Source organism: Dokdonia sp. 4H-3-7-5 (assembly GCF_000212355.1).
Lineage (GTDB): Bacteria > Bacteroidota > Bacteroidia > Flavobacteriales > Flavobacteriaceae > Dokdonia.
On record NC_015496.1, the window covers coordinates 1,153,428 to 1,268,770 of the forward strand.

The window sequence follows — 115,343 nt, forward strand, 5'->3', positions numbered from 1 at the left end:
TTCCCAGCAGGTCACGTAGCTAATAATAATGCGTTGAAGTTGGGGAGTGAGATTGAACTTGTTGTTACTCAAAATACCACAAAAATAACTTATCTCTAAACAACTGATGACCCCAAAAGAACTAGGCGAATACGGCGAAGAACTAGCAACCCTGCATTTAATAAAGCAGGGTTACACTATTCTTGAACGTAATTGGTTTTTTGGAAAAAATGAGGTCGACATTATCTGCCAGAAGGAGGAAGGCATCCTCGTAGTGGTAGAAGTAAAGGCGCGTAACTCAGATTTCTTTGGTGATCCGCAGAGTTTTGTGAGTACTGGTAAGCAAAAGTCTATCGTAAAAGTGTCAAATGAATACGTACTAGAAAATGACCTAGATGTCGAAGTACGTTTTGACATTATCGCAGTACTCAAAAACTCAAAGCAAGAACGCCTTGAGCATTTTGAGGATGCGTTTTACTTTTTTTAAAATGACAGTTCTTATTAACCTATTTGCTTTTTGATCATATCAATCGCTTTTAAAATAATAAGGATATTAAATACCTGTGCCACGATACTTAATGGCAGTGCTACAATGACCAAAATTATGGTGCAAAAGAAAACACCTAGTACAATATACCCGATACCTGTGCCTTGAGACAAAGCCCCTAACCCTTTGAGCTTATAAAGCGCATAGCCAAAAACGAGAAATGCTATACCGTACAACACTGAAGTTATAATACCAAAAGCAATATCTGAGATATACGTGCCGTGCACATCTATAATGGTAATTAAGTTTGTTATAATCTCTACCGTGATAAAAACTAGTGCAGCCGCTTTTAGTATACTCGCCTTAAAGAGGTTTCCTATTAAAATGAAAGCCCTCATATGAAATATAAAAAATACGATTGCAAAAAGAGCTAGCAGTCTAAAACCTATATCTCCAGCAAAATATACATTTTCAGTCTCGTAGTGATAAGTGTCAAAAATTTGAAATATAAACACGATCATACTTAATATACCAGCAACCCAGCCTATGTGAAGTTGTTTAAATAGATATGATACATCCCTACTTTCATCTATTTCAAAAAGCATTGCTTTTTTTACTTTGGCCTCAAAAATGGTGTCTTCTTGCAGGTCATCTAGATCTCTATCAAGCGCAAAGAGAATGGTTTTAATCGTATAAACACGTGGCATTGTTTCTCCAGCTTCTATGCGCTGTATGGTGCGCACAGAGATATTACATTGCGCTACAAGTTCTTCCTGCGTTAATCCCTTTTGCTGGCGCAGTTCTAAAATCTTTTGTCCTAATTCTGGTTGTTTCATCATAAATGTTTTGCCTTGTAATGATGCGCATCAAATGTACAAGAAGTTCTACACTGCAATAGTATGGCTCATTTATGATTTGTTTCATTTTTTGAGCAGTATTTAACCCGCCATTTGCACGTCACTTCAGCAAATACAACGTTTTGCACGTTTTACGCTTTCGCGAAAGCTTACCCTTTAATACGTATCTAACCACCCAAAATGCTTCTCATTAAGCGCTGTTTTATGCTCCTCGAGGTAACTCACAAATGCTTGTGCGGTGGGAGAAAGCTGCTTGCTTTTTTGCCAGATGAGATTCCAGTGTGTGGTAATAGGCAATCCTTTGCTGGGGATGATTTGAGCATCACCGCTCGTAAGTGCATTTTTAAGCCCCACTAGCGGGAGTATAGAAATCCCTATTCCAGAAATTACTGCTTGCTTTACCGCCTCGTTTGAGGTAAGCTCTATTTTTTTACGAGTAGGAAGTTGTCTGTCTGCAATATAATTTTCCATAGCTGCTCGTGTTGCAGATCCTTTTTCTCTATACACCACGGGTAGCTTATCAAAATCCTTTTTTGAAATGGTTTTACCTGAGTACGTGTGCTGCCTACCTCCTACTAAAAATAGTTTGTTAGGGATGAGTCTCACTTTATCTATCGCGATATGATCTGGAACTACAGATACCAGTGCAAAATCTGTTTCGTTTTTTTCAAGATGACGCACCACTCTGGTCTTGTTTGTCACATCCATCTCTAGATCGACACCAGGATGCATATTCATAAAATCTGTGATGTAATAGGGCATCAAATATTTACCCGTAGAGACGATTGATATCTTTAATTTACCCGAGAGCTGACCTTGATAAGCCATCGTTTTGTAATTAATTGCATCTACTTCGGCAATTATTTTACGTGCTGCAGCTGCAATTTCTTCACCAAAATCTGTTACAAATAATTGCCTCCCCACAACCTCCGTAAGCGGAATAGGAAACTGATTTTGAAAGTTTTTAATCTGTATCGAGACCGCTGGCTGCGTGAGATGTAGCTCCTCTGCAGCTTTTGTAATGCTCTTAAATTCTGTAACCTTCAAGAAGACTTGAAGCTGGTGCAATGTATAATGCATTAAAATTATTTATGTAATTCATTATAAATATAAATAAAAATATATGAACTCTAGCCCACATCTTTGCACCATCAAAACAATGAGAACCTATGTTACAAAAACTAAAAATTGACTCGTTTAGAAATGACAGGTACACACCTCAAGAAATCAAGACCAGTATAACCATAAACTGGACGGCTCTATTTTTTGTCTTAAAAAATTTGATGCTACTTGCTATCCCTATGGTAGCCATTACACTCTCCATTTTTTCAGACTACCTGTTTCTTACAGAAATTCTATCTGCTAGTTTTTTAATAACCCTTCTAGTGTTTATAAACATTGCTAGTAGAGCATCTTAATCTCTTATTCATTTAAAAAAATCATTTACTATGAAAACATTACAAACAGAAACTGCAACAATGACAGATCAAAAAATCAACCTAATTGACGGAGTATTTACAGCAACCGAAGCTGGAGATATCTTACACGCAATGCTTGATAAGAAGATCAACTTCCACAAATTACAACGCTTAAGCCGCACCGAAGGTAACATAGATGATGCCTGTGAGTATGATAGTGGACGTATTATAGAGTTACTAGATGAGAAAGGAAAATTAAAAAGCTTTTTAAGTGACGTACGTGCAGATGGAGGTAAACTAGAAATAAAAAGCACTGTAGAGATACGCATCAAAAAGTAATTACCACACTAAGACACCTAACCCTCTTTTATGGACTTACATCTACTGGTTGATAACTTGACCAACCCTGCACTCTTGTTTTTCTTTTTAGGATTACTAGCAGTACAACTCAAAAGTGACTTAGCCATACCGCCTAGTTCTTCAAAGTTTATTTCTCTTTATCTCCTACTTTCTATAGGATTTAAAGGAGGGCAAGAGCTCGCCCACTCAGCGTTTAATATGGAGATTGTCTGGTCATTAATTTTTGGAGTAGTCCTTGCTCTTTCAGTTCCCTTGTATGCGTTTTTTACACTCAAAAAGCGCGTCGGAGTTCAAAATGCTGCGGCTATCGCCGCGGCATACGGCTCTGTAAGTGCTGTAACCTTTGTTACCACAGTCGCTTATCTAGATATGGAGCAAATTGCATATAGCGGGTATATGGTTGCAGTTATGGCTATTATGGAAGCGCCGTCTATTATAATAGGAGTGCTTCTTATGATGCTATTTACGGCAAACAGAGATAAGACTGTCTCTATGGGCAGTATTATCAAGCACTCTGTGACTAATGGGAGTGTACTATTAATTATAGGAAGTCTCGTCATAGGTTTTATGGCAAGCGATGCACAAGCACAAGGCATTGCTCCTTTTACCACAGATATTTTTAAAGGTTTTCTAGCTGTCTTTTTACTAGATATGGGAATCTCAAGTGGTAAAAAAATAGGAAGCCTAAAGGAGTATGGCGCTTTTCCTTATGTATTTGCAATCGCCGTCCCTATCGTAAATGGTGTTATCGTGAGTTTACTAAGTGGGTTTATAACAGAATCTATAGGTAACAGATTGCTGTTTGCCATACTTGCAGCAAGTGCCTCCTATATTGCAGTCCCTGCCGCTATGAAACTCGCTGCGCCTAAGGCAAACGAAGGCCTATACTTACCTATGGCGCTTGCCATTACCTTTCCCTTTAATATCACACTGGGAATGCCGCTTTACCTCTGCATTATAAACTGGAGTTAATATTTTTTAATCACGCTTTCGCGAAAGCGTACTCAAAACCTTACTTTATGATTCTCTCACAAAGCAACACCCTAACAGAAGATATAGCAGCAGCGAGAGTAGCAGGTTTTACCTCAGATTTTATGTATCGGGACGGCCGCTTATTATGTAGAACTAATGACCGCTGGTATCAAATAAAAGACCTCACACTTATAGAATATTGTAGGCACGAGGGAATGAACGACCCAAGTGATAGTTCGATTTTATTTTTGATTGAGACTAACGATAGTATAAAGGGTTGCCTTACGAGTGCCTATGGTAAAGATGCAGATACAGACCTTATTGATTTTGTAATGAGCTTAGAAAAGAAAGAGAAATAACTATCTTAACATAAAACCAAAAGGTATGGCAAAGATATTAAAATCACTTTCTGAGTATGTACAAATTTCTATAGGTATTGCCCTCGCGAGTATAGGCCTCAAAGCCTTCTTGCTACCTAATGGGTTTCTGGATGGTGGAGCAACGGGTATCGCTATTTTATTAAGTAAAAAGTTAGATCTAGACATCTCCTTACTGCTCTTTATTGTGAGTATTCCGTTTCTAGTGTTGGGTTTTTATAAGCTTTCGCGAAATATTCTATTAAAAAGCACGGTATCCATCTTGATACTAGCAGTCCTTATCGGAGTCGAGTCCTTCCCAGTAATTACTGAAGACAAGCTTCTCATTGCTATTTTTGGCGGTATGTTTTTAGGAGCTGGTATTGGTATCAGTATACGCAACGGTGCGGTGCTTGACGGATCTGAAATTCTAGGAATTTATGTCTTTGATCTTTTTGGAATAAGCATAGGTAAAACTATTCTGGCTTTCAATATTATTCTATTTATTATCACCGCATTAGTACTTAGTGTAGAAGTCGCACTATATTCCATACTTACCTATATCGTGACCGCGAAGTTTATCGATTTTTTTATAGAAGGATTTGAAGATTTTATAGGTATTACCATCATATCCCCGTCATCTGAAGAAATAGAACAAAAGATTCTTAATGAGCTTGGCACTGGTATTACCGTCTACAAAGCCGCGGCAGGTTATGGAAGTACAGGTCAAAATAATGAACGCCGCGTGATACAAACCGTGATAAACCGTATACACCTGCGCAAAATACACAAGCTCATAGACTCCTGCGATCCCGAGGCTTTTATCGTAGAGTTTGATGTAAATAATGTAAAGGGAGGAGTACTTAGAAGATACCTAGACACTAAAAATAATAGAAAGTTAGCTAGTTTTTAATAAGTTCCTGACAGTACTCTTATCTGACTTTTTACTGTTTTCAAATCTCAAAACTAACAGTTAGATAGTGATAAAAACATGTTAATTTGCTGTAGATTAAGGATTTCCTTTTTTCTGTTTATGATTTATGTGCTATTTTGCTGACTTACACATAAAAACAACTTTTTAAGTCTATGTTTTTGTAGAGATGAATTCATTGATTAACTAAATAAAGTCAGATGTTTTTAAAAAAAATAATTATTCTATTATCTGTTTTTATCTCTAACACTTTATTTGCCCAAAACGAACTACATATCTTTGAATACGAAGCTCAGTATAACCTAGGCAAGTCCTTAATAAAGAAAGGGTACCTTTTTAAACATAATAACCAAGTACGGTATCAAACTAGTATTCCTATTTTTCTAGAAAACCTCCCCAAACTTAATCTAGATACCGCAGATGGAGTTCCAGAAATAAATATAAAGTTTGGTCACTCTAATGAGAACACTATTACCAATCTTGAAGATAAAGTTCTTCTTAACGTAAATTCAATAGGTAATGATGTGTATGTAACTGAGGAAGTTATAAATCCAAACACTTGGATACCAACTGGTATTTCTAAAAACATAGCTGGTAGAAATTGTACTGAGTTTACAGCAACTTTTAGAGGGAGAGATTATAAAGCCTATGTGGACCTCTCTGTCCCTATTAACTACGGCCCATGGAAATTACAAGGGCTTCCAGGTCTCGTAGTTTACGCTGAGGCAGATGATGGAATTTTAAAATGGCAATTAACAACCATCACTAAGAAGAAGATAACAGAACTCTCATCTTTTATGCAAGAGCAAGATGCATTTATTACATCCCATGATGTTATTTCTTTAAAAGAATTTGTTTTACTAGATGATGCGTGGAGAGCAAATGGTTCTCCAGTAATTGCGTCTCGATTACCTAGAGAGTACAGACGCTCTGGTTCAAGAAGAGCAAGAAAAAGAGGTGGTAAAGAAATAGCTTATGAATGGGAAGAATAAATACTTTATTACTTCTAATATTCATCCTTTGCACATCTATTACTTCTTTACAAGGACAAACACCTTTGAGAGGCAAGGTTATTGACACATCTGGTATAGCTATAAGTCAGGTAAATTTACTTCTATTTCAAAATGATAAAATCATTGGTTATACAAGTAGTGACCTTGAGGGTAGCTTTGCTCTTAGAATCCCTAGCTCTGGAGAGTATATTTTAAAAGCAACCAGCTTAGGCTATAGCGCTTATAAAAAAGACTTAAGTATCACCGCTATAGAGACACTTCCTATTGAAATTTCTTTAATTCCGGAAACTACAAGTCTAGATGAAGTTGTACTTAATGTAGAAAAGAATATAGAAGTACGTAATGACACCCTCATTTTTAAAGCAGATGCTTTTAAAAGAAAAAGCCAAATTGTTCTTGAAGATTTATTAAAGAATATACCTGGGATACAAGTGGGAGATAGTGGTAATATCACATTTCAAGGAAAAGCGATATCAAAGATAAAGATTGACAATGATGACCTCTTCGGTCAAGGTTATAAAATTTTATCTAAAAACTTAAACTCAGAGGTAGTTGATAAAATAGAAATTCTACAAAATTACAACGATAGTAAAATTTTGAAACAGGTTCAGAAAAACGATGAAGTTGCCATTAACCTCACACTTAAAGACGATAGAAAAAGCAGTTTATTTGGTAACGTAGATGCAGGGGTAAGCTTACAGAGTCGATATAAAATCAAATCAAATACGATCTCATTACTAAACAGAAATAAGGCATATCTTTTTCAAGATCTAAATAATATAGGAGATGAAATAGCAGACAATATTGATGGCATCTTATCGCCCTCTTCAAAAAATCGTCTGTATAATTTTGGTCCAAATGCAAATGCTACATTTTTTATTGATGTGGATAGAGTAAGACCCACCCTTGACGATCGTATTTCAAATAGAAACAATGCTCAATTTTTATCTCTAGCAGATATTTACACCTTTTCAAAAGACCTTAAAGTTACCGTAAACGGAGTTCTTACCTATGATAAAAAACGCTATAATCAAGAAGAGTTTACTACATTTTTGGTGGAAAACCCATTTACACTAGAAGAAAGTTATGACATCCAACAAAAAGATAATCTAGCAGCTGGTAAGATAGCGCTAGATTATAACCGTAATAATGATGAAATACATTTTGATGCATTATACTATATAGGTAACCAGCGAATAAATAATAATTTAATTCAAAATGAAATAAACATACGTGAACACCTTAAAAACAATGCCTCGGTGTTTCAATTACAAGGAAATTACACCAGAAGTATAGATAGCAATAAAGCTATTGTACTCACAAGCAAATATAAAAAAGACAGCAAGCCTCAAGAATATAATATAAGCTCAAATATATTTGGAGATTTTGTCACAGATAATGAAACGGTCTTAGGGATTGGTGCTCAAAGTAAAGAAGTTTCCGAGTTTACTGGTGTTCAAGCTGCTTTTGTGATTAATACTGAGAAATCCAACTACGAACTTGTTTTAGGACTGGACAGGCAAAGCCAACAATTGATTAGCGGTATAAATAGCGTTAATACTGCAGGTGAAGAACAAGCATCAGATGCTATTTTTAATAATAATTTTACGCTAGAAAATAAGCAAACTTATGCAGGTCTAAGAGCAAGCTATAATTTAGATAAAGTAGACATTCAATTCTCTATAGATGCTTCTTTCAAGAAAACCACTCAAAAAGACAATGCAAATTCAACGACACAGCATTTCTTTCAGATAAATCCCTTTTTGAAAGTAGATCTTACTCCTATCAAAAATCACAAATTTGAAACAGTACTCGCAATTAATCAAAACACAGCTAGCTTAGGGAATTTATATACTGGTTATATCCTGAGAAATTATCGTGCTTTCATTCAAGGAAATGCAAATAATGATATTATCAACACTTTTAGGTCAAGTCTAAAATATACATACGGTAATTGGACTGATAGGTTTACGGCATCTGCCATTGCAGATTATAGTAACACTAAAAATTTCTACTCGGTAGACGCTTTACTCTCTCCTCAATTTAATACCGTAACTGCTACATCTGGACAGAAATCTGAACAATTTAAAGCAGAGGTTCATACTGATTACTTTTTAAAGTTTATGAAAACTAACCTCAAGCTTAACGGGCAGTTTTTGAGAAATAATTATAACGACATTATCAATAATCAAGAAAGAAGTGTGACTTCTAATCAGTTGGGCTATGGGTTCTCTTTAAGGTCAGATTTCAATAGTATTTTTAATTATAACCTTGGCGTCAACTGGATTAAGACTGCATTTGACATAGGTACATTCAATAATAGCGTGACTAATAACAAAATGTTCTTAGACATTGATCTGAATATAAATGACAAGTTTAACATGTATTTCAAGAATGAAAAGTACTTCTTTGGAAACCTGCCTCGTGATTCTAACTTTTACTTTAGTAGTATAGAGGCAGATTATGATATCATTCCAAAAACTTTAAGAGCTCACGGGAGAATTCATAACTTATTTGATAGTGACTCATTCAATATTTCATCACTTACCGGAGTATCCACTTTCACATCTCAAACCCAACTTATAGGGCGATATGTAATGCTAGGTCTTGATTATAGGTTTTGATATATTTCATAATGGATTCTCAACATTTCTAAGTAAACCTCTTTTATTTCTCATAACCTTTCCATCATCTAATATAGAGATACGCGGGTTTACAATTCCCAGTTATGTCTCAAGGCATGACAGACTATAATTATTATTAATCAAAAATGAATGTTACTTAATTTTTTCACGCTTTCGCGAAAGCGCAATCCTACAAACTCAAGTAATATCCCAGATTTATCCAGAATCGATGATTTGCAGTAGCTTTAAGAAATGAATCCATACGGTAGTCTACGCCAATCTCTAGTTTATTTGCATCGTTTAGATAATAACCCAAAGTAGGCACAAACCTTACCTCGAGATCTGTTGCATCGCCTTGAATGGAATATACATACTCGTTCCCTAGTTTTAAATACACTTCTCCTGGGTCTATAAACTCACCATTGAGCGATATATCTGAAGATAGTCTGTACCGCGCTCTAAACTCAACTTTTTGCCTAGCGTTAAATGTTTGATCTGTACGTAAGCGATGTCCCAAACGAAAACCAAAATAAGGGACGGTAAATGAGTACTGTTGTATCGCACGGTGTATAAGATCCTTGTCACGAAAACGAGCCAAATATCCTATCCCCACTTTTGCATCTACTCCCACAGTGCGCGTGGCAACCGTGGTGACATCTAGCAAGGAGTAAAATACATCTGTATTATTATTGCCTTTAAAATCTCCTTCACTTACTTCAAAACGTGGCGCGAATTCTACATTAATATTCCACAGCTCATTAATTTTTGTACCTATATTTACTTCGGGGAGTATGCCAACTTCATACAGCGATTGCCCGTAAAGCAAGGTGCTTACAGAAAACATTAGGATAAAGAATGTGAATTTAAACATAGTCAAAAGCGAAGAATATTATCACGTCGTATGCTTACTTGAGACCTACTTATGAAGGCTCCTTTCTCGTTAAAAAGAACTTCATAACGCTTTGATTTTTTACCAGAATTACGTGTTTTTACAACGACCTCGTAATGCGGAATAAGTGATGAGGATACGAGATTTTTTGCAGTCCTATTTATTATTTCTTTTACCGTATTATTATACTGCGCTTGTATTTTCTCTACTTTAAAATAATCAAACTCTTGCGTGAAATAGCTGGTTATCTCTTGTTTTGTCTCTTCAGGTAATTCTCCTAACCCAATAACGATTTCTATATCTTCTAAAACTCCATCTGTAGTAAATTCTACACTATGACGCTGTCCTTTGTATCTAAATTTTGCTTCAAGACTAGCGCCATCATCACCTACTTCTTGTAGCCATTTTACAGAACGATTTATATGGAAGGTGGCAATAAAGTCTTTTGCCTTTTGTGGTACAATCTCAGGTTTAATTCGATATTCTCTTTCCGTTTTTACAGATTCTTGCGCTTGCGCACGACTCAGTGATGTCTGTAGCAAGACACAAATACACAATAAGGAAAAGAAATATTTAGTCTGCACGATCTCCCTTTTTTGAATTAAATAGCCACCCTAATGGCAACCAGACTACAAAGAATAGAAACTTCCCAGTTACCAAGCCTACAATGGTAATAATTGCAGCGATTACCGCTAGTGTTGATTTCCAAGATTTACTCGCCATCATCCATAGGCAGCTCTGCTGCTTTTTTCTTGGTGCTTTCTGGCATTAATGGTCGTAGTAATGCTACCACATCATTCACTGTCTTAGCATCGTCAGATTTTAGGAGTAATCGCAATCCTTTAGATAGCTTTTTCTCTTTTATCCCTATGCGATATGCGTTTTCTTGTACAAACTTAAGAACACGACCAAATGCTGGACTTTGATAGAAAGCACTCTGCTGGTCTGCAATGAAAAAGCCGGTGAGTTTTCCATTTTTGAGAACCACTTTCTCAAGGCCTATTTTAGTCGCTACCCACTTGATACGCACAGAATCCAATAAATCTTCAGCTTCTTCTGGTAATGGTCCAAAACGGTCTACGAGTTGGCGTTCAAAATCGTCTAGTTGCTCCTCTGTTTTTACATTATTGAGCTGTGTGTATAAGTTTAAGCGTTCAGTGATATTGTTGACGTAGTCATCTGGAAATAGAAGACTAAAGTCAGTATCAATCACTGTGTCTTTTACATAATCTTTTTCTGCTTTCGCGAAAGCGGGATCATCATTATACAACTCTGAAAATTCATCTTCCTTAAGCTCATCAATGGCTTCATTTAGGATTTTTTGATATGTATCAAACCCTATCTCATTGATGAATCCGCTCTGTTCTCCTCCTAATAAATCTCCAGCACCACGTATCTCAAGATCCTTCATGGCGATGTTGAAACCACTACCTAAAACAGAAAATTGCTCCAGCGCCTGGATGCGCTTACGAGCATCATCTGTCATAGCACTGTATGGAGGAGTAATAAAGTAACAAAACGCTTTCTTGTTGCTACGTCCCACACGACCTCGCATCTGGTGGAGGTCTGACAGTCCAAAATTATTTGCGTTATTTATAAAAATCGTATTTGCATTAGGCACATCAAGTCCGCTCTCAATAATAGTGGTAGACACCAGTACATCAAACTCACCGTTCATGAACGATAACATCTTTGCTTCAAGTGTTTTCCCTTCCATTTGCCCGTGACCTATACCCACTTTTGCATCGGGTACAAGACGCTGAATAAGACCCGCAACTTCCTTAATATTCTCGATACGGTTATGGATAAAGAATACTTGGCCGCCACGCTGTATTTCATACTGCACCGCATCTCGTATCACCTCCTCAGAGAAGCGCACTACATTACTTTCTATAGGATATCTATTAGGTGGCGCCGTATTTATGGTACTTAAATCCCTTGCTGCCATGAGTGAGAACTGCAGTGTTCTTGGGATAGGAGTTGCTGTAAGCGTGAGTGTATCTACGGTTTCAGAGATGGTTTTGAGCTTATCTTTTACCGCAACGCCAAATTTTTGTTCCTCATCAATAACGAGAAGTCCTAGGTCTTTAAAGTTTACATTTTTACTCGTAAGCTGGTGCGTACCTATCACAATATCGATTGCCCCACTTTCTAATCCTGCTAGCACTTCGCGCTTTTCTTTTGCTGTTCTAAAACGGTTGAGATAGTCAATTTTTACAGGAAAATCTTTGAGACGCTCCTTAAATGTTCGTGCATGTTGATAGGCTAGAATCGTTGTAGGTACAAGTACAGCAACTTGCTTACCACCATCAACCGCTTTAAACGCGGCGCGAATGGCAACCTCTGTTTTACCAAAACCTACATCCCCACACACTAAGCGATCCATAGGACGCTCACTTTCCATATCACGCTTTACATCTTCGGTAGCGCTACTTTGATCTGGTGTGTCCTCATAAATAAAACTAGCTTCTAATTCATGCTGCATGTGCGTATCTGGCCCAAAGGCATAGCCTTTTTGAAGTCTACGTTTTGCATATAATTTAATGAGGTTAAACGCAACGTGCTTCACTCTAGACTTGGTCTTTGCCTTAAGCTTTTTCCATGCCTGGCTACCTAGTTTATAAATTTGTGGCGGCTTGCCATCTTTACCGTTATACTTTGTAATTTTATGTAGCGAGTGAATACTGAGGTATAAAATATCTCGCTCTCCGTAGATCAATTTGATTGCTTCTTGCGGCTTCCCTTCTACATCAATCTTCTGTAATCCACCAAATTTTCCAATCCCGTGATCAATATGCGTCACATAATCACCTACGGAGAGATGGCTCAATTCCTTAAGCGTAATGGATTGCTTTTTTGCATACCCATTCTTAAGATTAAACTTGTGATAACGCTCAAAAATCTGGTGATCTGTATAGATCGCTATCTTCTGCTCATCATCTATAAATCCCTGATATAATGACAGTACCACTGTTTCATATTGCTTTACAATCGCATCTGCATCGTCAAAAATGTCATGAAAACGCTTTGCCGCTTGCTCCGTCACACAGGCAATATAGTTCTTATAACCCTTTGCGGAGTTTTCATTCAAGTTTGCAATCAATAAGTCAAACTGCTTATTAAAAGAAGGTTGTGGTTGTTGCTCAAAATTGATTGTAGTATCAGCTATCGCACCATCTATTTTTGAGGTGAGATCTACTGTGGCAAACGTATCTAGCTGCTGCTGTAATGCAGCTCCATGCATAAAAAGCTCCTCTGGTGAGTTGCGCTTTATCTCTGAGTCAAGGTTAGAAAATGCTTCTTCCGCTTTCGCGAAATTTTTATCAGTACGATCTACAAGAAGTGATCTGTTTTTTATAAAAACTACCGTTTTAGGCGAGATATACTCTAGAAAACTCTGGCGTACTTCTGTTAATGCCTTGTTCTCAACATTAGGCATCACCGAAATCTTTTTCACCTGCCCAGTTGAGAGTTGGCTCTCCACATCAAACGTCCTTATACTATCTACCTCATCACCAAAAAACTCAATACGATACGGCTCATCATGAGAAAACGAAAATACATCTACAATCCCTCCACGTACCGAAAATTCTCCCGGCTCTGTAACAAAATCAACACGTTTAAATTTATATTCAAACAGCATCTCATTTACAAAATCCAGCGACAGTTGATCACTCACTGCTATTTTAAGCGTCTGTCTATCTAGTTCTTTACGAGTAACTACTTTTTCAAAAAGCGCATCTGGATAGGTAACTAGCAATGCTGGCTTGCGACGAGAGTTTATTCTGTTTAAAACCTCTGCCCTCAGCAGGATATTTGCGTTGTCTATTTCTTCTATCTGGTAAGGTCTTCTATAGCTGCCAGGGTAAAAAAGCACATTTGCCTCTTTACGTAGCTGCTCTAGATCATTAAGAAAATAAGCAGCTTCTTCCTTATCGTTTAAGATAATGAGAAAAGGACTTTCGGCGGATTCAAAAGCACTGCTTATGGTAAAAGATAGTGCAGATCCTACGAGACCTTTTGCTTGAATATTTTTATTGTTTTCTTGGGAATGGGAAATAGCTTCCCTTAGTTTCTGCAGTTGCAGAGACTGTGCAAAGTGTTGCGAGAGTTCGTTTTTACTCAAGTAATTAGATTTTTTACAAAGATACGGAGTGTGGCAGCTTTCGCGAAAGCGTTATTTACTTTTTACCATTTTCATAACACTAAGCTACCTCAAGGTTCTATAATTTTAAATCATGAAAAACTGGACCGATAATCAGCTAGCATTTGTAATCGCGCGTATTACTATAGGTATTAATTTCTTATTGCATGGTGTAGTGCGACTTCCTAAAATGGAAGGTTTTGCTAGCGGACTATCAAAAGGTTTTGAAGGAACTATGTTACCACCTGCACTTGTGGAGCCTATCGCTTTTGGACTTCCTATTGTAGAGCTTGTTCTAGGTGTGCTACTCATCATAGGTTTTAAGACACGACTTGCTGCGGCATTGAGTTTCATATTAATCACATTATTAATGGCGGGTACTTCTTTTAAAGAAGACTGGGATCTTGTAGGCTCACAAATGATTTATGTGATTTTCTTCTTCATCTTTATTAAAAATTTACGCCATAATACCTTTACAATAGACGGTACATCAAAGACGGTAGTAGACGGATTTACAGGCCAAGAGTAACTACAACTTTACTGGTTTTTAATGGTGAACAATACGCTTTCGCCAAAGCGTAACTAACATTTTACCATTTTCATAACAGCAACAAAAGTGCATGCTCCCTACCTTTATAAAAAAAGAAAAGGATGGGATTTGAACATTACGACATATTTGTTATAGGCACAGGAAGTGCGGGAAGACAGGTGGCAACACGCTGCGCAAAGGCAGGAATGAAAGTAGCCATTGCAGATAATCGTGAGTATGGCGGTACGTGTGCAAACAGAGGCTGCGATCCCAAAAAAGTATTACTCAACGCTAGCGAAATCATAGCTCGCACCTCACACATGGCAGAAGTAGGTGTAACTGAAGTCGCTACTATAAACTGGCAAGCGCTGCAACAATTCAAAGAAAAATTTGTTTCTGCAATGCCTGTAAAAACAGAAGATTCTCTCGAACAAGCTGGGATTACCATGTATCACCAGTCTCCAGAATTTATAGAAGAAGGACTACTCATTGTAGAAGGCAAAAAGGTTACTGTAGATAAAGTGGTAATTGCTACTGGACTTATCCCAAGACCACTTCACTTTAAAGGAGCTGAGCTTTTTAAAACCTCAGACGATTTTCTTGAGCTTCCAGAGCTTCCAAAAAGTATCATCTTTGTAGGTGGAGGTTATATCGCCATGGAATTTGCACATATTGCTGCTCGGTGCGGTGTAGATGTGACTATTATAGAGCGTGGTGAACGTGTGCTAAAAATGTTTGACGAAAGTATTACGAGTTTGCTACAAGAAGCTTCAACAGATATAGGAATCAAGTTCATTTTTGAAGCAGATGTGATAGGAGCAGAAATGCTTCAAAAAAACACACGTGTACATTATAAGCAGGACGGAAAAGAGCATAAACTAAAAGCCGAAATGGTTTTTAATACCTCTGGACGTGTTCCATCAATTGACATGCTTGCTCTTGACAAAGGGAATGTAGAAGCCACTCCGCGAGGAATCAAAGTGAATAAATACTTACAGAGTGTCTCTAACCCTAATGTATATGCATGTGGTGATGTGGCAGATAGTGGTTCTTTACCGTTAACTCCGCTTTCAAGTTTAGAAGGAAAACATGTAGGTATGCAGCTTGCAACCGGCGAGCGCAAAGCATATACCTTTCCTGCGATTCCTACCGCGGTTTATACCACGCCACAACTCGCTACTGTAGGTATCACCGAACAACAAGCTAAAGCCGAGGGGATCGAGTATAAAGTGCTGTCAGAACATGTGCCAGATTGGTTTAGTATTAAGAGACTTAACTCGCCATATTATTGCTATAAGACATTGAAGGGCCCTAATGATGAAATACTAGGTGCCGAGATACTCGCACCAGAAGCTAGTGAGATGATCAATTTATTTGCAATGGCAATACAGCAGAAGATGACGTGTACACAGTTTAGAGAAACCATTTTTGCATATCCTACGTTTGCTAGTGATATGCAGAGTATGGTTTAATTATCAAGAAACCGTTCCTTAAATTTTAAGTGAGGAGCGGTTTCCTTATTCTTAAAGGCGTGTAACATTGTAATTACTACTAATACTATTGCGCCTAATAATGCATAATAAGCAATGCTTTCATGCTGGTCTTTATGTCTTATAAATATCGCCACGAGTGCCCATACAGCTACTAATGCAAACTCTCGCATATTACGCATCCACACCATAAGCACATTTATAAGTACTGCAATAGTAATCATTACCATAGTCCACACTACTTCGTTAAGCGGTCCTCCAGTCCAACCTATACTTGCAAAGAAAGCAGAAAAGTTTGCAATGGTGGCTACTGCAATCCACCCAGAATAGATACAAATAGGCCACCACACTAGACCAATTACCTCAATAGGAGCATCCCAACGCTCCATATTAGTACGCCAGATTACAAGTAATAAACTCGATAAAATCCCTAGCATGATAAGTACAGATAATCCTACGTATTCATACGTAAAGGCAACCACCCATGCAGCATTAAGAAAATTTGCAATAGCAAACCACCAGCCAGTCTGTACAATGAAAGGAGATTCTTTTTTACTAAAGAAAGCGCGACGTATTTGAAAAAGCGAATATCCTAATAGCATTAAGAAAATGACACCCCAGATAGAAAATGCATATCCTGCTGGCGTAAATAAATTCTCATACTTATCAGATGCCTCGCCTATGGTAGTATCGTTCCAGCGCTGGGCTTGTGAAAGTCCGTTTACAGCAAGAACCAATAACACAGAAAGAAAATTTACAATCGCATAGGTCTTTTTCATAATCACTGATTTTTAGTAAAGTTACACACGCTACTAGACTATACCTCTCTTGAAAAGTGATAAAATATTCATAAAACCGAAGCTTTTCTTATCCTAAGATTTCGTCTGCAAATTTTTCACAAAGTCTAAGCGTATCTTGTACATCATCAAAAGTAGTACGTGGGTTTATTAAACACATTCGCAGCACCACTTGCTTATTGAGTATCGTAGTTACTAGTTGAGCCTCACGGGATGCTGTCACCATACCAGAAATTTTCTGATTGAGTTCATCTAGTTGCTTCTCTGTAAATTTATTTCCAATAGGGTTATACCTAAAGTTAATGATCGCGAGCGTAGCTGGCGATACAATCTCCCACTTTTTGCTTTTACGTAGTAGCTTCTCGGTCTTTTCGGCTATTTTGATGTTATAGGTGATGGCGTTTCTAAATCCTTCTAGTCCAAATGTTTTTAAAGACATATAGAATTTAAGTGCTCTAAAACGTCTTGTTAGTTGGACACCGTGATCATAAAAATTAATCTCAGATTCATTACCTTCTATATCTCTTAAGTACTCTGGCTTCTCAACAAAAGTACTTTTCAGGTATTTGTGGTTGCGTATTAACAAGCAACCCATCTCATAAGGTTGGAAAAACCACTTGTGCGGATCTACAGTAAGAGAATCTGCTTTAGAAATTCCTTTTAAAAGTTCCTTTCCGTTTTTTGCAAGAATCGCCGCTCCTCCATATGCTCCATCTATATGGAACCACAGTTTCTCTTCTTTACAAATTTTTGAAATTTCTGTAAGAGGATCTACTGTTCCCGTATTTGTAGTTCCTGCGGTAGCAATTACACAAAACGGATTATAACCTTCCAGTCTATCACGAGCGATAACACTACGAAGTTTTATAGTAGAAAATTTAAACTCAGAGTCTGTTGGTATTAATCGTATTTGATCTTTTGTAAAACCTACAATGCGCAACGCCTTTATGTTTGACGAGTGTGCTTGATCTGAAAGGTAGATAACTGCATTTGCAAAATCTTCCCCACACATTACACGACGAGCGGTAACAATAGCAGTAAGGTTTGCCATAGATCCTCCACTTGTAAAAATCCCTCCACCTTTTTTTACTGGAAAGCCAAAAATCTTAAGTAACCAACTTATGGTTACAATCTCTAGCTCTGCTGCAGGTGGTGATTGTGACCAGCCGCCAGAAAATATATTAAATCCTGTAGCTAGCGTGTCAGACATAGCACTTACATAGTTACTAGGTCCAGGAACAAATGAAAACGACTTAGGATGCGTAGAAATCGCACTTTGTTTCATCACTTTTTCTATCACAAATTCAAGTACTTCTTGCGGATCTGAGGCTTTTTCTGGTGCTTCTTCTAGAAACAAAGAGTCCATTTCTTCTCGAGTTCCCGAAGCCAAAGGAAACTTACTGTTTTGTGTGTCAAAATGTTCTACTACAGCATCTACAATACGGTATCCGTAAGCTGTCATTTCTTCTTTTGACAGTTCTAATTTGTCTTTATCCATCACCTGTTGTATTAATGCTGCAAAGTTAGACTATTGCTCAGACCATTAAAAATGTGTGCCGTGGTAATTAAAAAGAAGATTGCAGGAACTAGTATTTCCTCATGATGCTACACATCAATTATGCTATTAAAATCACTTCATCTGGAGTTAGCACAAATACCTCATCACCTTTTTCTGGTTCTAGTAAATAATTACCTGTAAAAGTTCCAAAGGCAGGTAATATGAGTTGGCTTTTCTTCTTGAAAAAACAAGGCATTTTTAGCGCTTGTCTTCCCATACCCTGCAATCGAACTCCTGGATGTATGTGACCACAAAAATTATATAGCCCATCTCGTTCTTCAGGATGGTGAGTGAGTAAAAAATTATCTATGATTCTTTCATCATAAATAGTAATCCCGAGTTTTTCAAATCGCAACGGAGAGATGATGTCATGATTTCCAATCACCAATGTGAATTTGACAGTCTGATCACTTATCCATTTTTCAAAATAAGCCCATTCTATATTAAGATCAGAATGAAATAAGTCTCCTAGAAAGCAAACCTCCTTAGGGTTGTAATAAGCAATTGCTTTATCTAACTGCTCAAAATTAGTTTGTATCGCCTTTTGAGGAACGGCACTACCATGTTTTCTAAAATGAGCTACTTTCCCAAAATGCACATCTGCAATGAGTAATATATCTTGCTCCTTCCAGTACATTGCGCCAGTAGGATGTAGTAAAAATGCATTATTAAAAATTGTAGTTTGAGTCACATGGTAAAGTTACAAATGACACTACTTCTTTTACAACTTCCCCGTATCTTTATCATGTGCAAAATCAATACGATTATATTATTCTAGGTGCTGGTCTTTCTGGACTAACAACAGCGCTTCGTATGGCAAGAGATACCTTTTTTAAAAATGCGTCTATTGCTATCATCGATCAAGATCTCCATAAAAAAAATGATCGCACTTGGTGTTTTTGGGAGACTACTCCAGATCTGTTTGAAAGCGTCGTTTCTTACTCTTGGCCTTCGGTATTAATTAAAGGAAATAAACAAAGTACGACCATAGACATATCTCCATATACCTACAAAAAGGTGGAGAGTGAGCAATTGTACGCTTTCGCGAAAGCAGAATTATCGCAACATAGCAATATCACGTTTATACAAGGTGAAATAACACATGTCTCTGAAAAAGAAAACGGAGCAATAGCAAAAACTGTTGATAATGAATATCATGCTACCACAATTTTAAATAGCATTTACAAACCAAAGCAATTAGAAAATCAGCAAAAAGTTGTGGTATTACAACAGCACTTTGTAGGCTGGTTTGTAAAGACTGATAAGGCTGTTTTTAATACTAAAGTAGCAACGTACATGGATTTTAGCATACCTCAAAAAGGTAATTGCAGATTTATGTATATACTTCCTACTTCTCCTCAAGAAGCACTTATAGAATACACGCTTTTCTCTAAAGATTTACTTCCTAAAAAAGAGTACGAAGAAGCTATAAAGGATTATTTAAATAATCTTGGAGTAACAGATTATGAAATCACAAATCGAGAATACGGGAGTATCCCTATGACCACTTATAACTTTGCTCAACACAATAGCAAGCATGTGCTACATATAGGTACTGCAGGCGGGTGGACTAAAGCGAGTACAGGATATACATTTAAACATACCTTGAAAAAATCTGCGGCGCTTATTGATTTTTTAAAAAGTGGTAAACCTCTAAAAAATTATAGCCTTAAAAATCGCTGGACTTTTTATGATGGCGTATTGCTTGAAGTTCTTGCTGCGCACAATGAACGTGGTGCAGAGATTTTTACACGCATGTTTAAAAAAGGAAAAGCCGCACATATCTTTAGATTTCTAGATGAAGAATCATCCTATAAAGATGAGCTTGAAGTTATTTTAAGTGCGCCTAAAATTCCTTTTATAAAAGCGGCATTTAAGGTATTATTTAAAAAGTAATAGCTTACTTATTTGAGAAGATGTCTACCAGGCCATCAAGTGTATCGACAGTATAATCTGGCTTTTGAGCTAGTGGATACATTTGCTTACCTGGCCTTCTTATAAACGTAGTTTGCATTCCTGCTTTTTTTGCACCAGTAATATCCCAACCGTGAGCAGCAATCATCATAGCATCTTCTGCTTGTGCATTCATTTTTGAAAGTGCCCAACTATAAACTTCTAAGCTAGGTTTAAAAGCTCCTACAGTCTCGCAACTTAGCAAGGTGTCAAAATTATCTTTTATTCCAGCATATGCTAACTTCTCTGCTAGTCCAGAAGTTGATGAATTTGTGAGCGCAACGAGCTTGAAGCCTTGATCCCTGAGTGCCTCTAATGCTTGTTTTACCTCTTTATAAGGCATCAAACTTTTAAAAGGCTTAATTACCGCATCTTCAGCTTGCTCCTTTGTAATGGTAATATCATTGCCTGCGGCTACCATTTGCAATGCTGCGACACCTATCTCGCTAAAATCTTTATAATCTCCTGTTACGTTTTCAACTAGTGAGTAATGTAATAACGTGCTGAACCATAATGGCACAAGCTCCTCTCTCCCATCTAAAACAGAAGTGATACTTTTTTTTAAAGCTGTAAGCTCTAAAAGTGTCTCGTTGACATCAAAAAATAATACGGAAGGCGTCTTCATAACATTGTTTTGCTGCAAAGTTAGTCAGTGCTTTACACAATGTATCTTAAAGAAATAGTAAGGTTATACTAAGAAAGACGTTAAATACCGCGTTCTTTTTGAATCTGCTCGTAAGCTTCTTGCACGTTTCTAAACTTCTCTTCTGCTCCTTTACGGTAGGCTTCATCCATGTCCATAAGTTTATCTGGGTGATATTTTTTGGCCATGGTTCTAAAGGCTTTCTTCACCTCATCATTACTAGCAGATTTATCTATTTCAAGTATTTTATAAGCACTATCTGCTTTCTTAACAAACATGTTTTTGATACTCTCAAAATCCTGATGGTTGATTCTAAAATATCCTGCAATAGTACCCAGCACATTTACCTCTGGCTGACTTATTTGACCATCTGCTCCTGCGATGCCAAATAAGAAGTGCAAAATCTGTAATCGCACCTCATAACGCGTTCTCGCATTAAGGTATGTGCATATGTTTGATGCCGAAATCTCACGATTTTTAATCACATCATTAAAAGTTCTAAAGGTTGCATTTGCTCGCTCCTTTCCATATGCTCTCACAAAGTAGGCTCTAGCATAGTCTAGCTCTGTCTGGCTTATTTTTCCATCTGCCTTAATCACGATAGATGCGAGTGAAAGCAAGTTAAGTTCAAAATCACCAGGCGAGACATTCTGCTGTGTGGCTTGCTCAAAAACGTCTTTAAAGCGTTGCCCGCGAGATCCACCTTCAGATGCTCCCTTATTTGTACTCATCATCATGTCTATCGCACTACCGATAAAGTAGCCTATGACAGCGCCAAAAAACCCACGTGCCAAAAACCAACCTACTACGGCTCCTATATATTTAATCATATGTACTTTTCAATCTTTTAGAACTGCAAATCTACGAGTTCTTAAGATTAGACGAGAGCAAATTCTGTTTGTTACGCTTTTGTGCCATAGTTACAGCTTGTTATAAAAGCGGTAGGAAATAATTGTAAGAATCTGACATATTTTCCGTCATACAAAGGAGGAACACTTTTTGTACCTTTGTTATCAAAATATATTGATTATGTATCCACCAGATTTAGTAAAACCTATGCGTGAAGACCTTACCAGAAATGGCTTCACAGAATTACATACAACAGACGACGTACACGCTGCAATGAAAAAAGAAGGAACAACCCTTATGGTTGTAAATTCTGTTTGTGGTTGTGCTGCTCGTAATGCACGTCCTGCTGCTGTACATGCTACAGCAAATGGAAAGAAGCCAGATAACTTATTTACTGTGTTTGCGGGAGTAGACGGCGAGGCAACAGATCTTGCACGTTCTTTTATGGTACCATTTCCTCCATCAAGCCCTTCTATGGCTCTTTTTAAAGATGGCGAGTTAGTACATATGCTAGAGCGTCACCACATTGAGGGAAGACCTGCAGAAATGATTGCAGAAAACCTTATGGATGCTTTTAACGAGCATGTTAAGTAGTCTGTAGACTTTAGTCGCTAGACGGCAATAAAAAATAAGCCACTCTTTTTAGGGTGGTTTTTTTATGCGTATGAATTTTGTTTTCAGTGCGCTTTCGCGAAAAAGTAACAATTCAAACAATAAGGTTTTGCTATAGGTAACCTTGTAGGTCTGCATCAAACTGACGACATTTGAGATTATAATCTATCCCATTCCTTCTAAAGATGACACACGAACACCAAGAACTCATAGACAACACTATCACCTTTGTAAAAACTACCCTTGCAAACGCCGAGGGTGGTCACGACTGGTTTCATATAGAACGGGTGTACAAAAGCGCCGTCAAGATAGCTCAAGGAGAAAAGGTAGATCCTCTTGTCGTCGCTCTTGGGGCATTATTACATGACATTGCAGATTCCAAATTTTTTAACGGTGATGAAACCATTGCTCCACAAATGGCAACAGAGTTTCTGTTAAGTCAAAACTGTGATAGTACGGTAATTGAGCACGTCGTTCAGATTATAAAAAACATCTCCTTTAAAGGAGGAAATAAAGCGCAAGCGTTTACATCTCCAGAGCTTGATGTTGTACAAGATGCAGATAGACTAGACGCACTAGGAGCCATAGGGATTGCACGCACCTTTAACTACGGTGGGTTTAAAAACAGAAAACTCTACGATCCAGCAATAGAACCTCAGCTAGATATGACAGTAGAGGAGTATAAAAAAAGTACCGCTCCTACCATCAATCACTTTTATGAAAAGCTATTACTATTAAAAGACCGAATGAACACCAAAACCGGTAAGAAAATGGCAGAGAAACGTCACCAATATATGGAAGGCTTTCTAGCCCAATTTTATACCGAGTGGGAAGGATTAAAATAGCAGATTACACCTCATTAAAAACCCTGAATGTCAAATGACATTCAGGGTTTTTTTATTCAAATTTTCGCGAAAGCGTAAAATATAATCTACTTTTCAAGAGCAACAACTTCTTCTTGTTTTAAGTGCTCTGCGAAAAAGCCCATCATTGCTTTATACAATTCTAGCGTGTTTTCTTCTTTACCAAAACCGTGACCCTCATCATACTTCACCATGTATGGCACTTCAACTCCGCGAGCTCTTAACTGCTCCACAATTTGGTCTGCCTCGTCTATATTTACTCGAGGATCATTTGCTCCTTGCACCACAAATAATGGCTTTATAATCTTATCTACATGCAAGGCTGGAGAAATCTCATCCATGATTTTCTTCTCTTCTGGCTTGTTTGGATTGTACCAGATGGTATGTAACATATCACGATACTTCTCCCAGTACGCTGGGATGGTTTCCATAAAAGTATGCAAGTTACTCACCCCTACATAATCTACACCACAAGCATATTTTTCTGGTGTTTTGGTCATTCCGCGTAGTACGGCATATCCACCGTGACTTGCACCGTAAATAGCAACTTTATCTTTGTCAATCTGTCCAAGAGAAACTGCATAATCTACACCATCTTCTACATCATCCATCGCTTTACGACCTATTTGTCCAAAACCAGAGGTATAAAACTCCTTACCATATCCGCCAGAAATTCTAAAGTTTACGGCTAGTGTAGCATAGCCACGGCTAGCAAATAATTGTGCTTCTGGGTTGAAACCCCAGCTATCACGTATTCCTTGCGGTCCTCCATGCGGATTTACAATCATAGGCACTTTTTGACCTTCTTTTACACCATTAGGCATGGTAAGATACCCGTGTAATATAATCCCATCACGACTCTTAAAAGTGATAGGAGTCATTGCAGCCATATCTTGCTCCTCAAGCTGAGGAAGAATTTTATACAGTAACGTTACCGTATCCTCCTCCACATCATAGAGGTGATACTCGCCTATAATGCGATCGCTCGTTACCACCACCATCATTTTACTCTCATCATCTGTGCGTCCTACTACGTAAAAATCTTTGTCTCCAAAATCTTTCTGCAAACGCTTTTGCACCTTTTTATAAGTATCACTTACAGGTACGATTACCGCCTTCTCACCATTATGCGAAAAATAATCAATCTCGTAGTTACGCTTTCGTGAAAGCGTGATTCCGCTCACATCATACGTCTCATCCTTGTACATGGTTGCCAGCACCTTATTTGCTCGCAAGTCATAACGCTGGATCTCTATTTTATCTGTCTCAAGATTAGAAACCACATAAGCCGCATCCGGATTATCTGAAGAATAATCAAAACGACTGATACCGAAAGTTTCACCAAAAGGGACTTCCATTATTTTTACAAACTCATCATCAATATTGTAAAGCAACTCCATGTCTACCCCATTGATAATTCTTGAGATTGCACGTAGGTTTCCGTACTTGTCAAAATCATATCCTGCTACCGGTGCATCTCCCTCATGTACGGTATACAACTTCTCGATAGCACCCGTGTTAATGTTTAGTTTGTAAGGCTCCTCCTGTGCAGGATTGTCCTTGTTCATCTGCACGATAACGTGATCCTTGTCTTCTTTAAGAACGGCTAGTACAGCTACGCGCACCTCATCAAAAGGTGTTAACTCTTCATTACCACTACCGTCTAGATTTACACCAAAGAGATGGTAGTTTTCATTACCTCCTTTATCTTGTGAGTACACAATGCGATCTTCACTTGCCCAGAAGTAGCTACGTATTAAATCTTCCTGCTGTTCTACAAGCTTAACTTCAGTTTGTGTACTTGTGTTTTTAAGAAATAAATCTCTTTTTCCATCTGCTCTACGCTTCATGTACGACAAGTACTTTCCATCTGGTGAAAGTTTAAACGCATATGCTTCTGGGGTCTGGAAGTAATCTTCTACTTTATATTTAAAATCCCCATCTTCTTGAGCAATGAGCTTTGCAAGCGACTCATTTGATGATGGTAATGTTGTATTTCCTGGGAGTATTTTTTCTGTTTTCATTAATTGTAATGGATAGTCAGTACCTAGCTGTGTGTAGGTTCCTGAGATGTTATCATTTGTAATAATCCCAAGATACCTCATTTTTAAATTTACACTTGTTATAGAAATCTTATTTTCTTCAAAAGTGGCGCTGACTGCTCCTTTCTTATAAGCTTTTTTATAGTTCCTCTATTGCGCTTTCGCGAAAGCGTATACCATAATAACGTATAAATTACTTAAAGAAAATAAGCATTTATAATAGCAATCTACATTGTGATTTTTTGAACTGTGTATTTTTGATCTAACTGAGAGATAGGTATAATCAAGATTTGTTCTTGCTCATCAATACCGCCATAGTTCGATTGTATCGTCATCTTTACGAAGAGAGGTACTCTTGACTTCTTAAAAGTGTTATTTGTGATATTTATAATCCACTCACCTTTATTAGAGTCATCATCAATTATAAATTCCTTTGATAACAAACCATTAGTGATAACATCAGATTTATCTGGTGTACTTAAATTTTGTGACCAATTGTAGAATTTTTTTGCAGGGTTTACAAACTGTAAATCAAACTCCATTTGAGGGTCATTCCATTCAATTAAAATCCTTTTATCAATTAATTGTACCGTCTCATAAAATGCCGAAGGCACTTCATCATAATTTATACGATCTTTATTTTTAGTAAGAAGATGTCTTAATTCTGTGTCAGCTATCTTAATGAGTTCTGGAGAAATATTATAAGTGGTAGAATCTGCAGAGAGTATCCTTTTGAGAGTTTCAAAACTCTTAACAAATTTACCTTCTCTTTTATACGACTGTGTAATATCGAGGTGTGACTGCGACTCTTCTGGAGCTAATTCTAAAACACGCTCATGTATTTTTAAAGCTTGTTTATATAAATTCTGTTCTTCTAAAAAAAAAGCAAGCGACCTTAACACCCTTGTATTACTGTCTGCTATGTCTAAAATTGTTGTTAATCCTCTAACTGCTTGATTTTTATCTAGTGGTTCTAAAACCCTATAATAAGCTATATAGTTGTTTACATCTAAAGGATCTTCGTCAATTTTATTCAAAAACTGCTGCTGCAATGTTTTTAGATTTTCCGTAGTTGCTGCATTGTATATTCCAGTCTTTCTAGACGACGAAAATATTTTTGCACCTTCTTGATAATCATTATTTTTTGCGAGTGCACTTTGTGATTCTTTAGTATCTATAAACTCTCCACCCATAGTTGTAATTTCTATAACTCCGTTTCGTCCTAGCGCACCATACTTATTGGTTCCCGCTAGTGTAGACTTAAATGTTATATTTTCAATTCTATTTAAATCAAGAAATGTTGGAGGTGTTTGAGTCAACACTCCATCTACAGCAAATAGAATCTCATCACCTTGTAGAATTGATGATCGCTTTCTAGTATGATAGGTTGCTTGATCACCTTCTCCTTTAACGAGAATAGTAAGAAAACGTCCTCTTATTAGGTCTGCTAGAAATGAAAAACCACCTGGATTAAAGTCTTCCTTATCTATCGATTGATATCCTATCCCGGATCTATCTTTTTGGGCAAGTCTCTTTTCCTTATCAGTTAGGTTTTTATCTTTCTTTTGTTTTGCCTCACCAGTAAGAGCTACTTCATTTAATATCTCATACTGAGATTCTAGTTCCACTTTTAAGAACGAGTTATCTAAAATAATGGTTTCCTTTGCCTTAGTGTCTTTATACTCAAAACTTAAAATAGCACCCTCTTGAGTAGTGATTACAAACTCACCATTACTATCTGTTATCACCTCATTAAGAGATCCCTTTTGAATAACATAGCATCCATAAACAGGTTTGTTATTTAATAAAACTTTTCCTCTAACTTCAATTTTTTTATCAACACCTATCACCTTGTCAGAAAGTTTTTTCTCAAAACTATTTATTGAGTTAGAATAGTCTAATTGAGAAAGGTTTCCTTCATAATCATTCCCTTTTACTAAGGCGCTATTTGCTTCTTTATTTACTATTGTATTGATTATGATTGCTCCATTGCTGGCTGCAGATCCATATTTAAAGTATGCCATATCACCTGGCATTACATATATGCTAGAAATAGAGCTAGCGTCGAGATATAGTGGCAATGATGTAAAAGGAATATCATCTACAATAAAATATCCTATTGGATTAACATTAGTTATAAATTGAGCAAATCGACCAGTTCCTTTTACCGTTAATCCCGGAACAATTTTTAAAACATCTGCTACATACTTTGCTCCTGAAGGAAAATCCTCTTTTGACAATATACCATAAGCTTCTTCAACAGAAGATTGCTTATTCTTATTTACAGCACCACTACCCGTTAATACCACCTCATTGAGAACATCAAATGATTTAGTTAACCTTATCGAGAGATCTCTTATATTGTCCTCAACAACTACTTGTTTTGAGTCCATACCTAGGAATTCAAAATTTAATACATCCCCTTGTTTAGCAGAGATTTTAAAACGCCCACTACGATCTGTTCTAACCTCCTTAAAAGTATTATTAATACTTACTAAAACTCCCGAAAGTGGTTGTTCATCAAAGTACACGGTTCCTGATATCGTATTATTATCATTTTCCGAAATCTCAATAGTCTCAATAAATACACCGTCAGATGTATTCAGTAAACTTTTGGCTTCTTTTATTTTTCTATTGTACAATGGTATATACTTGCCCTCATTATATTGAGCCCATTCATTGAGAACTATGTGATTAGCACTCTGAGTACTGCTTACAACTATAAAATCTCCGGATGTATATATAGGATCAAAACTACCCAAATTAACCAGCCCATCAGAAAATAAAAAGGTCACATCAGAATTTTGAGGTGTTTCTGCCAATTCACTAACATCTGTATTACCAAAATATGATTGATTCGCTAAAAACCGATATACGTCTTCCTGTGATGACCCGTAATTAAAAGATTTTTTATCATTTATTGTATTACTAAAAATAATTACATCAACCTCTGCAGGGTTGACATCACCTAAGTACGCTTTTAAGAGTTTTATTTCCTTATCTAAGGATCGATCCATCATTGACCTAGATACATCCCAAAGAATAGATACACGATTCACCTTGGTGTTAGTAATCTCAGAATTATTTTGAAGTGATGGCTTTGCTAGTATAGATAAATCTACACCATTTGAAACTTGTTTGACCCAACCATCTTGACTGACCGACCTTAAAAAAGATCGTTTTGAATTAAGACTTTGGGAGATTGCAAGACCTAACTCTTCACCATAAACTTCTAAGAGCTCTATGCTTAGCACAATGTCCTGACTTACAACAATATTAGCTGGTATCAAATCTATAGTTTCAATACCACTCCTGGAAGAAATAGTATGGTAGATAGGCTTAGACAGAAATTGCTCTCTTGGGAATCCTTTATCGTAATTATAAATATTCACACGTATTTTTATACTGTCGGAAATATTTTCAACAACATTGAAGCTAACCTTTGATAATTTATGCCTTCCTTTTGGAATCTTAATGAAACTAGCTATTTCACCTCCTAATCCCTCTTTATCTTTCCAGTAGGCCAATAATTCATTAGTCCGTTGTTTAGATCCAAAGCGCTCTGCTTTTCCCCATTTTGAAGTCAGCATCACTTCATCTAAACCATAGACATCTTTAACGAGTTCAATAGTGTTATCTTTTTGAAATTTACTGACCAATTCTTCAAAAGAATAGCTCTGTGTTTTATAACCTACAACTGAAAATTGGATGACATCGCTATCTATAATTTTACTTTCATCAAATTGCAAGGACATGAAACCATCTTTATTAGTTACGGTTCCTATTGCTTTATCCACAAAACCCGCATTTACATATGGAATACCTAAACGAGTATCGCTGTCAATAATATTAGCCTCTATAGTTATTACATACTGAGCACTACATAGAGAACTAAAAAAAAGGATGATTAGAAAAGTAAATTGTTTCATAAAAGTGATTTTTGATTGATTGAGATATTTTAACAAAAAGGATGCCAAAACCGCAATAAATTTACATTTAATTGCTCATTATCTTTGCTTTACATATAATTGGCATGATATAATTGATCTTAGCAGACACCCACATATCAAACATATAATCTCAAAAAATAATTAGTTTACACCAAGTGAACTTTCCTATTCACATAATTATTCAAAATACAATTTAACCAACACTGCCAGCGGTATACCACTCACAAAGAATATTTATACTTTTTAAATTATGTATATTTTGTACGCTTTCGCGAAAGCGTAATCCACTTACTTAAACTTTAGATTGAGTTGATTTTAATATCTTTAAGAATCAAAAACAATCAATCCTTATGAAACGTCGTTCCTTTCTTCAAAAAAGTGCTGCAGCTAGTGCAGCTTTTACTATCGTTCCTAGCTTTGTGCTAGGCGGAAATCATGTGCCTCCCTCAGATACTTTATATATAGGAGCAATAGGTGTAGGTGGTCGTGGCGGCGGCGTGGTGAATGATCTTACAAACTATGGTAAAGTGAAGTTTGTGGCAATGTGCGACGTAGATGATAAGATGGGTGCCGCGAGCTATGCCATGCACCCAAAAGCCAAAACGTATAGAGACTTTAGAAAGTTATACGATAATCATATAAAGGAAATAGATGCGATAATGGTAGGAACACCAGATCATACGCATGCTACCATCGCATTACCTTTTATGCGTGAGAATAAACATGCATATGTAGAGAAGCCTCTTACACATAATATTTACGAAGCTCGTTTAATGGCAACCGTGGCACGACAGCAAGGAATTGTAACCCAGATGGGAAACCAAGGAGCTTCTGGTGATGGGATTAGAGTAGCCCAGGAGTGGATTAACTCCGGAGTTATAGGTACAGTTTCTCGTGTAGATTGCTGGACTAATCGACCGGTGTGGCCACAAGGATTTAAACACATAACAGAAGGGCATCCAGTACCAAAAAATCTAGATTGGGATTTGTGGTTAGGGCCTGCTTCATACCGTGCTTATAATGAGAATTACCTGCCATTTAAGTGGAGAGGTTTTTGGGATTTTGGTACAGGAGCCATGGGAGATATGGGTTGTCACATTATGGAAACGCCATTCAAAGCCTTAAATCTAGGCTTCCCTTATGAAGCCGAAGCTAGTTGTACGAGCATCTGGTCTGGAGATTTTGTGGAGGCAGATTACAGAGAGGCTTGCCCACCAAGTTCTATTGTAAGATTAAAGTTTGACTCACCTACTCAGGGTGACGTGGGGTTAAACTGGTATGATGGTGGAATTATGCCAGATTTACCTAGCGAATTAGGAGAAGGAGAGAAGCCAGGTGATGGCGGTGGTGGTAGCATTTTTTACGGTAGCGATGGGATTATGGTTACAGACACCTATAGTGCAAACCCGCGTTTGCTTCCTAGCGAGCGTATGAAAGATATGACCGCAGTGTCGCAAACAATCAAAAGAGTGACCACTGGTCATGCTGGAGAGTGGATTGAGGCGTGTATTAATGGTGGCGCTACATCATCACCATTTTCTTATGGAGGACCTCTTACAGAGGCTGTACTTATGGGCAATCTCGCTATTAAAGCTTTCCAATACAAAGAATTGAAAGAAGGTAAAAAATCAGGAGACTGGGATCCATATAACTACCCTGGTCGTCGTACGATTAAGTGGGACGGAGATAATATGCGTGTAACTAATTATGAGGAAGCAAATGCATGGGTGAAGCGTGACTACCGTAAGGGATGGGAGTTGTAATTATTTTATTTAAAAGCACAAAAAAATCCGCAATCATACGATTGCGGATTTTTTTATAAGTCCATTCCGTTATTAAAATTCAGCCTTTCTCTTCTCGAGAAATGCCGTTGTTCCTTCTATAAACTGGTCAGTTCCAAAACAACCGCCAAATTCTTCAATTTCTGTATCATATCCATCTACACCGTCTTCAAATCCTGCATTTACTGCATTAATTGCCGCTGCGATTGCCATAGGTGAGTTACGCATGATTTTACCTCCTAGTTTTTCTGCGAGTGGCAACAATTCTTCTTGTGCTACGATATGGTTGATAAGACCGTACTCTAATGCTGTGTTTGCATCTATCATTCCTGCAGTCATAATCATCTCCATGGCACGTCCTTTACCTACTAGTTGTGGTAAACGTTGTGTACCACCATATCCTGGGATTACTCCTAAACTTACTTCTGGAAGCCCCATGCGTGCATTATCACTTGCAATTCTAAAATGTGCCGCCATCGCAAGTTCTAGTCCGCCACCTAGAGCAAAACCATTAATTGCAGCGATAACTGGAGTTCCCATATCTGCTACATAATCAAATAGAATTTCTTGGCCTTTACGAGCAAGTTCTGCTCCTTCAGATTCTGAGAAATTTGCAAACTCGGAGATATCTGCACCTGCTACAAAAGCTTTTTCGCCAGAACCAGTTATGATTGTAACGCGTACGGTTGCATCTTCTTCCGCTTTCGCGAAAGCGTTATGAAGTTCTTCAATAGTCTCTTTGTTTAAAGCATTGAGCTTAGAAGGACGATTGATTGTAATTGTAGTAATACCGTTTTCTGTAGTTGAAAGAATATTATTGTACATAGTACTATGTTGGTTTTTAATATTGGTTCTTATATAGCCGTAATAGCCACGATTTAAAACTTCTTATTTTGGGAAAACAACCTTAAACACAGTTCCTTTTCCTTCTTGAGAAGTAAAGGTAATACTTCCATTATAGGTCTCCATAATATTTTTTACCATTGCGAGCCCTAGCCCCATTCCGCTAGATTTGGTTGTGAATTTAGGCTCAAAGATTTTTACTTCATTCTCTGCCGAAATTCCTATTCCGTTATCTGTTACAGTAATCTCAACCTCTTTTTCTAGTTCTTGTACAGCTACAATAATATTAGGATGCTCTGTAGTCTTAGTTGCTTGTACTGCATTTTTAACCAGGTTTGTAACCACGCGAATCAGTTGCGTCCTGTCAAAATTTGCATATAACTCTTCCTTTTCACTAGAAAAATAGATGTAACGTTCATTAAATATATCTACAGAAAGCTTTACTATGTTAGGTACATTGAGAATCTCACTTTGCTGTGCAGGCATATCTGCAAAGTTTGAAAATGCACTCGCGATACTACTCATGGTATCAATTTGCTGAATAAGAGTCTTACTATATTCCTTTATTTTATCGTGTACTTCTGGATCTTCTGGGTCAAAACGGCGTTCAAAACTCTGTACAGAGAGTCGCATAGGCGTAAGTGGATTTTTAATCTCATGTGCTACCTGCTTTGCCATCTCTCTCCAGGCCGCCTCACGCTCATTCTGGGCAAGCTGCACGGCACTTCCTTCTAGCTCGTCAATCATACGATTATAAGCATTCACCAATGTAGTGAGCTCAGATGGTAGCGCAATAGTGTCTATCTTCTCGTTGCGTTTGTCTAGTTGAGTAGCTTTAATATTATCTTCTACCGTTTTTAAAGTTTTAGTAATATACTTAGCTAAGAAATAAGCTAGCAAAATAGCCGTAAACACCATCAATATGTTAACAATAACAAGACGCCATAAAATCTCTCGAAGCTCTTTATTAATAAAGGCTTCACTATCTTCATACTGTATCTCAAGTATGGCAAGTGGCTTATATTTTGGGTCGTTTATATATGAGTAAGAAAGCTGCTGTGATACTTCTCCATCTAGCTGATTTACATATCTCTTTTCTTCAGATTCTTCTAAGTTTTGAAGTGTCTCAAGACACAATTTCTTTTGCTGCGGACTATCAAATAATTGATCTGTAGATGATATTAAAGGTTCTCCTTCTAGATCGTACATGGTGATATTCTCTCCTTGAATACTCGCAATTTCATATATTTTTTCTTTAAAAATATATGGGATTTTTTCGGTTTTGAGTTCGTAGCTGGTATTATCTAAGACGAAATCTATCGTCTTTCTTATGGAAGACTCTTTACGCTCTAATCGCTCCTCATTATAATCTCTTATTTGCTCTTTATATTGAAAATAAGTAACTCCTGCTATCATTAAAAAGGCAATCAATACCAGCGTGAGCATCGAGGTAAAGATTTTTGTTCCTAGTGAGGTACGATTAAAAGTGAGCATTAAGCATTTGGGTTTTTGTCTTGTATTTTCTTATACAATTTAATGCCTAACATCAACAATACTGCCAAACCTACTAGGCCTAGCATTCCAAAAATCCAATTGGTTGTGCTTTTTGTAACTGCAAGGAAAACCACTGCAAATAAGATAAGCGTTGCGCCTTCATTCCACAGTCTCATCTGGCCGGATGAGTATTTAAAAACTCCCTCTTGTAAACTTCTATGGATACGCCAACTTTTCCAATGATATAAAAATAGGAGTACTATGAATGCGAGTTTAATATGCATCCACGGAGCGCTAAAAAGACCGGGGTTTATATAAAACATCAAGCTCCCAAAAATCACAGTGAGCACCATAGAAGGGCCCGTAATTATCTTCCAAAGGCGGTGCGCCATTAAGCCAAGTTGCTTGCCTAGTATTTCTTTATCTGGTGACGGTTTTTCACTAGCTTCTATCTGATATACAAAAAGACGCGGCATGTAAAAAAGTCCCGCAAACCAGGTGACTACAAAGATGATGTGTAGGGATTTGAAATAAGGGTAGTATTCTGCCATAATGGTAAAGATACGAAGCAAAATAAAACAATAAAGGCGCAGAATTTCTTCTGCGCCTTTCAAATAATAAAATTACTTTACCTACTCCTTTGCATCCTCCACAAAAAGGTAATCTAACTTCAAGCTATTAAACTCGTCATTAAACTTAGTTACCTCTGCATCTAGCATTGTGTCAAATGCATCAAGCTGTGTATTGATTGCTGCCGTAAGTTCATTTTTCACAGCAATATCTTGATCTGTAGGTCCAAAATCTCCCATACCCACAAGACTGTTTAAATGCCCTAGCTTATTTGTTAACTTAATAGGGAAGTTGAGTGGATCTTGTCCTGAGCGATTCTTTGTTTGATATAATTCTTTCTCAATTTTACCAAACTCTTCCTGCATTGTTTTTGCTTTCTCACGCAAATCTGCAGTACGTTCATCGTCTTTGTATTGTGTGGTAAACGACTTGAGCTGATTATTAATTTTCTTAATCTTTTTGATGCTTTGGTGCGCTCTGTCTACAGATTTATTTACATCAGAAATAAAGTCGTGTTGCTTTTGCATATCTGCCACTGTAGCTTCTGCATTAGGATTTGCAACTATTTCAAAAGTTTCTGTTTGCACCTCTCCATTTACATTAAGTGACACCTTATAATTCCCAGGAACTGCTTTAGGTCCATCGAGACTTGCCCACCATAGTATCATTTTATCAAGCTTTTCGGCGCCGTCTGTACGGGTGTTCCAAGCAAACATATTCCCACCTTTCTTAGCTTTCAGCTTTTCACCTTTTTTCTTAGCTCCTGTGCTAAACGACTTGAGCGTATCGCCCGCCATCGTCATATAAGATAACGTTACAGTATCTTTCTTAGCATCAAAATCTTTCAAGTTGAAGTAAGTCATTACACCACCTGGATGATTAGTTCCAGCTGTAAGGCTTGATTTTCCGCCGTTTCCGCCCATTCTGTAGGTTGGTTTTGGCTTAAATAATTTGTTTGTTCCAGCTTTCGCGAAAGCGGACTGATGCAACATCCCAAGGTCATCTATAATCCAAAGGCTACGCCCCTGCGTTGCTACAATGAGGTTATCATCCTTAATAGTAAGGTCTGTAATAGGAACGATAGGTAAGTTAAGTTGGAACGATTTCCAGTTTTTACCATCGTCAAAACTGATGTACATACCCGTTTCTGTACCGGCGTATAATAACCCTTTTTGCTTAGGATCCTCACGCACTACACGCGTAAAATGCTCTGCAGGAATACCATTTGTGATTTTTTTCCACGACTTTCCGTAATCTGTAGTTTTATATAAATAAGGGGCAAAATCACCTAGTTTATAACGTGTTCCTGCCACGTAAGCTGTTCCTTCTTCAAAGGCAGATGGCTCTACGCTGTTTATCATCATATTTTCTGGCATCCCTTTAGGCGTTACGTTTTCCCAAGATTGCCCTCCATTACGAGTTACATGTACGAGACCATCGTCACTACCTACATATAACAGTCCTTCCTTCATAGGAGACTCTGCTGCTGCAAATATGGTACAGTAGTACTCCACAGAGGTATTATCTTGTGTGATAGGTCCTCCAGAAGATTTCATTTTTTCTGGATCGTTAGTCGTAAGATCACCACTTATTACTTCCCAGCTTTGACCTTCATTTTCACTCACGTGCACACTCTGTGAGAATGTGTACAATCTCTTAGGATTGTGCTTTGAGAAAATAATAGGGAAATTCCACTGGAAGCGGTATTTCATATCCTCCACACCGTGACCCATTGGGTTATCTGGCCATACAGATACGCTACGTACCGTGTTTTTCTCGTGGTTTACACGCGTTAAGAATCCGTCGTAACTTCCTCCATACACAATCTCATTATTTTCTGGATCTACAGCTATATGTGCAGACTCACCACCAGCGGTACTCTCCCAGTCATTTTCTGTAATGCTACCACCTTCTGTACGGTGCGGAATGCGTATCGTGCTGTTATCTTGCTGCGCTACATAAATTCTGTACGGAAATGCATTATCTGTAGTCACACGGTAAAACTGAGCTGTAGGCTGATTCATATATGTACTCCAAGAGCGACCACCATCATAAGACACTTGTGCGCCACCGTCATCACCTATAATCATACGGTTAGGATCTTCTGGAGCTATCCATAAATCATGGTGATCTCCGTGTGGTGCGTTATGCGTACTAAAAGTTTTACCTCCATCTGTAGATTTGTGGTAACGCACATTTAAAACATACACTGTATTTTCATCCTTAGTATCTGCATATAGACGTGTGTAATACCAAGCACGCTGGCGCAATTTGCGCTCATCGTTTATTTTTTTCCAAGTTGTTCCTGCATCTGTAGATGTGTATAAACCACCTTCTTCTTGGTTTTCTACCATTGCATACAGTCGGTTACTATTTGCTGGAGAAACTGTGATTCCCATAATCCCTAGTATACCTTCGGCAAAACCATCGTTTGTAGAAATCTCTTTCCAAGTCTCACCGCTGTCTGTACTTTTCCACACAGCAGATCCTTCTCCCCCAGAACTTAAACTATAAGGTGTTCTGCGGGCATTCCAAGTTGTTGCATATAACACACGTGGGTTGTTTGGATCAATAATTAAATCTACAACTCCACTATCTGCATTTGAAAATAAGGTTCTTTTCCAAGTCTTCCCTCCGTCTGTACTTTTGTAAACACCGCGCTCTTGCGTAGGTTTATAGATATTACCTAAAACACCAGCATATACAATATCAGAATTTGTAGGATGCACGCGTATTCTCGGTACGTGACGGCTTTCTTTAAGACCCGACTGTATCCATGTTTTTCCTGCATCTTCAGACTTCCAGATTCCGTATCCCGAAGATACGTTCCCTCTTAGTGTTTTCTCACCACCACCTACGTAGATAACGTTTGGGTCGCTTTTTGAAACCTCAACAGCCCCTATACTTCCTCCAAAAAATCCATCAGAAATATTTTCCCATTCTTTTCCTCCATCATTTGTGCGCCAAACGCCGCCACCAGTGCTTCCCATATAAAATAAATCGGGCTGACCTGGTACTCCAGTAACTGCAGCACTACGCCCACCACGGAAGGGACCAATAAGTCGGTATTCTAGTGCTTCATACGAAGTCTCATCTGGGGTTTGTGCAAAGGTGTCAAGTGATATCGCAAAGCATAACGCCAGGAATAGGTAGCATAATTTTGTCTTCATTTTGATTGTGTTGGTTTTAGCTAAGAAAATTACACAATTCTCTATGAAGTAAGAAGCTAGGATGAATTTTTAACGCTTTCGCGAAAAACTGATTAATCTAAGACCTTGGTCCTGATACTAAGGTCATGTTAATTTCTATAATTTTATTTTTCTAACTAAAAAAAATGATATTTATATCAAAAAGATAATTGAAAAGCAAAAGAATAAGTGGGAGCGAAAAATCTTTTGAATTAAACTATGATTTCATTTCAATAAAATCTTTGAGAAATTCTATCTCATTTAATTCTCTGTTAGGTGTTTTTTTAAGTTTTTTGAGAAGGATTGCATTATCTTTTACTAACTTTTTCAAAAACTTCTTACTTAAAATACTTAATTTTCCAGTATTCATATCTAGAATGCCATTGTATTCGTAGGTGTTACCATTCCCAATATTATAACCTCTATAAATAGCATATTCGTTACTTAAAAAAGTTAATTCAAAATAATTAACATAATTAAAAAAAAGATAATTCTCTCGAGGTATATATACTTTACCATTCTTGCAGACTGCAAAAAGAGATTTATGCTTTTTACCCAAACGAGACTTTTCTTTTTTTGAATTAAATACAAATTTTGCAGCTGGTATTCTTAGAGTTTTCCACAAAGCCAATTTGACTTTTACAGTGTCTCTTTTAAATTCTCCTAAAATTGGCAGACTAGGTTCATTTAATTTGAGTTCGGAGAATGTTTTGAACATACCTTCTTTCCATTCCCTGTTTACATAGCCAGGGTTCTGTGCAATTGTTATTAGTGGTAGCAAAAAAAGAAAGCATAGAGTAACAAGTAAATTTCTCATAATTTAATCTAGTAAGTTTACAAGCAATACAGATATTATAATATTTCAAGACCTTTGCGCTAATTTACAGAGTTTGTTTAGCTATGACAACGATCTGCAATGTTATAATTGAACTTTCACGACCCACCCATCTCGAACAGAGAAATTCTGGCAGTAAGCGTAACATCAATTAGTTACTACAACTAGATTTTTCTTCACATCTCTCCTCAGATAATAACCCGTAACCACTGTAGATAGTACATCTGCAATAGGAAATGCAATCCAAACGCCAAAAACCCCTAAGTAACTAGGTAATATCAATACAAGCGGAATTAAGAAAAAACCTTGTTTTGTAAGACTGAGCAATAGCGCAGGAACAGCCTTACCAATCGCTTGAAAATAGACAGCACCTATTAATTGAATCACAATTACCGGAGTGGCAGCAAAAACCCATCTTAAGGCATCTGGTGTGCGATCCATAAGTATATTGTTATCTGCAATGGCCTGAGCATCTGCATGGCTATCACTTATAAACCACGAGACAAAGAAATCTGGAACCACCATAATAATGATAAAAATGGCGAGCGCTAATCCTCCTGCGTAAATGATAGATGTTTTTATGGTTTCTCGTACTCTGTCATATTGGTCTGCCCCATAATTATAACTAGCAATAGGCATAAAACCTTGTGTAACTCCTATCACAGGAAACAGTGCAAACATTAACATCCTGCTTATAATCCCATAACTTGCGACATCTAGGGCGTCTCCATAATTGATAAGGACATTATTAAGTAAAATAGTAAGCACAGATATCACTCCTTGACGTGCAAGGGTTACTGCGCTAAGTCCTGAAATTTCTGAAACGACTTTGCGTTTTAGCTTCAAACATTCGGCTACGATTCTTAGTTCGCTCTTGAAAATGAAAAACCAAACGATAAACGCAAAACAAATGGCATAGCTAACAAAAGTTGCCCAGGCGGCACCTTCCATCCCATAACCAAGGACATTTATGAGTACATAGTCCATCCCTATATTACCTATAGCAGGAAGAATCATGGCATACATGGCAAATTTGGGTTTACCCTCTGCTCGTATCACATTGTTACCCATCATACACATTGCGAGCATTACAATACCATAAAGGACAATGCGATAATAGGTAAGCGCCATATCTTTAAAGGAGTCATCTGCTCCAAAAAACTCAATGAGCGTATCTTGAAATACGAGCCCTAAAACGGCTAGAAGTCCAGACACCAGAAAAGTAAGGGTAATTTGGTTTCCGAAAACGCGTAGCGCCTTATCATCATCACCAGATCCTAGCGCTCTTGACAGTACAGAACTTCCTCCAATACCTACGGCTAAACCTATGGCTGCAATAAAAAAGGTGACCGGTATAACAACTGTAATCGCACTAATGGCAAGAGGACCTATCCACCTACCTACAAAGATGGTATCTACAATCATATTAAGCGACATCACAAGTATCCCTATAGATGCAGGAACGGCTTGCTTAACCAATAGTTTTGAAATGGGCTCTGTGCCTAATGCTGTAGAATTTTTATTTGCCAAGTTAATATTGCGTTTTAATACTAGTTGCTATGATACAATTAAGATATTATTTAGTCGGTAGTTACCTGTTAATCAAATATATAATGCTTAAATTACATGATATCCCTATTTAAACTGATGTTTTTCAATACATTGAAACCTCCCAAACAAGTGCAATTATGGATGATTTCTCACATACTAAGGATCTTTACTTTGCTACAATAGAGTTTTACAAAACCTACGTGGTCTGCAAAATGAATGAAGGAATCGTTCTAGATATCCCGAAAGCACTCGCTCTTCATGAACAATCTCGCTCTTTCTACAACGGTTTAAAATATGGATTCATATTTGACAGAACGATTGATTATACTATTGACCCTATTGTCTATATACAATGCCCTTATTATGCAGATATTAATGCAATGTTTATAGTTGCAGAAAAAAATGCTACAAAACAAATTGTACAGTTTGAGCAAAACTTCTCAAAGTACAAACTCACTGTTTTTAATACCCTCGAGGAGGCACAAAAAGAAATAAAGAAAGTGAAATTTGGTGAAAAATCACCACTCACAGAAGAACCGTTAGGTTAATTATATCAAGCAAAATTCACTTTCTATTACTTTAAATGATGTATTTGTAGCTTTTATTAAGCAATAGCTTTCCCACTTTCTACAAGTGCCCACTCATTTGCCCATTTGGCAATAAGCGCAGCCCAGTCATCACGATCGTTTATACAAGGAATGGTGTGAAAATCCTTTCCTCCAGCTTCGTGAAAAATTTCTTCACCCTCCATTGCAATTTCTTCTAGCGTCTCTAAGCAGTCAGACACAAAAGCTGGTGTAGCAATGGCCATTTTCTTAAATCCTTCTTTTCCCATACGCTCTACAGTGCGGTCTGTATATGGCTGTAACCATGGATCAAATCCTAAACGAGACTGGAAACTAGTAGAAAACTTTAAAGGCTCCCATCCTAGATATTCTCCTACCATTCGGGTAGTTTCATAGCACTGGTGTCTATAACAAAATTCATGCGCTGCAGACTCAGACATACAACATGAACCATCAATTTTACAGTGCACCTTAGTTACATCACTTTTACGTATGTGACGCTCAGGAACTCCGTGATATGAAAATAATACATGCTCATAATCTACACCTTCAAGACTCTCTGCAATAGAATCTCCTAATACTTTGATGTAATCTGCATCCTTGTAAAATGGTTTTACGTCAGTAATTTTCATCTTCGGAAAAAACTCAGATCTTAGCTCCTCTGCAAGTACGGTAATTGTTTCTGTGGTTGCCATGGCATAATGAGGGTAAAGCGGTAATAACATTACCTCATCTACTCCTTGATCATGCAATTTCTGAAGCCCTTCTTTGATAGATAAAGAACCATAGCGCATCGCAATCTCAACAGGAAGTTTAGTATGTTGTTGTACTTTTTTCTGAAGGCGCTGTGTAAGAACAATTAATGGTGATCCTTCGTCCCACCATATTTTACTATAAGCCTCTGCACTCTTCTTAGGACGTGTATTTAATATGATTCCTTTTACTAGCAATGCGCGTGCTGCATAAGGAACATCAATTACGCGTTCGTCCATTAAGAACTCGCCTAAATATTTTTTTACGTCTTTTGGATCTGTACTATCTGGTGATCCCAGATTTACCATTAAAACTCCTTTGTTCATTTATTCTCAGTTTTTCCTTAACAAAAATACAGTATATCAATCGTATCATCCTCATGTTATCTATAAGACTTTATGATACTGGTATTGTCTTTTTTATGCTTTCGCGAAAGCGTGATAACTTTTACCCTAAGCTCATTAAATATTTTTTTGGCGTAGTACCAAATTTCTTCTTGAATGCCGTAATAAAATGACTTGCTGTGCTATAGCCTACCTTTAGCCCTACTTCGTTCACATTGTGAGAGCCTGTCTCTAGCAACTGGCGTGCAACTTCCATCTTATAGTCAAACAGAAAACTAAACACAGAATCTCCATAAATTTGCTTAAAGCCTTCTTTGAGCTTATTAAGTGATAAGCCTATTTCATCTGATAGTTCGCTTAGAGTGGGTGGCGCGTCCATTCTCGCAATGATAATTTGCTTAGCACGTTTTATTTTTTGCACATTATCTTCATCTACAAGGAAAGGACATTGCTCAATATCTGCATCTGCTGGACGATTAAAATATAGACTAAGCAGCTCATAAGCCTTTCCCTTAAAATATAGTTTCTGGATAGAAGGATGCAGGCTGTAATTCATTAACTGATTAAGTACAATTGCCATACTGGGAGAAATACTACCATCCTTATAGTATTTACGATCTTTATTTTCATCACTCAAGAAGTGTATAAAACTCGCCTCGTTTGAAAATAAATTGTGAAACTTTTTAATAGATATCAAGAGTGTAACGACCCAAGTTTCTGGGGCTAGCTCTAAATTCATAGGTAAATCCCGCTGCGGATTGTAGAGTAATAATGAGTTTTCTTCTTGTATAGGTAGCTGATAAGCGCCATCATTAAAATTAAAAATAGCTGCCCCTTTCAAGCAAAAGTGAAACTGGATGTAACTACTATTTACCGTACGCTCAACTTGCTGTTTTTGAGCAGATTCATTATCAAATCTTAATATAAAAAAGCCATCTTCTATGAGGGTTTCATTAGTTAGGCTTTCAGCGTTGTTTTTTTGTGATACATCCATAGCAAAAGTAATTATTTTATTTAGAATCGCTCTAAATAAACAAAATAGCAAGGGCATCTACTTTACCGTAAACACTGTGCTTCATGTAAAATTACGTCTTCTATCGTTCATTTTACACCTTGTACGATATAAATGATACCGCTAGCGTTATTTTTTTAAGAAAGTGACTATTACTTTTGCGTCCCTGATAGCATCAGATGAAATGAATATTTGCTTTTGAAAAGACAACGATTTTACGCCATAGGTATTAGTTACAAAAAAGCCGACGCAACCACGCGCGGTCATTTTGCAATATCTGAAACTGCTCAAGAGGCAATTCTAAAAGGTGCCAAAAATGAAGGAGTAACTGCTCTTACTGTTATTTCTACCTGCAACAGAACAGAGTTATACGGCTTTGCGCCAGACGCAATGACGCTCGTTAAAATTCTCTGCGAGCACACCCACGGAACCATAGAAGAGTTTCTAGACGTAGCATATTTACACAAAGGCGATGACGCGATTGCTCATCTCTTTAAAGTAGGGACTGGCCTTGATAGTCAGATTCTAGGTGACTTTGAAATCATTGGCCAACTCAAAATTGGTTTTAAGCGTGCTAAAAAATTACAGCTTATCAATCCATTTATGGAACGATTAGTAAATGCTGTTATCCAAGCAAGTAAACGTATTAAGAACGAGACAGAAATCTCAAGTGGTGCTACCTCAGTGAGCTTTGCCGCAGTACAATACATCATGGCCCGCGTGCCTTATGTCTCAGACAAGAATATCCTTCTTTTTGGAACTGGAAAAATAGGCCGTAATACTTGCGAGAATTTAGTAAAGCATACTAAAAATGAGCATATCACGCTTATTAATAGAACTAAAGAAAAGGCAGAAAAAATTGCAGGTAAATTTAATTTACTCGTAAAGGAATATGCAGATATACAAAGTGAGATTGCACAAACGGACATCCTTGTAGTTGCTACAGGTGCTCAGAAACCTACCATAAGTAAAGAATTACTACACAGTAAAAAGCCTTTACTTATTCTTGATCTCTCTATTCCTAAAAATGTGTCTAATGATGTAGAAGAGCTTGAGAATGTCACGCTCCTCCACTTAGACGAATTATCAAAAATGACAGACGCGACCTTAAAACGTCGCCAGGGTTATATTCCTCAAGCAGAAGCAATCATTGCAGAAATTACAGACGAGTTTAATGTGTGGTTACAAACTAGAAAGTTTGCTCCTACCATGAAAGCTCTCAAAGTGAGACTTCAAGAAGTACAAGCTGCAGAGATTGAAAATGTACGTAAGAAAACGCCAGATTTTAGTGAGGCGAGTGCAACGGCTATGAGTGACAAGATTATTCAAAAAATTACAAATCAGTTTGCTCACCATTTACGCAACGCAAACGGATCTACAGATCAAAGCATAGCACTTATACAATCTATATTTCAACTCGAAAACGACAATGAGTAAAACCATACGAATTGGTACTCGAGATAGCGAGCTAGCACTCTGGCAAGCTAAAACCGTGCAATCACAACTAGAAGCAAACGGATACAAAACTGAACTTGTACCGGTAAAATCTACTGGAGATCTTATCTTAGATAAGCCACTCTACGAGTTAGGAATTACAGGTATTTTTACAAAAACGCTAGATGTTGCAATGCTTAACGGCATCGTCGATATTGCTGTACACAGCATGAAAGATGTTCCAACCGCCTTACCTATAGGGATTGTGCAAGCTGCAGTATTACCTAGAGCAGAGACTGAAGATATTTTAGTACACAAAGGCGCGCCAGATTATAAGCAAGCCTGCACCATCGCGACAGGTAGTTTAAGAAGGCAAGCCCAGTGGCTCAATCGCTACCCTAACCACAAAACCACAGACATACGTGGTAACGTAAATACACGCTTACAAAAGCTAGAAGAAAGTGACTGGACGGGCGCCATTTTTGCAAAGGCAGGCCTTAAACGCATCAATGTACTTCCAGAAAATTATGAAGTACTTGACTGGATGATTCCTGCGCCGGCACAAGGAGCCATGCTCATTGTCGCGATGGAAGAGGATCAGTTTTGTCTAGAAGCATGCGCTACACTAAACCACAAGCCTACGGCTTTGTGTACTTATATAGAACGTGAGTTTTTAAAAACTCTTGAAGGCGGTTGTACCGCTCCTATAGGAGCTCTCGCAGAAGAAATAGGAGACGACATACGATTTAGAGGGGTATTATTTTCTCTCGATGGTGCCACAAAAATTGAAGTAGAGCAGGTTGTTTCAAAAGCAAATGCTGTTGGTTTTGGAACAGATTGTGCCCTTGATATTCTTGATGATGGCGGACGAGAGTTGATGAAGGAGATTAAGAGTAATTTAAAAAAATGACCGTACTATCCACAAAAAAATTAAAGCCTAACCAACGAGAGCTACTTCTCAATGCAGGTTTACAATTTGTGGAATATGATGCGATACGCACACAAGAGGTTGCTTTTACGCTTTCGCGAAAGCTTAAAAATGTAATCATCACTAGTCAAAATGGAGTACGCGCTTTACTTAATAATCTTTCTAGTGAGCAATTAGAAAGTATAAAAAGTTGTTTTACTGTTGGCACAAAAACAACAGCACTTTTAGCCGAAAATGGGATAAAAGTGACAAAAACAGCTCAAAATGGAGAAGAATTGGCTCGTTTTATAGCAGAAAACTACAAAATCGAATCATTCACTTACTTCTGCGGGAGACAGCGCAGAGATGAGTTACCTACATTACTCAAAGAAAATAATGTAGCGTGTGAAGAAGTGGTGGTTTATGAAACTCATCAAATAACACAGTCTTTTGACCGTACATTTGATGGTATATTATTTTTTAGTCCGAGTGGTGTTAACGCTTTCGCGAAAGCGAACAAAAACACACGAGCAATAGACAGCATTGCGTTTTGCATAGGCGAAACCACTGCCACAACGGCAAGAATACGCTTTAAAAAGGTAATCGTGTCTAATTCAACAACTATAGAAAGCACCATTGCTAAGGCGGTGAAAATATTGAAAGAAGAATCTAGAACTTAACTGTCTAGAAAAACATAAAATCGTCCCCTCGAGCGCAGTCGAGAGGTTCATTATAAGAGTACAATTAAGTTCTCGACTGCGCTCGAACAGACCTAGAGATATGAGCATAAAAAACGACCTATTTTTAAGAGCACTTAAAGGAGAAACTGTAGACCGTCCACCAGTATGGATGATGCGTCAGGCTGGAAGATACCTTCCAGAATTTATGGAAATCAAAGCAAAGTATGACTTCTTTACACGCTGCCAGACTCCTGAGCTTGCGAGTGAGATTACCGTACAACCTATACGTCGTTATGGGATGGATGCTGCTATTTTATTTTCTGACATCTTAGTGATCCCTCAGGCAATGAATATTGATGTAGAAATGAAGCCTAATGTAGGGCCGTGGTTGCCTAACCCTATACGATCTGCAAAGGATGTGGAGCAAGTAATTGTCCCAGATATCGATGAGACGCTAGGCTATGTGATGGATGCCATTAAGATGACTAAGGAAAAACTCAATGACGAGATTCCGCTTATAGGTTTTGCAGGATCACCGTGGACGATACTTTGTTACTGTGTGCAAGGTCAAGGGTCAAAAAACTTTGACAAGGCAAAGGAGTTTTGTTTTACACAACCACTAGCCGCGCACGCTTTACTTCAAAAAATCACAGATACTACCATTGCTTACCTTAAGAAAAAGGTAGAAGCAGGTGTAAATGCTGTACAGGTTTTTGATAGCTGGGGAGGAATGCTCTCGCCAGTAGATTATCAAGAATTCTCTTGGCAATATATAAAGCAAATTATTGACGCACTTAAAGATGAGGCGCCAGTAATTGCTTTTGGGAAAGGATGCTGGTTTGCACTTGATAAAATGGCTAAGTCTGGAGCATCTGCACTAGGTGTAGACTGGACGTGCTCTGCACGCAACGCTCGCTACCTTACTGGTGGTAATATCACGCTGCAAGGTAACTTTGACCCTACTCGTTTATTCTCACCTCCTAGGGAAATCAAGAGAATGGTGCACGAGATGATTAATGAATTTGGCAAAGACAAATACATTGTAAATCTTGGTCACGGTATTTTACCTAACATTCCTATAGAAAATGCAGGTGCATTTATAGAAGCTGTAAAAGAGTACAAAGCATAATGAACGTCTGGGCTGTTGTCAAATCTATGGATTTTAAACAGCTGTGGAGCCTTTTTTGGCTCAGTGCACGCCATCCTAGGTTTGTGATTCCTACCATAAGGGGGACTCGCAAAACGGTTGCTATATGTAATAAACATTATGGCAAAAAACAGCACCTCAACGGCCCAGAAAATGCTTTTAGACACGCCCTGTGGAATATGCTTATCGTACACCTTAGTGTGCGACGAGGCTTGCCACTGCAGCGCTCGCTGGCGTGGGCAAAACGGTTTACAGACTTGCACGAAGATTTTTCTCCTAACGCACCTTTAGAACGTGCGATGGACTTGCATAACAACCGCGTGGGGCGCGACCTCATCACTAGTCTTTGCGGGCAAGACGAAGAACAACTGGTGACACAACTACTAGAGATGGTCCCGCTTTCGCGAAAGCGTACTAGCCTAAAAGAAATCCAGCCTTGTGATACGATACTGGTTCACTTAGAGTGATAATTTAACCATATGTAAACAGGCTATGGAGGGCAAAACAAATACTTTTGAGTATAATTTCTAGCTATGAGAACATTCTACAATAAGCTGAGTTTACGATACACCGCACTTAAAAGGAGCTGGACGCCGCAGCAAAATTTATTTTATGGTTTTCTCACGTATGTTTTAGTAGGAACTTTACTCCTAAGCTTGCCTTGGTTACAAAAGACGAGTGCCTCCATACTAGATCATCTATTTATTGCAACCTCTGCAGTGAGTACTACGGGGCTGGTTACGATGTCTATTTTTGACTCATATAACGTAGGAGGACAATTTGTTATAATGGCACTTTTCCAGCTGGGAGGTATAGGTTACTTGACCTTTACTACATTTATGCTGCTATCTACTACCCATAAAATAACACCCTGGCATAAAAGTATTCTCAATACAGAGTTTACATTACCCGTTACTATACGTATCAAAGACTTTTTAAAATCTGTAGTACTGTATACGGTAATAATGGAAGTTCTAGGCGCCATATTATTCTTTATTGCTTTTAAGTCAGATGGTATGGGAACGGGAGAGGCAATCTGGTCATCTATTTTTCATAGTATAAGTGCCTTTTGTACCGCTGGTTTTAGTCTTTTTAATAGTGGATTTACACCTTACGTAGATAATGGACTCATAAACTTTACCATATCAATGCTCGCTATTTGCGGTTCCCTAGGTTTTATAGTGATTACAGACGTGGGCTTATGGATAAAAAACAGAACACACTCGCTTAGCTTTACAACAAAGATTGTCACAATAGGTTCGCTTATACTTCTAGCTTTTGGATACTTGTTTTTTTACTTCTTAGAGCCGTCCATCTCAAGTTTGAGTGGATCAGCTCGAGTGAGTGCTGCATTTTTTCAATCTATGACCGCGATGACTACAGTAGGTTTTAATACTGTTGACTTTGGCACTTTTATATTACCTATGCTGCTAGTAACTATATTTTTGATGTACATAGGCGCCTCTCCTTCTGGTACAGCTGGAGGTATGAAAATTACGACATTAACTGCCGTATTTGCCATAATGAAAAGCCGACTCAAAGGATCTAAAAACATCACCTTCTTAGGAAAACGCATTCCTTATGAGCGACTATACGTAGCAACATCATCTTTTATATTTTATACAACACTTATTTTTGTAGGAACGTTTGTACTCACCTTCTCAGAAGATTTTGATTTTGAAAATATTTTATTTGAAGTGGCCTCTGCACTTGGTACTGTGGGTGTGAGTACAGGGATTACTGGAGATTTAAGCAGTATAGGTAAGATTATTATCATAATCCTTATGTTTATAGGTCGACTAGGTGTACTTACCTTTGGCCTCGCTATTTGGTCAAAAAGTATTACAAACGAAGACAGAGAAATTCTCAAAGAAGATATAGCAGTATAATATGATAAAAGGCATCTTAAACGGACTACAAACGTATAAATCATCATTTGGGTTGATTTCAAAGTTGGGGCTTTGGAAGTATTTTGCCATCCCAATGGCTATAAGTCTTATTACTGCCTCAATGATTGCAGCATCTGCCTGGGGTTTTTCTGATAATATAGGTCACTGGGTAGAGCAAATCTGGCCTTGGGAAACGGGAAGACACGCCTTTTTTATATTTGCAGAGATAGTAAGCGCACTACTCATTATCGCCATAGGCCTTATCTTGTATAAGCACATTATTATGGCACTGAGCGCGCCATTTATGAGTCCTGTGTCAGAAAAAATAGAGGCTCACCTTAAAGGAGAAAATCACACCCACAGAGATACTTCAAATACTGAACAACTTATACGAGGTATACGCATAAACGTGCGTAATTTGGGACTAGAATTGCTTATCACACTGCCTATCTTACTCCTCAATTTTATCCCAATAATAGGAAGTATTGCCGCCACTATTTTACTATTTCTTACACAAGCTTACTACGCAGGTTTTGGTAATATGGACTATACTCTAGAACGTCATTTTAAGTATAGAGAAAGCGTAGATTTTGTAAAAAGAAATAAGGGTCAAGCCATAGGTAACGGTATTGTATTTATGCTGTTTCTTATCATCCCACTTGTGGGAATTATACTCGTTTTACCCATCTCTGTAACTGCAGCGACGGTACAAACCATAAAATTACTTGACAAGGATCATCACACTAGCTTGACTGCATAGGTCACCACCTAAAAAACATATAATGAAAGAACAATTTGTAAACTACATGCTCAATCTTCAAGATCAAATTACTAGCACACTAGAGCAACTAGATGGTAAGGCCAGCTTTCAAGAAGATAACTGGAAACGCCCAGAAGGTGGTGGTGGTCGCACACGCGTGATTGAAAACGGAAATATCTTTGAAAAAGGAGGTGTAAACACATCACAAGTGCACGGCGAGTTACCAGAGGCAATGCAAAAATACTTTGGTGTGAAAGATGCAAATTTCTTTGCCTGCGGTCTCTCACTGGTCCTTCATCCTAGCAGTCCTATGGTACCCACGGTACACGCAAACTGGCGTTATTTTGAGATGTACGACAGCGAAGGTAACATTGTAGATCAGTGGTTTGGCGGAGGTCAAGACCTCACACCTTATTACCTTTTTGATGAAGATGCCACTCATTTTCATCAGACGTGCAAAACCGCTTGTGATGCACACGATGCTGACTTTTACCCAAAATATAAAGCACGTTGTGATGAGTATTTTTACAATGCACACCGCAATGAAGGTCGCGGTATAGGCGGTCTGTTCTTTGATTATTGCAAAGCTACCGAAGAGCGTTCTATGCAAGACTGGTACAATTTTGTGACCACTGTGGGCGACAGTTTCTTAGAGGCATATGCCCCTATTGTGGAGCGTAGAAAAGACACCGCTTTCGCGAAAGAACAAAAAGACTGGCAAGAAGTACGCCGTGGTCGTTACGTAGAATTTAACCTCGTACACGATAAAGGAACCCTTTTTGGTCTAAAAACAAATGGCCGTATTGAAAGTATCTTAATGAGCCTTCCTCCCGTAGTACAGTGGAAATATGATCACCACCCAGCACCAGGAAGTGAAGAAGAACGATTAATAAAAGTGCTGCAGGAGCCAAAGGAGTGGGTTTCTTAAAAACCAAAACTACTTATTGGTCATAAATTACTGTGTGTGCGACTGATGACCAATGAGTCTTCACTTTTTCGCGAAAGCGAAAAACCTCTTACCTCCAGATAGCAGACGTTTTTGTCTTGAGGCCATTCTCGGTATTCAAATAATGAAAACGTGCTTTAAGTAATTGCTTCCTGCCGTCTCGTGTTCTTGTAAAAGTCAGTCGTGCTTCATCACTCACAAAAATCTTCCAATATCTATAAAATAGGGAGGCATCTTTCTTATTTGTTGTAAATATCGAGGGTACGCTGTAGTAATTTGCAAGTCCAAATTTCTCTTGAAACCAACCGGACTGCTCAATCATATAGCGTGCATTATCTACGGGTTCTAGAAGTTCTTGCAGGCACGTTACAAAGAGTATTTCCTCCTTTGCCGTGGCGCCTGTGAGAAAACAAGCAATCTCCCCGTTAGGTAAATACTCTACGCCGAGCTTCATTTGCTGTAGTTGGGTGGTGATTAATAATTGCTCACGCAGTGACTTTAATACCACTTGTCCCATTTTATACACTTGCTTATCGATGCGACCAAATTTAATATACTTGACAATCGCCTTGTAGGTTTTAGGCGCTAACGCGAGAACAATAGAGCCAATGGTAGCGTATATAAAAAACAACATTCCCTTAGAAAAATAGCTTCCTACATTATTAATTATTATCTCTGGGATAGTCATAGTAATAACAGCTCCTAGCTGCATAAAACTATACTTTACAGCATCTTTATAATAGACCTTGTGCGTTTCGGCTTCTTTCTTCTTGCTACTTGGGCTAAAATCAAACTTTAGTTCTCGTACAAGTAACTTTCCAGTCCCTATAGCTTTATTCCAGCGCTCTTTAATATGGCTTCTGTTTGCTGCTAGCTGGAGCATTTTTTCATTAATCGTCTCCTTGTTAATTGTGGTTGTAGGCAGTGCAAACCGGTCGGCGCCATTTTCTATAAAAGGATCATTTTCAAGGGAGACTCCGCAAAAGGCGTCAAAACGTTTTACAAGTTTTGCCACATCTTCACCACCGTCATCAATGGTAGGATCTATACACGCGAGGTGCCAGATGGAAGCCACTTTATCTGGATTACCAGATTGCACGCGTATAGCACGACCACGCATCTGATTAGACATTACAAAAGAGCTTACGTAGGAACCAAGTACTAAAGTATTAATAGCAGGAGCATCCCATCCTTCTCCTAGCAAGGCAGCGGTGCCTACCAGAATTTGTATGTGACCATCTGTAAATAACTGTGTAATGACACTCACAATAATACTCTTTGCTCGTTCCTTTGTTTTTACAATGATAAAATCCGTTCCATCAAGAGGCGTGATGGTATAATCATCATTTGAAAGTACTTTGACGATTTCTCTTTCTAAGTGTTTATGTACAATGACAAGTGTACCCGTGAGAACAGCTAGTTTTTCTAATTTGTTTATTCCGTGAGAGCGTTCTACTACTTGTGCAAGCGAGTGTCGTAGGTGATGAAAAATAGGAACAACACCAAGTTTATTTATATCTGCTAGGTCATCGTTTACGCTTTCTAAGAATTCCTTGCGTACATAATCCGTGAGGATTACTGCGCGTAAATCTTCACCCATTCCTTGGGATTCAAAATTTATGATCTCGCAAATACTTTTAAGTTTATTTGGACTTTGCGCAAGTGATTTATAGAGCTGGCGCTCTCCTTTAAAGTTCACCCGTTTATTATCAAAGGCACCTACCCTACGCAACTGCTTTTCTACATCCAGCAGCATCTCCTCATCTTCTAGAAAAAGCTCTCTGTCTGTAACAAGTATAAGTTGTAATAATCGCTCTACCCATTCTTGATTAAAAAGTGGTAATTGTGCCTTCTCGGTATCTACTCCAAGGACCTCTATTTTCTCTTTTGGGATCTCATGACCACGTGCTTGAAGATACACGAGAATGGCAACGTAAAAATCTGGTTTCTCGTAGATAGGATCAAGTAATCCATCTGTCAATGTGTACAAAGTATGTTTTAGAACGAACGTTCCAAAATTTTCGTTTTCAACTAGAGAATCAATGAAACCCTTTGATTTTACTCGGTATTTAAGAATATATTGAATTTGAGCTTCGTCTGGTTCGGAGAAATAAATGTAATCTTGATGCGCGCATAGATTTCCTTCTTTCACTAATTCTGGAACGCTTATTTCAATATCTATCGGACCGCATAATTGGAAGTATTTGGCTATTTCTCGTTGCTCACTATCATAAGGTGGTGTGGCGGTCAATGCGGTGAGCGTTCCTTCCAATTTTTTGAGGGCAAAAAGAGGTTTCCACCACTCATTTTTAAGGTGATGTGCTTCGTCTAATACAATGTGTTTGATGCCCGCTTCCGCGAAAAAAGCTACCAAACGATCCATGTCACCTTCCATTTCATTTTTTGAAAAAGCGTGTAGTGATTGGTAAGTAGCAAAAGTGATGTGTGCAGGCTCTTTTATATTTCGCGAAAGCGGAATAGTACAATCTTCCTCGCTCACAAAACACTCAAACATACGTTGCTCCCATTGATTACGTATCGTAATTGTAGGTGCAAGCACAAGCGTTTTCTCGTTTACACGACGCATCATCTCGAGTCCAAGTACTGTTTTACCCGACCCTGGAGGTGCGACTACATGTAAATGATCATCTGAAGCATGGCTTTTAAAATCCTTTAAAAATCGCTCTTGATAGGTGCGCCACGGGTATATGAAATGAAAGGCTTCTTTAAGCAAAGGGAGTGGTAAATTAATTGGTAAATTTGTTTAAATATAAGGCACACAATTCGATGTACGAACGACTATTTGTAAAAGAGTTGTGGTCACCTAACTAGACGATTATAAATCTATACACCTCTTTTTATGCTACGCAGAAATCGCAGACTACGCACCTCAGAAGCTATACGTTCTATCGTGCGCGAGACATACATCACTCCTAATGATTTTATTGTTCCACTTTTTGTGGTGGAAGGCAAGGGTGTGAAAGAAGAAATAAACTCTATGCCTGGATATTACAGGTATAGCTTAGAGCTCATAGCCAAAGAGGTAAAAGAGTTGTGGTCAATGGGATTAAAATCTGTTTTGCTTTTTGTAAAAGTGCCAGATAACCTTAAAGACAACTCTGGAACAGAGGCTCTTAATAGTGACGGACTTATGCAGCGTGCAATTAGGACGGTTAAGGATGCATGTCCAGAAATGGTTGTGATGACAGATGTGGCATTAGATCCGTATTCTTCTTTTGGCCACGATGGAATTGTAGGTAACGGAGAGATTGTAAATGACGATACAGCCGCTGTTCTTGCCGAAATGGGACTGAGCCACGCTCGCGCTGGTGCAGATATTCTTGCACCAAGTGATATGATGGACGGTCGTATTTTTGAAATGCGTAGCCTTCTTGAAGACGAAGGTTTTTATAACACTGGCATTATGAGCTATAGCGCAAAGTATGCGAGCTCTTTTTATGGCCCTTTCCGCGATGCACTAGATAGTGCTCCTGTAGACCTTAAGGATGTACCAAAGGACAAGAAAACATATCAGATGGATTTTGCAAATCGTGATGAGGCGATTAAAGAAACACTCATGGACATAGAGGAAGGAGCAGATATCGTGATGGTAAAACCAGGACTATGTTACCTAGATATTGTGCGTGACCTACGAGAAGCAGTAAATGTACCTATTGCTGTATATCAAGTGAGTGGCGAGTATGCAATGCTTAAAGCCGCTGCGGAAAAAGGATGGCTAGATCACGATAGCGTGATGATGGAGCAAGTAATTGCCATTAAACGTGCTGGAGCAACCATGATGGCGAGTTACTTTGCAAAGGATGTCGTGAAGTTGATTAGTTAATTGACACAACTAGACGCAATTATATGAACTACCATCTCGCTCAAGTAAATGTTGCCCGAATGAAAGGGGTCTCTATAAATGATCCCGAGATGAAGGACTTTAGAGATCATACAAATGAGGTAAACGCGCTTGCAGAACAATCTAAAGGTTTTGTGTGGCGGGATGTTTTTGATGAGAACGCAGATCCTAAACCTAATGCGCTAGCAGATGAGCAGGTACTTATAAATTTCTCTGTGTGGGAGGATGTACAGTCGCTTAGAGCATATACCTATACGACGTTCCACACGGCTATTATGAAACGGCAGAGGGAATGGTTTAAAAAGTATGGTGAAGCACATTATGCCTTATGGTGGATAAAAGCCGGAACCACTCCCACAGAAAAAGAGGCGATTGAAAGACTTGCTTATCTCCAAAAAAATGGTGCTAGTCAACAAGCATTTACTTTTAAGGAAGTCTTTGAAAAGCCTGAGTAAAGTTTCCGCTTTCGCGAAAAAATGAGTTTCTAGAAAGAAAAACGCGCTTCAATATGTGCTCGTGCTTCTCTTAAATCTGTGTAGAGTGCATCTGCTTTTTGTAGTCTTTTATGTTGTGCGGTGTCATGTTGTACTATTAAACACTGCAATCCTGCGTCTTTTGCAGAAGTCATACCGCTGTGTGTATCTTCTATAGCGATACAATTTTCTGGCTGGAGACCTAGATCACCAAGTGCTTTGAGGTAAGATTCTGGATTAGGTTTTGTATCCTTTACATCTGAGGAAGTCACTGTAATCTCAAAAAAGTGTGCGAGATCTTCCTTACCAAAAATAATGTCTACCATCTCACGATCACTTCCTGTGACAAGCGCTAGGGTGATTCCCTTATCTTTATAATAATTGAGCGTCTCTATTGCATGAGGCATAAATGTAACTGGTGAGTTACGAAGATTTTTATAAGACAACGCTTCCTTTCTCTTAAGCGTTTCTTCAAATGGAACATCAAGATTATGTTCCTTGATAATTTGTTCTAATGCATAGTATGCTGGCTTTCCAGCCATAGTCGCTGCATATTCCTCCCAAGAATACTCGATATTAAACGGCTCAAGCAACTCATTAAATGCATCAAAATGCAATGATTCGGAGTTTACTAGAGTTCCGTCAAAATCAAAAAGTACTGCCTTTAATTCTTGCTTTTTCATATCTAATTATAAGAGATGCGAACCTACCCAAAAATCAAGTGTTTGGTCTTAAATTATTGTTATGATTTAGCAATGATGTGATTAATTACGCTTTCGCGAAAGCGTGCCTACATATAAAGTACGTCTAACACCGCTAAAGTATCGTCGCTTTTTCCATACATTTACATAAAACAATCACTTTATTATGGGTCAATTACTGTTGTGGGCAACTATATCAATCTTTTTTTCATTCTTGTGTTCTATACTTGAAGCTGTACTTCTGAGTGTGACACCTACGTTTATAAACATCAAGAAAAACGAGGGAAAAGCCTATGCCGAAACTCTTGAAGAGCTTAAAAAAGATGTAGATAAACCACTTATCGCAATCCTTACCCTAAATACGCTTGCCCATACTGTGGGTGCAATGATGGTGGGTACTGTCGCTGCAGATTTATACCCAGAATTTGTTATTAACCTTGGATTTACAGAGATCAACTTTCTTGGTTTTGTATCTGCACTTATGACGTTACTTATTTTAATTGCTAGTGAGATTATACCAAAAACTATAGGTGCAAAATTCTGGAAGTCTCTTGCAAATTTTTCGGCTAAGACGCTCACAATTATGGTGGCCAGTTTAAAGTACACAGGTATTTTATGGTTACTACAGCTTTTTACGCGTATGGTAGGTGGCGGTGGTCATCACGAGAGTGTATTGAGCCGTGAAGACTTTACTGCAATGGCACAAATGGCGGGTGAAGATGGTGTTTTTGAAGAAAGTGAATCAAAAATTCTTAATAACCTTCTTACCTTTAAAGAGGTGCTTACTAAAGATATCATGACGCCTCGCACCGTGATAAAAATGGCAGACGCATCAACCACCGTTGCCGACTTTTTTGCTGAGAATCAATCATTACGTTTTTCTCGTATTCCTATTTTTGAAGGAACAAGAGATCATATCACAGGTATTGTTTTAAAAAGCGAAGTGTATCGCGAGATGGCTTTAGACAAACATTCAACTACCTTAAAAGAGATAGAACGTCCTATTCTTGTTACGAAGCGCAATTTGCCTATTCCAGATCTATTTGATCAGCTTATTTCTACTAAAAACCATGTCGCGCTAGTAGTGGATGAGTATGGAACTATGAGTGGTCTCGTTACCATGGAAGACGTTATTGAAACTTTACTAGGACTAGAAATTATGGATGAAAGCGACAGCGTTGCCGACTTGCAAACCCTAGCTAGAAAAAACTGGCAAAAGCGCGCAAAGACCTTAGGTCTTTATGATGACAGCAATCCAGAAAATAAGCCTTCTGATGTATAAATCAATTTAGAAGCTCTTCTCCAGTAGGTAAAATTGTTTGTGCCTTTTTGTTTTTTATGTTACGAAGTATCACACTTAAGAATAGAGATACATCATAAGGCTTTACTAGTATGTCATCCATACCGGCTTTGTAGATTTTATGGCGTATTTCATCTATCTCTACGGCTGTAAGTGCGACTATTGGTATACTCGTATTAAATTTTCTAATATCCTTAGTTGCCTCAATACCATCTTTTTTAGGCATGTGAATGTCCATAAGAATTAAGTCATACATTCCGTTTTGAGCCATCCTTACTGCCTCTATACCATCGCTAGCGAGATCGCATGAAAACCCTTTATTTTCAAGTAGTTTTTGAGTAATCTTTTGATTAATACGGTTATCATCTACCACTAAGAGATGTGTTCCCTGAAGTGTGTGTATACTCTCTATTGTATCAATTTGTTGTTGCCCTACAGAAGCTATTCCCGTGGCTTTCTCTAGGTTAATTACAAATGAGAAAGTTGCTCCATTTCCTTCTTCGCTTACTAACGTAATATCGCTATCGTAAAGCGCTAGTAGTTTCTTCACAATAGGTAAACCTAAACCAGTACCTTGATAATTGTAGTTTTTATTTTCTACCTGAGAGAACTCTTCAAAAATACTTTGCTGGCTATTTTTTGGAATTCCCATCCCATCATCTTCTATGTTAAATGCTGTTCTATATAGCCCATCTGCGGTAATAGACTCCTTTTTTATACGAACCCATATATTTCCATTTTCATTAAATTTAATGGCATTCCCTATGAGATTCATTAAAATTTGAGAAAGCCTTACTGAGTCTCCTACAAGTTGGTTAGGAAGGTCTTTATCAATCTCTAAATGTAATTTATTATTATTTTGCTCTAGACTAAATTCAAATGAATGCGTGATACTCCTTAAAAGTGTATTAAGTTTAAAAGGTGTATGCTCGAGCTTAATATTTTTTGCTTCCATTTTACTCATAAGAAGCACATCGTTAATGAGTGCGAGCAGATAATCTGCCGAGAATTTAAGCGATCTCAAATCATGCCTATGCTTGTTTACCTCTGTATCTTCAAGTAGGATTGAGGCAATCCCTATCACTCCATAAAGCGGTGTACGCAGCTCATGGCTAATTGTTGAGAAGAATTGAGTTTTAAGTTTAGAAAGTTCTTCGGCGTCATTCTTTGCTTTTTCTAGTTGCTTATTTTTTTCGCGTAAGCGTAATAAGTTTTGCTTGCGTGCTCGATACAATGTGAAAATTATAAAAAGCGCCACAAGTAGTATGGATGAAGCAAAAAGAAGCGCCGTTGTAGTTTTAAGCGAACTCTCGGCTACTTGATCCAATAATTCTTTTTCTTTTGTGGCTATCTCAAGGTCACGTTCATTTTCTCGAGAGTAAAACTGTGCGCTTGCAACCTGCAATTCCTTCTGGCTTTCATTTTTAAAAACCTCATTTGCTAGCTGTAACTGTCGTTGTGAGTGGTAGTATGCCGCCTCAAAATTTTTATTGCTTTCATAAAATTTTGCAAGTTGCTTTTGAGCTTCCTCCTCTTCGGCAACTAGGCCTTCTGAAAAACTGATTTCTATCGCTTCCATAAAAGCGTCTTCGGCGAGCGTTTCTTGTTTACTACTAGTGTAATATCTTCCTAGTAATGTGAGCACTCTTGCGCGGCTTTTACGGTCTAAGGAATCTCTTAAACTTGCAAATTTAGCTTGCATTAAAGCAGGGTATGCTTCGTCAAAATTTTCTTGCTTTAAATACAGTGTAGCGAGGTTTATGCGCGCGCCAAGTGACTTATCTGAGCCATCAAATTTTTCTATTAACTGGATATTTTTCTGCAAGTAGTTAATCGCCTTGTCTTGATACCCCTCAGAAGATGCGTATAACTTTCCTAAATCATTGTAAGAAGATGCTAGTAGTGTATCATTTTTAAGTTCTTGTGCTATCACAAGTGCTTTTTCAAAAACATCTCGTGATTTTACCGTGTCTTGCAATGACAAATACACGTTGCCTAGAATGGAGTAACCACTATACTGCTTGTTTTTATCATCTTGTTTTTGTGCTCTTTTTAGAACATCATCTAGGGTCTGGATAGCGCTTTTATACTCCTGATTCTGCAATTGGATAGCAGCGAGATCTAATGTAATGCTCTGATAATTTTCTATGTCTTGAGACGGCGTTTGTGCCATCATTATTAAAGAAAATAAGCTAAAAACCAGATAAGTAAGGTGTTGCGCGAGCCGCATATGTAGATATTATAATCCATAAAAGTACTGATTGGCAGTAAGATAAACAACACCTTAATTGGTATATTTGAGATAATGGAACACGCAATTATAGCCACACCTATAGGATTATTAGAGTTAAAAGCCTCTAGCGATGGCCTGAGTTCTGTATTATTTATAGAAACAGATGCGTTACCCACTACGATAATTCCAAAAGTACTTGATGATGCTGTAGCCCAACTTCTAGAATACTTTGCTGGAGAACGCACTACTTTTTCCCTCAAGCTCGATCCGTCAGGTACAGATTTTCAACGTCGAGTTTGGAGAGAGTTAGAGGCTATACCATTTGGAAAAACAACCTCGTATCTAGCGATGGCAAAACAGCTAGGCGACCCTAAAGTAATACGTGCAGCAGCAAGCGCAAATGGTAAGAACCCCATTTCTATAATCATTCCTTGTCATCGCGTGATAGGCAGCGATGGCTCTCTAACGGGTTATGCTGGCGGATTACATCGTAAAAAATGGCTGCTTGAACATGAAAGTCCCGTTACTCAGGGTTCGTTGTTTTGAGGTAAAGGTTTCAATCTCGCTTTCGCGAAAGCAAAAAATCATTTTCCCATCCCTATATAACATTATGAAATATTTAAAGAAAACAATTAAAGGTCTCGTCCTAATATTCGCACTTATCGTGGCTGGCTTATATATTACTGATTATGATTACATCCTAAAAGGGGTACGAGTGGTATATATGACAGGCCACACAACTGCTTATATAGATGATTATCCTAGTTTTGAAAATGACATTATACAAAATGGTACTGTACAACCATGGGAGCAGCATGATGCCTATAACACCATAAATGCTACTAGCGAGCTTACTGAAATTAATGATGAGTTAGGTACAGTTGCTTTCCTTATCATTAAAAATGACAGCATCGTATATGAAAAATACGAAGAAGATTATAGCCCTAGCTCTCAAACAAATTCCTTCTCAATGGCAAAAAGTATTACAAGTGCTATGCTGGGAAAGGCAATAAAAGATGGCTTTATAAAAGATCTTAATCAACCAGTGGGTGATTTTTTTCCTCAATTTTCAGATAGCGCAATGACAGTGGGTGACCTATCTTCCATGGCCTCTGGTCTTAACTGGAATGAAAGTTATACAAGCCCATTCAGTCTTACTGCAAGGTCTTATTATGATGATAATCTCGCCGAAACAATTCTTAATCTTAAAGTCACTGAAACCCCAGGTCAGTCTGTAAAATATTTAAGTGGCAATACACAATTACTTGGGATGGTTATTCAGGAAGCTATAGGGCAGCCACTAGCTCAGTATCTCTCTCAAAATTTCTGGAAACCTATGGGAATGGAACAAAACGCGCTATGGCAAGTAGATGATAAAAACAATAGACTTGCAAAAACATATTGCTGTATAGCCAGTAATGCGCGAGATTTTGCTCGTTTTGGAAAATTATATATGAATCAAGGAAAATGGAATGGCAAACAAATATTAGACCCAAAGTTTGTATCTACTAGTATAACCCCACGATTTCAAGAGGATGATCATTATGGTTATGGATTTTGGCTAAGTAATTACAGGGATAAAAAAATATTTGCAATGCGTGGGATTTTAGGTCAATATGTAATCACGATTCCCGAAGACAACCTAATCATTGTAAGATTAGGGCATAAGCGAGGAGCATTTACCCCTAGGGCATCATTTACGCAAGACTTTTATGATTACATTGATGCTACTTATGAGATGACTCAAAGCTTACAGTAATATATACATTCAAATTTTATTGTATCTTAACTTACTGATTTTCAATAAATAGTTAATTTTTATAGCTTTATCAGTTTAAATAAATATCTATGAGGCTTCACACAAATTACTTTAAATATAAATGATAGATACGCTACAACTAGAACATATTCTTTTTCTTGATATTGAGACTGTACCTCAGCATGCTTCTTATGATGATCTTGATGAAACTGAAAAGTTCCTTTATGCAGATAAAACAAAGTATTTGCGCAAAGATGAGCACACTCCAGAGACTTTTTATGAACGCGCTGGGATATGGGCAGAGTTTGGAAAAATCGTGTGTATTTCTGTAGGTTATTTTAACGCTAGTGTAGCAGGCAAGAGATTTAGAACCACCTCTTTTGCCGGAGATGATGAAGCAATTCTCCTCAATGATTTTAAAACCTTACTAGAAACGCATTTTAATGGCAAGCATCACCTTCTTTGCGCCCATAATGGTAAGGAGTTTGACTTTCCATATATCGCTCGTAGGATGATTATAAATGGCGTTACATTGCCTCATAAGCTTAACCTCTTTGGGAAAAAACCTTGGGAGATACCTCACATTGACACCTTAGATTTATGGAAGTTTGGAGATTATAAACACTACACTTCTTTAAAACTGCTCACAAAAATTCTCGGTATTCCTTCTCCCAAGGATGACATAGATGGCAGCCAGGTAAGGGCAGTTTATTACGAAGAAAAGGATATCAAACGTATTGTAGTATATTGTGAAAAAGATACCGTTGCTGTTGCTCAAATTGTATTGAGGCTGCGCAACGAGAAACTACTCGAAGAGAGTGAAATCATTTCTGTATAACTAATTACTACTCATCATGAAGGTAAAACACATTTTAACCATATTTATTCTAGGGCTCATTTGCACTGTATTAGGTGCTCTATTTAAGGTTATGCACTGGCCATTAGCACCAGGATTATTAAGTGGCGGTACGTTTTTACAGGTCATTGCAGGAATACTAGGTATCTGGAAAATATACACCACAGAAGCATTTAAGAAATTTCTCAATAAGTGATAATGTTGTTTTATTAAGTTGAGTACGCTTTCGCGAAAGCGTAATTATTCACATAGAAAAAGCCCGATATCAATTTGATATCGGGCTTTTCTTTATAGTCTACTACACTAAGAAATGAATACTATTTCTTAATAAAACGTTTTACCATTTTTGTAGTTGCAGTTTCCACTTCAAGAATATAAACACCAGTCTCTAATCTTGAAACATCAAGTGTGTTTTCAAAATTACCTTTGTGTACTACCTGCCCTAATAGATTATAGATAGTCACAGCAGTTGCTTCTGTGCCGTTTAAGTTAATTGAAAGCTCTCCGCGAGTTACAGGATTAGGGAATATAGAGAATTCTCCACTTCCTGCTGCTTCGGTTAGACTGCTCTGAGCATCATTTGCTCCAAATCCAGCACTACTCACCACATTTACAATATAATCCTCTACTTCTCCATACTGGAAACTCTCACAAGCTGTAGGGATCCCGTTATACTTCATAGAAACTCTCATTCTCGTTGCTCCTTGAGATGCTCCAGAAGGCACGCTAAATGTTCCTGTTATTGGAGTAGCAGATGTTGCTGCTCTAGTGTATACAATCTCTCCTGCATCTGTAAAATCTCCATCACGGTTCCAGTCTACAAATACTGCATACCCTTCATTATATACAGTTCCCGTCCATCTTGGAGTAATTGTGATTGTATTACTACTTCCTAATGTTGTAGAAAGGCTTGTAAAATCTCCGTAACCGCCAGCAGATGCTCCGGTTGCATTATTAATACTTCCTATTTGTACACGTTGTATATACTCATCATTGGTATTATTTCCATTTGATGCACAGTATCCAGATGGCGCACCTGTGTCACCTCCTCCACCTCCGGCAGATAGTACTACATTATCAATAGCAACGTCAGATTGCCATGTACTTCCAGTAATACGGTTGAAACGTAATTGCACTGTTCCGCCAGTGTATCCATCAAGATTGATTGTTACAGCATTCCACTGGTTACCTTGGTTTCCAGTTTGGTTCCAAAGGCTTGTCCATGTCGTACCTCCATCTGCACTTGCTTCAAGATCTATACGACCACCGTCTGTTGATCCAAACATGTGATAATCAAATGTAAAGTTTGCTTCTGTTTCTCCTGTTAGATCAAAACAAGGTGAGTTTATAATCGCTCTTTTGTTAGGGAAACCTGTTCCGTTACCAGAAGCTTCTACATATAAATAGAAAGACCCATCAGCTCCAGATGCTGGCCCTGTTCCACTTGAAGGGGTTCCTGAAGCATCGCGTGTCCAGTTTATATCATCTCCTGTAGCTTGTGACCACTGACCTAGTCCTGACTCAAAACTCTCACTATATGGAGCACTTGCTGTACCTACACATCCACTAGGTGGTGCAGTAGTATCAGTTGTCGCACTTACGGTGTTACTATTTCCTGAGATATTACCTGCTTCATCTTTGGCGCGAACCGTAAATTGATACGTAGTTCCTTCTACTAATCCAGTTATGTTTGCAGAAGTAGCTGTTACTTCTCCTAGGTTATTAGTTCCTTGGAAGACATCATATGCCGTTACTGCCACATTATCTGTAGCTGCTGTCCATGATAAAGCTACAGATGTTGTAGTAACATCTGTTACTGCAAGATTAGTAGGCGCAGTAGGTGCTTGAGTATCTGCCGGAGCAGTACCATCAATAGCAAAGCCATCAATAGCAATATCACCCTGCCATGAAGTTCCAGTAGTAGCACGGAAACGTAATTGTGTGGCTCCATCATAAGATGCAAGACTTACGGTTGCATCTAGCCAAGCCGCTCCTTTATCTCCAGATTGCACCCATAATTCATCCCATGTTTGCGTTGCATCATCTCTTCCTTCAAGACGTACAGTCCCAACAGCACTACCTGTCATCTGGTAACTAAATGTTACTTCTGCTCCGTTTACTCCTGTAAGATCAAAACAAGGAGAATTTAAAGTTGCTGTCTTAGTTGGAAATCCTGCACCGTCACCAGATGCTTCTACATAGATGTAAAATGATCCCTCATTTGCAGCTGCTGGTCCTGTACCAGAAGATGGCGTGCCAGATGAGTTTACTGTCCAGTCAATATTATCTGATGTGTCTTGAGACCAAGCTCCAATTGTGTTTTCAAAACCTTCAGCATACGGGAACGACGCTACGGTACTAGTACAAGATACTGGCGCTGGTGGTCCAGAACATCCACTTGTAAATGATACTACCTGATCTGAATTTGTGTTTGTTCCTCCGTTGCTATTTTCTACGGCATCTACACCTACTCCGCGTCTAGCAAAAGCATCCCATATTAAACAGTTGAACTGACCTCCGTAAAGATCTTGGTCTGCTTGTAGGATTCCATTACGACCAGAAACATATCCTGGATTATTTGCAGTGTTTTTAAGTCCTTCTATTACAAGTGACATTGCGATGTTATTACCTCCATTACCACTATATTGATTAGGGTCATATCCTTCTTGATCAATAAGATCCCAAGTCATGTCCCAAAGAATAGTTGCAAAACCATATCCCACTCCGTGTGGTGCTACTAATCCCGGAACGTCACTGTATGTTGTTCCATTAACAGCAAAGTCTGTAGCATACCTCGTAGGACGTATTCCTGCCCCTGTTGTAGGCTGTCCTATTGCATAGGTTCCTACTCCTCTAGCGGTATCTCTCGTATCTCCTGGACGTATAGTCATTACCATACCTAACCAGTCTGACCATCCTTCACCCATTTGTTCAGAACCTCCTAATGCGTTTGTACCAGGTCCTCCTACGAGACGTGTAGAAATACCATGACCGTACTCATGTGCAATAATTACGTTGTCAAAATCACCATCACGGGTAGGATTTGTGAATAAAAACATTTGCATTCTAGGGTTTTGACCATCTGGTGGTGTTGCAAAGTTTGCATTGTTAGTCCCACTGCCGTCTTGAGCATCTGCATTTACAGAATCACTTCCTGCTCCGCCTTTACCATAGTTATTTTCTTGAAAATTACCTGCCGCCTCTGTAAAACCATATTGGTACCATACATCATGCATGATATTATTCCAGTAAAATAAGTTTGTAGTAGCTGCTGGTAAGAAAGTAGATGGAGTGTTATTTAAATTAAGGCTAAAATCAAAGTTAAGAGCACTTCCTCCATTAGGACTTGTACCTGTTCCATTATTACCATTAGTATCATCTTGCGCGAGTACATTATTACCACGCGTTGTTGTAAACTCTGCACCAGCAGATCCGTTTGTGTCGTGCCATCCATAAGGAGATGCATTAGCATTTGCTGGATCTGTAACTACCACACGGTTACCGTGACTAGGGCTTTCAATCCCTAGCGGAAATACGTTATAAGAACCACCACCTACTGCAGCTGCGGTATAGCTCGCTTCAGTAGCACTGCGCGGCCCATAATTTACTACTGGCTCTTCTGTAGTTGTATGACCATGCTCTGTGTGATTAGGATCTTCAAAAGAACAAGAAATCACCCAGTCTGTGGTTTTAAGGATTTCTCCTGTAGATGCATCTACATTTACATTCCACCAGTGTTGCGCGTCAAGTTGGTAAAGAGATACATTCCAAGTAAGGTGCATTTTATCACCTATTGCTAGGTATGTTTTTTCTACTTTAATAGGCTCTAAGCTTATTCCAGAATTTGCATATTCAAGAAGATTACCAGAAGATTTTGTAACTCCTAGATTGCTTGGTGTCTTAAGACTATGAGCATTCACAACCTTTAAGATTGCGTTTTCTGGAGACAGTGAAAGTGATGCTCCAGCAGCTTTTTGAGCAACATCTTTTGCAAACTGGTTTATCTCGTAGGTAACTTTACCATCTCTTACGGTGAGTTTGTATGTTCCGTTTTGTACTGGAATACCTTGATACATTTGTTTTACATAAACGTGCTGTATTTCAGGATTGAGAGAAGGAACAATATCAGTAATTTTCCATTGAGCAACGTCTGTAGACTTCAAGCCAACTTCTTCTGCATTGCTACTTAGATAATTTTGGACGATTCCGTCCACACTGGTCTGTGCATAAACGGCGGTTCCTAATAGAATAGTCATTAGGAAAAAGGAGTAGATTTTCTTCATACTGTAGTTCTAAATTAATTATAGGGAAATCTTAATAAAACACATTATTTAGCATTTATTTTGCTAAAATTATATGCTTACCCAGTAAATGACGTCATTTCAGTAAAGAAATCATAATTTTTTCGACGAACTACACAAAAATTTTTAAGGTTTTTTTAAGAAATACGATTTGTGTGAAGAACTGGATGAATCCCTAAACAAGAACTACTCATTTTCTATAGCTGAATACATTTAATGATGTTTTGAAATATTATGATAACTATAAAAAGTCTCAAATCAAGCTCGTTTTTGTGTTACAAATTGCGATGTATCCTTTTAAAAACAGACCGTAAGAAATCGTATTTTTGAAGTATGCAGCCACAAAAAATCCTTACTGTAGACCAACTATCTATATCCTTTAAACAGCAAGGGGAAGTACAAGAAGTAATACATAACATTTCATTTGATCTTTATAAAAATGAAATTCTTGCTATTGTGGGTGAATCAGGGTCTGGAAAGAGTGTGTCATCACTCGCCATTCTAGGGCTTTTACCTAAGAAAAACACGCTTATTGAAGGCACCATAGTTTTTGAAAATCAATCATTACTAGATACTAGTGAAAAGGATTTTCAGAAAATACGAGGTAATGAAATCTCCATGATTTTTCAAGAACCTATGAGTAGTCTCAATCCGTCAATGCGTTGCGGTGAGCAAGTGGTAGAAATTCTTTTACAACATACTTCGCTCAACCGAAAATCTGCAAAGGAAGAAACCCTACGCTTATTTGAAAAGGTAAAGCTGCCCGCTGTAGAAAAGATTTATAGCGCCTATCCTCATGAGATTTCGGGAGGTCAAAAACAACGTGTAATGATTGCGATGGCTATCGCTTGTAAGCCTAAAATCCTTATTGCAGATGAGCCTACTACTGCCCTAGATGTTACCGTTCAGCAAGAGATTATAGTATTACTTAAGGAATTGCAGTTAGAAAATCAGATGAGTATTATTTTCATCTCTCATGACCTTTCCTTAGTGAGCGAGATTGCAGACAGGGTTGCTGTGATGTATAAAGGAGATATTGTTGAGTACGCTTTCGCGAAAGCGTTATTTTCAAACCCACAACATGAGTACACAAAAGCATTATTAAGTGCAAGACCGTCTCTAGATGAACGACTGAAAAAGTTACCAACGATAAAAGATTACCTAGATAAAAAACCACTTTCTAAAGCCGAAACAAAATCTGAAAGAGCCGAACATTTAAGAAATCTGTATGCACAACCACCTTTACTAGAGGTGATTAATGTAGAAAAAGCATACTTTTCTAGTGCCGGCATCTTCGCTGAAGATATTGCCTTTAAAGCGGTGGATGATGTTTCATTCTCTATTTATGAGGGAGAAACCTTAGGACTTGTAGGCGAGTCTGGTTGTGGTAAATCTACCCTGGGAAATGCCATCTTGCAATTAGATAAAGCTACTGCAGGAACCATTTTGTACAAAGGAATGGCTATTAATGAAATGCGTGGAGCAGCGCTGAGAAGTTTAAGAAAGGAAATACAAATCATTTTTCAAGATCCTTTTGCCTCTCTTAACCCCAGGCTCACTGTAGGTCAAGCCATTATAGAGCCTATGGAAGTCCATAAACTTTACGATTCTAAATCTATGAGAAAGCAGCGCGTGCTAGAGTTGCTAGAACGAGTGGGACTAGAAGCATCACATTATGATCGTTATCCTCATGAGTTTTCTGGAGGGCAGCGACAACGCATAGGGATTGCTCGTACTATTGCTGTAAATCCTAAATTAATTATTTGTGATGAGTCTGTAAGTGCGCTAGATATATCCGTACAAGCACAAGTGCTTAACCTTCTTAATGAACTTAAAACAGATTTTGGCTTTACCTATATTTTTATATCGCATGATCTCGCCGTAGTAAAATACATGTCTGACCAGCTAGTGGTTATGAATAAAGGTAAAATAGAAGAAATAGGGGATGCAGATCATATTTATGAACAACCCGAAAAAGAGTACACTCAAAAACTCATTCATGCTATTCCCAAAGGAATGTAAGAGTTACTAGATCATAAATAGAAATACTTTCTTTGCTAGCCTAGCACAATTTGTTGTAAAATCTGCAGCATGTTTTACGCCAGAGACAAATGATCGCGTAGAGTTTGTTATTTTTTCCATAGTAGGGATGAAAGACAAATGAGGTTTAAAACAAAATCCGCAGGGCTCCCCCCGCGGATTTCTAACAAATCATAACTTAAAACACTCTTATACGTTTAAGTCATACTATAAAACTAAATTACTTCGCTCATTAACGAACTTACTTAGCATTTAATCGAAATCAATTACTTGATTTGGGGGACTGCTAAAATACTATAAAATTAGACATCTGCAAGGATTTTGATTAAGAAAATATTTTGAAATGTTAAAATATTGTGTATTTCATCGAATTATTGAGTTTTTAAACGTGGTTTGAGCGCAATTTTAAATTATAGTAAAGCAAAGCCTCTTTTGAATTTCATGATTAAGCGATAGCACTTTTTGTAAGAATATTCTCTATTTTAATGAAATCAAAATGTAAGTACCCTCTATTTTTGACACCTATTGAATAGAGATATAAGACTTATTAAAACTATTTCTAGACTAGCGTTGTAAATCGAGTCAATTAATCACTAGAGCCTCTATATCCTCAACTACAAGACTAAGGATTGCTACTTATTTATGAATGGAAATTAGCTCGCAAGAAGCATAAAATCTGTGTGATCTTAAGAAGAGAATACGACCACAAAGTTTCTCTAATAAAAAATCTCCAACTATCTCAAAACCACTTTTAATGGTTTATAAGATAATCGGAGACTATGTTTTACTAGATTGAAGTATATTAAAACTTCATTTCTGGAATATCGCCATCTACAATTAATGCTCCCTCGGTTGCTGCCTGAATCTCTTCTACAGACACTCCTGGAGCTCTCTCGAGCAGTTTAAACCCTGCTTCAGTGACTTCTAACACTGCAAGGTTACTCACAATCTTTTTCACGCATCCTACACCAGTTAGTGGCAGGCTACATTTTTTTAAAAGTTTTGATTCTCCTGCACGGTTAGTATGCATCATGGCTACAATAATATTTTCTGCACTTGCCACGAGATCCATTGCACCTCCCATACCTTTTACCATTTTACCTGGTATTTTCCAGTTTGCGATATCACCATTTTCTGCAACTTCCATAGCACCTAGAATGGTAAGGTCTACGTGTTTACCACGTATCATACTAAAACTAGTAGCACTATCAAAAAAGCTTGCCCCAGGCAAGGTGGTAATAGTCTGCTTTCCAGCATTTATAATATCTGCATCCTCTTCTCCATCATACGGAAAAGGCCCCATCCCTAAAACTCCATTCTCACTTTGAAACTCTACGTCAATGTCTTCACGTACATAGTTTGCAACAAGTGTAGGAATACCGATACCTAGGTTTACATAATACCCATCTTGTACTTCTCTTGCAATGCGTTGTGCAATTTGATTTTTATCTAAAGCCATAATTAGTCTCTTGTTCTAACGGTGCGTTGTTCTATTCTCTTTTCAAAGGTTTCTCCTTGGAAAATACGTTGTACAAAAATCCCTGGGATGTGTATTTGATTAGGATCTAGTGTCCCTACCGGCACAAGCTCTTCCACCTCTGCAACAGTTATAGTAGCTGCCCCACACATATTAGGATTAAAGTTTCTTGCAGTCCCTTTAAATATTAAGTTACCTGCAGCGTCACCTTTCCATGCCTTTACAAAAGCAAAATCTGCTTTAAAAGCATGTTCTAGCACATACATTTTCCCGTCAAATTCTCTTGTTTCTTTTCCTTCGGCTACTTCTGTTCCGTATCCTGCTGGTGTATATATTGCTGGAAATCCTGCTTGCGCTGCTCTACATCGCTCTGCAAGGGTTCCTTGTGGTATAAGCTCTACATCAAGCTCACCGCTAAGCATCTGGCGTTCAAACTCGGCGTTTTCACCCACATAGCTAGAAACCATTTTCTTTATTTGCTTTTTCTGTAACAACAGCCCTAGTCCAAAATCATCCACTCCGGCATTATTAGAAATACAGGTGAGATTATTGACATCAAGAGCTACTAGTTTAGCTATAGAATTTTCTGGAATACCGCTGAGACCAAAACCTCCAAGCATCAATGTCATTCCACTTTCAACACCTTCTAGTGCGGCGTCTACTCCAGTCACTTTCTTTGTTATCATATTCTTAGTTTATAAGTACTAAAAGTACGGATTTTGTATTGAATTACGCTTTCGCGAAAGCGTAATTGAACATCTAAAAATGAATCCAAAAAAAAGAGCGCGATTGCTCGCACTCTTTATAATTATGTATGTATTATACTATTAAAAATCCAGCTCATCTGGAAGCTCGTCGCTTACACCAGAACTCTTATAATCATCACAATTAGTTGTGATTGTTAAGTTACTAGGTTTTGAAAATTCGCTTTTAGAAATCTCTAGATCCTCATTTTTGTATACCTCTTTCATATACATTCCCCAGATAGGTAATGCCATTGTTGCTCCCTGACCATAACCTATGCCTGGGAAGTGAACTGCGCGATCATCACCACCTACCCAAACTCCAGTCACAAGATTAGGCACAATACCCATAAACCATCCGTCACTTTGATTTTGTGTAGTACCTGTTTTACCAGCTATTGCATTATCAAAACCGTATGGATAACCCGTAACGGCATTACGATATATTGCATCTTTACGCCATGTGTGACGTAATCTTGCTCCAGAACCTGAGCGCGTCACTCCTTCCATTAACTGTAGTGTCACGTAAGCACTCTCTGCACTTAAAACATCTCGAGTTTCTGGAACATGCTGATACAAAACTGTTCCATTTTTATCCTGTATGGTACTTACAATCTGTGGTTTTACATATACCCCTTGATTTGCAAAAGCTCCGTATGCAGATACCATTTCATACACACTTAAATCTGCTGTTCCCAGCGCGATAGAAGGTACTACTGGAATATCCTTCGTATCTATCCCTAGCTTGCTTACTAAGTCTAATACAGGCTGTGGCCCTACTTTATCCATGAGCCTAGCAGAAATTGTATTTACAGATTGAGCAAGTGCCTCTTTCATTGTAATCATACCACCCATCTCACCTCCAGAGTTTTCTGGAGTCCAGTTCTTTGTATTTCCGTGCGCTCCCGCAGGTATAGTATAAAGTGTGTTTGGCAATGTATCACATGGAGATAAATGCAATTGATCTACTGCTGTTGCATATAAGAAAGGTTTGAAGGTAGATCCTACCTGGCGTTTTCCTAATTGTACGTGATCGTATTGGAAGTGGTTCATATTAATACCACCTACCCACGCGCGCACTTCTCCAGTTTGAGGTACCATAGACATCATCCCTGTACGTAAAAACTTCTTGTAATAACGTATAGAATCACGCGGAGTCATTAATGTATCTACATCTCCTGCCCATGTAAAAATGGTCATATCTGTTTTTACATCAAATGATTTTCTAATTGCAGCATCTGTTTTTCCTTGCGCTTTGAGTTTTCGCCAGCGAGATGAGCTTTTTATAGCATTATTAAAAATGCGCTCCACATCCTCCTCTTCGATATCTCTAAAAGGCGCTGTTTTGTTTTTCTCGTTTTGTCTATCAAACTCGGCTTGTAATCTTGGCATATGCGCAGCAACAGCATCTTCTGCCATTTTCTGCATACGAGAATCTATAGTTGTCGTTATTGTAAGACCATCACGGTAAATATTATAATATGTGGTATTACCCTCTGCGTCTTCTCCTTTAGGATTCTCTTTAATCCATGAAGCCATGAATTTCTTAAGATTTTCTCTAAAGTACGTTGCCGTTCCATCTGCATGTCCTTCTGGAGTAAACTTTACTTCCATAGGTAATGCTGTGAGGGAATCTTTTTCGGCAGTTGTGATCATTCCGTTTACTTCCATCTGCTTGAAGACTTGATTGCGCCTTCTTAGTGATTTCTCCTTAGATATCTCACGGTATGGATTATACTGTCTTGGATTCTTAAGCATTGCTACAAAAACAGCGCTTTCATGCAAATCAAGATCTTTTACATCTTTATTAAAGTAAATACGAGCGGCAGAGCTTATACCAATAGCATTAAAAAGAAAGTCAAATTTATTAAGATACATCGCAATGATTTCTTGCTTTGTATACTGGCGCTCCAGCCTTGTTGCAATTACATATTCCTTTGCCTTCTGCAGAAGCCGCTCTAGCGTGGAGCTAGGAGGATTTGAAAATAACAACTTAGAAAGCTGTTGTGTTACTGTACTTGCACCACCGTTTTTACCAAGATAAGCCATCGCTCTGGCCGTACCTCTAAAGTCTATACCAGAGTGCTCATAATAACGCTCATCTTCTGTTGCAACTAGTGCATCGACAAGGTTCTGTGGTAATTGATCATATTTAATAGGAGTCCTATTTTCATTGTAATAAGTACCTAGCTGCTTTCCATCAACAGAGATGATTTTTGTAGCAAGGTTACTTTCTGGGTTTTCAAGTTCTTCAAAGGTGGGGAGTGTTCCAAAAACATTCCAACTCGCTAGTAAAAATAATAGTACTGCCAGTGTGACTCCTCCTGCAAATAGTCGCCAAAACCAAGAAATATATTTACTGTAATCTCCGTCGCTTTTTTTTGCAACTTTTTTTGGAGGTGTTTGTTTTGCCATTATGATGTGTTTATTCTTGCTTTTCAATACGTAATCCTACTTCGGTAATTCCTTCTAGATAGGCATCTCCAGCGATGTTTCCGTTTTTTCTTACTGCGTGCTCTATAGTAAATGTGTAGGTTCCGCTTTCGCGAAAGCGTACTCCTTCTCTATACAACAATTTACTTTCTTTAATATCTCCAAAACCAGTACCCATCCACGTTCCATCTGGATTTGCCATTTCATACTCGAGGGTATCGGTATACGTACGCCCTTGCGGAAACTGCATCTCTGTAATCAAAAAAAGATTACTGTATGGGTATTGATTATTATTACGAACGGTAATGAATGCATTATATAATGGCACGCTATCAAGCTCGTTTACTTCTAACACCACAGGTTCATTAATATTCCATGAGCTACCTAACGACGTGTATGAATGATACACTTGTTTTGAATCACATGAAACACATAAAATAATGAGTATCAATAGTAATACGTTACGCATTAGGTTTTGGTTTTTGAGGACGCCTTTTATTTTTATTTGCAGGCTTTGATCCTCCAGACTTTTGACCTTCTTGAGTTGGATTTTGGCTCGTTGCATCTTTAGCTTTTCCTCCCTGAGCTTTCGGCTTTGGGCCTCTGCTTTTAGGTCTAGGTCCTTTACCCTCAGGTCTTGGGCCTTTTGCTTGAGGCTTTGGGCCTTTACCTTCTGGTCTAGGTCCCTTTGCTTGAGGTTTTGGTCCTTTCTTTGCTGCAGGTCTTGGACCTTTTGCACCATCTTGATTGGGTTTTCTGGGAGTTCTATCCTTAGCTTTTGGTCTATCTCCTTGAGGCTTGTTTCCGTTACCCGCAGGTTTTCTCTTACGACTATTGCGTCGCTTGTTTGTAGTTTTAGGCTTGTCAAAACGAGTAAGACTATCTTGACCTACCACATTACCAAAATCTATTACTGTTTCTTCTATAAGTTCGGCAGCAAATTCTTCTAGGCTTGCAACCGGTTCTTTCTTCTTATTTGCAGCTATAATTTCATTTGCATGATCTGTCGTAAGCTTATGCCAGTTCATCCATTCTCCCTCGTAAGCATACCACAAGTGCCCTTGAAAAATGTCAATTTTCTGGCAAACTGCAGTTCCTTTTTGAGTGTATAATTTTGTCTCACTTTTTGGAAAACTTTTGAGCGCATCCATATAAGCATCTAGCTCATAATTAAGACAGCACTTCAATTTCCCACATTGTCCAGCAAGCTTTTGCGGGTTAAGTGATAATTGCTGGTATCTAGCAGCACTCGTAGTTACAGACCTAAAATCTGTTAACCATGTAGAACAACAAAGTTCGCGACCACAAGAACCTATACCACCCAGACGTGCCGCTTCCTGACGAAGACCTATCTGTCTCATCTCAATACGAGTGCGAAAATCTTGAGCAAATTCTTTTATGAGTTGGCGAAAATCTACACGATCTTCTGCCGTATAATAAAATGTCGCTTTAGAACCGTCTCCTTGAAACTCAATATCTGATATTTTCATTTGGAGATCTAGACGTATCGCTATCTGTCTAGCACGCACCTTCATACTTTCTTCCCTCTCACGAGCAGTAGTCCAGATATCTATATCTCTCTGTGATGCCTTGCGATAGATTTTAAGTGTTTCTGGAGTGTCTTGCCTTACTTTCTTGCGCTTCATTTGCACTCGCACAAGCTCACCAGTAAGGGTTACCATTCCAATATCGTGGCCAGACTCTGCTTGAGTCGCTACAATATCACCTATACTTAGGGTAACTTTTTCTTCGTTTTTATAGTAATCTTTACGTCCATTTTTAAAACGTACTTCTACGTAGTTAAAAGCTTCTTGTCCATCAGGAAGGGACATATTAGAAAGCCAGTCAAAGACTGTAAGTTTATTACATCCGTCGGTTCCGCAGGTTCCATTGTTTTTACAACCTTTAGGAGATCCGTCTTCACCTGTGCCACAACTGCCACATGCCATATTTTGTATATTTAAATGTACACCGCTCCATATCAATCGTTAAGAGAGTAACAGATGCGTGTACGCGTTATATTTATGTTCAAAATGAACTATCGATAAAGATAGGTAATCTATAGCGCCTTTTCCAAAATCAAAATCAACAGATTCTTTTTCTATTGATTACTTCTTAAAAGCCAGCTTTTCTGATCTACCTTTCTTAAAAATCTTATTACTATTTCCTTTACCAGAACGTAATTTCTTTTGCTCTTCGTATGGCAGTGCATTAATCTCTGCACACTCCGTAGAGCAGCAGTTTTCATTAGCCTTTGCACATTCCTCACATTGTATAAAAAGTAAGTGGCAAGCTTCATTTGCACAGTTTACATGCTCATCGCAAGGAGTACCACACTGGTGACAATTTGAGATAACATCGTCTGAGATACGCTCTCCACGACGGTGATCAAACACAAAATTCTTACCCTTGAACTTATTATCAAGCTTCTCTGCTTCTACCTGGCGAGCATACTCAATGATTCCTCCTTCTAGCTGGAAAACATTTTTAAAACCTTTGTGCTTAAAATAAGCACTTGCTTTCTCACAACGTATACCACCCGTACAGTACATCACAAGTTTTTTATCCTCCTTATGATCTTTTAGATCTTCTTCAATGATGTCAAGACTATCTCTAAAGGTATCTACATCTGGAGTGACTGCATTTTTAAAATGCCCTATCTCACTCTCATAGTGATTACGCATATCAACGAGTACTGTATTCTCGTCTTCTATAAGTTCATTAAAAGTAGAAGCGTCTACATGAACTCCTTTGTTTGTTACATCAAAAGTTTCATCTACTAGTCCATCTGCAACAATCTTATTACGCACTTTTACTTTGAGTTTTAAGAATGATTTATCGTCTTGCTCTCTCGCAATATTAAGACGTACATTCTCTAGGAAGTTTATTCCGTCAAGAAAGGCTTTAAATGTTGTGAATTTTTTGGCTGGAACAGACATCTGGGCATTTATTCCCTCGTTTGCCACATAAATACGTCCCAAGGCTTCCATCTCATCCCAAGCCACAAAAAGGTGGTTTCTGAAAAGTTCTGGGTTTCCAATCTTATGATACTGGTAAAAAGAGAGTGTAAGGCGTTCTTCTCCCGCCTCTTCTATAAGCTGTGCTCTCTCTTTTGCGCTTAATTTGTTGTACAGTTGCATGCTATACCTTCGTTTTAAGTTAAAAGAATTATTTCTTCGGCAAATATAAGTCTTTGAATTAAGGGTACAAAAAATGCCCGGAGGTCTATCCTGCGGGCATTTTTTTGTGAATTTTGGCTAATTCAGGTTTACATTTTATTTAATGTCGTCGTAATTTGTTTAATACTTTGTAGCTGTGGCCTTCCTAATTTTAGTAAAGATTCCAAATTTTAGTATCTTTGGCAAAACGTCGGGAATAATGTGTTTGGTATGCGTTAGACTTATTCTCATTGCGAAGATGCAATAATAATTAAATGGTTGCGTCTTCATCGATAAGAATTATGTTAAAAATATTTCGCTTTCGCGAAAGCGTACCTTGTTTACCCATTATTTAACAATTAAATTTACAATACAAAACTGAAGATATGAGTAGTGAAAAAGATGCAAAATTAAAAGCCCTTAAACTCACCCTAGACAAGCTAGACAAGACTTACGGTAAAGGAGCCGTGATGAAAATGGGAGATCAAGCTATCGTGGATGTAGAGTCTATACCAACGGGTTCTCTAGGGCTAGATGTTGCTTTAGGTGTAGGAGGATATCCTAGAGGTCGTGTGATTGAAATCTATGGACCAGAATCTTCTGGTAAAACCACCTTAACACTACATGCCATCGCTCAGGCTCAGAAAGCTGGAGGAATTGCGGCATTTATTGACGCAGAGCACGCTTTTGATCGTTTCTATGCAGAAAAGCTAGGGGTGGATATTGATAACTTGATCATATCACAACCAGATAACGGAGAGCAAGCACTTGAAATCGCAGACAATCTTATACGCTCTGGAGCTATTGATATCGTTGTAGTCGATTCTGTTGCTGCACTTACTCCTAAAAGTGAGATTGAAGGAGAAATGGGAGATTCAAAAATGGGACTTCACGCTCGTTTAATGTCTCAAGCACTTCGTAAACTTACTGGTTCCATTAGCAAGACTAATTGTACAGTAATCTTTATTAACCAACTTCGTGAGAAAATTGGTGTAATGTTTGGAAATCCAGAAACTACAACTGGTGGTAACGCACTTAAGTTTTATGCATCTGTACGTCTTGACATACGTCGTTCTACACAGATTAAGGATAGTAATGCTAATGTAATGGGTAATAAGACCCGTGTTAAAGTTGTAAAAAACAAAGTTGCACCACCTTTCCGTATGGCAGAATTTGATATCATGTATGGTGAAGGAATCTCAAAAGTAGGAGAGATTATTGATATAGGTGTAAACTATGAGATTGTAAAGAAAGCTGGATCATGGTTTAGCTATCAAGATACTAAGTTAGGTCAAGGTCGTGATGCTGTAAAAGCATTGTTACTAGATAATCCAGACCTTATGGATGAGCTAGAAACAAAAATTCACGAAGCAATCAAATTATCTAACGAGTAAGCAATTATATCATATTGATAATAAAAACCTCCCATAAGGGAGGTTTTTGTATTTTAAACGCAACCTTTTTATTTTTTTAGCATCTACGTAGTGTTAACCAGGTAAAATTTTATAGAAAGTATACGAGTAGACGTCCATAAATGATATCACAATGTAGCTCATGAGCACTTTTAATAGATATCTGTTCTTATCTTGTTATGAGAACATTAAAACCAAACAACCGGTTGAGTCAAGACCAACTTATAAAGAACTGTAAGAAGAAGCTCCCTAAAGCTCAAGCAGAATTATACAACCGCTACTCGAGCGTCTTGTTTTCTGTATGCTTAAAGTATGCTCCTAATTATGCAGAAGCAGAAGATATTCTGCAAGATGCCTTTATGACCATTTTTGACAAAGTAAGTCAGTACAAAAACAAAGGTTCGTTTGAAGGGTGGCTCAAAAGAGTTGTTATAAATACTGCGCTACAGCGCTACCGTAAGTCTGGTGTCTTTAATCTAGTTAACGAAGAAAATATAAAGGAAGTAGAAGTTGAGATAGAAGAAGAAAGTATTCCTCTCGATTTCCTACTTAAGATTATACAAGAGCTTCCAGATAGATACAGAATGGTTTTTAACCTTTATGTAATGGATGGGCACTCACACAAAGAAATATCAACATTGCTTACCATTTCTCAGGGTACTTCAAAATCAAACCTTGCACGCGCCCGGGGAATATTGAAAGAAAAAATAGAGATGAGCCAGTTTAACCCCAGAAGCAAATCTCACATACAATAATGAAGGAGAAGAAGAACATAGATAGATTATTCCAAGAGAAATTCAAAGATTTTGAATCGCATCCTAGTGACCGTGTGTGGAATAATATTCTTGCAGCACAAAAAGAAAAAGAAGATAAAAAGGTCATCCCATTATGGTGGAAGTTGGGCGGTATAGCTGCAGCACTTCTTTTACTTTTTGGTTTAGGTAGTTTATTTATCAACTCTTCTAGTCAAAATAATATACAGATTGTAGATACTCCAATCAGAAATGATGAAAATGCAGTCTTAGAAGAGAACACAGCTACAACATCAATTACTCCTCAAGTATCAAAAAATAATGAAGAAGGCAATAAGTTTGTAACTGCTGATGAATCTCAAATTACTTCAAGTATAAAAAACAACACGACCTCAAGAAATCCAAAAAGCGCTAACCCAGCATCTAGAAGAGACGACAATAACTCTAGAAATGGATCTCAAAACAGTCCAAATAAAGCAAAACTCGCAACATCTGAGCAAAACGCTGGGGTAATTGCTTATCAAGCAAATTCACCTCAACTAAACACAGGAAACACAAACAGCCAGCTTAATGTTAATAAAGCTGAGGTTGAAAATAATGTGTCTCCTCAAGAAGATAATAATTCAGTTGCTCAAGTAACCATATTAGAAGAGGAAAACAACCCTAATAAAAACCTCATAGACGAAGCTCAGAAAATAGAAACCCTACAAGAAGACAAACTTGCTCAAGTAGATAATAATACTAAAATGAAGCGCTGGGACGTTGGAGCCGTAGCCGCACCTGTTTATTATGGAGATTTTGGTGGTTCTGGATTAGACAAACAGTTTGCAGATAATGATAAATCTGGTGATGTGAATTTAAGTTATGGAGTTCAAGTGAGCTATGCTATAAGTCCAAAATTTAAGATACGTACTGGGGTGAGCAACGTAGACTTAAGTTACAATACTAATGAAATATCATTTTCGACAAATGGATTAGGTCGTAGTGTGCGAGGCATTTCTTTTACTGATAACGCAAAAGTGTTAGCAATTCTAGACAATCCCGCTACTCAACATAGTTTTACTGCAGATAATGCGATATCGAGAATAGGTGTATCTTCAAATGGCTCCTTACAACAGCAACTTAGCTACGTAGAAGTGCCGCTAGAAGCTATTTATGTGATCTCAGATAAACGTGTAGGACTATCTCTTATAGGTGGAGTAAGCACTTTATTTCTCAATGAGAATGACGTTGTCTTAAAGTCATCACAACTCACTACAAGTTTAGGAACAGCAAATGGTGTAAATGAAGTAAGTTTTACAACAAACCTAGGTGTAGGTTTAGACTATAAATTCACAAAAAAAGTCATATTTAATATAGAACCTTCACTTAAATATCAACTCAATAGTTTTGATAATAAGGTGGTAGATTTTCAGCCATATTACATAGGTGTATATACTGGCGTAAGCTATAAGTTCTAGTAAAGAAGCTATACCAAGTGTAGTTTACTTGGTATTAGGTTAGTTTTTTAGTTGGTTAGGTAATCGTTGCTCTTGCAATGATAACAAGAAAGGCTCCGCTGGTTACGGAGCCTTTTGTTTTTTATTTGTTTTATAACGCTTTCGCGAAAGCGATCTCATCCTACTTAGTTAATTCATGTAAGATAACCTCGCGTGTTTGCTCTCTCAAAGCTCTCTTATCATCTTGCGTCATCTCTATCGTAGAAATAAAATGATGCACCTTTGCTCTCATCACTCCTGGAACTCCTTTGAAAAATGAGTAAGGAAATCGCTTCTTATTATCATAAAAGGTAATAGGCACTATAGGAAGATGATGGTCTATTGCGAGTCTAAAAGCTCCATCTTTAAAAATATCTAGCACTAGTGACAAATCGTTAGGAACGCCACCTTCTGGAAAAATACAGATACTAAAACCCTGACTAAGGCGTCGCTGCGCTTGATCAAATACTTGCTTACGACTGCGTGCATTACCTCTATCTACTAAGATACAAGTGCGCTTATAAAAGAACCCAAACAATGGCAGCTTTGCCAGCTCTGCTTTACCTACAAATACAAAAGGACTTTTTGCAAGATGAAGCATTAACAGAATATCCATCATAGAGGTGTGGTTACTCACCAGCATATACCCTTTGCCTCGCTCAAATTTCTCTTCACGAGTCACCTTTGGAAACAAGCCCATGAGTAACATAATAGTACGAGCCCATATTTGCGCTAGACGGAAAAACATTCCGTACCACGTTTCTTTGAGGATACTTATAATGAGAAGTGGCGATAAAATAAGTATCACCACAAGCATTAAAAAGTAAAACCATACTTTCCAAACAGCAACCGCTATGTTTCTTAAAAAATGCATGGTGCCAAAAATAGGTAATTCGCCCTAGCCAATGCGTAGAAAAAGTTAACTTTGCTTTTTACTTAATTTTATGTCAAGAATACTTACTGGTGTACAAAGTACAGGTACACCCCACTTAGGAAATTTATTAGGAGCGATTATCCCTGCCATCGAGATGGCAAATAATCCTGCAAACGAGGCGTTTCTCTTCATTGCAGATATGCACTCGCTTACTCAGATAAAAGACGGTGCACAACTACGTCACAACACCTACAGTACAGCAGCAACGTGGCTTGCCTTTGGTCTTGATATTAATAAAACGGTTTTTTACAGACAGAGTGACGTACCACAAACGGCAGAGCTTACTTGGTATTTGAGCTGTTTCTTCCCGTACCAGCGACTTACACTTGCTCACAGTTTTAAGGATAAAGCAGACCGTCTAGAAGATGTAAACGCAGGTTTATTTACCTACCCTATGCTTATGGCCGCAGATATATTACTGTATGATGCAGAGATTGTACCCGTGGGGAAAGATCAAGCGCAGCATATAGAAATGACTCGTGATGTTGCTAGCCGTTTTCATGCAGCTACTGGCAAGGAAGTTTTTGTACTACCAGAAGCTAGTCATAATGAAGAAACCATGTATATTCCAGGTACAGACGGTGCAAAGATGTCTAAGTCTAAAGGAAATATTATTGATATCTTCTTGACAGATAAGAAGCTACGCAAGCAAATTATGGGAATTAAAACAGACAGCACTCCTATGGAAGAACCTATGGAAACAGAGGGCTGTAATGTGTTCAACCTTTATAAATTACTAGCATCACCAGAACAAATAGACCGCTTACGCGAAAATTATAAACGCACAGACTTTGGCTATGGTCACGCAAAGCAGGCTGTTTATGAGGTGATTTTAGAGAGATATGCGACACAGCGTGAGAAATATCATTATTATATGGACAACCTCAACGAGATAGATGCTGCACTAAAAGTAGGAGCAGAAAAAGCAACCAAGGTAGCAAATGGAGTGCTTGATCGTGTGCGTAAAGTGGTTGGTTATTAATAATCTAAAATTGAAATAGTATGGACTTCATGAGCTTTTTAAGCGGTAACGGTTTGTTCCTCATCTTGGGACTTGTATTGATTATCGTAGTTTTGTACAACAAATTTAAAAGAAGACGTTAATTACGGTATTCATATTTTCGCGAAAGCGAAAACCAATAATATAGTATGTCAAAAATTAGAATTACAAAACAATTTACATTTGAAACTGGTCATGCACTTTACGGCTATGATGGGAAGTGTAAGAATGTGCACGGTCATAGTTACAAACTAAGTGTGACGGTGATAGGACAGCCTATTTCTGATACAGGTAACGCAAAACTGGGGATGGTTATCGATTTTGGCGATTTAAAGAAAATTGTAAATCGTGAGATTGTAAATGTCTTTGATCACGCTACCGTTTTTAATAAAAACACGCCTCACGTAGAGCTTGCAAAAGAGCTTTCTGACCGTGGTCATGATGTGCTTTTAGTAGACTATCAACCTACAAGTGAGATGATGGTGATAGACTTTGCTGCAAAAATTCAATCATTTTTACCAGATAGTATAAAATTACACTCATTACGCCTGTCTGAAACGGCAACCAGCTATGCCGAATGGCACGCTGCAGATCAAGATTAAATGAAGATAACACTCCCAAAAGGAAAGAAAATCTATTTCTCAAGTGACAATCACTTGGGCGCTCCTACTATGGAAGAAAGTCGTCCTCGTGAACGTAAATTCTTGCGATGGCTAGAGATGGCACGCAAGGATGCACAGGCTATTTTCTTAATGGGAGACCTCTTTGATTTTTGGTTTGAGTACAAGACTGTAGTACCTAAAGGATTTGTTCGCACACTAGGCAAACTAGCCGAGATGCGTGACGAAGGTATTGAGATTTACTTTTTTGTGGGTAACCACGACCTCTGGATGAATGGCTATTTTCAAGATGAGCTAGGCATCCCTGTGTATCATGATCCAAAAATTTTCACTATAAATGATAAAAAGTTCTTTTTAGGTCACGGAGATGGCTTGGGTCCTGGAGACATGGGTTACAAACGCATGAAAAAAGTGTTTAGAGGGAAGTTTTTTCAATGGCTTTTTCGCTGGGGACATCCAGACATTGGGATGAAAATTGCTCAATACATGTCTGTAAAAAATAAACTCATTTCTGGTGATGATGATTACGTGTTTCTAGGCGAAAATCAAGAGTGGCTGGCTACCTATGCCAAGCGTAAGCTAGAAACGGAGCATTTTGACTTTTTTATTTTTGGACATCGTCATTTACCTATGACTATCCAAGTGGGCGAGCGCTCCACATATTATAATCTAGGTGACTGGATACATCATTATACCTATGGAGTATATGATGAGCATGGCTTCGAATTAAAGGAGTTTCTTGAGAAGTAAAGTATCTGAGAAAGTTTTCAATATTTAACCTTTTAAGAGAATCCTGCTTCTAGACTAAAATACCCAAATTTATTGTATATCCTTAAGTCTTAACTGCAAACTCACATTCCCGTTCCATTCATTTTCATCAAGGGAATATGCCGCTTTAAAGATTTTTTTATCTTCAATGAGCTCGTATTTATCTCCTAGATTAAAACCTATACATCCTATACGTTGCCCTCGATTGTTTTGTATTACAGTGGCCTTTAAGTGTGTTTGATCTGCTCCTACTTTTTTACCATAACCTGTGTCTATTAGGTTTTGAGTCATAAATGTAGGTGACATATTCTGAGGTCCAAAAGGAGCAAACTGTTTTAAAATACGGTGAAATTTAGGCGTAATATCTGCAAGGTCTATCTCTGAATCAATAGCAATTTCTGGAACTAGCAATCGCTCATCACAACTAGCAGCAACTACCTGTTCAAATTTTTCTTTAAATGCTTCATACTGCTCTGGAGCCAATGTAAGTCCTGCGGCATATTTATGCCCACCAAATTGCTCTATATGCTCAGCACATTCATGCAAGGCGTTATACACGTCAAAACCTTTTACAGATCTTGCAGAGGCTGCATATTTATCTCCGCTTCTCGTAAACACTAAGGTAGGACGGTAATATGTTTCTATTAATCTTGAAGCCACAATGCCTATCACTCCTTTATGCCAGTCTTCTTGAAAAACAACGGTGGTTTTATTTCCCTCTTCTTTGCTCTCTATAATTTGATCTAGGGCTTGCTGAGTGATACTCTTATCTGCTTCCTTTCGGTCGGAGTTATATTGCTCTATTTCTGATGCAAATTTGATGGCTGCATCAAGGTTTGTCTCCCGCAATAAGGTTACAGCATGGTTACCGTGTACCATTCTTCCCGCAGCGTTTATACGCGGTCCTATGATAAAAACCACATCTGTAATAGTAAGCGTTTGCTTTTTGACTTGTTTTATAATGGCTTCAAAACCTGCTCGAGGCGCATGATTTATTACATTAAGCCCGTGGTAAGCAAGGATTCTATTTTCTCCTGTGATAGGTACGATATCTGCACCTATTGCCGTAGCAACAAGATCTAAGTAAGGAAGAAGCTCTTCAAAGTTTTGCTTTCGCGAAAGCGCAATTGCACTTATTAATTTAAATCCTACACCACAGCCGCATAACTCATCATAAGGGTATGAGCAATCTTCTCTTTTTGGATCTAAAATTGCAACCGCATCTGGTAGCTGATCACCTGGTCTGTGGTGATCACAAATAATAAAGTCGATTCCTTTTTCTTTTGCATAAGCCACCTTTTCAATCGCTTTTACACCACAATCTAATGCGATGATAAGTGTCATATCATTATCTGCAGCAAAGTCTATTCCCATATAAGAAACACCATAACCCTCTGCATAGCGGTCTGGAATGTAGGTCGCCACTTGTGGGTGGATAGTGTCGAGATAAGAACTCATTAAGGCAACACTTGTGGTCCCGTCTACATCATAATCACCAAAGACAAGAATATTTTCGCCTTGAGCTATTGCTTGCTCAATACGTGCTACCGCAACATCCATATCTTTCATTAAGAATGGATCATATAAGTCATCTAGAGACGGACGGAAAAATTGTTTTGCTTTTTCAAACGTGTCTATGTCACGCTGTATGAGTAAACGAGAAATAGGCTCCTCTACTCCAAGTTCTTTGGCGAGGTTTGTAACTTTTTGTGCTTCTGGTTTTGGTTTTAAAGTCCAACGCATTAATCAAGATTAATTTTGAGCATCCATGATTCTTTTAAATCGGGCATTGTTCTTACTTCTTCTAGTTTTTTATAGAGTGCGGCTGCATTCATTCCAGCATCTACAAACACATAAAAGTAATTATTATCTGGGCGGAAAAACATTTGTGGCTCGAGACCTTTTGTAGCAAGAATAGCCATCCAGTTTTCGGCATTTGTAGCGTTTGAAAATACGTTAGTCACTACGTAGTATCCCGCTCCTATATTTTCAACCTTAAGCGATGGTTTTTCAAGTAGCGAGGCAAGTTCTTTGTTTACCACTTCTGGTGCCACATATACTGGCTTAGGCTCGTCTGGATCTGGAGGTACCGCGATAGCTACCTGCTGGTTTGTCATCATCTTATTAGGTAATTGCTCAGTTACCACTTGCTCAGTAGAAGCAACGCTGGTGTTATTTTTCTCTTTATAATAACGCTCACTTATCGTCGTTTGGAATGCAGTAAAAAATAAGAAAAAACGGTCTGATCTTGTTTTAAATCTCATTTTTACTCCTCCCGTACTATTTGCTATAATTGTATTCTGAGCAGTTGGTATTTTAATTTTAGCAAGGTCAAAGCCTAGTGTGTTTAAACTATTTGGAACTCTATTTGTGGCTCTTTTGTCATTTATTGTAATGGTACTATTAAAGAAATTACTTGATGCTCTCACGCTATTATCTAGCGTAACAAAAACCTTCGTTTTAGGATCAAAAATACCAATCTCATCACGACCTAAAGTCACGTCACCCTCTAAAGCTCCAATGGTAATCGCTGTTTCTAACTCTCCCTTTTCTGAAGATTGAAAATTGCCAAAATCTACTTCGACAGCTTTTTTATTTACAAATTCAAATCCGTGAAAGGTAGTCACATATTGTAATGGCTGTGTCTCATCTTCGTACACCACATATAATAACCACCCAGCAGAACTTCCTCCTATAATTTCACCTTGAGACGCACTTACATTTGCTACAGTCACTTGGCCATTAATACTGCCCTGCATTAAGGCTGTAACGTCTGCCATACATGCATAAGGCGCTCGAGAGCTTATAGAATTATGTGTTGCATCCTCGCCATCATAAATGAGTGAGCCTTGTATATTTTCATAAGTTCCACTAGGTAGTTTTAACTTTACGGTTCTTATGTCATGAGCACGGTCATCTAGTTTTTTATGATAAACCTGACCGTCTTTTAAACGTTTTCCACTACGCTCACCATGATAGGTTCCAGACCAGTACAATCCAGCATACACAACCTTTGCTCCTTCTCTCAACGCTAAGTGAGCGCTGCTTGAACTCCATGTGCTTTGATCATCATCGATGTCTACATAGCGCATTTTAAACTCATCGTTTATTTTCTCGAGATCATTAAATGGTTTTTCTGAGTCTTTGCTTAATATATTATTACCCACCACGGCAGTGTTGCCGCGTATGTAAAATTCTTTATCTCTAGTAAAAGTTTTTGAATCCTGAGCAGTTGCTATTATAGGAAGCATGCAAAGAAAGCTCAATAGTTTTTTCATTATTCTAGTTTTCGCTCTCTTCATTTAATGCAGAAAGCGCGTGATAGTGTACGCCTACTTTCAAATCGGCAAATTTTCTAAACATTTCCATAACCCCACAATATTGCTCTTCAGAGAGTGTTACTGCTTTTTGTATTTTTTCTTCATTTAAGTCATCACCATAAAAGTGATAATCTAGCCATACGGTGTGATATGTTTTAGGGTGCTCCTCTGTAAGTTCTCCTTTTACGACCATTTTAAATTTAGGTACATCTACCCTCATCTTGTTGAGTACAAACACCACATCTAGACCAGTACATCCCGCAAGACCAGAAAGCATCATCGCCTTAGGACCCATCCCGTCATTATTACCTCCATTTTCTGGAGAAGTATCTATGAGTACTTTATAACCCGTAGGGCTATCTGTCTCAAATTGCATTCCTTGTTTATAAATTGTAGTTACTGTATGTCCAGCCATTTTAAGTATGTTTTGCTTGAAATATGAAGGTACAAAATTGGTAGATAAAATGCCTATATTGCTTTCGCGAAAGCATAAAATCAACACTAACCTTCTTAAAAAATAGTATGCCATTAGTAACACCACTCTCTGCCGAACACGACGAAACAACCAAAGAACTTGCCCTATTTTTTAATGAAACACTAGGCTTTTGTCCTAACTCGGTACTTACCATGCAGCGTCGTCCTGATATCTCGCGGGCATTTATAAATCTTAACAAAGCCGTGATGGCAAACCAAGGCCGAGTGACTTCTGCCTTAAAACGTATGATTGCGTGGGTGTCTAGTAATGCTACTGGATGTCGTTACTGCCAGGCGCACGCTATACGTGCTGCAGAGCGTTATGGAGCAGAACAAGAGCAACTAGATAACATCTGGGAGTATCGCACACACGATGCCTTTTCTGATGCAGAGCGTGCTGCGCTTGATTTCTCACTAGCAGCAAGTCAAGTACCAAATGCCGTAGACGCAAAAATCAAGGAGAAATTATACAAATACTGGGATGAAGGTGAGATTGTAGAAATGCTGGGAGTGATATCGCTCTTTGGATACCTTAATCGCTGGAATGACTCTATGGGAACTACACTGGAGGAAGATGCCATAGATTCTGGAAATCAATACCTCGGAAAGCACGGTTTTGAAGTAGGAAAACACGTGTAAGTTTATATTTGAAATTTAATTTAAAAGAATGAAAAAAATAATTTTCTCATTAACAATTTGCCTTTTTATAGCTGCAGTTTCTTATGCTCAAAATGATATAAGTTATGGTATAAAAGGTGGACTCAATTACGCTAATCTCGTTTATGAATTTGAAGATTCAAACAATGATTTTTTAGATTTTAATGCCAAGGTTGGCTTTTATGCAGGTGGTTTTATAAACATTAGCCTCAGTGATAAGTTCTCGCTACAACCAGAATTACTTTATAGTAGTCAAGGAGCTAAACTAGACATAGATTATAGTCAGGTTCTAGTATTTGATCAAAACGACCCTACATTTTTTGCGAATGAAGAAGATGTAAATGTAAAACAGAGTAAGCTTCTGCTGCCTATACTATTACAATATAAGATTGGTAGTGACTTTAGCTTATTTCTTGGTCCGCAAATTACCTACACACTAAATTTCGAAACGGAAGTGAAGAATGGTGATGAACTAGTAGTTTCTAGATTTCAAGATGATGATAAAATTGGAGTTGATGCAAGCGCAAGAATAGGCTATAAAGCTTCAGAGAATATGATGATTGAATTGGGCTACTTTAGAGGCCTTACCAATCAAAATTCTGTGAAGGCTTCAGTGTTTCAACTGGGGCTTGCTTACAAACTTTAGTCATTAATAAATTTCAAAGAAGTGCCTCAAGATGTTATCATCTTGAGGCACTTCTTTATTGCCTAAAAATCTCGTAAATTCGCGCACAACATTTAAAGACTACAAAATGAGCGCTAAGTTCACTGAATATAAAGGATTAGACCTTCCTAACATCGCTAGCGAGGTACTTGCCTACTGGAAAGAAAATGACGTTTTTGAGAAGTCGGTTACTTCTCGAGAAGGAGCAAAACCGTATGTGTTTTTTGAAGGACCACCTTCGGCAAACGGACTACCGGGTGTACACCACGTACTAGCGCGTGCGATTAAAGATATTTTTCCTCGTTACAAAACGATGAAAGGCTTTCAGGTAAAGCGTAAAGCGGGATGGGACACACACGGACTTCCTGTAGAACTTGGTGTTGAAAAAGAACTTGGTATTACCAAAGAAGATATCGGCACAAAAATCACTGTAGAAGAGTATAATGAAGCTTGTAAAAAAGCCGTGATGCGCTACACAGATATCTGGAACGACCTTACAGAAAAAATGGGCTACTGGGTAGATATGGAAGATCCATACATCACCTACAAGGCTAAGTATATGGAAACCGTATGGTGGCTACTTAAGCAAATCTATAACAAAGATTTACTATACAAAGGGTACACCATCCAGCCGTATTCTCCTAAGGCGGGAACGGGATTAAGCTCTCACGAACTTAACCAGCCTGGCTGTTACCGCGATGTGACAGATACTACGGTGGTGGCACAATTTAAAATCACAGATCAAGGTGAAAACCCACTTGCAAAAGAACTTGCAGACGGGAATACTTACTTTATCGCCTGGACGACGACTCCTTGGACACTACCTTCAAACACGGCACTTACCGTAGGGAAAAAGATAGATTATGTTCTCGTTGAGACATTTAACCAGTACACATTTGAGCCAGTAAAAGTTATCCTTGCTAAGAATTTAATCTCTAAGCAGTTTGATAAGAAATTTGTTTCCGCTTCCGCGAAAGAAGAGCTGGACGCATATACTGCTGGAGATAAAAAAATACCATACTACGTAGCTAGAGAATTTAAAGGAGCAGACCTTCTTGAACTTCGCTACGAGCAACTATTTGACTTTGTACAACCTAATGATAATCCTCAAGATGCCTTCCGTGTAATAGCTGGAGACTTTGTAACGACAGAGGATGGAACAGGTATCGTACACACAGCACCTACTTTTGGTGCAGATGATGCTTTGGTTGCAAAACTAGCTTCACCAGAAATTCCGCCGCTTCTTATTAAAAATGAAGATGGTAACCTTGTGCCGCTTGTGGATCTTCAGGGTAAATTTCGCCCTGAGCTCAAAGAGTTTGGAAACAAGTACATCAAGAATGAATATTATGCAGATGGTGAGGCTCCAGAACGTTCTATGGACGTGGAACTTGCGATACGCTTAAAAGAAGAAAATAAAGCTTTTAAGGTAGAGAAGTACGTGCACAGTTACCCACATTGCTGGCGTACAGATAAGCCGGTACTTTACTACCCGCTCGATTCTTGGTTTATAAAAGTGACCGATTTTAAAGATCGTATGCACGAGCTTAACCTTGGCGTAAACTGGAAACCTAAGTCTACAGGTGAAGGACGTTTTGGAAACTGGCTTGCAAATGCAAACGACTGGAACTTATCACGTAGCCGTTTCTGGGGAATACCGCTTCCTATATGGCGTACCGAAGATGGAAAAGAAGAAATACTCATAGGCTCTATAGCCGAACTTAAAGCCGAAATCCAAAAGGCACTTGACAAAGGTGTGATGGACACAGATCCATTTGAAGGGTTTAAAGTGGGCGATATGAGTGAGGAAAATTACGAGCTTGTAGATCTCCATAAAAACATTGTAGATAAAATTACGCTAGTCTCAGATAGTGGGCAGCCTATGACACGTGAAGCAGACCTTATAGATGTATGGTTTGACTCTGGATCTATGCCGTATGCACAATGGCACTATCCTTTTGAAAATAAAGAACTCGTAGAAGACACTTGGCGTAAAGCAGATTTTATAGCCGAAGGTGTAGACCAAACTCGTGGATGGTTTTATACATTGCACGCTATTGCAACGATGATCTTTGACGATGTAGCCTATAAAAATGTCGTTTCTAACGGACTTGTACTTGACAAGAATGGGCAGAAGATGTCTAAGCGTCTTGGTAATGCAACAGATCCTTTTGAGACCTTAGAAAAATACGGACCAGATGCAACGCGCTGGTATATGATTTCTAACGCAAACCCTTGGGATAACCTCAAGTTTGATTTGGAAGGAATAGAAGAGGTAAAACGTAAGTTCTTCGGGACGCTTTACAACACGTATAACTTCTTTGCGCTGTATGCAAATCTTGATAATTTCGCTTTCGCGGAAGCGGAAATAGAACTTTCTCAACGTCCAGAAATAGACAGATGGATACTATCAGAACTTCATAGTCTTATTGCAGAAGTAGATAAGTTTTATGCCGAATATGAGCCTACCAAAGCAACAAGGGCGATAGACACTTTTGTACAAGAAAACCTGTCTAACTGGTTTGTACGATTAAGTAGAAGACGTTTCTGGAAAGGTGAATATGCAACAGATAAAATCTCTGCATACCAAACATTATATACCTGTCTTGAGACTGTAGCAAAGCTTAGCGCTCCTGTTGCACCATTCTTTATGGAAAAACTCTATAAAGACCTTAATGCTGCTACTGGAAAAGAAGATTTTGAAAGCATACACCTTGCAGAATTCCCCGTGAGTGATGCAACTTATATAGATGCTGCTCTTGAGCATAAAATGCAAAAAGCACAAATAGTAAGCTCACTAACACTCTCATTAAGAGCAAAAGAGAAGATCAAAGTACGCCAACCTTTACAGCGCATTATGATCCCTGTGCTTAATGAAAATGATAAGAATGAGATCCTTGCCGTGGCAGATTTGATTAAATCTGAGGTAAATGTGAAAGAAATTGAGCTCATTTCTGATGATTCTGGGATATTAGTGAAGCAAATCAAACCTAATTTTAAGGTATTAGGACCTCGTTTTGGGAAAGATATGAAGCTCATTGCTAGCAAGATAAACTCACTACAAGCTGAGGATATTGCAAAAATTGAGCAAGATGGTGAATTAACCGTCGAAATTAATGGAGAAAATACTATTTTGCAGGCTGGTGACGTTGAGATAACATCGCAAGACATTGAAGGGTGGCTAGTTGCAAGTAATGCTGGAGTAACAGTAGCTCTAGATGTTACGATAAGTGAAGAGCTCAAAAAAGAAGGTGTGGCACGAGAATTGGTTAACCGTATACAGAACCTACGTAAGGACTCTGGATTTGAAGTGACAGATCGTATCCATATACAGCTACAAGAAGAGCCGTCAATTGCTCAGACAGTACTGACTAACGCAGACTATATTAAAGCAGAAACACTAGCAGATTCTCTTGAATTAGTTCCTACATTAAGTGATGGACTGGAGATTGCTTTTGATGATATAACAACATTTTTAACCATTTCAAAACAATAGTAATGGCAGACGATATACAAGAAAGATTTAGCGATGCACAGCTCGCTGAGTTTAGAGAATTAATAGAAAAGAAGATTGAGAAAGCACAACACGATCTCGAGCTTATTAAAAGTGCCTACCTCAACGATGGAGATAACGGTACAGATGATACCTCTCCACAATTTAAATCTTTTGAGGAAGGTAGCGCCACGATGAGTAAAGAGGCAAACAGTGCACTTGCTATACGTCAAGAAAAATTTATACGCGATCTTAAAAATGCGATTACTCGTATTAATAACAAAACGTACGGTATATGCCGTGTAACTGGAAAACTTATCAATCCAGAACGTTTAAAGTTAGTTCCTCACGCTACATTGAGCATTGAGGCTAAGAATATGCAGGCTTAAGCCTTTTCTTGGATTGAAATTACAAAGTACTCCATTATCAAAAGGATGTTAAAAAAGCGCTCTCTGAGCGCTTTTCAATGTAAATTGAATGACTAAATATTTCTTCAAAATAATTATTGTTTTATTCTCTTTCTTTTTGATTGGCTGTATGTCCAATAAAACACCAGCAAAGAGTCACTACTTGAATCTTTATACTCTCCATAAAAATTACACCCCATCTTCACAAGATCAAAAAGATATAAAAGTTTCAGTTCATCTTAACGAAAATGGTGTCATTATAATTAATGGAGAAGCTCTCTCTATTAACCAATTAGAAACTGAGACTATTCAGTTAATTTTAAACTCAAAAACTTCTCTTCTATTTGAAATATCTTCGAGTGATAGTATTCATACGTTCACTAAAGTTATACTTCCTATTATAAAATTAGCTTATCAAAAAGTAAAAAATGCCGAGTCTCTAAGGAGATTCAAAAAGGATTATCAAGATCTTACACTTGAGGAAAATCTTGAAATAGATTTATATCTTCCTTGGGCTTTTAAATATTAAACTAATATTTTAAAATTGAAAAAACTCTTTTACATAATACTATTCTTTACCACAACATCCCTAATCGCGCAAAAGCGCTTGTCGCAAACCTATGATGCGGCGAGTATAAAAGAATTATATATTAATAGCAATGAGATTTTTGAGATAACTATTAACGCAAGGGATACTGACCAAATCACAGTGCATACCATTATAGATGGGGAAATATTTGCATCTACCCTTTTAAACACTGCTATCGCAAACAATGTACTTAAAATTACTACGGGAAAAACTCCAGATTACGAGCCTTTTAATGATAAGCTCTCAGCACATAAAGTGATGGCTATTGAGCTTGAAATAACGGTTCCTATGGGACTGGACGTGTCTGTGTACAGCACACTTGCAGGCGTAGATATCTATGGAGCCTTCGGGCAAGTGCACATGGATTTGGAAAGAGGACACTTTAAAGGAGAAGGACTTCGCTTTCGCGAAAGCGCAACTATAAACACCATCTCTGGAAGTATTGAACTTGATATTGATAAAGCACATGTTACTGCACAATCTCGTAACGGTACTATCGTTATATCGCCAGAAATTACTCTGGGACCAACTCTCAAACTACAAAGTATACATGGTGATATCACTATAGTAAAATCGTTGTGAATAACCTATTTTTGTCCCTTGTCAAAAAATAATTATGTCTCTTAAGAAAGTCGCCCTTATTGTTTTCCTGATTTTATTAGTAGATCAGGTGTTGAAGGTTTATATAAAAACTAACTTTTACTTACGTGAGAGTATACAAGTTTTTGGTATGGACTGGTTTCAAATCTTTTTTGTTGAAAATCAAGGAGCCGCTTGGGGAGTAGAGTTACCTGGTAAATATGGTAAGATAACCTTATCACTTTTTAGACTTATCATAGCGCCTGTAATTGGGTATTATCTATATAAATCTGCAGTAAATCACGCACCGAAGCTTCTCGTGATTGCATTATCACTCGTCTTTGCTGGAGCAGTAGGTAATATTATAGATTCCCTTATCTATGGATCTATTTTTAGCGAGAGTACTACGAGTCAGATTGCGACTTTTATGCCAGAAGGTGGTGGGTATGCAGACCCTCTCTTCGGAAAAGTGGTAGACATGCTGTATTTCCCGTTTATTCAAGATGCAATGTGGCCAGAATGGGTTCCATTTTTAGGTGGTAAAACATTTACCTTCTTTAATGCTATCTTCAATATAGCAGATATGGCAATAAGCACTGGAGTAGGAATACTGCTTGTATTTAATAAAAGAGTATTTCCTCAGGACGAGAAAGATAATAAGGCAGCAGCTTAAGCCATTTCCTTTTTAAAGACCGCTGCTAGGTCGTCAAGACCAATAGGTTTTACTAAGAAGTCTTTTACTAGATTAAATTCTTGAGATCGCTTTATATCAATAGGATTTATAGACGAGCTTACAATGTATAGCGTGCTATTTTTAAGCGCTGGAAAATTGTACTTACTGAGCTCTTCTAGAAATTTCCATCCATCCATAACTGGCATATTGAGGTCCAATAGTATAATCTGCGGGATAGCTTGTTCCTCTTTATGTAAAAATGTTTTGACGAAGTAATCAAGAGCTTCTTCACCATTTTTAAAAACGATAAGATCTTTTGCAAGTTTACGTATGTCTATCACCTTTGTGATTAAACTTACATACATCTCATCGTCGTCAATTATACATGCTATTTCTATCGGATATTCTGCCATTGTTAATGGTGTGTGCTAGTTTAATCTAATGTCACTATAAATTTTGATCCCTTACCTACTTTACTTTCCACGTTAATTTCGCCGCCCATTGCCTCTACTTCATTACGAGTGAGAAACAAGCCTAGACCCAAGGCATCATCATTACCGTGAAAAGTTTTATAGATTTTAAAAAGCTCTTCTCCATGCTTCTTTAGATCAATCCCTAATCCATTATCTTTTACTAGAAGGTGTACTTTACCATTCTCCTCATAGGTATATAAAGAGATTTCTGGATCACGATCTGGGTGCTTATAACGTATTGCGTTTGTAATTAAGTTTTGTAAAATACTTTCTAGATATGCTTCGATGTATGGAATCTCTTCTACTTCTGAGAAATCTGTGTACATCACGACCTTATTTTCTCTAATTGTTTGCAATAGTCCAGCGACCACGCGATTATATACATCTTGAATTACAACCTTATCTCTTGTTTTACTTGCAACGCTGTGTACGCTTACTATCTTATTGAGATGTCTTAATGTAACATCTAGACTCTTTCCAATCTTTGTGAAATTTTGAAGTAATTCGTTTTGGTCTGCACTTAGATTTGAGCTATCAAATAGCGCTGCAGACATTTGTAAGTTTCCAACTTGAGATCTTAAATTATGAGAAATGATATGAGCAAAATCGTACAGCCGCGAGTTATGTCCCTGTATTAATCTAAAAGACTGTTCTAACTGTTCTTCACGAAGCTTCTCCTCATGAATATTTTGAAAAACTCCTCGTATACCAATAATTTCCTTATCATTATCTCTAAGAGGACGTCCACTTGCTTTTGCCCAGAATATTTCTCCATCATAGGTTCTCATCTTTACATGAGTAGAAAATGATTTTCCTTGAGCACAATCAAAAAAGAGTGCTGTGGCTTTGTCCATATGCTCCTCTGCATAAAAATTAAAACCAGTATTTAATGTGGGCTTATAATCTTTAGGTACGTTAAGAATATTTCTTGCTTGCTCATCAAAGAAGCTCTTTTTATTCTTAAAATCGACACTCCATCCTCCTGCTCCCGTAAGTTCAGAAATCTGTTTATAGTAGAAATTATCCATCGAAAAATAATCAGAAGTACTCGCAGCATTTTTTTCTACGGTAGCATTCTTTTTTCCCTTTAAAGACAATCTAGATAAATTCATCACTATAAGTTATATAGCTATGAATATACCATAATATTCATAATTTTTTAAAAACTATATATCTTTTTCGGTGAAATACAGCGATTTATGCCGATGTCTTGTGTGTTTATATCGATTAAGTGCTCTTCTGGCTCAAAATAGCTAAGACCAATTTTTATAACATCTGGCTTGCATTGAGCAAGAAAACGGTCATAAAAACCTTTACCGTACCCTATACGATTACCCTGCTTATCATAAGCGAGAAGTGGGATAAATACAACATCAAGTTTAGACGCAGGTATTTCTATTCCGTCTTCAGGTTCTGGTATTCCGTAATCATTAACCACTATTTTAGTGCTATCTGTGAGCAAATAATGAGATAGCGTATTTTCCTCAAAATTTGACTTTGAGATGATAACATTCTTGTCTTTTCCTCCTAGAATGGAGAGTAGATACTGAGTATCTATTTCGCGTAAGCGGTCTATTGGAAGGAAAATATGATAGTAATCATGATTCCATATATCCATAGAGAGCGCTTGATTTGCGATTTCTAAACTTCTCTCGTCACGCTCACCTTGTGTGAGTGCTGCTCTTAAGTCTTTATACTTTTTTCTAAGCTCCTGCTTGGTCATCGTTAGGTGTGCGGTCTATAGATATATTAAAAATTGCGTCTCCTTGATAGACTAGCGATGCCTCGTTTACATTAATCACGTATCCTTCGTTTTTTGCCTTTACAACATGACGAAATTTACCGTACGGATCTGTGATTGTGGCTATATGCTGGCCTACAGATAGCCGCTCACCACAACTCACTTTAGTATGTAATAATCCAGAATATTGCGCTCTAAGCCACGTAATAGCATCTACCGTTACAGATTCTTTTAAAACTTCTGGAACCTCAAAATTAGCACCAAGCATTTTTAGATGGTCTAATATTCTCATAGTTCCAAAAACACCTAATCGTGCAATTTCCTTGTCACTTACTTTAGACTTCCCGCCCTCAAAAAGAATCACTGGTTTTCCCATTCTTGCACAAGTGGCTCTATATGATTTTGGTATCATTTTAGAGTGCAAAGTAAATGGTGCGTTAAAGATAGACCCATACTTTAAAGATGTCTCATCTGAGGGTTCTATGCGTACTTGTGCAACATTAAATCTAGATGCTCCACCGGTGTGAAAATCCAAACATATATCTGCTACAGGTAATATTTTCTTTACAAATTGATAGGCAAACCTGCTAGCAAGTGATCCTCTTGGATTTCCTGGGAATACGCGGTTGAGATCTCTTCCATCTGGAAACGTGCGTTTCATATCTAAAAATCCAAAGATATTTACCACCGGCACACAGATGATGGTTCCTCGCTTAGGCTTATTTATCTTTTTTGCGATGAGCTGGCGTACAATTTCAACTCCATTAATTTCATCACCATGAATTCCCGAAGTGATTAAAATTACTGGACCAGGTTTTTTTGCTCGCTCTATGATGATGGGAACCTCTACAGAGGTGGCCGTATAAAGTTTTGCAATATTGAAATTTATAGTAGCGCTCTCACCAGGTATTACCTGTTTACCTAGTATTGTGAGGATGTTGTTTTCGTCTATTTTTGGCACAATCTCTTATATATTACGTTCAATATAGCGAATAATTGTTTTGGCAATATCCTTCCCTGTAGCTTTTTCAATCCCTTCTAAACCTGGAGATGAATTTACTTCTAGAATGAGTGGGCCGCGATCACTTTGCAGCATATCTACACCAGCTACTCCTAGACCCATTGCTTTTGCTGCTTTTATAGCCGCATTTTCCTCTTCGTCTGTTAAGCTTATAATTTCTGCGGTTCCTCCTCTATGCAAATTAGAACGGAACTCTCCTTCTTTACCCTGGCGCTTCATAGCCCCTACAATCTGACCATCTACTACAAATGCTCTAATGTCTGCTCCTTTTGCTTCCTTGATATATTCTTGCACAATCACTCGGGCTTCGAGTCCATTAAAGGCCTCGATTACAGACTCGGCTGCATTTTTGGTTTCGGCAAGCACTACGCCTAAACCTTGAGTTCCCTCAAGTAGTTTTATAATAAGAGGTGCTCCACCTACATGTGCAATCATCTCCTCCACATCTCGGGAGTAGTTTGTAAAAATGGTCTTAGGTAACCCTAGTTTTGATCTAGATAATACTTGTAAACTACGCAGTTTATCTCGACTTCTCACAAGTGCCTGAGAGGTTGTTGTGGTAAAAGCATCCATCATCTCAAATTGCCTCACCACTGCAGTACCATAAAACGTAATAGAAGCACCTATACGAGGTATAATTGCATCTGCTGTCTCAAGTGTGCGTCCTTTGTAAAAGACCGTAGGCTTTTTCTTTTCTATGATAAGGTCACATTTAAGAGGATCAATTACCTCAACGCTATGCCCTCTCTTTAATCCTACTTCTACAAGTCTAGATGTACTGTATAAATGCGGATTACGAGATAATATCTTTAGATTCATTGTTTTTAAGATTGTAGGATACGTTTGTAAACTCAGTATCCACGATGAATTTTTTTGTTAGAAATTTCCTTCCTATCAGAACAGGAAACCTCATATCTTCTCTTGACGAGAGCGTTAATGATATCTTATAAGTCTTACTAAAGATAGTAATACTACTCTGGACTTGATATCTATATTGAGTTTCTCCATTACTACTTCGCACGATGGCAATATCATACTCCTCAAAAATCATTTCTTGACCATTATAGAGTGGATGTTCTTCGTCAAAAAATGTGCACACTAGTTTGTTTTCCTTTTCAACAATACTGTGACAATGTATGGAAGAGGTGTAGGCACCCGTATCGATTTTAATATCAATATCGTAAAATCCTAGAACTGGAAAATCTGCTTTGTCAGTGCGACCTATAGTGCGTTTTGGCATAGTGTGGCAAGTTATAAAATATGTACTTTCTTTATAAAGATTTTAATGCGATTTTTTATGCTTTCGCGAAAGCGTAATCGGCCTCATATATTATCTTTGAGTATGCCTGCTGCTCCAATAGAACTTCAACTCAAAACACTTCCTACAAGTCCGGGAATATATCAATACTACGATAAAAACGGAAAACTGCTTTACGTAGGAAAAGCAAAGAACTTAAAAAAACGAGTACTTTCCTATTTTAATAAAACCCTAGATAACGGCCGCATAAGGACGATGGTCAAAAAGATTCACGAGATGAAGCATATCGTGGTCGAGACCGAGACAGATGCGCTTCTTCTTGAAAACAGTCTTATAAAAGAATATCAGCCACGGTACAACGTACTCCTTAAAGATGATAAAAGCTACCCGTGGATTTGTATAAAAAATGAACGCTTCCCTAGGATTTTCCCTACGCGTAGACTCATTAAAGACGGTAGCGAGTATTATGGTCCATACACGAGTATGAAAACAGTGCGCACACTACTAGACTTGATTAAAAGTTTATATAAGCTTCGCACTTGTAATTATGACCTTTCTAAGGATAAGATAGACGCTGGGAAGTATAAAGTGTGCCTTGAATATCATCTAGGCAACTGCGAAGGCCCTTGTGAAGACAAGCAGTCAGAAAAAGAATATCATGAGCACATAGAACACATACGACAGATTGTAAAAGGGGATTTTAAAGATTCTCTAGCTCGCTTTCGCGAAAAAATGAAGGAGCACGCTGCTGCCATGGAATTTGAAGATGCACAACGCATTAAAGAAAAGCTTGACATCCTTGAAGGGTACCAATCTAAAAGTACGGTGGTTAATCCTAAGATAAGCGATGTTGATGTATTCTCCATTATAAGCGATGAGGGGTATGGGTATGTAAACTTCTTACAGATATCACACGGTGCCATTATTAAGTCTCATACGCTAGAACTCAAGAAGCAACTAGACGAGACCGATAAAGAATTACTAGAACTCGGTATTATTGAGATTCAGCAACGTTTTGACCATAACTCAAAGGAAATCTATGTTCCCTTTGAAGTAGAGCTAGGTGATCAATATAAAATTACCGTGCCTAAACTAGGTGACAAAAAACGCATACTAGAACTCTCTGAACGTAATGCAAAATATTACAGGATGGAACGTTTCAAGCAAACTAAAATAGTAGATCCAGACCGCCATACTAACCGCATCATGGCACAAATGAAGGCAGACCTAAGATTAACTGAGGAGCCTAGACATATAGAATGCTTTGACAACTCAAACATACAAGGTTCAAATCCTGTAGCCGCCTGCGTGGTTTTTAAGAATGGAAAGGCTAGTAAAAGTGATTATCGTAAATTTAATATCAAGACAGTAGAAGGTCCAGATGATTTTGCGAGCATGGAAGAAGTAGTTTATAGACGTTACAAACGACTACTAGCCGAAGATCAACCACTACCTCAACTCATAATCGTAGATGGTGGTAAGGGTCAATTATCTAGTGGTGTAAAGGCACTAGATGACTTAGGCTTGCGTGGCAAAATAGCAATTATAGGTATTGCAAAACGTCTAGAAGAATTATTTTATCCTGGTGACAGTATTCCATTATATCTCGACAAAAAGAGTGAGACCCTTAAAATTATACAACAATTACGTAATGAGGCGCACCGCTTTGGCATCACCTTTCACCGTAATCAACGTAGTAATGCAGCCCTAGGAACAGAACTTGACGCTATACGTGGTATAGGTGAAAAAACAATTGTAGATTTATTAAAACATTACCGTTCTGTTTCAAAAGTAAAAGTGGCAAGCAAAAAAAGTCTCACAGAGGTAATAGGACCATCAAAAGCAGCTATCATATATAATCACTACCACGTTAAAGAATGAAGTACTTCATACTAGTTATAGCCTTAATATTAAGCTTCTCTGCATTTGCGCAAGATGCACAAAAAGAGGATGTAAAAGTAGGTCTTGTACTTAGTGGTGGTGGTGCAAAAGGCTTTGCTCACATAGGCGTTCTTAAAGTTATAGAAGAAGCTGGTGTACGCATAGATTACATTGCCGGCACTAGTATGGGTGCTATTGTAGGAGGACTCTATGCTTCAGGGTATAATGCGGCAGAGTTAGATTCTATTTTTACTTCTGTAAATTTTAATAACATCATTCAAGATAATTTACCTCGTAAGGCAAAGACCTCTTATGAGCGTGACGATGCAGAGCGATATGTAGTATCACTACCGTTTGATCACCTTAAACTATCGCTTCCTAGCTCCTTAAGTAAAGGGCAAAACACTTATAATTTACTGGCTAAAAATCTCGATCACATTTCGAATATTAATGATTTTAGTAAACTCCCGATACCCTTTTTCTGCATCGCTACAGATGTAGAAAAAGGAGAGCAAGTCATCTTGGACAAAGGTTATCTCCCTGAAGCGCTTGGCGCTAGTGGTGCATTACCTTCATTATTTAGTCCAGTACTCATAAACGGAAAACTCCTTATAGATGGAGGTGTTACAAATAACTATCCTGTAGAAGAGTTGCGCGCAAAAGGAATGGACATTATTATTGGTGTGGATGTACAAGATACACTGCGTGGTAGGTCCAATCTCAAATCTGCATCTGAGGTACTATTACAAATCAACAACTATCGCACCGCCAAAGCGATGGAGGAAAAACGCACACAAACAGATATTTACATACGACCTTCTATTGATGCTTATTCTGTGGTTTCCTTTAATGATGGTAAAGTCATTATGGGCACAGGTCGCACTAAGGCGATGGAACAGTATGATGCACTTAAGGAAGTTGCTATGAGGCAAAAACCGCTTTCGCGAAAGCGCATAAAGCCTACTCCACAAGATTCATTACAAATTGCCGCAGTAAGTATTACAGGTAATGAGCAATATACCAGAGCTTACATTCTCGGAAAATTGAAACTTAAACCACCCATAACGGTATCATATGATGACTTTTACAATGGCATTAATAACCTCACAGCCACCGAAAACTTTAACAGAATAGGTCACAGGCTGCAGAAGGTAAATGATGAGTTTGTACTTCACATTGAGCTTAAGGAATCTAGTAGCACGCAATCATTGCGCCTAGCGTTACATTATGATGACCTTTTTCGCACTGCTGCACTCATTAATTTCACAAAAAAAGGAGTGCTTTTTAAAAATGATATTGCCTCTTTAGACTTTATTCTAGGAGACAATATTAGATACGATTTTGACTACTACATTGATAAAGGTTTTTACTGGAGTGTGGGAGTAAACTCTTCTTACACCTCTTTTGAACAAGGGGTAAGCGCTCGTCTTATTGAAGATTTACGTGACATACCTCTAGATGGTATTAATAGGGTGAGCCTTAATTATCAAGACTTAACAAACAGAATTTATGTACAAACGCTACTAGCGAAGCAATTTACATTTGACATAGGTATACAGCATAAGTTTTTAGATATCGAAACAGAAACTGTTGTGTCCACTAATGAGGAAGAAACGGCTGTTATTTTTGAACGAAGTAACCTAGGAGGATTGTACTCTCAATTAAAATATGACTCTCTAGATAACAAATACTTTCCTAACTCAGGAGTTCTTTTTGATGCAGATTTTGATTTATTTCTAGCCTCATCAGATTACAACAATGATTTTACAGAGTTTGGGGTTGCAAATGCACGAATAAAGTATGCTGGAAGTATCGGTAATATATTTACTGCTACCGTTGAAGCTGCAGGAGGTTTTAAAGTAGGTGGAGCAGATAATAATTCGCTTGACTTTTTCTTAGGAGGTTATGGAGCAAAAAAAGTAAATAACATTGTTCCTTTTTTAGGATATGATTATTTAAGTATTGCTGGAGATGGCTATGTCAAAGCATTATTTGAAGTTGATTTTGAGGTTTTTCCTAAAAATCACCTCAACCTCTCAGCAAACTTTGCAAATGTAGGGTATGATATATTTGACAAGCCCGAAAATTGGTTGCCACCGGCTACCTTTTCTGGATATTCCCTAGGGTATGGCTCTGAAACGCTACTTGGACCTTTGCGACTTAAATACACCTATAGCCCAGAAGTTAAACGTAGTGAGTGGTTTATAAGTCTAGGTTACGAATTTTAAACAATTCTTAAGCAATATTTAAATAGCCCACTCGTTGTTGCGGTTTTATAGTTTTTTTAACCTTTTTGTTTTAATATTTGGCACATATCGTGGTTTCTATTGGTAAATGTTTAATCTAAAAATCATTCATCATGAAAATCAACACCATCATCCTCTCCGTAACCTTCTTTACTTTCTTTTTAAGCTGTGATTCTTCAACAGAAAATAATAGTGAACATGGTACTCAAGAAACTCTTGCCATCACAACTCCAAAAGTTCTCGCGACTCCAACTCAATTTTATGTGAACTCTTCCTCTGGTCTATCACTAAGATCAGGAACAAATCTCACCTCAAAAAAAATTCTCACACTTCCTTATGGTGCACAGGTATTCCTATTAAGTAATCCTGAGCACACAGAAATGACGGTAGATGGAATTAAAGGCGAGATGATAGAAGTAAACTATCAGGGAGCAACAGGCTTTGCTTTTAATGGATACTTAACATCGCTTGCTCCACCGCAACCAAATGAAGGTCTAGAAGCATACATAAACCGCATAAGCACTCCAGAACACCCTATTAAAGTAGTCAAGAAGGCCAATAAAAAGGGAGAGGATTATGGAATGACTACAACGCTAGTACTTCCTGCAAAAAACTGGAATGAAGCCTACCGAATATCTCAGCGTCTCTTTAATCTTCCTAAAGGGATAAATCCAGAACTTTCAAATAGAAAAGAAACAGTAACTATTATAAATGGTGAGAAAAGAGACCGCACACAAATAGATGAACTTACTATTAATGTTACTCCAAAGGGTGCAATAACAAATATCACTTACTCATATGCGTTAAGAGATTATAAGCGCACTATCATCATCAAACAATCTGCTAATGCTTTTGTGATCACAGAGGAAGAAATATCTCTATAAATCTCATTAACTAAAAATGGGTAGCCAGTGGCTACCCATTTTTTTATACATTATACGGAGAATTACACCTCAGAAACACGGAGTGTATTAACCATTCCTTTATCTAGTAATGGCATTGCTACTAGGTTGATAAGCATATCTCCTTTATCTACCAATTCTGTATTTAAAGCCATTTGTCTTATGTCTTCTACCGTCTCATCTGTACTTACAAATTTGTCATAAAACAATGCTTTTACACCCCATAATAGGTTAAGCTGTGTAAGTATGCGCTTATTTGATGTAAATACAAGAATGTGGGATGATGGTCTCCATGCTGAGATTTGAAATGCTGTGTAACCACTATTTGTTAAGGTAGTAATTGCTTTTGCATCTATCTCATCTGCCATGTGAGCCGCGTGATAACATATTGCTTTAGTAATGTAACGTTTAGTCTTAATGTGTGGTGGTGCCTGCGGAACTTTAATAAGATCTGAATCTTCTACGTTACGACATATAGAAGCCATCTTTTCAATCACCTGCACCGGGTATTGACCTACAGAAGTTTCTCCAGAAAGCATTACTGCATCTGCTCCGTCCATTACAGAGTTTGCAACGTCATTTACCTCAGCACGTGTAGGCGTAAGGCTAGAAATCATTGTTTCCATCATTTGTGTAGCAATGATTACTGGTATTCTTGCTTTTTTTGCGCGCAATACTAATTGCTTTTGCACTAACGGCACCTCATGTGCTGGAATTTCTACACCTAGATCTCCACGCGCCACCATTAAAGCATCACAATAAGCAACAATCTTATCAATATTTGCTACAGCCTCAGGTTTTTCAATTTTGGCAATGATTGGCACTTTATGGTCAGAGTGTTTCTTAATCAACTCTTGTAATTGCTGCAAGTCTTCTGCATGTCTTACAAAAGAAAGTGCCATCCAGTCCACCTTAAGTCCTAAAGCGAAAATTGCATCTTTTACGTCTTTTTTAGTGAGTGCTGGAAGTGATATGTCTGTATTAGGTAAGTTTACCCCTTTTTTAGAACGTAACGGTCCTCCTTGAATTACCGTAGCCTCAACTTCTGTTTTACCATCTGTTTCATCAACTTGAAACATCAATTTACCATCATCTAGTAAAATGCGCTCACCTGCTTTTACGTCACGAGGAAACTGCTTATAATTCATATAAACACGATCCTTTGTTCCTTCAAATTCGCTTTCTGTTGAGAAGGTAATTTTATCTCCAGGATTTACAACTACCTCTTCCTTCATTTTTCCTATACGAAGTTTTGGCCCTTGTAAATCTGCTAGGATTGATGTGTTGTATCCAGTCTCTTCGCTTAGTTCACGAATCATAGCTACGCGCTCCTTAACATCTTCATAGTCTGCATGTGAAAAGTTAATGCGGAATACATCTACTCCTGCATTCATCATGTCTAGCAATACTTGTCGCTTACTAGTTGCTGGCCCTAGCGTTGCAACTATCTTGGTTTTTTTTCTTTTCTGCATTATTCAAAAATTAAGTGTTCTTTATTTTTTAACGAGCTTACGTCTACTTCATAAGCGGTAACAATATGTGATATTTGATTGAGAATTTTTAGTGCTTTAGCTTTCGCGAAAGCGTTACCATCCTCAACCACTTTTATAAAATAATCTACTTGTGGCATCTCAGGAATAAAGTAGGTAGTCTTGAGTGTTTTCTCTGATTCAAAAAGACCTACAACAGCCTTAGCTTCTACTTCTATCTTTGTCTTATTTGATAATACATAGTAATCTACGTACTGATGCTCATCATTAAATTCAAAAAAGGGATAGCTTGCCTCTTCTTCTCGATTGCCAATAATGAGGTCTTCACGAGAACGAGATAGTCTTAATCCAAGATTCTTATTAAGTAAGTATGCCAAGTAATATGGCTCTAATGAACCATGTATAGCTATGAGCGTAAAGTCATAACCAATGGAGTCTTCCAAAAGAATTTTATACATTCCCATAACGTTTAAGCAAGTTAGAAAGATACAAAGAAGCATCCGAAGGAATACGCGAGAGGTATTAAAGTTACGTAAACGTTTTCGCTAGAAATTGTAAAGTAATTAACCTAAAGGCAATGTGAATGTAACGAGAGTTCCTTTACCATCTTCACTTTCTATAAGTATATCTCCCCTATGAGCCTTGAGATACTCATTACTTAAAACTAGTCCTAAACCTGAACCTTTCTCGTTTCTAGTGCCCACCCGACTTGTGATTTCAGTTAAGTCAAAGAGTCGTTGCTTGTCATGTTCTGGAATCCCTATTCCGTTATCTTCAATACTAAAGACAAACTTATTATCTAGCCTTGTAAGCTCAATCACTATGATATCATTATCGTGTGAAAACTTAATTGCATTAGACAGTACATTTCTAATTATGGTCGCCACCATATTTTTATCTCCTACTACTTCACCTTTAAAGCTTGACTCTAGACGTATATTGAGCCCTTTATTTTGAAGAGCGTGGTTTTGTATTTTAATTTGATCTTTTGTAATAGACATGATATCTAATGCAACAGGAGTAAATTCAACTTGATCTGTTTGAAGTTTTGACCATTTTAGAAGGTTGTCAAGTAATGAAATACTATTTCGGCTAGAGTCTTCAAGAGAGTTTATTATAGTGGTGTTTTGATTGTTATTTGCGTGTTCTACTTTTAACACATCTAAAAAGTTTATTACGGATGATAGAGGACCTCTAAGATCGTTTGCTAAAATTGAAAAAAACTTATTTTTAGTAGCTACTAACTCTGACAATCGGACCTTTTGTGAGGCAATAATTTTATTCTTACGCTCATACAAATAATACTGACTTATCAAAAAGAACATAAATCCTAATATGGCGAGATACCACAAACATGATGTAACGCCTAGCGCTAAGAAACCTTCATGAGACTTCTTATAGGCGGTGCTCAATATAAATTCTTTATTGTAAAAAGGGACTACACTAGAGATATAGGTTTCTTCTTTGACATCAAAGTTTTTAAAAAACTCTGGATCCTCATTTACAGAATATATTTTTTGTCCATTATGGGCTCTACTACGATCAAAGTAATTACCGTTACTACTTTTAAACTTAAAGACAAAATCATCTTTATTAGTATGAACATATGCTTTATCTAAAATAGGGGCAAACTCTGCAATACTAGTTATATAACCCATAGAATTACCAAGGCTGTCCAAAACACCAAAACCTAATGGAAGTCCTACTCTACCTTCTAATAAATTTGTGGGGTCTGAGGCATAGAAATTACTCTTACGCATTAAAGAGTCCATTCTCAATGTACCCTCCTTTCCTATAAATTTCGCTATTGATTTTCCTACCAAATTTGCATTAGGTACAGGCTGCATGGTAAAGTCAAAAATAAAAATATGGCTCGTATCAATATATGAGACACTAAAGGGACGTTCCATGATAAGTCCACCTAGCTGCCGTTCTATGAAGGAAGATATATCGTTCTCTGTAAAGCTCCCATTAGATATTTCAATATAACTTTTTACTCCAGAAATTAGAGTCGCATAATTGTTAAGAGCTTCTTGAAATTCCTTTGCAGCTTCTCTATTTGCTCTTTCTAAGTTAAGTGTACGAGCAGCTTCCTCTTGTTGTATTATGCGAGATGTACCCCAATAAACAGCAATTGCCGTTATGAGTGCAAGGAATGCAAAAACGAGATAGTATCTCTTTGGAAATTTTACTAACATAAGGGGTGGAGCCCTAAGACTCTAATCTTTAATCTTCTAGGGGAAAAAGATGATTAAAAAGCTAATGTAGTAAAATCAATTAATAAACTTACGTTATTGAGTTTCAATTTCTCGTTGAAAAGCATAAAAAGTGCGTTTTGAAGCTATTTCTTCTGCCTTTTTCTTACTTGTAGCACGAGCTTTTGCAACAACCTTACCATCTATAAAAAGTTTTACCCCAAAATGCTTTACAGTGTCTTGACCAGTATCTTCAAAAGTTTCAAATTTAAAGGTGCGCTTTTCTTTTTGGCACCATTCTATCAATACACTCTTGTAACTAATGATACGGCCCTCAAGCTTCTCTATATCTACATAGGGCTCTATAACACGCTTAGCTATAAACTTCTCGCAATATTTATAACCTCGATCAAGGTAAATGGCACCAACTAAAGCTTCAAAAAGATTACCATGAATATTAACCCCAAAATTATCTAGGGGAATACTTGCTCTCACATATCTCACAAGATTGAGATCTCTGCCTAGCTCATTGAGATGCTTACGACTCACCACCTTAGATCTCATTTTAGTTAAATATCCTTCATTACCACCTTGTACGGCATTAAAGAGATGTGCTGCAATAACAGACCCGAGCATTGCGTCTCCTAAAAACTCTAATCGCTCATAATTAAGAGGATTACCATCTGCTTTTTTAAGACCTAGAGAACGATGGGTAAAAGCTTTCTCATAGTACTTTATCTCTTTCGGTTTAAAGCCTATAATAGCATGCATTCGCATAAAAAAACTCCCGTCCTTTTCAGCACGAGAGTTAAATATTTTTTTAAATGCGCTCATCTATTAATTTAAGCGTCAATTTTTTTAAATAATACGCAAGCATTGTGACCTCCAAAACCAAAGGTGTTACTCATCGCTACGTTTACTTCTCTCTTTTGCGCTTTATTAAGCGTTAAGTTAAAAGAGGGATTTATATTCTCATCTACTGTAGTATGATTGATTGTAGGAGGGACAAGGCTATGTTGCATCGCAAGGATGGCAGCAATAGACTCTACAGCTCCTGCAGCACCTAGAAGGTGTCCAGTCATAGACTTAGTAGAATTAATATTTATTTCTTTTGCATGGTCACCAAAAACTTTTTTGATAGCCTTTAGCTCTGCTACATCCCCTAGAGGAGTAGATGTTCCGTGCGTGTTGATGTGATCTACATCTTCAGGGTTAAGTCCCGCGTCACGTAAACAATTAAGCATTACACGCTCTACACCTATACCATCTGGATGAGGTGCTGTCATGTGATAAGCATCACTAGACATACCGCCACCTAGAACCTCGGCATAAATTTTGGCGCCACGCGCCTTAGCATGTTCATACTCTTCTAAGATTAATGCACCACTACCTTCTCCTAATACAAAACCATCTCTAGTTGCGTCAAAGGGTCTTGAAGCCGTTTCAAAATCGTCATTTCTAGTTGACAACGCATGCATTGCATTAAAACCACCCATACCAGCTTGCGTTACCGCAGCCTCAGATCCTCCCGTAACAATAATATCACATTGCCCTAAACGTAAATAGTTAAAGGCATCTATCATTGCATTTGCAGAAGAAGCACAAGCAGAAACCGTCGTATAGTTAGGTCCCATAAAGCCATGCTTGATAGAGATATTACCAGGGGCAATATCTGCAATCATCTTAGGTATAAAGAAAGGATTAAATCTAGGAGTGCCATCTCCAGCACCAAAGTTAAGGACTTCATTCTGGAATGTTTCCAAACCACCTATACCGGCTCCCCATATAACCCCAACCCTAAATTTATCAACAGAGTCAAGATCAATGCCCGCATCACTGATAGCTTCATCTGAAGCTACCAGTGCATACTGAGCAAATCTATCGAGCTTTCGAGCTTCTTTCCTATCAAAGAAGTCGAGAGCGTCAAAGTTTTTAAGTTCACAAGCAAACTTCGTTTTAAACTTTTCTGCATCAAAATAGGTGATGGGCGCGCACCCGCTTTTCCCTGTAGAAAGTCCTTCCCAGTATTCCTGAATATTATTTCCTATCGGGGTAAGTGCACCAAGTCCGGTAACTACTACTCGCTTTAACTCCATAAATAAAGACTTATTTTGCCTCTTCTATATAAGATACTGCTTGACCTACTGTCGCAATATTTTCTGCTTGATCGTCTGGAATTTGGATATCAAATTCTTTTTCAAACTCCATAATGAGTTCCACTGTGTCTAGTGAATCAGCGCCTAGGTCGTTTGTGAAGCTCGCTTCCGTTACAACTTCGTTTTCGTCTACTCCTAATTTGTCTACGATAATCGCTTTTACTCTTGATGCAATGTCTGACATAATTTTCTAATTTAAATTTTTATTTAAGTCGCAAAAATAACAAACTTTACCGTTAAACAAGTTTGCAACTCAAAAATGTGAAGGTAATTTACGGAAATATAAAATAAGTTCCTTTCCATAACCTTCAAATAGTTACTAATATTTCTTTATTTCGCACCCACAACAGCAACAAGAAAAATGAAACGAATTGTGATTTTTGCCTCGGGTAACGGTACAAATGCCCAGCGTATTATAGAGTTTTTCCAGGATCGTACGGATGCACAAGTCGTGCAAGTTCTTAGTAACAATCCGCGTGCCAAAGTACTTCAAAGAGCCTCAGCCCTTGATGTTGCTGCGTTTAGTTTTAACAGAAAAGCGTTCTATAAAGGTGATGATGTACTCCATCTTCTTAAGGCTACACAACCAGATGTCATCATTTTGGCAGGTTTTTTATGGCTATTTCCAGAAAAAATAATTTCGGCGTTTCCAGATAAGGTCATAAATATACACCCAGCATTGCTCCCAGATTTTGGAGGAAAAGGCATGTACGGCATGAATGTGCATAAGGCTGTTTACGCTTTCGCGAAAGCGCAACACGATAAAAATCCTTCTCAAAAGATATATACAGGCATCACCATTCATAAAGTAACGCCAGAATATGACAAAGGAGATTTCTTATTTCAAGCCAAAGTTGAAGTAAGCCAAGAAGACACCCCAGAAGCAATTGCCGAAAAAATACACCAACTAGAATACACTCATTTTCCAGAGGTGATTGCTGAGTTTTTATCATAATAGGATGAGAAAGCTGTTTTTCTTAGGACAAATTATAGTAATACATCTGTGGTTTATATTTTCTACGTATACTCTATTTACTGAAGAAAAACAAACATATCTAGGGGTTGAAGAAAACAAAGGTTTCAGTACTAATGAATATGTTTTCTATGTGTCACTATTAATATTAGTATTTTACTACTTATTCATTTTCCTAAGGAAATATCGAAGCACTAAGAATTAAAACAAATGGCAAAAACAAAAAAATTCTATGTAGTCTGGGAAGGTAAAAAACCTGGTATCTATGATTCTTGGAAGGAATGCAAGAAGATGATAGATGGTTATGCCGGTGCAAAGTACAAGAGTTTTGAAACCTTTGCCAAAGCAAAAAACGCATATAACGGAGACTATAACGACTTTAAAGGCTCCTCAAAAAAGAAAAAAGTACTCTCCGCCGAAGAAAAAGCCAAATATGGCTTCCCCAACCTCTACTCTATTGCTGTAGATGCCGCAAGTTCTGGTAATCCAGGCATCATGGAATATCGCGGGGTAGATACTCAAACGGTAAAACAACTCTTCCACCAAGGGCCTTTTAAGCAAGGAACTAACAATATAGGAGAGTTTCTCGCACTCGTGCACGGTCTAGCTTATTTAAAAAAAATAGGTAGTGACCGTCTTATTTATAGTGACTCTCGAATAGCAATAGGCTGGGTAAAAAAGAAACATTGCAAGACCAACCTCAAGCAAAGCCCAAAAAATAAAGATGTATTTGAACTGATAGCGCGCGCAGAGCAGTGGCTTAAAAAAAATACCTACATCACTACGATTGTGAAGTGGGAAACCAAAGCCTGGGGCGAAATCCCAGCAGATTTTGGGAGGAAATAAGTGTCAGTCTAAAAACGGAAAAAAAGAGAATTTACACAATAGCAATTTCGGCTTTCCTTACAATGCTAGTCATCAAAAACTGGGATGCTATAAAAAGTTTTATTGCTAATTTATTTACGTAGTTGAAATTACATTTTTTCGCGAAAGCGGTCTCCTTAAAGTTGAGTTGTCAAACATTCAAAACCGTATATTTGCACAAAAATTATAGATGAGTAAATTGGTTATTGTTGGTTCTTGTGCATTTGATGCAATAGAGACACCTTTTGGAAAAACAGATAAAATTATTGGAGGAGCTTCTCCTTATATAGGACTTGCTGCGGCACAGTTTGATAATGTTGATCCAGCCATTGTTGCCGTTGTAGGTGACGACTTCCCTCAAGAGTATCTTGATTTTCTTGCAGAAAGAGGAATTAATACAGACGGAATAGAAATAGTAAAAGGTGGTAAAACATTTTTCTGGAGTGGTAAGTATCACAATGATATGAACTCTAGAGATACACTTGCTACAGAACTTAATGTACTAGCAGATTTTTCTCCTAAGGTTCCTGCTTCACATAAGGAAGCACCTATTGTAATGCTAGGTAACTTACAACCGCAAGTACAACTTAGTGTCATAGAGCAAATGGATGTAAAACCTAGGCTTGTAATACTAGACACAATGAATTTCTGGATGGACATCGCGCTAGATGAGCTTAAGACTACGCTCAAAAAAGTAGATGTTATCACTATAAATGATGAGGAAGCACGCCAGTTAAGTGGTGAGTATTCACTTGTAACTGCTGCTAAGAAAATCCACGAGATGGGACCTAAGTATGTAGTGATAAAGAAAGGAGAACACGGAGCTCTTATTTTTGAAGGAGATAATATGTTTTTTGCCCCTGCATTACCACTTGCAGATGTTTTTGACCCTACGGGAGCTGGAGACACCTTCGCTGGAGGATTTGCTGGCTATATAGCTCAAGCAGGAGACACTTCATTTGAAACGATGAAAACGGCTCTTATTTATGGCTCTTGCCTTGCCTCCTTTACGGTAGAAAAATTTGGAACAGAGCGTTTACAATCTGTGACGCCAGAAGAAATAAAAGAGAGACTGCATCAGTTTAAAAACCTTGTGCAATTTGACATAAACATAAACAACTAAACCCTGCGCTCCATTTTTGGAGCGCTTTTGTTTTTACAAGCTATGAGTGACGCTATCAAGCATGAATGTGGTATTGCAGTTATAAGACTAAAAAAACCACTTGAATTTTACAAAGAGAAATATGGTACTGCTTTTTACGGGGTAAATAAGATGTACTTAATGATGGAAAAGCAGCACAATCGTGGTCAGGATGGTGCAGGTTTTGCTAGTATAAAACTAGATGTCGCTCCAGGGCAACGATACATATCTAGACAGCGATCTACAGCACAACAACCTATACAAGATATTTTTGCAGAAATTAATGGTCGTATAAACGAGCTTATGACTGCAAATCCTAATAAGAAGGATGATGTAGCCTGGCAGAAGAGTAATGTTCCTTACATAGGAGAGTTGTTACTAGGTCACGTACGTTATGGAACCTTCGGGAAAAATAGTGTAGAGAGTGTACACCCATTTTTACGCCAGAATAACTGGATGCACCGTAACCTCATCGTTGCAGGTAACTTTAATATGACTAATGTAAATCAGCTTTTTGATAAGTTGGTTTCTTTAGGGCAGCATCCAAAAGAGCAGGCAGACACCATTACAGTAATGGAAAAGATAGGCCATTTTCTGGATGATGAAGTTGGAAAACTTTACAAGAAGTTAAAAAAGGAAGGATTTAATAAACAACAAGCTTCTCCTCAAATAGCAGAAAGACTTAAAGTAGGTAAAATACTTAGAAGAGCCTCAAAAGATTGGGATGGTGGTTATGCAATGGCTGGACTTTTAGGTCATGGTGATGCTTTTGTTTTAAGAGATCCTGCGGGAATAAGACCTGCATATTATTTTGAAAACGATGAAGTAGCTGTAGTAGCTAGTGAGCGTCCTGTGATACAGACAGCGTTTAACGTGCCTTTTGATGAAGTAAAGGAATTAGATCCAGGGGCTGCCGTAATCATTAAAAAGAATGGCACACTTACCATACAGCAAATTATAGAGCCATTAGAACGTAAGGCATGTTCTTTTGAGCGTATTTACTTCTCTAGAGGTTCTGATGCAGAAATCTATAAGGAGCGCAAGATGCTTGGACGTTTATTAATGCCTCGAGTACTTGAAAGCATTAATCACGACACCAAGAACTCTGTGTTCTCCTTTATTCCTAATACCGCCGAGACCTCTTTTTACGGTCTTGTAGAGGCTGCACAAGACGAACTTAATAAGCAAAAAGGACAAAAGATTCTTGCTGCCAAGGGAAATCTAAATGAAAGCGAACTAACAGAGATTCTCTCACAGCGCTTACGCACAGAGAAAATCGCTATAAAAGACGCTAAGCTTCGTACGTTTATTACAGAAGATAGTAGTCGTGACGACCTAGTAGCGCACGTTTATGATGTGACCTACGGTGTTATTAAGCCAGAAGACAAGCTTGTAATTATAGACGATAGTATTGTACGCGGTACGACTCTTAAAAAGAGTATCATCAAGATGATGGCTCGTTTAAATCCTGCTAAAATTATTGTTGTTTCCAGCGCTCCTCAAATACGATATCCAGATTGCTACGGTATCGATATGGCGCGACTAGAAGATTTCATTGCTTTTAGAGCCGTAATTGCTTTACTTAAAGAGAATAATAAGGAGCATCTTATCAAGGATGTCTATGATAAGTGTAAGGCACAAGTAGATCTAGATGACAAGGAAGTAAAGAACCACGTTAAAGAAATCTATGCTCCTTTTGAGCAAAGAGAAGTGTCTAAAAAAATTGCAGAATTACTTACGGATAGCTCGGTAAAAACAGAAGTAGATATCATCTATCAAACGGTAGAAAACTTGCATAAAGCGTGTCCTGATAATCTTGGAGATTGGTACTTTACTGGAGACTATCCTACGGCTGGAGGTAACCGCGTTGTAAACAAAGCATTCATTAATTATGTAGAAGGAAATAAAGAGAGAGCCTACTAAAAAATGTGCTTTTCGTCTTAAAGATATCACAATTTGAATATTAATTGTGTATTTGGTCTAAAAATAATGCCTTTGGTCTAAAACATACTGCCATTTAGTAAAACCCTCTTATATTAGCATTGCCATAGCATAAGTAGGTTAAGTTCATGGTAGATTTGGGGCAAAAAAAGGTGGATCTTTCCACCTTTTTTTATGCCTAATATTTACGGGTTTTATGATCTCATTAATTAGACTTTAATTAGGATCAATATTATAATTTAAATCTGATTGAAAAAATTTAGTCCTTCTCGACAAATTGTATCTTCTTGTTAATGAGCTTTAGAAACCAATTGAGTAGCGCTCAGGGTATTTTTTATTTAATACAAGATATATTCATTTTGATATTAGGATTTCACATCTTTAGAAATGAATAAGAAAGTTTGTACAAGAATTTATAGAAAGAAATTACTTACAATTTTATTGCATGAAAAAGCCCACTCGAAAAGTGGGCTTTGATAACTATAACAAGTATTATTACTTATTTATTCTGAGCGTATAATGCAGACACTTTTTCCCAGTTAATCACATTAAAAAATGCGTTTACATAATCTGGACGTCTGTTTTGATAGTTTAGGTAGTATGCATGTTCCCATACATCAAGACCCAAGATTGGAAAACCTCCGCACCCTACTTTAGGCATAAGTGGGTTATCTTGATTAGGAGTTGAGCATACCTCAACTTTACCACCTTCGTGTACACAAAGCCAAGCCCATCCTGAACCAAATTGTCCTCCTGCTGCAGATGAGAATTTATCTTTAAAAGATTCAAAGTTTCCGTAGGCAGCATTTATTGCCTCAGCTAGTTCTCCCGTAGGTTCTCCTCCACCGTCTGGAGACATTACTTCCCAAAAAAGTCTGTGGTTGTAAAAACCTCCACCGTTGTTACGCACAGCAGTGTTAGACATATCTAAGTTTATAAGTATATTTTCTATCGTTTTTCCGCTAAGGTCAGTTCCTTCGATAGCAGTATTAAGTTTTGAAGTATAACCAGCGTGATGTTTCCCGTGGTGTATCTCCATTGTTTTTGTGTCTATATTAGGCTCTAGTGCGTCCTTGGCATATGGTAATTCTGGTAACGTAAATGACATTTCTTTTTCGTTTTTGGTTAAACTTCTTTTTAGATTTTAACAAAGTTACGCAAAGTAAGCTACTCTTTATGTTATAGATTTCTTATAAAAACTAGGTTTTGCTTTCGCGAAAGCAAAAAATGTATCTATTTATTCTTCGTGATAGTCGGTAGAAATAGTTGTTCTAAACTTAATTCAGTCATTTGTAAAATCTATTAGATGATGAAAAGATTATTAAGAAAATAACAATACCCTCTTTGTAAGTGGCTTTTCCTATCTTAGTACTATGACCGAAACAAATACGTTTATCGTACTTAATGCTTCTGCGGGATCTGGAAAAACATACAGTCTCGTAAAGCAATATATTACTACACTTCTCAAGAGCAATGATGCTAATAAGTTTAGACATCTTCTTGCTATAACCTTTACAAATAAGGCGGTAGCCGAAATGAAAAATCGTGTGCTAGACACGCTCAAGAATATAGGTCATTATGAGCCTGGCAATAAAAAACCAGATATGATAGACGATTTAGTTTCATCTAGTGGATTATCTGAGGATGTAGTCATAAAGAAGGCTAAAGAAATACTCAATCGCATACTACATAATTATGCTGCCTTTGACATTGTAACAATAGATACGCTTACACATAGAATCATCCGCACTTTTGCAAAAGATCTAAATATCTCTAGTAGTTTTGAGGTTTCTCTGGATCAAAAGACACTCAATGCTCAAGCAGTAGATGCCCTCATTGCAAAGGTGGGTATAGATGATGAGATTACTAAAGTTCTAATAAATTTTGCT

At 37.9% G+C, this 115,343-nt stretch carries 101 protein-coding genes (2 of these 101 cut by a window edge); 53 read left to right on the plus strand and 48 right to left on the minus strand.

Features of this window, described 5'->3' with window-relative positions:
* Both KRODI_RS05050 and KRODI_RS05055 read left to right on the plus strand, forming a co-directional pair.
* Positions 1-99, plus strand: the final stretch of a protein-coding gene (locus tag KRODI_RS05050) for an LD-carboxypeptidase (protein WP_013750502.1). It extends 801 nt beyond the left edge of the window; 99 of the gene's 900 nt are visible here — the last part of the coding sequence; its start codon lies beyond the left edge, outside the window; it ends in the stop codon at positions 97-99.
* Between the two features lie 7 nt (positions 100-106).
* The gene (locus tag KRODI_RS05055; protein ID WP_013750503.1) at positions 107-466 is read left to right on the plus strand and encodes a YraN family protein; all 360 of its coding nucleotides are present in this window, start codon (positions 107-109) and stop codon (positions 464-466) included.
* A gap of 14 nt (positions 467-480) precedes the next feature.
* Here KRODI_RS05055 and KRODI_RS05060 read toward each other — a convergent pair whose 3' ends face one another.
* Positions 481-1,305, minus strand: coding sequence for a helix-turn-helix domain-containing protein (locus KRODI_RS05060; RefSeq protein WP_013750504.1), 825 nt, complete (start codon positions 1,303-1,305; stop codon positions 481-483).
* Between the two features lie 174 nt (positions 1,306-1,479).
* The gene (locus KRODI_RS05065; RefSeq protein ID WP_013750505.1) at positions 1,480-2,403 is read right to left on the minus strand and encodes a LysR family transcriptional regulator; all 924 of its coding nucleotides are present in this window, start codon (positions 2,401-2,403) and stop codon (positions 1,480-1,482) included.
* Positions 2,404-2,492: 89 nt separating this feature from the next.
* Between KRODI_RS05065 and KRODI_RS05070 the strand changes: the two genes are divergently transcribed.
* From KRODI_RS05070 to KRODI_RS05100, 7 genes are all read left to right on the plus strand, one after another.
* Entirely contained in the window at positions 2,493-2,741 is a 249-nt protein-coding gene (locus tag KRODI_RS05070) for a hypothetical protein (RefSeq protein WP_013750506.1), read from the plus strand.
* 30 nt (positions 2,742-2,771) lie between these two features.
* Positions 2,772-3,080 carry a hypothetical protein gene (locus KRODI_RS05075; protein WP_013750507.1) on the plus strand — a complete coding sequence of 103 codons (309 nt, stop codon included), beginning with the start codon at positions 2,772-2,774 and terminating at the stop codon, positions 3,078-3,080.
* Positions 3,081-3,110: 30 nt separating this feature from the next.
* Complete coding sequence (locus KRODI_RS05080; RefSeq protein WP_013750508.1) at positions 3,111-4,073, plus strand: sodium-dependent bicarbonate transport family permease; 963 nt, start codon at positions 3,111-3,113, stop codon at positions 4,071-4,073.
* A 47-nt stretch (positions 4,074-4,120) separates the two neighbouring features.
* Positions 4,121-4,432 carry a hypothetical protein gene (locus KRODI_RS05085; RefSeq protein ID WP_013750509.1) on the plus strand — a complete coding sequence of 104 codons (312 nt, stop codon included), beginning with the start codon at positions 4,121-4,123 and terminating at the stop codon, positions 4,430-4,432.
* Positions 4,433-4,457: 25 nt separating this feature from the next.
* On the plus strand, positions 4,458-5,342 hold the full coding sequence (locus KRODI_RS05090) for a YitT family protein (protein WP_013750510.1): 885 nt from the start codon (positions 4,458-4,460) through the stop codon (positions 5,340-5,342).
* A gap of 218 nt (positions 5,343-5,560) precedes the next feature.
* Positions 5,561-6,352 carry a GLPGLI family protein gene (locus KRODI_RS05095; RefSeq protein WP_013750511.1) on the plus strand — a complete coding sequence of 264 codons (792 nt, stop codon included), beginning with the start codon at positions 5,561-5,563 and terminating at the stop codon, positions 6,350-6,352.
* The gene (locus KRODI_RS05100; protein ID WP_013750512.1) at positions 6,340-8,997 is read left to right on the plus strand and encodes a carboxypeptidase-like regulatory domain-containing protein; all 2,658 of its coding nucleotides are present in this window, start codon (positions 6,340-6,342) and stop codon (positions 8,995-8,997) included. The genes KRODI_RS05095 and KRODI_RS05100 overlap by 13 nt, the downstream gene beginning before the upstream one ends.
* Positions 8,998-9,187: 190 nt before the next feature.
* Here the strand turns inward: KRODI_RS05100 and KRODI_RS05105 are convergent, their stop codons facing one another.
* From KRODI_RS05105 to mfd, 4 genes are read right to left on the minus strand one after another with little or no spacing between them, the layout of a single operon-like run.
* Complete coding sequence (locus tag KRODI_RS05105; RefSeq protein WP_049783428.1) at positions 9,188-9,868, minus strand: DUF2490 domain-containing protein; 681 nt, start codon at positions 9,866-9,868, stop codon at positions 9,188-9,190.
* Positions 9,869-9,870: 2 nt separating this feature from the next.
* A complete protein-coding gene (locus KRODI_RS05110) occupies positions 9,871-10,470 on the minus strand; it encodes a leucyl/phenylalanyl-tRNA--protein transferase (RefSeq protein WP_013750514.1) in 600 nt (199 codons plus the stop codon).
* Positions 10,460-10,612, minus strand: a complete 153-nt coding sequence (locus KRODI_RS15580) for a hypothetical protein (protein WP_158306999.1) — start codon at positions 10,610-10,612, stop codon at positions 10,460-10,462. Before KRODI_RS15580 ends, KRODI_RS05110 begins: the two co-directional genes overlap by 11 nt.
* Positions 10,599-14,012 carry a transcription-repair coupling factor gene (gene mfd / locus KRODI_RS05115; RefSeq protein WP_013750515.1) on the minus strand — a complete coding sequence of 1,138 codons (3,414 nt, stop codon included), beginning with the start codon at positions 14,010-14,012 and terminating at the stop codon, positions 10,599-10,601. The genes KRODI_RS15580 and mfd overlap by 14 nt, the downstream gene beginning before the upstream one ends.
* 112 nt (positions 14,013-14,124) lie before the next feature.
* On the opposite strand from mfd, the gene KRODI_RS05120 reads away from it, so the two are divergent.
* Complete coding sequence (locus KRODI_RS05120; RefSeq protein WP_013750516.1) at positions 14,125-14,559, plus strand: DoxX family protein; 435 nt, start codon at positions 14,125-14,127, stop codon at positions 14,557-14,559.
* Between the two features lie 122 nt (positions 14,560-14,681).
* On the plus strand, positions 14,682-16,031 hold the full coding sequence (locus tag KRODI_RS05125) for a dihydrolipoyl dehydrogenase family protein (protein WP_013750517.1): 1,350 nt from the start codon (positions 14,682-14,684) through the stop codon (positions 16,029-16,031).
* On the opposite strand, the gene KRODI_RS05130 is transcribed toward KRODI_RS05125, so the two are convergent.
* The 3 genes from KRODI_RS05130 to pdeM form a co-directional block, all read right to left on the minus strand.
* Positions 16,028-16,828: a hypothetical protein gene (locus tag KRODI_RS05130; RefSeq protein ID WP_013750518.1), complete on the minus strand. Its 801-nt coding sequence runs from the start codon at positions 16,826-16,828 to the stop codon at positions 16,028-16,030. The two genes, KRODI_RS05125 and KRODI_RS05130, sit on opposite strands and share 4 nt — an antisense overlap.
* A gap of 88 nt (positions 16,829-16,916) precedes the next feature.
* Positions 16,917-18,344, minus strand: a complete 1,428-nt coding sequence (locus tag KRODI_RS05135) for a pyridoxal phosphate-dependent decarboxylase family protein (RefSeq protein WP_013750519.1) — start codon at positions 18,342-18,344, stop codon at positions 16,917-16,919.
* Between the two features lie 118 nt (positions 18,345-18,462).
* Positions 18,463-19,095, minus strand: a complete 633-nt coding sequence (gene pdeM / locus KRODI_RS05140) for a ligase-associated DNA damage response endonuclease PdeM (RefSeq protein WP_013750520.1) — start codon at positions 19,093-19,095, stop codon at positions 18,463-18,465.
* Positions 19,096-19,151: 56 nt separating this feature from the next.
* On the opposite strand from pdeM, the gene KRODI_RS05145 reads away from it, so the two are divergent.
* The gene (locus KRODI_RS05145) at positions 19,152-20,300 is read left to right on the plus strand and encodes a lycopene cyclase family protein (RefSeq protein ID WP_013750521.1); all 1,149 of its coding nucleotides are present in this window, start codon (positions 19,152-19,154) and stop codon (positions 20,298-20,300) included.
* A 4-nt stretch (positions 20,301-20,304) separates the two neighbouring features.
* Here KRODI_RS05145 and KRODI_RS05150 read toward each other — a convergent pair whose 3' ends face one another.
* Positions 20,305-20,982 (minus strand): haloacid dehalogenase type II, encoded by a 678-nt coding sequence (locus tag KRODI_RS05150; protein WP_013750522.1) that lies wholly within the window; start codon positions 20,980-20,982, stop codon positions 20,305-20,307.
* 80 nt (positions 20,983-21,062) lie between these two features.
* Positions 21,063-21,830, minus strand: a complete 768-nt coding sequence (locus KRODI_RS05155; protein WP_013750523.1) for a TerB family tellurite resistance protein — start codon at positions 21,828-21,830, stop codon at positions 21,063-21,065.
* 199 nt (positions 21,831-22,029) lie between these two features.
* Between KRODI_RS05155 and KRODI_RS05160 the strand changes: the two genes are divergently transcribed.
* Both KRODI_RS05160 and KRODI_RS05165 read left to right on the plus strand, forming a co-directional pair.
* On the plus strand, positions 22,030-22,443 hold the full coding sequence (locus tag KRODI_RS05160; protein WP_013750524.1) for a BrxA/BrxB family bacilliredoxin: 414 nt from the start codon (positions 22,030-22,032) through the stop codon (positions 22,441-22,443).
* Positions 22,444-22,646: 203 nt separating this feature from the next.
* Positions 22,647-23,306 carry an HD domain-containing protein gene (locus KRODI_RS05165; RefSeq protein ID WP_013750525.1) on the plus strand — a complete coding sequence of 220 codons (660 nt, stop codon included), beginning with the start codon at positions 22,647-22,649 and terminating at the stop codon, positions 23,304-23,306.
* Positions 23,307-23,392: 86 nt separating this feature from the next.
* On the opposite strand, the gene KRODI_RS05170 is transcribed toward KRODI_RS05165, so the two are convergent.
* The gene (locus KRODI_RS05170; protein ID WP_013750526.1) at positions 23,393-25,429 is read right to left on the minus strand and encodes an alpha/beta hydrolase family protein; all 2,037 of its coding nucleotides are present in this window, start codon (positions 25,427-25,429) and stop codon (positions 23,393-23,395) included.
* Positions 25,430-25,593: 164 nt separating this feature from the next.
* Positions 25,594-29,295, minus strand: a complete 3,702-nt coding sequence (locus KRODI_RS05175) for a carboxypeptidase-like regulatory domain-containing protein (protein ID WP_013750527.1) — start codon at positions 29,293-29,295, stop codon at positions 25,594-25,596.
* Between the two features lie 371 nt (positions 29,296-29,666).
* Between KRODI_RS05175 and KRODI_RS05180 the strand changes: the two genes are divergently transcribed.
* Positions 29,667-31,079: a Gfo/Idh/MocA family protein gene (locus KRODI_RS05180; RefSeq protein WP_013750528.1), complete on the plus strand. Its 1,413-nt coding sequence runs from the start codon at positions 29,667-29,669 to the stop codon at positions 31,077-31,079.
* 72 nt (positions 31,080-31,151) lie between these two features.
* Here KRODI_RS05180 and KRODI_RS05185 read toward each other — a convergent pair whose 3' ends face one another.
* The 6 genes from KRODI_RS05185 to KRODI_RS05210 all read right to left on the minus strand — a co-directional run bounded on the left by KRODI_RS05185 (position 31,152) and on the right by KRODI_RS05210 (position 39,557).
* The gene (locus KRODI_RS05185) at positions 31,152-31,922 is read right to left on the minus strand and encodes an enoyl-CoA hydratase/isomerase family protein (RefSeq protein WP_013750529.1); all 771 of its coding nucleotides are present in this window, start codon (positions 31,920-31,922) and stop codon (positions 31,152-31,154) included.
* A 63-nt stretch (positions 31,923-31,985) separates the two neighbouring features.
* Positions 31,986-33,434, minus strand: a complete 1,449-nt coding sequence (locus KRODI_RS05190; protein ID WP_013750530.1) for a sensor histidine kinase — start codon at positions 33,432-33,434, stop codon at positions 31,986-31,988.
* Positions 33,434-33,985 carry a CopD family protein gene (locus KRODI_RS05195; protein WP_013750531.1) on the minus strand — a complete coding sequence of 184 codons (552 nt, stop codon included), beginning with the start codon at positions 33,983-33,985 and terminating at the stop codon, positions 33,434-33,436. Before KRODI_RS05195 ends, KRODI_RS05190 begins: the two co-directional genes overlap by 1 nt.
* An 81-nt stretch (positions 33,986-34,066) precedes the next feature.
* A complete protein-coding gene (locus tag KRODI_RS05200; RefSeq protein WP_013750532.1) occupies positions 34,067-37,174 on the minus strand; it encodes a WD40/YVTN/BNR-like repeat-containing protein in 3,108 nt (1,035 codons plus the stop codon).
* Positions 37,175-37,409: 235 nt separating this feature from the next.
* On the minus strand, positions 37,410-38,009 hold the full coding sequence (locus KRODI_RS05205; protein WP_013750533.1) for a hypothetical protein: 600 nt from the start codon (positions 38,007-38,009) through the stop codon (positions 37,410-37,412).
* Between the two features lie 165 nt (positions 38,010-38,174).
* Entirely contained in the window at positions 38,175-39,557 is a 1,383-nt protein-coding gene (locus KRODI_RS05210) for an MATE family efflux transporter (RefSeq protein ID WP_013750534.1), read from the minus strand.
* Positions 39,558-39,715: 158 nt separating this feature from the next.
* Here KRODI_RS05210 and KRODI_RS05215 point away from each other — a divergent pair, with 158 nt between their 5' ends.
* Positions 39,716-40,126: a hypothetical protein gene (locus KRODI_RS05215; RefSeq protein ID WP_013750535.1), complete on the plus strand. Its 411-nt coding sequence runs from the start codon at positions 39,716-39,718 to the stop codon at positions 40,124-40,126.
* Between the two features lie 56 nt (positions 40,127-40,182).
* On the opposite strand, the gene hemH is transcribed toward KRODI_RS05215, so the two are convergent.
* Positions 40,183-41,223, minus strand: a complete 1,041-nt coding sequence (gene hemH, locus KRODI_RS05220) for a ferrochelatase (RefSeq protein ID WP_013750536.1) — start codon at positions 41,221-41,223, stop codon at positions 40,183-40,185.
* 121 nt (positions 41,224-41,344) lie between these two features.
* Positions 41,345-42,235, minus strand: coding sequence for a helix-turn-helix transcriptional regulator (locus tag KRODI_RS05225; protein ID WP_013750537.1), 891 nt, complete (start codon positions 42,233-42,235; stop codon positions 41,345-41,347).
* A gap of 210 nt (positions 42,236-42,445) precedes the next feature.
* Between KRODI_RS05225 and hemA the strand changes: the two genes are divergently transcribed.
* The 8 genes from hemA to hemF all read left to right on the plus strand — a co-directional run bounded on the left by hemA (position 42,446) and on the right by hemF (position 49,998).
* Positions 42,446-43,690 carry a glutamyl-tRNA reductase gene (gene hemA / locus KRODI_RS05230; protein WP_013750538.1) on the plus strand — a complete coding sequence of 415 codons (1,245 nt, stop codon included), beginning with the start codon at positions 42,446-42,448 and terminating at the stop codon, positions 43,688-43,690.
* Positions 43,683-44,597 carry a hydroxymethylbilane synthase gene (gene hemC, locus KRODI_RS05235; protein ID WP_013750539.1) on the plus strand — a complete coding sequence of 305 codons (915 nt, stop codon included), beginning with the start codon at positions 43,683-43,685 and terminating at the stop codon, positions 44,595-44,597. The genes hemA and hemC overlap by 8 nt, the downstream gene beginning before the upstream one ends.
* Entirely contained in the window at positions 44,594-45,274 is a 681-nt protein-coding gene (locus tag KRODI_RS05240; RefSeq protein ID WP_013750540.1) for a uroporphyrinogen-III synthase, read from the plus strand. Before hemC ends, KRODI_RS05240 begins: the two co-directional genes overlap by 4 nt.
* A gap of 100 nt (positions 45,275-45,374) precedes the next feature.
* A complete protein-coding gene (gene hemE / locus KRODI_RS05245) occupies positions 45,375-46,403 on the plus strand; it encodes a uroporphyrinogen decarboxylase (protein WP_013750541.1) in 1,029 nt (342 codons plus the stop codon).
* A gap of 26 nt (positions 46,404-46,429) precedes the next feature.
* Positions 46,430-46,888, plus strand: a complete 459-nt coding sequence (locus tag KRODI_RS05250; protein ID WP_148235986.1) for a DUF6973 domain-containing protein — start codon at positions 46,430-46,432, stop codon at positions 46,886-46,888.
* Positions 46,889-46,954: 66 nt separating this feature from the next.
* On the plus strand, positions 46,955-48,310 hold the full coding sequence (locus KRODI_RS05255; RefSeq protein WP_013750543.1) for a TrkH family potassium uptake protein: 1,356 nt from the start codon (positions 46,955-46,957) through the stop codon (positions 48,308-48,310).
* A 1-nt stretch (position 48,311) separates the two neighbouring features.
* Positions 48,312-49,070 carry an EI24 domain-containing protein gene (locus KRODI_RS05260; RefSeq protein WP_013750544.1) on the plus strand — a complete coding sequence of 253 codons (759 nt, stop codon included), beginning with the start codon at positions 48,312-48,314 and terminating at the stop codon, positions 49,068-49,070.
* Positions 49,071-49,092: 22 nt separating this feature from the next.
* A complete protein-coding gene (hemF, locus tag KRODI_RS05265; protein WP_013750545.1) occupies positions 49,093-49,998 on the plus strand; it encodes an oxygen-dependent coproporphyrinogen oxidase in 906 nt (301 codons plus the stop codon).
* Between the two features lie 88 nt (positions 49,999-50,086).
* Here hemF and KRODI_RS05270 read toward each other — a convergent pair whose 3' ends face one another.
* Entirely contained in the window at positions 50,087-52,750 is a 2,664-nt protein-coding gene (locus KRODI_RS05270; RefSeq protein WP_013750546.1) for a DEAD/DEAH box helicase family protein, read from the minus strand.
* 126 nt (positions 52,751-52,876) lie between these two features.
* Between KRODI_RS05270 and hemB the strand changes: the two genes are divergently transcribed.
* Complete coding sequence (gene hemB, locus KRODI_RS05275) at positions 52,877-53,860, plus strand: porphobilinogen synthase (protein WP_013750547.1); 984 nt, start codon at positions 52,877-52,879, stop codon at positions 53,858-53,860.
* 23 nt (positions 53,861-53,883) lie between these two features.
* Complete coding sequence (locus KRODI_RS05280; RefSeq protein ID WP_013750548.1) at positions 53,884-54,333, plus strand: DUF3291 domain-containing protein; 450 nt, start codon at positions 53,884-53,886, stop codon at positions 54,331-54,333.
* Positions 54,334-54,362: 29 nt separating this feature from the next.
* On the opposite strand, the gene KRODI_RS05285 is transcribed toward KRODI_RS05280, so the two are convergent.
* Complete coding sequence (locus KRODI_RS05285; protein WP_013750549.1) at positions 54,363-55,034, minus strand: HAD family hydrolase; 672 nt, start codon at positions 55,032-55,034, stop codon at positions 54,363-54,365.
* Between the two features lie 184 nt (positions 55,035-55,218).
* Here KRODI_RS05285 and KRODI_RS05290 point away from each other — a divergent pair, with 184 nt between their 5' ends.
* Entirely contained in the window at positions 55,219-56,334 is a 1,116-nt protein-coding gene (locus tag KRODI_RS05290) for a CNNM domain-containing protein (RefSeq protein ID WP_013750550.1), read from the plus strand.
* A 1-nt stretch (position 56,335) separates the two neighbouring features.
* Here KRODI_RS05290 and KRODI_RS05295 read toward each other — a convergent pair whose 3' ends face one another.
* Positions 56,336-58,528, minus strand: a complete 2,193-nt coding sequence (locus tag KRODI_RS05295) for a response regulator (protein WP_013750551.1) — start codon at positions 58,526-58,528, stop codon at positions 56,336-56,338.
* A 129-nt stretch (positions 58,529-58,657) separates the two neighbouring features.
* Here KRODI_RS05295 and KRODI_RS05300 point away from each other — a divergent pair, with 129 nt between their 5' ends.
* From KRODI_RS05300 to KRODI_RS05315, 4 genes are all read left to right on the plus strand, one after another.
* Positions 58,658-59,131: a methylated-DNA--[protein]-cysteine S-methyltransferase gene (locus tag KRODI_RS05300; RefSeq protein WP_013750552.1), complete on the plus strand. Its 474-nt coding sequence runs from the start codon at positions 58,658-58,660 to the stop codon at positions 59,129-59,131.
* A 64-nt stretch (positions 59,132-59,195) separates the two neighbouring features.
* A complete protein-coding gene (locus tag KRODI_RS05305) occupies positions 59,196-60,344 on the plus strand; it encodes a serine hydrolase domain-containing protein (RefSeq protein WP_013750553.1) in 1,149 nt (382 codons plus the stop codon).
* Between the two features lie 121 nt (positions 60,345-60,465).
* Complete coding sequence (locus tag KRODI_RS05310; RefSeq protein ID WP_013750554.1) at positions 60,466-61,182, plus strand: 3'-5' exonuclease; 717 nt, start codon at positions 60,466-60,468, stop codon at positions 61,180-61,182.
* A gap of 16 nt (positions 61,183-61,198) precedes the next feature.
* Positions 61,199-61,396 (plus strand): gliding motility protein GldL, encoded by a 198-nt coding sequence (locus KRODI_RS05315; protein ID WP_013750555.1) that lies wholly within the window; start codon positions 61,199-61,201, stop codon positions 61,394-61,396.
* A gap of 121 nt (positions 61,397-61,517) precedes the next feature.
* On the opposite strand, the gene KRODI_RS15080 is transcribed toward KRODI_RS05315, so the two are convergent.
* Positions 61,518-65,483 carry a M36 family metallopeptidase gene (locus tag KRODI_RS15080; RefSeq protein WP_083811792.1) on the minus strand — a complete coding sequence of 1,322 codons (3,966 nt, stop codon included), beginning with the start codon at positions 65,481-65,483 and terminating at the stop codon, positions 61,518-61,520.
* 351 nt (positions 65,484-65,834) lie between these two features.
* On the opposite strand from KRODI_RS15080, the gene KRODI_RS05325 reads away from it, so the two are divergent.
* Entirely contained in the window at positions 65,835-67,523 is a 1,689-nt protein-coding gene (locus tag KRODI_RS05325; RefSeq protein WP_013750557.1) for an ABC transporter ATP-binding protein, read from the plus strand.
* An 820-nt stretch (positions 67,524-68,343) separates the two neighbouring features.
* Here the strand turns inward: KRODI_RS05325 and KRODI_RS05330 are convergent.
* The 6 genes from KRODI_RS05330 to KRODI_RS05355 form a co-directional block, all read right to left on the minus strand.
* Complete coding sequence (locus KRODI_RS05330) at positions 68,344-69,000, minus strand: CoA transferase subunit B (RefSeq protein WP_013750558.1); 657 nt, start codon at positions 68,998-69,000, stop codon at positions 68,344-68,346.
* Between the two features lie 2 nt (positions 69,001-69,002).
* Positions 69,003-69,704 carry a CoA transferase subunit A gene (locus tag KRODI_RS05335; RefSeq protein ID WP_013750559.1) on the minus strand — a complete coding sequence of 234 codons (702 nt, stop codon included), beginning with the start codon at positions 69,702-69,704 and terminating at the stop codon, positions 69,003-69,005.
* Positions 69,705-69,845: 141 nt separating this feature from the next.
* Positions 69,846-72,176: a penicillin-binding protein 1A gene (locus KRODI_RS05340; protein ID WP_013750560.1), complete on the minus strand. Its 2,331-nt coding sequence runs from the start codon at positions 72,174-72,176 to the stop codon at positions 69,846-69,848.
* 10 nt (positions 72,177-72,186) lie between these two features.
* Positions 72,187-72,663, minus strand: a complete 477-nt coding sequence (locus KRODI_RS05345; protein ID WP_013750561.1) for a gliding motility lipoprotein GldH — start codon at positions 72,661-72,663, stop codon at positions 72,187-72,189.
* Positions 72,656-74,143 (minus strand): regulatory iron-sulfur-containing complex subunit RicT, encoded by a 1,488-nt coding sequence (gene ricT / locus KRODI_RS05350; protein WP_013750562.1) that lies wholly within the window; start codon positions 74,141-74,143, stop codon positions 72,656-72,658. Before ricT ends, KRODI_RS05345 begins: the two co-directional genes overlap by 8 nt.
* Positions 74,144-74,302: 159 nt before the next feature.
* Positions 74,303-75,334, minus strand: coding sequence for a rhodanese-related sulfurtransferase (locus tag KRODI_RS05355; RefSeq protein ID WP_013750563.1), 1,032 nt, complete (start codon positions 75,332-75,334; stop codon positions 74,303-74,305).
* Positions 75,335-75,738: 404 nt separating this feature from the next.
* Here KRODI_RS05355 and recA point away from each other — a divergent pair, with 404 nt between their 5' ends.
* The 3 genes from recA to KRODI_RS05370 all read left to right on the plus strand — a co-directional run bounded on the left by recA (position 75,739) and on the right by KRODI_RS05370 (position 78,976).
* Positions 75,739-76,746, plus strand: a complete 1,008-nt coding sequence (gene recA / locus KRODI_RS05360) for a recombinase RecA (RefSeq protein WP_013750564.1) — start codon at positions 75,739-75,741, stop codon at positions 76,744-76,746.
* 197 nt (positions 76,747-76,943) lie between these two features.
* Positions 76,944-77,519: an RNA polymerase sigma factor gene (locus tag KRODI_RS05365; RefSeq protein WP_013750565.1), complete on the plus strand. Its 576-nt coding sequence runs from the start codon at positions 76,944-76,946 to the stop codon at positions 77,517-77,519.
* Positions 77,519-78,976, plus strand: a complete 1,458-nt coding sequence (locus KRODI_RS05370; RefSeq protein ID WP_013750566.1) for an outer membrane beta-barrel protein — start codon at positions 77,519-77,521, stop codon at positions 78,974-78,976. The genes KRODI_RS05365 and KRODI_RS05370 overlap by 1 nt, the downstream gene beginning before the upstream one ends.
* Before the next feature lie 160 nt (positions 78,977-79,136).
* Here KRODI_RS05370 and KRODI_RS05375 read toward each other — a convergent pair whose 3' ends face one another.
* The gene (locus KRODI_RS05375) at positions 79,137-79,868 is read right to left on the minus strand and encodes a lysophospholipid acyltransferase family protein (protein WP_013750567.1); all 732 of its coding nucleotides are present in this window, start codon (positions 79,866-79,868) and stop codon (positions 79,137-79,139) included.
* A gap of 70 nt (positions 79,869-79,938) precedes the next feature.
* Here KRODI_RS05375 and trpS point away from each other — a divergent pair, with 70 nt between their 5' ends.
* The 3 genes from trpS to KRODI_RS05390 all read left to right on the plus strand — a co-directional run bounded on the left by trpS (position 79,939) and on the right by KRODI_RS05390 (position 82,298).
* Positions 79,939-80,910 carry a tryptophan--tRNA ligase gene (trpS, locus tag KRODI_RS05380; protein ID WP_013750568.1) on the plus strand — a complete coding sequence of 324 codons (972 nt, stop codon included), beginning with the start codon at positions 79,939-79,941 and terminating at the stop codon, positions 80,908-80,910.
* Positions 80,911-81,077: 167 nt separating this feature from the next.
* Complete coding sequence (locus KRODI_RS05385) at positions 81,078-81,530, plus strand: 6-pyruvoyl trahydropterin synthase family protein (protein WP_013750569.1); 453 nt, start codon at positions 81,078-81,080, stop codon at positions 81,528-81,530.
* Between the two features lie 6 nt (positions 81,531-81,536).
* Positions 81,537-82,298 (plus strand): UDP-2,3-diacylglucosamine diphosphatase, encoded by a 762-nt coding sequence (locus tag KRODI_RS05390; RefSeq protein ID WP_041295816.1) that lies wholly within the window; start codon positions 81,537-81,539, stop codon positions 82,296-82,298.
* Between the two features lie 69 nt (positions 82,299-82,367).
* On the opposite strand, the gene recJ is transcribed toward KRODI_RS05390, so the two are convergent.
* The 3 genes from recJ to KRODI_RS05405 are packed head-to-tail and all read right to left on the minus strand — an operon-like array spanning position 82,368 to position 86,051.
* Entirely contained in the window at positions 82,368-84,059 is a 1,692-nt protein-coding gene (recJ, locus tag KRODI_RS05395; protein WP_013750571.1) for a single-stranded-DNA-specific exonuclease RecJ, read from the minus strand.
* A complete protein-coding gene (locus tag KRODI_RS05400; RefSeq protein ID WP_013750572.1) occupies positions 84,059-85,594 on the minus strand; it encodes an SPOR domain-containing protein in 1,536 nt (511 codons plus the stop codon). Before KRODI_RS05400 ends, recJ begins: the two co-directional genes overlap by 1 nt.
* A 4-nt stretch (positions 85,595-85,598) precedes the next feature.
* Positions 85,599-86,051 carry an OsmC family protein gene (locus tag KRODI_RS05405; protein WP_013750573.1) on the minus strand — a complete coding sequence of 151 codons (453 nt, stop codon included), beginning with the start codon at positions 86,049-86,051 and terminating at the stop codon, positions 85,599-85,601.
* Between the two features lie 107 nt (positions 86,052-86,158).
* Between KRODI_RS05405 and KRODI_RS05410 the strand changes: the two genes are divergently transcribed.
* The 7 genes from KRODI_RS05410 to KRODI_RS05440 all read left to right on the plus strand — a co-directional run bounded on the left by KRODI_RS05410 (position 86,159) and on the right by KRODI_RS05440 (position 93,172).
* The gene (locus tag KRODI_RS05410) at positions 86,159-86,749 is read left to right on the plus strand and encodes a carboxymuconolactone decarboxylase family protein (RefSeq protein WP_013750574.1); all 591 of its coding nucleotides are present in this window, start codon (positions 86,159-86,161) and stop codon (positions 86,747-86,749) included.
* Positions 86,750-86,777: 28 nt separating this feature from the next.
* Positions 86,778-87,413 (plus strand): porin family protein, encoded by a 636-nt coding sequence (locus tag KRODI_RS05415; RefSeq protein ID WP_013750575.1) that lies wholly within the window; start codon positions 86,778-86,780, stop codon positions 87,411-87,413.
* 106 nt (positions 87,414-87,519) lie between these two features.
* Positions 87,520-90,927 carry an isoleucine--tRNA ligase gene (ileS, locus tag KRODI_RS05420; RefSeq protein WP_013750576.1) on the plus strand — a complete coding sequence of 1,136 codons (3,408 nt, stop codon included), beginning with the start codon at positions 87,520-87,522 and terminating at the stop codon, positions 90,925-90,927.
* A 2-nt stretch (positions 90,928-90,929) separates the two neighbouring features.
* Entirely contained in the window at positions 90,930-91,313 is a 384-nt protein-coding gene (locus KRODI_RS05425; protein ID WP_013750577.1) for a TraR/DksA family transcriptional regulator, read from the plus strand.
* Between the two features lie 88 nt (positions 91,314-91,401).
* Positions 91,402-91,860, plus strand: a complete 459-nt coding sequence (locus KRODI_RS05430) for a hypothetical protein (protein ID WP_041295626.1) — start codon at positions 91,402-91,404, stop codon at positions 91,858-91,860.
* Positions 91,861-91,875: 15 nt separating this feature from the next.
* Positions 91,876-92,502: a hypothetical protein gene (locus KRODI_RS05435; RefSeq protein ID WP_013750579.1), complete on the plus strand. Its 627-nt coding sequence runs from the start codon at positions 91,876-91,878 to the stop codon at positions 92,500-92,502.
* Between the two features lie 34 nt (positions 92,503-92,536).
* A complete protein-coding gene (locus KRODI_RS05440) occupies positions 92,537-93,172 on the plus strand; it encodes a lipoprotein signal peptidase (protein ID WP_013750580.1) in 636 nt (211 codons plus the stop codon).
* Here KRODI_RS05440 and KRODI_RS05445 read toward each other — a convergent pair.
* From KRODI_RS05445 to KRODI_RS05470, 6 genes are read right to left on the minus strand one after another with little or no spacing between them, the layout of a single operon-like run.
* Positions 93,169-93,585 carry a response regulator gene (locus tag KRODI_RS05445; protein ID WP_013750581.1) on the minus strand — a complete coding sequence of 139 codons (417 nt, stop codon included), beginning with the start codon at positions 93,583-93,585 and terminating at the stop codon, positions 93,169-93,171. The genes KRODI_RS05440 and KRODI_RS05445 overlap by 4 nt on opposite strands.
* A gap of 20 nt (positions 93,586-93,605) precedes the next feature.
* Positions 93,606-94,757 carry a PAS domain-containing sensor histidine kinase gene (locus KRODI_RS05450; RefSeq protein WP_013750582.1) on the minus strand — a complete coding sequence of 384 codons (1,152 nt, stop codon included), beginning with the start codon at positions 94,755-94,757 and terminating at the stop codon, positions 93,606-93,608.
* A 47-nt stretch (positions 94,758-94,804) separates the two neighbouring features.
* On the minus strand, positions 94,805-95,368 hold the full coding sequence (locus tag KRODI_RS05455; protein ID WP_013750583.1) for a 5-formyltetrahydrofolate cyclo-ligase: 564 nt from the start codon (positions 95,366-95,368) through the stop codon (positions 94,805-94,807).
* Complete coding sequence (locus KRODI_RS05460; protein WP_013750584.1) at positions 95,349-96,347, minus strand: succinylglutamate desuccinylase/aspartoacylase family protein; 999 nt, start codon at positions 96,345-96,347, stop codon at positions 95,349-95,351. The genes KRODI_RS05455 and KRODI_RS05460 overlap by 20 nt, the downstream gene beginning before the upstream one ends.
* A 6-nt stretch (positions 96,348-96,353) precedes the next feature.
* Positions 96,354-97,226: a 30S ribosomal protein S6--L-glutamate ligase gene (rimK, locus tag KRODI_RS05465; protein ID WP_013750585.1), complete on the minus strand. Its 873-nt coding sequence runs from the start codon at positions 97,224-97,226 to the stop codon at positions 96,354-96,356.
* A complete protein-coding gene (locus KRODI_RS05470; protein ID WP_013750586.1) occupies positions 97,201-97,647 on the minus strand; it encodes an ATP-dependent zinc protease in 447 nt (148 codons plus the stop codon). The genes rimK and KRODI_RS05470 overlap by 26 nt, the downstream gene beginning before the upstream one ends.
* Before the next feature lie 102 nt (positions 97,648-97,749).
* Between KRODI_RS05470 and uvrC the strand changes: the two genes are divergently transcribed.
* From uvrC to KRODI_RS05485, 3 genes are all read left to right on the plus strand, one after another.
* A complete protein-coding gene (uvrC, locus tag KRODI_RS05475; RefSeq protein ID WP_041295628.1) occupies positions 97,750-99,546 on the plus strand; it encodes an excinuclease ABC subunit UvrC in 1,797 nt (598 codons plus the stop codon).
* Positions 99,543-101,774, plus strand: a complete 2,232-nt coding sequence (locus KRODI_RS05480) for a patatin-like phospholipase family protein (RefSeq protein WP_013750588.1) — start codon at positions 99,543-99,545, stop codon at positions 101,772-101,774. The genes uvrC and KRODI_RS05480 overlap by 4 nt, the downstream gene beginning before the upstream one ends.
* A 131-nt stretch (positions 101,775-101,905) precedes the next feature.
* Positions 101,906-102,676 carry a hypothetical protein gene (locus tag KRODI_RS05485; protein ID WP_013750589.1) on the plus strand — a complete coding sequence of 257 codons (771 nt, stop codon included), beginning with the start codon at positions 101,906-101,908 and terminating at the stop codon, positions 102,674-102,676.
* 62 nt (positions 102,677-102,738) lie between these two features.
* On the opposite strand, the gene pyk is transcribed toward KRODI_RS05485, so the two are convergent.
* From pyk to KRODI_RS05515, 6 genes are all read right to left on the minus strand, one after another.
* Entirely contained in the window at positions 102,739-104,166 is a 1,428-nt protein-coding gene (gene pyk / locus KRODI_RS05490; RefSeq protein ID WP_013750590.1) for a pyruvate kinase, read from the minus strand.
* Entirely contained in the window at positions 104,166-104,642 is a 477-nt protein-coding gene (locus KRODI_RS05495) for an IPExxxVDY family protein (protein ID WP_013750591.1), read from the minus strand. The genes pyk and KRODI_RS05495 overlap by 1 nt, the downstream gene beginning before the upstream one ends.
* 105 nt (positions 104,643-104,747) lie before the next feature.
* A complete protein-coding gene (locus tag KRODI_RS05500) occupies positions 104,748-106,382 on the minus strand; it encodes a sensor histidine kinase (RefSeq protein ID WP_013750592.1) in 1,635 nt (544 codons plus the stop codon).
* A gap of 93 nt (positions 106,383-106,475) precedes the next feature.
* Entirely contained in the window at positions 106,476-107,213 is a 738-nt protein-coding gene (gene rnc / locus KRODI_RS05505; protein ID WP_013750593.1) for a ribonuclease III, read from the minus strand.
* 8 nt (positions 107,214-107,221) lie between these two features.
* Positions 107,222-108,475 (minus strand): beta-ketoacyl-ACP synthase II, encoded by a 1,254-nt coding sequence (fabF, locus tag KRODI_RS05510; RefSeq protein ID WP_013750594.1) that lies wholly within the window; start codon positions 108,473-108,475, stop codon positions 107,222-107,224.
* Positions 108,476-108,485: 10 nt separating this feature from the next.
* Positions 108,486-108,719, minus strand: a complete 234-nt coding sequence (locus KRODI_RS05515) for an acyl carrier protein (RefSeq protein ID WP_013750595.1) — start codon at positions 108,717-108,719, stop codon at positions 108,486-108,488.
* Between the two features lie 177 nt (positions 108,720-108,896).
* On the opposite strand from KRODI_RS05515, the gene KRODI_RS05520 reads away from it, so the two are divergent.
* The 4 genes from KRODI_RS05520 (at position 108,897) to KRODI_RS05535 (ending at position 113,436) form a co-directional block, all read left to right on the plus strand.
* Positions 108,897-109,490: a phosphoribosylglycinamide formyltransferase gene (locus tag KRODI_RS05520; RefSeq protein ID WP_013750596.1), complete on the plus strand. Its 594-nt coding sequence runs from the start codon at positions 108,897-108,899 to the stop codon at positions 109,488-109,490.
* Positions 109,491-109,718: 228 nt separating this feature from the next.
* A complete protein-coding gene (locus KRODI_RS05525; RefSeq protein WP_013750597.1) occupies positions 109,719-110,354 on the plus strand; it encodes a viroplasmin family protein in 636 nt (211 codons plus the stop codon).
* A gap of 208 nt (positions 110,355-110,562) precedes the next feature.
* The gene (locus KRODI_RS05530) at positions 110,563-111,495 is read left to right on the plus strand and encodes a PfkB family carbohydrate kinase (protein ID WP_013750598.1); all 933 of its coding nucleotides are present in this window, start codon (positions 110,563-110,565) and stop codon (positions 111,493-111,495) included.
* Positions 111,496-111,537: 42 nt separating this feature from the next.
* Positions 111,538-113,436: an amidophosphoribosyltransferase gene (locus KRODI_RS05535; RefSeq protein WP_013750599.1), complete on the plus strand. Its 1,899-nt coding sequence runs from the start codon at positions 111,538-111,540 to the stop codon at positions 113,434-113,436.
* A gap of 517 nt (positions 113,437-113,953) precedes the next feature.
* On the opposite strand, the gene KRODI_RS05540 is transcribed toward KRODI_RS05535, so the two are convergent.
* Positions 113,954-114,562: a superoxide dismutase gene (locus KRODI_RS05540; RefSeq protein ID WP_013750600.1), complete on the minus strand. Its 609-nt coding sequence runs from the start codon at positions 114,560-114,562 to the stop codon at positions 113,954-113,956.
* 265 nt (positions 114,563-114,827) lie between these two features.
* Here KRODI_RS05540 and KRODI_RS05545 point away from each other — a divergent pair, with 265 nt between their 5' ends.
* Positions 114,828-115,343 carry the 5' end (the start) of a UvrD-helicase domain-containing protein gene (locus KRODI_RS05545; RefSeq protein ID WP_013750601.1) on the plus strand. Its footprint extends 2,625 nt past the window's final position, so only the first 516 of its 3,141 coding nucleotides appear in the window; the start codon lies at positions 114,828-114,830; its stop codon lies off the right edge, out of view.

Coding starts and splice junctions, on each gene's coding strand:
- KRODI_RS05430 (WP_041295626.1), top strand. CDS start 91,402: ATGACTAAATATTTCTTCAAAATAATTATTGTTTTATTCTCTTTCTTT.
- KRODI_RS05410 (WP_013750574.1), top strand. CDS start 86,159: ATGCCATTAGTAACACCACTCTCTGCCGAACACGACGAAACAACCAAA.
- KRODI_RS05085 (WP_013750509.1), top strand. CDS start 4,121: ATGATTCTCTCACAAAGCAACACCCTAACAGAAGATATAGCAGCAGCG.
- hemE (WP_013750541.1), top strand. CDS start 45,375: ATGAGCATAAAAAACGACCTATTTTTAAGAGCACTTAAAGGAGAAACT.
- KRODI_RS05370 (WP_013750566.1), top strand. CDS start 77,519: ATGAAGGAGAAGAAGAACATAGATAGATTATTCCAAGAGAAATTCAAA.
- KRODI_RS05170 (WP_013750526.1), bottom strand. CDS start 25,429: ATGAGGTATCTTGGGATTATTACAAATGATAACATCTCAGGAACCTAC.
- KRODI_RS05065 (WP_013750505.1), bottom strand. CDS start 2,403: ATGCATTATACATTGCACCAGCTTCAAGTCTTCTTGAAGGTTACAGAA.
- KRODI_RS05055 (WP_013750503.1), top strand. CDS start 107: ATGACCCCAAAAGAACTAGGCGAATACGGCGAAGAACTAGCAACCCTG.
- KRODI_RS05120 (WP_013750516.1), top strand. CDS start 14,125: ATGAAAAACTGGACCGATAATCAGCTAGCATTTGTAATCGCGCGTATT.
- KRODI_RS05100 (WP_013750512.1), top strand. CDS start 6,340: ATGGGAAGAATAAATACTTTATTACTTCTAATATTCATCCTTTGCACA.
- KRODI_RS05205 (WP_013750533.1), bottom strand. CDS start 38,009: ATGAGAAATTTACTTGTTACTCTATGCTTTCTTTTTTTGCTACCACTA.
- KRODI_RS05150 (WP_013750522.1), bottom strand. CDS start 20,982: ATGAAGACGCCTTCCGTATTATTTTTTGATGTCAACGAGACACTTTTA.
- hemH (WP_013750536.1), bottom strand. CDS start 41,223: ATGAACAAAGGAGTTTTAATGGTAAATCTGGGATCACCAGATAGTACA.
- KRODI_RS05200 (WP_013750532.1), bottom strand. CDS start 37,174: ATGAAGACAAAATTATGCTACCTATTCCTGGCGTTATGCTTTGCGATA.
- KRODI_RS05405 (WP_013750573.1), bottom strand. CDS start 86,051: ATGGCTGGACATACAGTAACTACAATTTATAAACAAGGAATGCAATTT.
- KRODI_RS05125 (WP_013750517.1), top strand. CDS start 14,682: ATGGGATTTGAACATTACGACATATTTGTTATAGGCACAGGAAGTGCG.
- uvrC (WP_041295628.1), top strand. CDS start 97,750: ATGCCTGCTGCTCCAATAGAACTTCAACTCAAAACACTTCCTACAAGT.
- KRODI_RS05305 (WP_013750553.1), top strand. CDS start 59,196: ATGAAATATTTAAAGAAAACAATTAAAGGTCTCGTCCTAATATTCGCA.
- KRODI_RS05310 (WP_013750554.1), top strand. CDS start 60,466: ATGATAGATACGCTACAACTAGAACATATTCTTTTTCTTGATATTGAG.
- hemC (WP_013750539.1), top strand. CDS start 43,683: ATGAGTAAAACCATACGAATTGGTACTCGAGATAGCGAGCTAGCACTC.
- recJ (WP_013750571.1), bottom strand. CDS start 84,059: ATGCGTTGGACTTTAAAACCAAAACCAGAAGCACAAAAAGTTACAAAC.
- KRODI_RS05340 (WP_013750560.1), bottom strand. CDS start 72,176: ATGGCAAAACAAACACCTCCAAAAAAAGTTGCAAAAAAAAGCGACGGA.
- KRODI_RS15580 (WP_158306999.1), bottom strand. CDS start 10,612: ATGATGGCGAGTAAATCTTGGAAATCAACACTAGCGGTAATCGCTGCA.
- KRODI_RS05090 (WP_013750510.1), top strand. CDS start 4,458: ATGGCAAAGATATTAAAATCACTTTCTGAGTATGTACAAATTTCTATA.
- KRODI_RS05400 (WP_013750572.1), bottom strand. CDS start 85,594: ATGAAAAAACTATTGAGCTTTCTTTGCATGCTTCCTATAATAGCAACT.
- KRODI_RS05470 (WP_013750586.1), bottom strand. CDS start 97,647: ATGCCAAAACGCACTATAGGTCGCACTGACAAAGCAGATTTTCCAGTT.
- KRODI_RS05280 (WP_013750548.1), top strand. CDS start 53,884: ATGAACTACCATCTCGCTCAAGTAAATGTTGCCCGAATGAAAGGGGTC.
- hemB (WP_013750547.1), top strand. CDS start 52,877: ATGCTACGCAGAAATCGCAGACTACGCACCTCAGAAGCTATACGTTCT.
- KRODI_RS05060 (WP_013750504.1), bottom strand. CDS start 1,305: ATGATGAAACAACCAGAATTAGGACAAAAGATTTTAGAACTGCGCCAG.
- KRODI_RS05440 (WP_013750580.1), top strand. CDS start 92,537: ATGTCTCTTAAGAAAGTCGCCCTTATTGTTTTCCTGATTTTATTAGTA.
- KRODI_RS05260 (WP_013750544.1), top strand. CDS start 48,312: ATGATAAAAGGCATCTTAAACGGACTACAAACGTATAAATCATCATTT.
- KRODI_RS05240 (WP_013750540.1), top strand. CDS start 44,594: ATGACCGTACTATCCACAAAAAAATTAAAGCCTAACCAACGAGAGCTA.
- recA (WP_013750564.1), top strand. CDS start 75,739: ATGAGTAGTGAAAAAGATGCAAAATTAAAAGCCCTTAAACTCACCCTA.
- rnc (WP_013750593.1), bottom strand. CDS start 107,213: ATGAGCGCATTTAAAAAAATATTTAACTCTCGTGCTGAAAAGGACGGG.
- KRODI_RS05345 (WP_013750561.1), bottom strand. CDS start 72,663: ATGCGTAACGTATTACTATTGATACTCATTATTTTATGTGTTTCATGT.
- KRODI_RS05190 (WP_013750530.1), bottom strand. CDS start 33,434: ATGCTCACTTTTAATCGTACCTCACTAGGAACAAAAATCTTTACCTCG.
- KRODI_RS05250 (WP_148235986.1), top strand. CDS start 46,430: ATGGATTTTAAACAGCTGTGGAGCCTTTTTTGGCTCAGTGCACGCCAT.
- KRODI_RS05540 (WP_013750600.1), bottom strand. CDS start 114,562: ATGTCATTTACGTTACCAGAATTACCATATGCCAAGGACGCACTAGAG.
- KRODI_RS05315 (WP_013750555.1), top strand. CDS start 61,199: ATGAAGGTAAAACACATTTTAACCATATTTATTCTAGGGCTCATTTGC.
- KRODI_RS05180 (WP_013750528.1), top strand. CDS start 29,667: ATGAAACGTCGTTCCTTTCTTCAAAAAAGTGCTGCAGCTAGTGCAGCT.
- KRODI_RS05355 (WP_013750563.1), bottom strand. CDS start 75,334: ATGCAACTGTACAACAAATTAAGCGCAAAAGAGAGAGCACAGCTTATA.
- KRODI_RS05095 (WP_013750511.1), top strand. CDS start 5,561: ATGTTTTTAAAAAAAATAATTATTCTATTATCTGTTTTTATCTCTAAC.
- KRODI_RS05365 (WP_013750565.1), top strand. CDS start 76,944: ATGAGAACATTAAAACCAAACAACCGGTTGAGTCAAGACCAACTTATA.
- KRODI_RS05385 (WP_013750569.1), top strand. CDS start 81,078: ATGTCAAAAATTAGAATTACAAAACAATTTACATTTGAAACTGGTCAT.
- KRODI_RS15080 (WP_083811792.1), bottom strand. CDS start 65,483: ATGAAGAAAATCTACTCCTTTTTCCTAATGACTATTCTATTAGGAACC.
- KRODI_RS05070 (WP_013750506.1), top strand. CDS start 2,493: ATGTTACAAAAACTAAAAATTGACTCGTTTAGAAATGACAGGTACACA.
- KRODI_RS05375 (WP_013750567.1), bottom strand. CDS start 79,868: ATGCATTTTTTAAGAAACATAGCGGTTGCTGTTTGGAAAGTATGGTTT.
- KRODI_RS05160 (WP_013750524.1), top strand. CDS start 22,030: ATGTATCCACCAGATTTAGTAAAACCTATGCGTGAAGACCTTACCAGA.
- ileS (WP_013750576.1), top strand. CDS start 87,520: ATGAGCGCTAAGTTCACTGAATATAAAGGATTAGACCTTCCTAACATC.
- KRODI_RS05325 (WP_013750557.1), top strand. CDS start 65,835: ATGCAGCCACAAAAAATCCTTACTGTAGACCAACTATCTATATCCTTT.
- KRODI_RS05335 (WP_013750559.1), bottom strand. CDS start 69,704: ATGATAACAAAGAAAGTGACTGGAGTAGACGCCGCACTAGAAGGTGTT.
- KRODI_RS05530 (WP_013750598.1), top strand. CDS start 110,563: ATGAGTAAATTGGTTATTGTTGGTTCTTGTGCATTTGATGCAATAGAG.
- KRODI_RS05495 (WP_013750591.1), bottom strand. CDS start 104,642: ATGTATAAAATTCTTTTGGAAGACTCCATTGGTTATGACTTTACGCTC.
- KRODI_RS05290 (WP_013750550.1), top strand. CDS start 55,219: ATGGGTCAATTACTGTTGTGGGCAACTATATCAATCTTTTTTTCATTC.
- KRODI_RS05075 (WP_013750507.1), top strand. CDS start 2,772: ATGAAAACATTACAAACAGAAACTGCAACAATGACAGATCAAAAAATC.
- KRODI_RS05445 (WP_013750581.1), bottom strand. CDS start 93,585: ATGGCAGAATATCCGATAGAAATAGCATGTATAATTGACGACGATGAG.
- KRODI_RS05215 (WP_013750535.1), top strand. CDS start 39,716: ATGGATGATTTCTCACATACTAAGGATCTTTACTTTGCTACAATAGAG.
- KRODI_RS05165 (WP_013750525.1), top strand. CDS start 22,647: ATGACACACGAACACCAAGAACTCATAGACAACACTATCACCTTTGTA.
- rimK (WP_013750585.1), bottom strand. CDS start 97,226: ATGAATCTAAAGATATTATCTCGTAATCCGCATTTATACAGTACATCT.
- pyk (WP_013750590.1), bottom strand. CDS start 104,166: ATGCAGAAAAGAAAAAAAACCAAGATAGTTGCAACGCTAGGGCCAGCA.
- KRODI_RS05480 (WP_013750588.1), top strand. CDS start 99,543: ATGAAGTACTTCATACTAGTTATAGCCTTAATATTAAGCTTCTCTGCA.
- KRODI_RS05415 (WP_013750575.1), top strand. CDS start 86,778: ATGAAAAAAATAATTTTCTCATTAACAATTTGCCTTTTTATAGCTGCA.
- KRODI_RS05330 (WP_013750558.1), bottom strand. CDS start 69,000: ATGGCTTTAGATAAAAATCAAATTGCACAACGCATTGCAAGAGAAGTA.
- KRODI_RS05195 (WP_013750531.1), bottom strand. CDS start 33,985: ATGGCAGAATACTACCCTTATTTCAAATCCCTACACATCATCTTTGTA.
- KRODI_RS05500 (WP_013750592.1), bottom strand. CDS start 106,382: ATGTTAGTAAAATTTCCAAAGAGATACTATCTCGTTTTTGCATTCCTT.
- ricT (WP_013750562.1), bottom strand. CDS start 74,143: ATGGCATGTGGCAGTTGTGGCACAGGTGAAGACGGATCTCCTAAAGGT.
- hemF (WP_013750545.1), top strand. CDS start 49,093: ATGAAAGAACAATTTGTAAACTACATGCTCAATCTTCAAGATCAAATT.
- KRODI_RS05225 (WP_013750537.1), bottom strand. CDS start 42,235: ATGGATGTATCACAAAAAAACAACGCTGAAAGCCTAACTAATGAAACC.
- KRODI_RS05300 (WP_013750552.1), top strand. CDS start 58,658: ATGGAACACGCAATTATAGCCACACCTATAGGATTATTAGAGTTAAAA.
- KRODI_RS05295 (WP_013750551.1), bottom strand. CDS start 58,528: ATGATGGCACAAACGCCGTCTCAAGACATAGAAAATTATCAGAGCATT.
- KRODI_RS05135 (WP_013750519.1), bottom strand. CDS start 18,344: ATGGATAAAGACAAATTAGAACTGTCAAAAGAAGAAATGACAGCTTAC.
- KRODI_RS05520 (WP_013750596.1), top strand. CDS start 108,897: ATGAAACGAATTGTGATTTTTGCCTCGGGTAACGGTACAAATGCCCAG.
- KRODI_RS05185 (WP_013750529.1), bottom strand. CDS start 31,922: ATGTACAATAATATTCTTTCAACTACAGAAAACGGTATTACTACAATT.
- KRODI_RS05535 (WP_013750599.1), top strand. CDS start 111,538: ATGAGTGACGCTATCAAGCATGAATGTGGTATTGCAGTTATAAGACTA.
- trpS (WP_013750568.1), top strand. CDS start 79,939: ATGTCAAGAATACTTACTGGTGTACAAAGTACAGGTACACCCCACTTA.
- KRODI_RS05515 (WP_013750595.1), bottom strand. CDS start 108,719: ATGTCAGACATTGCATCAAGAGTAAAAGCGATTATCGTAGACAAATTA.
- KRODI_RS05080 (WP_013750508.1), top strand. CDS start 3,111: ATGGACTTACATCTACTGGTTGATAACTTGACCAACCCTGCACTCTTG.
- KRODI_RS05285 (WP_013750549.1), bottom strand. CDS start 55,034: ATGAAAAAGCAAGAATTAAAGGCAGTACTTTTTGATTTTGACGGAACT.
- KRODI_RS05425 (WP_013750577.1), top strand. CDS start 90,930: ATGGCAGACGATATACAAGAAAGATTTAGCGATGCACAGCTCGCTGAG.
- KRODI_RS05255 (WP_013750543.1), top strand. CDS start 46,955: ATGAGAACATTCTACAATAAGCTGAGTTTACGATACACCGCACTTAAA.
- KRODI_RS05175 (WP_013750527.1), bottom strand. CDS start 29,295: ATGAAACAATTTACTTTTCTAATCATCCTTTTTTTTAGTTCTCTATGT.
- KRODI_RS05485 (WP_013750589.1), top strand. CDS start 101,906: ATGAAAATCAACACCATCATCCTCTCCGTAACCTTCTTTACTTTCTTT.
- KRODI_RS05455 (WP_013750583.1), bottom strand. CDS start 95,368: ATGACCAAGCAGGAGCTTAGAAAAAAGTATAAAGACTTAAGAGCAGCA.
- KRODI_RS05450 (WP_013750582.1), bottom strand. CDS start 94,757: ATGAATTTATCTAGATTGTCTTTAAAGGGAAAAAAGAATGCTACCGTA.
- KRODI_RS05155 (WP_013750523.1), bottom strand. CDS start 21,830: ATGATTAAATATATAGGAGCCGTAGTAGGTTGGTTTTTGGCACGTGGG.
- fabF (WP_013750594.1), bottom strand. CDS start 108,475: ATGGAGTTAAAGCGAGTAGTAGTTACCGGACTTGGTGCACTTACCCCG.
- KRODI_RS05130 (WP_013750518.1), bottom strand. CDS start 16,828: ATGAAAAAGACCTATGCGATTGTAAATTTTCTTTCTGTGTTATTGGTT.
- KRODI_RS05525 (WP_013750597.1), top strand. CDS start 109,719: ATGGCAAAAACAAAAAAATTCTATGTAGTCTGGGAAGGTAAAAAACCT.
- KRODI_RS05105 (WP_049783428.1), bottom strand. CDS start 9,868: ATGTTTAAATTCACATTCTTTATCCTAATGTTTTCTGTAAGCACCTTG.